The organism is Campylobacter concisus (assembly GCF_902460415.1).
Classification (GTDB): Bacteria; Campylobacterota; Campylobacteria; order Campylobacterales; family Campylobacteraceae; genus Campylobacter_A; species Campylobacter_A concisus_Y.
Map to the genome: position 1 here is coordinate 471,034 of NZ_CABPTY010000001.1, position 115,343 is coordinate 586,376.

General features: G+C 38.0%; 105 protein-coding genes (1 of these 105 running past the window's edge). 92 read left to right on the top strand and 13 right to left on the bottom strand.

Features of this window, described 5'->3' with window-relative positions:
- Positions 1-143 precede the first annotated feature (143 nt).
- The 6 genes from FZ940_RS02265 (at position 144) to FZ940_RS02290 (ending at position 6,887) form a co-directional block, all read left to right on the top strand.
- Complete coding sequence (locus FZ940_RS02265) at positions 144-2,156, top strand: TonB-dependent receptor domain-containing protein (protein WP_148821337.1); 2,013 nt, start codon at positions 144-146, stop codon at positions 2,154-2,156.
- Between the two features lie 128 nt (positions 2,157-2,284).
- Positions 2,285-3,631 carry an FAD-dependent oxidoreductase gene (locus FZ940_RS02270; protein ID WP_148821338.1) on the top strand — a complete coding sequence of 449 codons (1,347 nt, stop codon included), beginning with the start codon at positions 2,285-2,287 and terminating at the stop codon, positions 3,629-3,631.
- Positions 3,632-3,669: 38 nt separating this feature from the next.
- The gene (locus FZ940_RS02275; RefSeq protein WP_234400112.1) at positions 3,670-4,347 is read left to right on the top strand and encodes a DUF4272 domain-containing protein; all 678 of its coding nucleotides are present in this window, start codon (positions 3,670-3,672) and stop codon (positions 4,345-4,347) included.
- 45 nt (positions 4,348-4,392) lie between these two features.
- Positions 4,393-5,451 carry an NAD-dependent epimerase gene (locus FZ940_RS02280; RefSeq protein ID WP_107687201.1) on the top strand — a complete coding sequence of 353 codons (1,059 nt, stop codon included), beginning with the start codon at positions 4,393-4,395 and terminating at the stop codon, positions 5,449-5,451.
- Positions 5,452-5,460: 9 nt separating this feature from the next.
- Complete coding sequence (locus tag FZ940_RS02285; protein WP_148821339.1) at positions 5,461-6,039, top strand: DNA-3-methyladenine glycosylase I; 579 nt, start codon at positions 5,461-5,463, stop codon at positions 6,037-6,039.
- On the top strand, positions 6,039-6,887 hold the full coding sequence (locus FZ940_RS02290) for a DNA ligase (protein WP_148821574.1): 849 nt from the start codon (positions 6,039-6,041) through the stop codon (positions 6,885-6,887). Before FZ940_RS02285 ends, FZ940_RS02290 begins: the two co-directional genes overlap by 1 nt.
- 9 nt (positions 6,888-6,896) lie before the next feature.
- Here the strand turns inward: FZ940_RS02290 and FZ940_RS02295 are convergent, their stop codons facing one another.
- Entirely contained in the window at positions 6,897-7,154 is a 258-nt protein-coding gene (locus FZ940_RS02295) for a helix-turn-helix domain-containing protein (protein ID WP_148821340.1), read from the bottom strand.
- A 165-nt stretch (positions 7,155-7,319) separates the two neighbouring features.
- Between FZ940_RS02295 and FZ940_RS02300 the strand changes: the two genes are divergently transcribed.
- From FZ940_RS02300 to FZ940_RS02430, 28 genes are all read left to right on the top strand, one after another.
- Complete coding sequence (locus FZ940_RS02300; protein ID WP_148821341.1) at positions 7,320-7,904, top strand: hypothetical protein; 585 nt, start codon at positions 7,320-7,322, stop codon at positions 7,902-7,904.
- 153 nt (positions 7,905-8,057) lie between these two features.
- Complete coding sequence (gene galE, locus FZ940_RS02305) at positions 8,058-9,041, top strand: UDP-glucose 4-epimerase GalE (RefSeq protein WP_148821342.1); 984 nt, start codon at positions 8,058-8,060, stop codon at positions 9,039-9,041.
- A gap of 8 nt (positions 9,042-9,049) precedes the next feature.
- Positions 9,050-10,372: a UDP-glucose dehydrogenase family protein gene (locus FZ940_RS02310; RefSeq protein WP_148821343.1), complete on the top strand. Its 1,323-nt coding sequence runs from the start codon at positions 9,050-9,052 to the stop codon at positions 10,370-10,372.
- The gene (locus FZ940_RS02315) at positions 10,369-10,809 is read left to right on the top strand and encodes an ecotin family protein (RefSeq protein ID WP_148821344.1); all 441 of its coding nucleotides are present in this window, start codon (positions 10,369-10,371) and stop codon (positions 10,807-10,809) included. Before FZ940_RS02310 ends, FZ940_RS02315 begins: the two co-directional genes overlap by 4 nt.
- Positions 10,806-12,038 (top strand): nucleotide sugar dehydrogenase, encoded by a 1,233-nt coding sequence (locus tag FZ940_RS02320; protein WP_148821345.1) that lies wholly within the window; start codon positions 10,806-10,808, stop codon positions 12,036-12,038. Before FZ940_RS02315 ends, FZ940_RS02320 begins: the two co-directional genes overlap by 4 nt.
- A gap of 8 nt (positions 12,039-12,046) precedes the next feature.
- A complete protein-coding gene (locus FZ940_RS02325; RefSeq protein ID WP_148821346.1) occupies positions 12,047-14,173 on the top strand; it encodes an STT3 domain-containing protein in 2,127 nt (708 codons plus the stop codon).
- A complete protein-coding gene (locus FZ940_RS02330; RefSeq protein WP_148821347.1) occupies positions 14,173-15,690 on the top strand; it encodes an MATE family efflux transporter in 1,518 nt (505 codons plus the stop codon). The genes FZ940_RS02325 and FZ940_RS02330 overlap by 1 nt, the downstream gene beginning before the upstream one ends.
- Positions 15,691-16,452 (top strand): glycosyltransferase family 25 protein, encoded by a 762-nt coding sequence (locus FZ940_RS02335; RefSeq protein ID WP_148821348.1) that lies wholly within the window; start codon positions 15,691-15,693, stop codon positions 16,450-16,452. It begins immediately after the preceding gene.
- Entirely contained in the window at positions 16,453-17,385 is a 933-nt protein-coding gene (locus FZ940_RS02340; protein ID WP_148821349.1) for a glycosyltransferase family 2 protein, read from the top strand.
- Positions 17,382-18,440: a glycosyltransferase gene (locus tag FZ940_RS02345; protein WP_148821350.1), complete on the top strand. Its 1,059-nt coding sequence runs from the start codon at positions 17,382-17,384 to the stop codon at positions 18,438-18,440. The genes FZ940_RS02340 and FZ940_RS02345 overlap by 4 nt, the downstream gene beginning before the upstream one ends.
- On the top strand, positions 18,437-19,480 hold the full coding sequence (locus FZ940_RS02350) for a glycosyltransferase (protein WP_148821351.1): 1,044 nt from the start codon (positions 18,437-18,439) through the stop codon (positions 19,478-19,480). Before FZ940_RS02345 ends, FZ940_RS02350 begins: the two co-directional genes overlap by 4 nt.
- Positions 19,477-20,601: an N-acetylgalactosamine-N,N'-diacetylbacillosaminyl-diphospho-undecaprenol 4-alpha-N-acetylgalactosaminyltransferase gene (gene pglJ / locus FZ940_RS02355; RefSeq protein ID WP_148821352.1), complete on the top strand. Its 1,125-nt coding sequence runs from the start codon at positions 19,477-19,479 to the stop codon at positions 20,599-20,601. The genes FZ940_RS02350 and pglJ overlap by 4 nt, the downstream gene beginning before the upstream one ends.
- Positions 20,594-22,693, top strand: coding sequence for an STT3 domain-containing protein (locus FZ940_RS02360; protein ID WP_148821353.1), 2,100 nt, complete (start codon positions 20,594-20,596; stop codon positions 22,691-22,693). Before pglJ ends, FZ940_RS02360 begins: the two co-directional genes overlap by 8 nt.
- A 2-nt stretch (positions 22,694-22,695) precedes the next feature.
- Positions 22,696-23,811: a N,N'-diacetylbacillosaminyl-diphospho-undecaprenol alpha-1,3-N-acetylgalactosaminyltransferase gene (gene pglA, locus FZ940_RS02365; protein ID WP_148821354.1), complete on the top strand. Its 1,116-nt coding sequence runs from the start codon at positions 22,696-22,698 to the stop codon at positions 23,809-23,811.
- The gene (pglC, locus tag FZ940_RS02370) at positions 23,804-24,409 is read left to right on the top strand and encodes an undecaprenyl phosphate N,N'-diacetylbacillosamine 1-phosphate transferase (RefSeq protein ID WP_148821355.1); all 606 of its coding nucleotides are present in this window, start codon (positions 23,804-23,806) and stop codon (positions 24,407-24,409) included. The genes pglA and pglC overlap by 8 nt, the downstream gene beginning before the upstream one ends.
- Positions 24,396-24,986: a UDP-N-acetylbacillosamine N-acetyltransferase gene (pglD, locus tag FZ940_RS02375; protein ID WP_148821356.1), complete on the top strand. Its 591-nt coding sequence runs from the start codon at positions 24,396-24,398 to the stop codon at positions 24,984-24,986. Before pglC ends, pglD begins: the two co-directional genes overlap by 14 nt.
- A gap of 50 nt (positions 24,987-25,036) precedes the next feature.
- Positions 25,037-26,128, top strand: coding sequence for a UDP-N-acetylbacillosamine transaminase (gene pglE, locus FZ940_RS02380; RefSeq protein ID WP_148821357.1), 1,092 nt, complete (start codon positions 25,037-25,039; stop codon positions 26,126-26,128).
- Positions 26,129-27,910: a UDP-N-acetylglucosamine 4,6-dehydratase (configuration-retaining) gene (pglF, locus tag FZ940_RS02385; protein ID WP_148821358.1), complete on the top strand. Its 1,782-nt coding sequence runs from the start codon at positions 26,129-26,131 to the stop codon at positions 27,908-27,910.
- Between the two features lie 2 nt (positions 27,911-27,912).
- On the top strand, positions 27,913-28,809 hold the full coding sequence (locus tag FZ940_RS02390; RefSeq protein ID WP_148821359.1) for a PDC sensor domain-containing protein: 897 nt from the start codon (positions 27,913-27,915) through the stop codon (positions 28,807-28,809).
- Positions 28,806-29,417 (top strand): imidazole glycerol phosphate synthase subunit HisH, encoded by a 612-nt coding sequence (gene hisH, locus FZ940_RS02395; RefSeq protein ID WP_148821360.1) that lies wholly within the window; start codon positions 28,806-28,808, stop codon positions 29,415-29,417. Before FZ940_RS02390 ends, hisH begins: the two co-directional genes overlap by 4 nt.
- Positions 29,417-30,139: a 1-(5-phosphoribosyl)-5-[(5-phosphoribosylamino)methylideneamino]imidazole-4-carboxamide isomerase gene (gene hisA, locus FZ940_RS02400; RefSeq protein WP_148821361.1), complete on the top strand. Its 723-nt coding sequence runs from the start codon at positions 29,417-29,419 to the stop codon at positions 30,137-30,139. Before hisH ends, hisA begins: the two co-directional genes overlap by 1 nt.
- On the top strand, positions 30,136-30,258 hold the full coding sequence (locus FZ940_RS09520; RefSeq protein WP_222861990.1) for a hypothetical protein: 123 nt from the start codon (positions 30,136-30,138) through the stop codon (positions 30,256-30,258). Before hisA ends, FZ940_RS09520 begins: the two co-directional genes overlap by 4 nt.
- Before the next feature lie 63 nt (positions 30,259-30,321).
- Positions 30,322-30,687 (top strand): chemotaxis response regulator CheY, encoded by a 366-nt coding sequence (locus FZ940_RS02405; protein WP_002939933.1) that lies wholly within the window; start codon positions 30,322-30,324, stop codon positions 30,685-30,687.
- Positions 30,687-31,520, top strand: a complete 834-nt coding sequence (locus FZ940_RS02410; RefSeq protein WP_148821362.1) for a 50S ribosomal protein L11 methyltransferase — start codon at positions 30,687-30,689, stop codon at positions 31,518-31,520. Before FZ940_RS02405 ends, FZ940_RS02410 begins: the two co-directional genes overlap by 1 nt.
- Complete coding sequence (gene ftsH / locus FZ940_RS02415) at positions 31,513-33,438, top strand: ATP-dependent zinc metalloprotease FtsH (RefSeq protein ID WP_148821363.1); 1,926 nt, start codon at positions 31,513-31,515, stop codon at positions 33,436-33,438. Before FZ940_RS02410 ends, ftsH begins: the two co-directional genes overlap by 8 nt.
- 2 nt (positions 33,439-33,440) lie before the next feature.
- A complete protein-coding gene (locus tag FZ940_RS02420; RefSeq protein WP_103624653.1) occupies positions 33,441-34,067 on the top strand; it encodes a phosphatidylserine decarboxylase in 627 nt (208 codons plus the stop codon).
- Positions 34,060-34,791, top strand: coding sequence for a CDP-diacylglycerol--serine O-phosphatidyltransferase (gene pssA, locus FZ940_RS02425; protein ID WP_072594435.1), 732 nt, complete (start codon positions 34,060-34,062; stop codon positions 34,789-34,791). The genes FZ940_RS02420 and pssA overlap by 8 nt, the downstream gene beginning before the upstream one ends.
- A gap of 147 nt (positions 34,792-34,938) precedes the next feature.
- A complete protein-coding gene (locus FZ940_RS02430) occupies positions 34,939-36,453 on the top strand; it encodes a 2-isopropylmalate synthase (RefSeq protein WP_148821364.1) in 1,515 nt (504 codons plus the stop codon).
- 657 nt (positions 36,454-37,110) lie between these two features.
- Here the strand turns inward: FZ940_RS02430 and FZ940_RS02435 are convergent.
- Together FZ940_RS02435 and surE are read right to left on the bottom strand one after the other, a co-directional pair.
- Positions 37,111-37,758, bottom strand: coding sequence for a tRNA threonylcarbamoyladenosine dehydratase (locus tag FZ940_RS02435; RefSeq protein WP_148821365.1), 648 nt, complete (start codon positions 37,756-37,758; stop codon positions 37,111-37,113).
- A complete protein-coding gene (gene surE, locus FZ940_RS02440) occupies positions 37,748-38,524 on the bottom strand; it encodes a 5'/3'-nucleotidase SurE (protein WP_148821366.1) in 777 nt (258 codons plus the stop codon). Before surE ends, FZ940_RS02435 begins: the two co-directional genes overlap by 11 nt.
- 101 nt (positions 38,525-38,625) lie before the next feature.
- On the opposite strand from surE, the gene lpxB reads away from it, so the two are divergent.
- The 24 genes from lpxB (at position 38,626) to FZ940_RS02560 (ending at position 64,069) form a co-directional block, all read left to right on the top strand.
- Entirely contained in the window at positions 38,626-39,660 is a 1,035-nt protein-coding gene (gene lpxB / locus FZ940_RS02445; protein WP_148821367.1) for a lipid-A-disaccharide synthase, read from the top strand.
- 3 nt (positions 39,661-39,663) lie between these two features.
- Positions 39,664-40,149, top strand: coding sequence for a transcription elongation factor GreA (greA, locus tag FZ940_RS02450; protein WP_087579112.1), 486 nt, complete (start codon positions 39,664-39,666; stop codon positions 40,147-40,149).
- 63 nt (positions 40,150-40,212) lie between these two features.
- Positions 40,213-41,004 carry a UDP-2,3-diacylglucosamine diphosphatase gene (locus FZ940_RS02455; protein WP_148821368.1) on the top strand — a complete coding sequence of 264 codons (792 nt, stop codon included), beginning with the start codon at positions 40,213-40,215 and terminating at the stop codon, positions 41,002-41,004.
- Entirely contained in the window at positions 41,004-41,957 is a 954-nt protein-coding gene (locus tag FZ940_RS02460; RefSeq protein ID WP_021091802.1) for a chemotaxis protein, read from the top strand. The genes FZ940_RS02455 and FZ940_RS02460 overlap by 1 nt, the downstream gene beginning before the upstream one ends.
- Before the next feature lie 8 nt (positions 41,958-41,965).
- On the top strand, positions 41,966-44,320 hold the full coding sequence (locus tag FZ940_RS02465; protein ID WP_148821369.1) for a hybrid sensor histidine kinase/response regulator: 2,355 nt from the start codon (positions 41,966-41,968) through the stop codon (positions 44,318-44,320).
- 9 nt (positions 44,321-44,329) lie between these two features.
- On the top strand, positions 44,330-44,827 hold the full coding sequence (locus FZ940_RS02470) for a chemotaxis protein CheW (RefSeq protein WP_072594427.1): 498 nt from the start codon (positions 44,330-44,332) through the stop codon (positions 44,825-44,827).
- Positions 44,828-44,835: 8 nt separating this feature from the next.
- Positions 44,836-45,462 (top strand): phosphoserine phosphatase SerB, encoded by a 627-nt coding sequence (gene serB / locus FZ940_RS02475; RefSeq protein ID WP_107793422.1) that lies wholly within the window; start codon positions 44,836-44,838, stop codon positions 45,460-45,462.
- Positions 45,463-45,468: 6 nt separating this feature from the next.
- Entirely contained in the window at positions 45,469-46,461 is a 993-nt protein-coding gene (locus FZ940_RS02480; protein WP_148821370.1) for a transaldolase, read from the top strand.
- A 116-nt stretch (positions 46,462-46,577) separates the two neighbouring features.
- Positions 46,578-47,114, top strand: a complete 537-nt coding sequence (locus FZ940_RS02485) for a 50S ribosomal protein L25/general stress protein Ctc (RefSeq protein WP_054197028.1) — start codon at positions 46,578-46,580, stop codon at positions 47,112-47,114.
- Positions 47,115-47,126: 12 nt separating this feature from the next.
- Complete coding sequence (gene pth / locus FZ940_RS02490) at positions 47,127-47,675, top strand: aminoacyl-tRNA hydrolase (protein WP_107776346.1); 549 nt, start codon at positions 47,127-47,129, stop codon at positions 47,673-47,675.
- Positions 47,672-48,736 (top strand): LptF/LptG family permease, encoded by a 1,065-nt coding sequence (locus FZ940_RS02495; protein ID WP_107697561.1) that lies wholly within the window; start codon positions 47,672-47,674, stop codon positions 48,734-48,736. The genes pth and FZ940_RS02495 overlap by 4 nt, the downstream gene beginning before the upstream one ends.
- A 55-nt stretch (positions 48,737-48,791) precedes the next feature.
- Positions 48,792-50,015 (top strand): diaminopimelate decarboxylase, encoded by a 1,224-nt coding sequence (gene lysA / locus FZ940_RS02500; protein WP_148821371.1) that lies wholly within the window; start codon positions 48,792-48,794, stop codon positions 50,013-50,015.
- Entirely contained in the window at positions 49,999-51,078 is a 1,080-nt protein-coding gene (gene pheA, locus FZ940_RS02505; protein WP_084042224.1) for a prephenate dehydratase, read from the top strand. Before lysA ends, pheA begins: the two co-directional genes overlap by 17 nt.
- Positions 51,078-52,175, top strand: a complete 1,098-nt coding sequence (gene hisC / locus FZ940_RS02510; RefSeq protein WP_148821372.1) for a histidinol-phosphate transaminase — start codon at positions 51,078-51,080, stop codon at positions 52,173-52,175. Before pheA ends, hisC begins: the two co-directional genes overlap by 1 nt.
- Before the next feature lie 4 nt (positions 52,176-52,179).
- The gene (fliF, locus tag FZ940_RS02515; RefSeq protein WP_103560428.1) at positions 52,180-53,877 is read left to right on the top strand and encodes a flagellar basal-body MS-ring/collar protein FliF; all 1,698 of its coding nucleotides are present in this window, start codon (positions 52,180-52,182) and stop codon (positions 53,875-53,877) included.
- Complete coding sequence (fliG, locus tag FZ940_RS02520) at positions 53,877-54,908, top strand: flagellar motor switch protein FliG (RefSeq protein ID WP_148821373.1); 1,032 nt, start codon at positions 53,877-53,879, stop codon at positions 54,906-54,908. Before fliF ends, fliG begins: the two co-directional genes overlap by 1 nt.
- A 13-nt stretch (positions 54,909-54,921) precedes the next feature.
- Entirely contained in the window at positions 54,922-55,785 is an 864-nt protein-coding gene (fliH, locus tag FZ940_RS02525) for a flagellar assembly protein FliH (protein ID WP_148821374.1), read from the top strand.
- Positions 55,778-57,604: a 1-deoxy-D-xylulose-5-phosphate synthase gene (gene dxs / locus FZ940_RS02530; RefSeq protein WP_148821375.1), complete on the top strand. Its 1,827-nt coding sequence runs from the start codon at positions 55,778-55,780 to the stop codon at positions 57,602-57,604. Before fliH ends, dxs begins: the two co-directional genes overlap by 8 nt.
- Before the next feature lie 72 nt (positions 57,605-57,676).
- The gene (locus FZ940_RS02535) at positions 57,677-58,087 is read left to right on the top strand and encodes a Fur family transcriptional regulator (RefSeq protein ID WP_087586224.1); all 411 of its coding nucleotides are present in this window, start codon (positions 57,677-57,679) and stop codon (positions 58,085-58,087) included.
- A 139-nt stretch (positions 58,088-58,226) separates the two neighbouring features.
- Complete coding sequence (locus FZ940_RS02540) at positions 58,227-59,633, top strand: CYTH and CHAD domain-containing protein (protein WP_262367583.1); 1,407 nt, start codon at positions 58,227-58,229, stop codon at positions 59,631-59,633.
- Between the two features lie 12 nt (positions 59,634-59,645).
- Positions 59,646-60,368 carry a bifunctional demethylmenaquinone methyltransferase/2-methoxy-6-polyprenyl-1,4-benzoquinol methylase UbiE gene (gene ubiE / locus FZ940_RS02545; RefSeq protein ID WP_148821376.1) on the top strand — a complete coding sequence of 241 codons (723 nt, stop codon included), beginning with the start codon at positions 59,646-59,648 and terminating at the stop codon, positions 60,366-60,368.
- Complete coding sequence (gene xseA / locus FZ940_RS02550; protein WP_148821377.1) at positions 60,361-61,527, top strand: exodeoxyribonuclease VII large subunit; 1,167 nt, start codon at positions 60,361-60,363, stop codon at positions 61,525-61,527. Before ubiE ends, xseA begins: the two co-directional genes overlap by 8 nt.
- A 2-nt stretch (positions 61,528-61,529) precedes the next feature.
- Positions 61,530-62,609, top strand: coding sequence for a phosphoserine transaminase (gene serC, locus FZ940_RS02555; protein ID WP_148821378.1), 1,080 nt, complete (start codon positions 61,530-61,532; stop codon positions 62,607-62,609).
- Positions 62,609-64,069 (top strand): methyltransferase regulatory domain-containing protein, encoded by a 1,461-nt coding sequence (locus FZ940_RS02560; protein WP_148821379.1) that lies wholly within the window; start codon positions 62,609-62,611, stop codon positions 64,067-64,069. The genes serC and FZ940_RS02560 overlap by 1 nt, the downstream gene beginning before the upstream one ends.
- A 30-nt stretch (positions 64,070-64,099) precedes the next feature.
- Here FZ940_RS02560 and FZ940_RS02565 read toward each other — a convergent pair whose 3' ends face one another.
- Positions 64,100-64,840: a sulfite exporter TauE/SafE family protein gene (locus tag FZ940_RS02565; protein WP_084042233.1), complete on the bottom strand. Its 741-nt coding sequence runs from the start codon at positions 64,838-64,840 to the stop codon at positions 64,100-64,102.
- A 152-nt stretch (positions 64,841-64,992) separates the two neighbouring features.
- On the opposite strand from FZ940_RS02565, the gene FZ940_RS02570 reads away from it, so the two are divergent.
- Positions 64,993-66,264 (top strand): anthranilate synthase component I family protein, encoded by a 1,272-nt coding sequence (locus FZ940_RS02570; protein WP_148821380.1) that lies wholly within the window; start codon positions 64,993-64,995, stop codon positions 66,262-66,264.
- Here FZ940_RS02570 and FZ940_RS02575 read toward each other — a convergent pair.
- From FZ940_RS02575 to FZ940_RS02590, 4 genes are read right to left on the bottom strand one after another with little or no spacing between them, the layout of a single operon-like run.
- Positions 66,261-69,131 (bottom strand): response regulator, encoded by a 2,871-nt coding sequence (locus tag FZ940_RS02575; RefSeq protein ID WP_148821381.1) that lies wholly within the window; start codon positions 69,129-69,131, stop codon positions 66,261-66,263. The genes FZ940_RS02570 and FZ940_RS02575 overlap by 4 nt on opposite strands.
- Positions 69,121-69,876, bottom strand: coding sequence for a hypothetical protein (locus FZ940_RS02580; protein WP_148821382.1), 756 nt, complete (start codon positions 69,874-69,876; stop codon positions 69,121-69,123). The genes FZ940_RS02575 and FZ940_RS02580 overlap by 11 nt, the downstream gene beginning before the upstream one ends.
- A complete protein-coding gene (gene uvrC / locus FZ940_RS02585) occupies positions 69,873-71,690 on the bottom strand; it encodes an excinuclease ABC subunit UvrC (RefSeq protein WP_148821383.1) in 1,818 nt (605 codons plus the stop codon). Before uvrC ends, FZ940_RS02580 begins: the two co-directional genes overlap by 4 nt.
- Positions 71,684-72,136, bottom strand: a complete 453-nt coding sequence (locus FZ940_RS02590) for a hypothetical protein (protein ID WP_148821384.1) — start codon at positions 72,134-72,136, stop codon at positions 71,684-71,686. Before FZ940_RS02590 ends, uvrC begins: the two co-directional genes overlap by 7 nt.
- Before the next feature lie 30 nt (positions 72,137-72,166).
- Here FZ940_RS02590 and FZ940_RS09415 point away from each other — a divergent pair, with 30 nt between their 5' ends.
- From FZ940_RS09415 to FZ940_RS02665, 15 genes are all read left to right on the top strand, one after another.
- On the top strand, positions 72,167-72,334 hold the full coding sequence (locus FZ940_RS09415; protein WP_167496277.1) for a hypothetical protein: 168 nt from the start codon (positions 72,167-72,169) through the stop codon (positions 72,332-72,334).
- A gap of 115 nt (positions 72,335-72,449) precedes the next feature.
- Positions 72,450-73,838, top strand: a complete 1,389-nt coding sequence (nhaD, locus tag FZ940_RS02595; protein ID WP_087579090.1) for a sodium:proton antiporter NhaD — start codon at positions 72,450-72,452, stop codon at positions 73,836-73,838.
- A gap of 10 nt (positions 73,839-73,848) precedes the next feature.
- Entirely contained in the window at positions 73,849-75,381 is a 1,533-nt protein-coding gene (guaA, locus tag FZ940_RS02600) for a glutamine-hydrolyzing GMP synthase (protein WP_148821385.1), read from the top strand.
- A 63-nt stretch (positions 75,382-75,444) separates the two neighbouring features.
- The gene (locus FZ940_RS02605; RefSeq protein ID WP_148821386.1) at positions 75,445-76,179 is read left to right on the top strand and encodes an HNH endonuclease signature motif containing protein; all 735 of its coding nucleotides are present in this window, start codon (positions 75,445-75,447) and stop codon (positions 76,177-76,179) included.
- Positions 76,180-76,272: 93 nt separating this feature from the next.
- Positions 76,273-76,917 carry a cupin domain-containing protein gene (locus FZ940_RS02610; protein ID WP_148821387.1) on the top strand — a complete coding sequence of 215 codons (645 nt, stop codon included), beginning with the start codon at positions 76,273-76,275 and terminating at the stop codon, positions 76,915-76,917.
- A gap of 109 nt (positions 76,918-77,026) precedes the next feature.
- Positions 77,027-78,187: a multidrug effflux MFS transporter gene (locus tag FZ940_RS02615; protein ID WP_107812227.1), complete on the top strand. Its 1,161-nt coding sequence runs from the start codon at positions 77,027-77,029 to the stop codon at positions 78,185-78,187.
- The gene (locus FZ940_RS02620; protein ID WP_148821388.1) at positions 78,180-78,818 is read left to right on the top strand and encodes a uroporphyrinogen-III synthase; all 639 of its coding nucleotides are present in this window, start codon (positions 78,180-78,182) and stop codon (positions 78,816-78,818) included. The genes FZ940_RS02615 and FZ940_RS02620 overlap by 8 nt, the downstream gene beginning before the upstream one ends.
- Before the next feature lie 232 nt (positions 78,819-79,050).
- Positions 79,051-80,295: a phosphoribosylamine--glycine ligase gene (gene purD, locus FZ940_RS02625; RefSeq protein ID WP_148821389.1), complete on the top strand. Its 1,245-nt coding sequence runs from the start codon at positions 79,051-79,053 to the stop codon at positions 80,293-80,295.
- Positions 80,292-80,741 carry an RDD family protein gene (locus tag FZ940_RS02630; protein WP_148821390.1) on the top strand — a complete coding sequence of 150 codons (450 nt, stop codon included), beginning with the start codon at positions 80,292-80,294 and terminating at the stop codon, positions 80,739-80,741. Before purD ends, FZ940_RS02630 begins: the two co-directional genes overlap by 4 nt.
- The gene (locus FZ940_RS02635; RefSeq protein WP_148821391.1) at positions 80,734-82,893 is read left to right on the top strand and encodes an LPS-assembly protein LptD; all 2,160 of its coding nucleotides are present in this window, start codon (positions 80,734-80,736) and stop codon (positions 82,891-82,893) included. Before FZ940_RS02630 ends, FZ940_RS02635 begins: the two co-directional genes overlap by 8 nt.
- Positions 82,894-83,592 carry a sodium:proton antiporter gene (locus tag FZ940_RS02640; protein WP_148821392.1) on the top strand — a complete coding sequence of 233 codons (699 nt, stop codon included), beginning with the start codon at positions 82,894-82,896 and terminating at the stop codon, positions 83,590-83,592.
- Positions 83,582-85,780: a polyribonucleotide nucleotidyltransferase gene (locus FZ940_RS02645; protein WP_148821393.1), complete on the top strand. Its 2,199-nt coding sequence runs from the start codon at positions 83,582-83,584 to the stop codon at positions 85,778-85,780. The genes FZ940_RS02640 and FZ940_RS02645 overlap by 11 nt, the downstream gene beginning before the upstream one ends.
- A 17-nt stretch (positions 85,781-85,797) precedes the next feature.
- Entirely contained in the window at positions 85,798-86,649 is an 852-nt protein-coding gene (locus tag FZ940_RS02650; RefSeq protein WP_021091781.1) for a universal stress protein, read from the top strand.
- 302 nt (positions 86,650-86,951) lie between these two features.
- Positions 86,952-90,569, top strand: coding sequence for a DNA polymerase III subunit alpha (dnaE, locus tag FZ940_RS02660; protein ID WP_148821394.1), 3,618 nt, complete (start codon positions 86,952-86,954; stop codon positions 90,567-90,569).
- Positions 90,569-91,258, top strand: coding sequence for a DUF6882 domain-containing protein (locus tag FZ940_RS02665; RefSeq protein WP_148821576.1), 690 nt, complete (start codon positions 90,569-90,571; stop codon positions 91,256-91,258). Before dnaE ends, FZ940_RS02665 begins: the two co-directional genes overlap by 1 nt.
- On the opposite strand, the gene FZ940_RS02670 is transcribed toward FZ940_RS02665, so the two are convergent.
- Genes FZ940_RS02670 through FZ940_RS02680 form a run of 3 tightly spaced genes read right to left on the bottom strand, consistent with a single transcriptional unit; the run spans position 91,255 to position 93,736 of the window.
- Positions 91,255-91,917, bottom strand: a complete 663-nt coding sequence (locus tag FZ940_RS02670) for a cysteine hydrolase family protein (protein ID WP_148821395.1) — start codon at positions 91,915-91,917, stop codon at positions 91,255-91,257. The two genes, FZ940_RS02665 and FZ940_RS02670, sit on opposite strands and share 4 nt — an antisense overlap.
- A gap of 2 nt (positions 91,918-91,919) precedes the next feature.
- Entirely contained in the window at positions 91,920-92,903 is a 984-nt protein-coding gene (locus FZ940_RS02675) for a sensor histidine kinase (RefSeq protein ID WP_148821396.1), read from the bottom strand.
- The gene (locus FZ940_RS02680; RefSeq protein WP_148821397.1) at positions 92,900-93,736 is read right to left on the bottom strand and encodes a DUF234 domain-containing protein; all 837 of its coding nucleotides are present in this window, start codon (positions 93,734-93,736) and stop codon (positions 92,900-92,902) included. Before FZ940_RS02680 ends, FZ940_RS02675 begins: the two co-directional genes overlap by 4 nt.
- Positions 93,737-93,847: 111 nt before the next feature.
- Here FZ940_RS02680 and FZ940_RS02685 point away from each other — a divergent pair, with 111 nt between their 5' ends.
- The 4 genes from FZ940_RS02685 (at position 93,848) to FZ940_RS02700 (ending at position 97,868) form a co-directional block, all read left to right on the top strand.
- Positions 93,848-95,179, top strand: a complete 1,332-nt coding sequence (locus tag FZ940_RS02685) for an aminotransferase class V-fold PLP-dependent enzyme (protein WP_148821398.1) — start codon at positions 93,848-93,850, stop codon at positions 95,177-95,179.
- Positions 95,176-95,922, top strand: a complete 747-nt coding sequence (locus FZ940_RS02690; protein ID WP_148821399.1) for a hydroxymethylpyrimidine/phosphomethylpyrimidine kinase — start codon at positions 95,176-95,178, stop codon at positions 95,920-95,922. Before FZ940_RS02685 ends, FZ940_RS02690 begins: the two co-directional genes overlap by 4 nt.
- Complete coding sequence (gene thiE, locus FZ940_RS02695; RefSeq protein WP_148821400.1) at positions 95,915-96,520, top strand: thiamine phosphate synthase; 606 nt, start codon at positions 95,915-95,917, stop codon at positions 96,518-96,520. Before FZ940_RS02690 ends, thiE begins: the two co-directional genes overlap by 8 nt.
- Positions 96,521-96,590: 70 nt before the next feature.
- Complete coding sequence (locus FZ940_RS02700; protein WP_148821401.1) at positions 96,591-97,868, top strand: aminotransferase class V-fold PLP-dependent enzyme; 1,278 nt, start codon at positions 96,591-96,593, stop codon at positions 97,866-97,868.
- Positions 97,869-97,906: 38 nt separating this feature from the next.
- Here the strand turns inward: FZ940_RS02700 and FZ940_RS02705 are convergent, their stop codons facing one another.
- Positions 97,907-99,013 carry an FtsW/RodA/SpoVE family cell cycle protein gene (locus tag FZ940_RS02705; protein ID WP_148821402.1) on the bottom strand — a complete coding sequence of 369 codons (1,107 nt, stop codon included), beginning with the start codon at positions 99,011-99,013 and terminating at the stop codon, positions 97,907-97,909.
- Positions 99,014-99,065: 52 nt separating this feature from the next.
- Here FZ940_RS02705 and FZ940_RS02710 point away from each other — a divergent pair, with 52 nt between their 5' ends.
- The 14 genes from FZ940_RS02710 to mnmC all read left to right on the top strand — a co-directional run bounded on the left by FZ940_RS02710 (position 99,066) and on the right by mnmC (position 113,849).
- A complete protein-coding gene (locus FZ940_RS02710; RefSeq protein WP_148821403.1) occupies positions 99,066-100,037 on the top strand; it encodes an RluA family pseudouridine synthase in 972 nt (323 codons plus the stop codon).
- A complete protein-coding gene (locus FZ940_RS02715; RefSeq protein ID WP_187422127.1) occupies positions 99,970-100,644 on the top strand; it encodes a fibronectin type III domain-containing protein in 675 nt (224 codons plus the stop codon). Before FZ940_RS02710 ends, FZ940_RS02715 begins: the two co-directional genes overlap by 68 nt.
- Positions 100,619-101,176 carry a fibronectin type III domain-containing protein gene (locus FZ940_RS02720; RefSeq protein WP_223154623.1) on the top strand — a complete coding sequence of 186 codons (558 nt, stop codon included), beginning with the start codon at positions 100,619-100,621 and terminating at the stop codon, positions 101,174-101,176. Before FZ940_RS02715 ends, FZ940_RS02720 begins: the two co-directional genes overlap by 26 nt.
- Complete coding sequence (trmB, locus tag FZ940_RS02725; protein ID WP_148821404.1) at positions 101,176-102,363, top strand: tRNA (guanosine(46)-N7)-methyltransferase TrmB; 1,188 nt, start codon at positions 101,176-101,178, stop codon at positions 102,361-102,363. Before FZ940_RS02720 ends, trmB begins: the two co-directional genes overlap by 1 nt.
- A complete protein-coding gene (locus FZ940_RS02730) occupies positions 102,347-103,018 on the top strand; it encodes a cell division ATP-binding protein FtsE (protein ID WP_021091805.1) in 672 nt (223 codons plus the stop codon). Before trmB ends, FZ940_RS02730 begins: the two co-directional genes overlap by 17 nt.
- Positions 103,005-103,820 carry an FtsX-like permease family protein gene (locus tag FZ940_RS02735; protein ID WP_148821405.1) on the top strand — a complete coding sequence of 272 codons (816 nt, stop codon included), beginning with the start codon at positions 103,005-103,007 and terminating at the stop codon, positions 103,818-103,820. The genes FZ940_RS02730 and FZ940_RS02735 overlap by 14 nt, the downstream gene beginning before the upstream one ends.
- On the top strand, positions 103,817-105,037 hold the full coding sequence (locus FZ940_RS02740) for a murein hydrolase activator EnvC family protein (RefSeq protein ID WP_148821406.1): 1,221 nt from the start codon (positions 103,817-103,819) through the stop codon (positions 105,035-105,037). The genes FZ940_RS02735 and FZ940_RS02740 overlap by 4 nt, the downstream gene beginning before the upstream one ends.
- A gap of 73 nt (positions 105,038-105,110) precedes the next feature.
- Positions 105,111-105,827 (top strand): UMP kinase, encoded by a 717-nt coding sequence (gene pyrH / locus FZ940_RS02745; RefSeq protein WP_054196984.1) that lies wholly within the window; start codon positions 105,111-105,113, stop codon positions 105,825-105,827.
- A gap of 18 nt (positions 105,828-105,845) precedes the next feature.
- The gene (locus FZ940_RS02750; RefSeq protein WP_054196983.1) at positions 105,846-106,061 is read left to right on the top strand and encodes a DNA-directed RNA polymerase subunit omega; all 216 of its coding nucleotides are present in this window, start codon (positions 105,846-105,848) and stop codon (positions 106,059-106,061) included.
- The gene (locus FZ940_RS02755) at positions 106,048-108,237 is read left to right on the top strand and encodes a RelA/SpoT family protein (RefSeq protein ID WP_054196982.1); all 2,190 of its coding nucleotides are present in this window, start codon (positions 106,048-106,050) and stop codon (positions 108,235-108,237) included. Before FZ940_RS02750 ends, FZ940_RS02755 begins: the two co-directional genes overlap by 14 nt.
- 10 nt (positions 108,238-108,247) lie before the next feature.
- Positions 108,248-109,453 carry a tyrosine--tRNA ligase gene (tyrS, locus tag FZ940_RS02760; RefSeq protein ID WP_148821407.1) on the top strand — a complete coding sequence of 402 codons (1,206 nt, stop codon included), beginning with the start codon at positions 108,248-108,250 and terminating at the stop codon, positions 109,451-109,453.
- Entirely contained in the window at positions 109,454-110,545 is a 1,092-nt protein-coding gene (locus FZ940_RS02765; RefSeq protein ID WP_021091713.1) for a nitronate monooxygenase, read from the top strand.
- Positions 110,542-111,984 carry an N-acetylmuramoyl-L-alanine amidase family protein gene (locus FZ940_RS02770; protein WP_148821408.1) on the top strand — a complete coding sequence of 481 codons (1,443 nt, stop codon included), beginning with the start codon at positions 110,542-110,544 and terminating at the stop codon, positions 111,982-111,984. The genes FZ940_RS02765 and FZ940_RS02770 overlap by 4 nt, the downstream gene beginning before the upstream one ends.
- On the top strand, positions 111,981-113,849 hold the full coding sequence (mnmC, locus tag FZ940_RS02775) for a bifunctional tRNA (5-methylaminomethyl-2-thiouridine)(34)-methyltransferase MnmC2/FAD-dependent 5-carboxymethylaminomethyl-2-thiouridine(34) oxidoreductase MnmC1 (RefSeq protein WP_148821409.1): 1,869 nt from the start codon (positions 111,981-111,983) through the stop codon (positions 113,847-113,849). The genes FZ940_RS02770 and mnmC overlap by 4 nt, the downstream gene beginning before the upstream one ends.
- 58 nt (positions 113,850-113,907) lie before the next feature.
- Here the strand turns inward: mnmC and putP are convergent, their stop codons facing one another.
- Positions 113,908-115,343, bottom strand: the 3' portion of a protein-coding gene (putP, locus tag FZ940_RS02780) for a sodium/proline symporter PutP (protein WP_148821410.1). The gene runs 52 nt beyond the window's last position; the window shows 1,436 of its 1,488 coding nt (coding positions 53-1,488); its start codon lies beyond the right edge, outside the window — the gene reads right to left on this strand; the stop codon is at positions 113,908-113,910.

Below are 115,343 nucleotides of genomic sequence, written 5' to 3' on the forward strand. Positions count from 1 at the left end.
AATTAAAATTTAAAAATAGTTTATATTTTTATCTAAAAACTCAAAAATTTATCCAAAATTTATACTTAAAATTATAATATTCAATCTCAAAATTATGCTATAAAATTAAAATAGTAATTTTAATAACCAAATTAGGAGGAAATATGAGATTTAAAAGCTTATTTAAACTCTCTCTTGTAGCAAGCGTAGCGGTTTGTGCAAACGGGGCAGACGAGAGCGTATTAAGCGGAGTTGAGGTAACAAGTAGCAGTGGCGGATATGGCGTTGATGACATCAAAATTTCAACTAGAAATGCTGGCCTAGTAAAAGACGTGATGAGAGATATTCCTGGTGTTTACGTAGGTGGCACAAACGGCATGAACCAAAAAATTTATATGAGGGGCGTAAGTGATCGTGGTCTAAATATCACGATAGATGGCGCGAAGCAAAACGGAAATACATTTCACCACAACGCTGACTTGCTGATCGATCCAGATCTTATAAAAGCCGTTGATGTCGAGGTTGGCTCAAGATCAGTGGTAAACGGCTCGGGTGCGCTTGGCGGTTCAGTCGCCTTTAAAACGGTCGATGCAAAGGACTTGCTTAATGATGGTGAGATTATAGGCGCAAAGATAAAGACAGGATACGCCTCAAATAACAGCGAATTTTCTCAAGGCCTTATGCTCTTTACTGCACCAGTTGAAGGGCTTGATTTTATAGCCACTATTAATCACAAGGGCTACGACTACGGCAAAAGCGGCAACAAAAGAAAGATAGGCGGCGATGGCAACGATCTTAGCTATCTTTTAAAGCTTGGTTATAGCTTCCTTGATGCACATAGAATTTCTATCTCAAGAGAACATAATGAATTTAAAGGCATGTATCCAATGAGAGCCGAGTTTGGCAGCTGGTATACTGGTCAATTTCCTGTTGATAACCGAAAATATGAACGTGATACTACAACGCTAAAATACGAGTATAAACCAAGTGATCTTCTAAATTTAGATGTAACGGTATACAATACCGAGCATAAAAAAGATGACCCGGTCTTAAAAATTTTAGGCGTAAAAACAAACGGCATAAATGCAAAGGCTAAAAGTGTAGTCGAGAGCGGCGCTTTAACGCAGACTTTTAGATATGGCGCTGAGTTTTATCAAAGTAAAAATTTCAACAAACCAGACAATCACTACCCAGAAAAGGTAAATAACTACTCGATCTACGCAGAAGATGCGCTAAATTTTAGCTCGCTAACTGTTACTCCAGGCATCAGATATACGCACCATGAGCTAAAAAGCTACGACGGCAGAGCTGGAAATGTAAAGAGCTACACATATAAATTTAACGAATTTACGCCAGCACTTGCACTTGATTATGAGATCATTAAAGGATTACACGCATTTGCAAGCTATGCAAGGGTCTTTAGAGGACCTGATGTCATGGAGTCGATGATGGCAAGTGGAAGTAGCAGGGGCAGGGCACTAAACTGGAAGGCAAATAAGGATCTAAAAGCGACAACTGGCAATAGCTACGAAACTGGCCTTAAATATCATGGTGATATAAGTGAAGCTAGCTCATATAGCTTATCTGCAAAATATTTCATGACAAAATATAAAAATTTAATAGTTGATAACAATGCAGCAGGTGGAGGTGTAAATCAAACTTTAGTTAGGATAAACGCTGGTGGCGCTGATATAAGCGGTGTCGAGCTACTTGCAAGGCTAAATTTAGATGCACTAAGCCTAGCTGCTAGCTACACTCATCAAAATGTAAAATATAAAGATAGAGTTGTAAAACCAAATGGTAGCTACTACACCTCAAACATCATCGGCTACCGAGATCAGGGCGATAAATACACATTTAACGCAGAGTATGCATTTTCAAGGATCGATACGCTAATAGGCTACAACCTAATCTACTTTGCTTCAAAAAATACCGTCTCAGCTGGCGACGATAAAAATGCCAAGATACCAAGCTATGCAGTTAGCGATATCTACGCTACCTATGCGCCAAGCAGCGGCAAATTTAGAGGGCTAGAGATAAATGCTGGAATTTACAACCTCTTTAATAAAACTTATGCTTCGCAGTCTCAAAGAATGGCTGATTATACAGGCAATCCAGACTATGTAGACTGGGAGCCAGGTAGAAATTTCAAAGTAAACGTATCTTATAAATTTTAACTTCAAGGCAAGGTGAAAGCCTTGCCAAATTTCTCTTTTATATAAAAATTCTAGCTTTTTTCACTATGCTGTTTGTTTTAAAATTAATATAGTATCATTTTGGCGACTAAACTTTTTTGGGAGAAAAAATGAGGCAGAAGCACTTTGAAGTGGTAATTGTCGGAGCAGGCATTAGTGGGACGGCGCTCTTTTATGAGTTGGCTGCATTTAGTGATATAAAAAAAGTCGCACTTTTAGAAAAATATGACGGCGTAGCTACTCTAAATTCAAACGGCAAAGGCAACTCACAAACCATTCATTGTGGCGATATCGAGACAAACTACACGCTAGAAAAAGCAAAAAAAGTCTCTCGTGTGGCAAATATGCCAGTAAAATATGCTCTAAAATACAATCTTGATGGCAAATATATGTTTGCTCATCAAAAGATGGCACTAGCTATCGGAGATACTGAAGTAGAGCGCATGAAAGAGCGATATGAGAGTTTTAAAGAGCTTTTTCCTTGCCTTGAAATTTATGACAAAGAGAAGTTAAAACAAATCGAACCAAACGTCGTTTTTGACGCAAATGGCAATGAGAGGCCAGAAAACATCATCGCCATAGGCACGCAAAATGGGCAGTTTACGACGATGGACTTTGGTGGCTTAGCAAACTCACTTGTGCAAAATGCGCTAAATTTAGGCGGAGATGGCTATGAGATCAGCCTAAACTCAGAAGTAACTGATATAAAAAAGGCGGGTGATACATTTCACATAAAGATAAATGATGGCGAGGTGATCACCGCAAACTACGTTGTAGTAGATGCTGGAGGACATTCGCTATTTTTGGCTCACAAAATGGGTTATGGGCTTCATCTTAGCACATTGCCTGTTGCTGGAAGCTTTTATTTCGCAAAAAAACGCCTACTAAACGGCAAAGTCTATATGGTGCAAAACGATAAGCTACCATTTGCCGCGCTTCACGGCGATCCGGATATCCTAGCTAATGGCAACACTCGCTTTGGACCAACAGCCCTAGTCATACCAAAACTAGAGAGATACCACGGCTGTTCAAGCTTTTTTGACTTTTGTAAATGCCTAAAATTTGATAAAAACGTCTTTGAAGTCTTTACAAATCTCTTAAAAGATAGCGACATCAGATCTTATATTTTAAGAAATTTCTTATTTGAAGTGCCATTTATCAATAAAAAAGAATTTGTAAAAGACGCTAGAAAGATCGTGCCAAGCCTAAGTGAAAACGATCTGAGCTATGCTGTAAATTTTGGTGGCGTAAGACCACAAGTTATCGACCGCAATAAAAAGTGCCTTGAGCTTGGCGAAGGCAAGATAAGCACAGGCGAGGGTATAAGTTTTAATATGACTCCAAGCCCTGGAGCTACAAGTTGCTTTGAAATAGCAAGAACTGATATGATCGAAGCCTGTAAATTTTTAGGTAAAAAATTTAACGAAGAGAAATTTAATGCCGAGTTTTTTGGGTAAAAATGGGAGTATTTGATATTTTTAAAAAAGGTGCGGATATGCCAAAAACAGCACAACAAAGAAAAGATGAGAGCATAAAAATTTTAAAAAAAGAGGGCGTGGCTGTGCTTGAGAGTCTGCCACTAAGGTATGACAATAGTGAAGTTACGCCAAGAAGCATTGACGAGATCATTGCTCGTGCGGTTTGCTCATTTACGGCCATTATGTGTGCTTGCACTATCCGCGACAATGGCCACCTAAGTGAAGATGAGATAGCTTGGGCTAAAGACTTTTTGGGCGATTTTTATGATGACCTAAGTGTAAAAGAAAAAGAGGTCGTAGAGGGCAGAGCCGATATAAATTTGGCCGTAAATATGGGCTGGAAGTATGAGTCGCTTTGGATCTTACTTTGGGCGCTTGGCATAGCTAAAGATATCGGTAAGATGGATAAAATTTGCGACTGTGATTTTGTGATGGATGTCTTTAGAGAGGGTGGGCTCAAAAAGCGCTCAAAACTGCGCAGTTTGGATGAAATTTTAAGCAAACTTGACCTAGTTTATCGCTATCACTGGGCGTGTGTGGACGCAAGGATAAATGGTAAAAAGGTTGCTGGACTTGACGAAGAGGTCGTTATGGAAAGACGTGCGGGGCTTGAGTGGTTATGCTGCAAAGGTTGGGAAAATGACGACTTAAGAGCTGAATTTAACGCTTGGGACTACCCTGATCTAAATACGTAAATTTACATTTTTGCACTAAAATAAGCCAAAAATGAAAGGAAAAATATGAAAATTTTAGTAACTGGAACAGCTGGATTTATAGGATTTCACCTTGCAAATGCCCTTGTGGCACGTGGCGATGAGGTCGTCGGATATGACGTGATAAATGACTATTACGACGTAAATTTAAAGCTCGCGCGCCTAAAAACGGCAGGCTTTGACACGAGCGAGATAGACTATGGCAAGCTTATCGTCTCAAAAACGCATCCGAATTTAAAATTTATAAAAGCAGATCTCGCCGACGAAAAGACAATGAAAGAGCTTTTTAGCAAAGAAAAATTTGACGTAGTGGTAAATTTAGCTGCACAAGCTGGCGTTCGCTACTCACTCATAAACCCAAAAGCCTACATCGACAGCAACATCACAGGCTTTATGAATATCCTCGAATGCTGCCGCCACAATGAGATCAAAAATTTAGTCTATGCAAGCTCTAGCTCGGTTTATGGCCTAAATGAAAACATGCCATTTTCTACGCACGAGGCGGTAAATCACCCTATAAGCCTCTACGCAGCGACCAAAAAGAGCAACGAGATGATGGCGCACACTTATAGCCATCTATTTAATGTGCCAACGACTGGACTTCGCTTTTTTACGGTGTATGGACCATGGGGACGTCCTGATATGGCGCTATTTTTGTTTGTTGATGCTGCGCTTAAAGATAAAACTATCGACGTCTTTAACTACGGCAAGATGAAGCGCGATTTTACCTACGTGGACGACATCGTAAAGGGTATCATCAAGTGCATCGACAACCCTGCTAAGCCAAATCCAGCTTGGGACGCAAAGCACCCAGACCCTGCCACTTCAAAAGCGCCGTTTAAGGTCTATAATATCGGCAATAATAGCCCAGTTGAGCTCATGGACTACATCAAGGCTGTTGAGATAAAGATCGGCCGTGAGATCAAGAAAAATTTTCTCCCACTTCAAGCAGGTGACGTGCCAGCAACATTTGCTGATGTGAGCGACTTGGTGGCTGACTTTGACTACAAGCCAAATACAAAAGTAAATGACGGCGTAGCTAAATTTGTTGAGTGGTACTGTGAGTTTTACGGAGTTAAAATTTAAGGAAAGCAGATGAGGCGATGTGAATGGGCAAAAGGCGAGCTTGATATAGCCTACCACGATAATGAGTGGGGCAAAGTCATAAAAGATGATAGAAAATTTTTTGAGATGATAGTTTTAGAGGGCTTTCAGGCGGGACTTTCGTGGCATGGAGTGCTTCAAAAAAGAGAGGCTATGAGAGCGGCCTTTGACGGCTTTGATCCAGAGAAGATCAAGCTTTACGGTGAGGACGAAATAGCGAAATTTATGCAAAACGAGAGGTTGATCCGCAACAGATTAAAACTAAAATCGCTCTCGCAAAACGCCCTTGCATTTTTATCCGTAACGCAAGAATTTGGCAGCTTTTATGACTATTTGTGGGGATATTTGCTAAGAAAATTTGACCCAAAATTTGACGGCAAACAGATCATAAATCACTATCAAGACATAAAACAAGTGCCAGCTACTACGCCTATGTCAGACTTTGTGGCAAAGGAGCTAAAAAAGCGAGGGTTTAAATTTTTAGGCTCTGTTAGCACCTATGCCTTTTTGCAAAGCGTGGGCGTGGTGGATGATCATATGGACTATTGTTTTTGTAAGTGCAAGGCTTGATTAAAATAATTTTTGCACTTTTGGTGCTTTTAAATTTTGCATTTTCTCTTGAACTATTACGCCTTAGCGAATTTAAAGATCAAAACGTCAGTGGCTGGCTAGCTAGCGAGAAGCTTGATGGCGTGCGTGCCTACTGGGACGGAGAGAATTTGCTCTCAAGGCAGGGCAAAAAGCTAAATGCACCGCTAAGTTTTACTAAAAATTTCCCTAAATTTGCACTTGATGGCGAGCTTTATGCAAAGGAGCTTAAATTTGAAGAAATCCAAGCAAGCGTGATGGATAAGCTGCCAGATGAAAAGGCGTGGAACAGGCTAAAATTTCACGTTTTTGACGTGCCAGAGGCAAGTGGTGGCTTGCCTCGTAGGCTTGAAGTCTTGGCTAAATTTCTAAAAAATGAGCCAAATCAAAATTTGATCATCATAAAGCAGATAAAAATGCGCAATAACGCTCAATTTTTAAAATTTGCTGAAAATATCATCGCAAAAGGCGGCGAAGGAGCTGTGGTGCGTGAGCCAAATGCGCCATACGAGCGAAAACGAAGTAAAAATGCGCTCAAATTTAAGAAATTTAAAGACGCCGAGTGTGAGGTGATCTCAATAAATAAAGGCAGCGGCAAATACGCAAATCTTGCTGGCTCGCTTACTTGCAAGGCACTTGGCGGCAAAGATGTTAAAGAAAAAGCTAGCGAGCCAAAAGAGGGCACTATCTTTAAAATAGGCTCAGGACTAAGCGATAAAAACCGTCAAGAGCCCCCAAAGATAGGCTCTATCATCACATATAAATTTCAAAATTTAACCTCTTATGGCAAGCCAAGATTTCCCATATTTTTAAGGGTTAGAGAAGATTAATAAAAATTTTTATGCACCTTTAAAAAAATCAGCAATATCACAATTAAATAGTTTTGAGAGCTTAAAAAGATGAAGCATATTAAAGCGCTTATTATCTGTAAAATTTTCCATGTTTGCATAAAAACCATTTGAAGCTTGCCCTATACTAAGAGCGGTTTCAAGCTGGCTAAAGCCTTTTTCTTGTCTTATTCTTTTTACATTATTTGCCACATTTTTTAGAAATTCTTCCTCTTCTTCTTTTGAAACAATTTGTGGCAAATTTAGCATTTTTATTTCCTATAGAAAAGTTTCCTATAAGTTTAATTGCATTAAAATACTTTTACAATTATCTGTAAATAATATCTCTATAGAGATTATTAGAAATTAATTAAATAAAGGATAAGCATGATATCTGAAGTTTTTAAGGACAAAACAAATATTTAGGACATAAGAATGCCAGTAGTACTAGAGATTTTTGGGGGATATCTAGATGAATTTTATAACCTTTCACTTAGTAAGAAAGAAGTTTCGATATTTGCAGCAGCCATACTTATGAAAGGAGATAGAAAACAATTTAAAACAACAATTGATGTATATAATTTTTTCAAGAGATGGCGTGTAAATATGGAAATTGTTGATGATAATGATTTTTTTACTGATGCCATTACTTCGTTTTTTGGTAAAGACAATCTAGGTTTGGCAATTAATAGAACTTTTTCAACTGCATACATAATGTATAAAATCTTTACTTCGCCAGAAATTCCCAAGTCATTTGATATTGATAATGTTTATGGTCATATGATATATAATAAATATATTTTAGGTGATTCTGGCGTACCTGCTTATCTAGCACATAATGCATCAACGCTTTTTACGTGTGTAAATCAGCTTACAACTTTTGCTACAGTTTATCATTTGAGTATAATGGATGGTAAGGACAAAACTATTATAAAAACATGGTTACAAGATGAATTTATTACAACTTTTAGTTTTGTTTTTAATCAACATGAGGCTTTTTATGAGGCTATTCGCAAATAAAGTGCACAAATAATATTTATCTCGTTTGTAGGCATTTTGATTAGAAGATATTACATATGACATTTATTTAAAAATTCTACAAGCAAGCCTTGCTTTACTTTTGCTTTACTCTATTTTTGATAAAATTACACACTTTTAATGAAAGGCTTAAACTTGAAGATTTTAGTAACAGGTGGAGCTGGATATATCGGCAGCCACGTAGTAAAAGCACTTTTAAAGCAAGGCAAAGATGAGATAACCATCATCGACAATCTCTGCAAGGGCTCACAAAAAGCACTTGAGGCACTTCAAAAGATAGGAAATTTTAAATTTATAAATGCAAATTTAGAGGATGATTTGAGCGAAATTTTTGCAAATGGTAAATTTGATGCGATCATTCATTTTGCAGCGTTTATCGAGGTCTTTGAGAGTATGAGCGAACCGCTAAAATACTATCTAAACAACACCGCAAACGTCGCAGGGGTGCTAAGATACGCAAAAACTTACAATGTAAATAAATTTATATTTAGCTCAACTGCTGCAGTTTATGGCGAGCCAGACGTGGCAGAAGTTAGCGAAACAACGCCTACAAACCCGATAAATCCATACGGCAGAAGCAAGCTCATGAGCGAGCAGATCATCAAAGACTATGCCGCTTCAAATGAAAATTTTAAATTTGCGATTTTGCGCTATTTTAACGTCGCAGGCGCAGACGAGGAGGGGCTTATCGGTCAAAACTATCCAAATGCCACGCACCTTATCAAAGTAGCCGTGCAAACAGCACTTGGCAAGCGTGAGAGCATGGGTATCTTTGGCGATGATTATGCGACAAAAGATGGCACATGCGTAAGAGACTACATCCACGTTAGCGACCTAGCAGACGCCCACATCAGCGCACTTGATTACATCAGCCAAAATGGTAGCGAAACTTTTAATGTGGGATATGGCAGGGGGTTTAGCGTAAAAGAGGTCATCGAGACCGCAAAAAAAGTAAGCGGAGTAAATTTTAAAGTGCTAAATGCGCCAAGAAGGGACGGCGACCCAGCTATCCTCATCTCAAACGCAAGTAAACTGCGCTCACTAACTAGCTGGAAGCCAAAAAGAGACGATCTAGCGCTCATCATAAAAACCGCCCTTGAGTGGGAAAAGAGAATTTAAGGGAAAACATGAAAATAGCTGTAATTGGAACTGGATATGTTGGGCTAGTAAGTGGTGCATGTTTTGCCAAAATGGGCAACAGCGTGATCTGCGTCGATGTTGATAGCAAAAAGATCGAGGCGCTAAAAAACGGCGTCGTGCCTATATATGAGCCAGGGCTTGCTGATATCGTGAGCGACTGCTACAAAAATGGCTCACTTAAATTTAGCACGCAGATAACTGAGGCGCTAGAGCATGCAGATGTGCTATTTATAGCAGTTGGCACGCCTATGGGCGCTGATGGGCAGGCGGATTTAAAATACGTCTTATCAGTTGCAAAATCTATCGGAGAAAATTTAAGCAAACCACTAATAGTTGTTGATAAATCAACCGTTCCAGTGGGCACTGGAGCTAAGGTGCATGAGGTGATCGAGGCTGAGCTTAAAAATAGAAATGCAAAGGTTAAATTTGAAGTCGTCTCAAACCCAGAGTTTTTAAAAGAGGGTGCGGCGGTTGAGGACTTTTTAAAGCCAGACCGCGTAGTTATCGGGGCTAGTAGCGAGTGGGGCTTTAGCGTGATGAGAGAGCTTTATGAGCCATTTATGAAAAATCACGACAGGCTTATCTGTATGGACGTAAAGTCAGCCGAGATGACAAAATATGCTGCAAATTCGATGCTAGCAACCAAAATAAGCTTTATAAACGAGATAGCAAATATCTGCGAACGTGTGGGAGCAGACGTAAATTTAGTAAGAAAAGGGATCGGTAGCGACTCAAGGATCGGATATAGCTTCATCTATCCAGGCTGCGGATATGGCGGCAGCTGCTTTCCAAAAGACGTCGAGGCACTCATCTACACAGCTAGACAAAATGGCTTTGAGCCAGAGCTTTTAAATGCGGTTGAGTCAAGGAATAAGGCTCAAAAAAGAGTGCTGTTTGATAAAATTTATAACTTCTTTGGCGGCGATCTAAATGGCAAGACGATTGCGCTTTGGGGGCTTGCGTTTAAGCCAAACACAGACGATATGCGCGAGGCTAGCTCGCTAACTTTGATAAAACTTTTAGACGAAGCTGGCGCAAAAGTGGTGGCGTATGATCCAAAATCAAGCGAAGAAGCTAAAAAATATATGCCAAATTTAGATATAAAATACGCTAAAAACAAATATGACGCGCTTGATAATGCCGATGCTATGGTGCTTGTAACCGAGTGGAGCGAGTTTAGATCGCCTGATTTTATGGAGATTAAAGAGAGGCTAAAAAATGCCGTCATATTTGACGGACGAAATCAATATAACGCTAAAGCTTTAGCCGAGCATGGATTTAAGTATTTTCAAATAGGAGTAAAGGTATGAGAAAATTTTTACTTTTTATCGTGGCTTTCGCGCTTCCTTTTGCACTTTTGGCAGGCGAAAACGCACCAAAAACCGAGGAAAATATTTTTGAGCTACCTATCTCAAAGATGCCGCCTGATTATTTTAAATACGAAGTCGCATTTTTTAAAGAGATAGAAATCGACTGCAACTTCGCCTTTTTGCTCGGCGGAAAGCTTGAACAAAAAGAGGACGCGCGCGGGATTTATTACGAATTTAGCGGCGGTGACGAGCTAGAGCAAACGATGTGGCTTTGCAAGGACGGAGAGAAAAAGAGGCGGGTTTATTATGAATTTACTAAAATTTTACCAGGCGTTAGCCCTATTAGAATCATAACTCCAAAAGGTGTAAGTGCGGAAATAAGAATGTATGAACGCGTAAAAAAGATAGAAGCAAAAAAGAAAGGAAAAAGTAAATGAAAATAGCAGTAGTAGGACTTGGATATGTTGGACTTCCACTAGCAGCAGCTTTTAGCGAAAAGTACGAAGTAGTAGGCTTTGATGTAAATGCAAAACGTATAGAAGAGCTTAAAAGTGGCTATGATAGAACGCTTGAACTTAGTAGCGAACAGATGAAAAAAGCGATCGATAATGGCATGAAATTTAGCCTAAATTTAGATGACATCAGAAGTTGCAACTTCTTTATAGTAACCGTCCCAACTCCGATAGATAAGAACAAGCGCCCTGATCTAACTCCAGTCGTAAAAGCAACCGAGAGCGTGGCAAAAGTGCTTAAAAAAGGCGACATCGTTGTCTATGAAAGCACCGTTTATCCAGGCGTTACAGAAGAAATTTGCGTGCCACTTCTTGAAAAAAGTGGGCTTAAATTTAACAAAGACTTCTTCTGCGGCTACTCACCAGAGCGCATAAACCCGGGTGATAAAGAACACACAGTGACAAAGATCAAAAAAATCACAAGTGGCTCAACCCCAGAGATCGCTGATAAGGTCGATGAAATTTATCGCTCAATCATCACAGCTGGCACTCATAAGGCCTCAAGTATCAAAGTAGCCGAGGCTGCAAAGGTCATTGAAAACACACAGCGTGATATAAACATCGCCTTTATAAACGAGCTTGCTATGCTTTTTGAAAAGCTTCATATCAACACTATTGACGTACTTGAAGCTGCTGGTACGAAGTGGAATTTCTTAAATTTCCGCCCAGGTCTAGTTGGTGGTCACTGCATCGGCGTGGATCCATACTATCTAACTCATAAGGCTCAAGAGGTAGGTTACCATCCAGAGATGATCCTAGCAGGCCGCCGCATCAATGATGATATGGGTAGATACGCAGCTGATCAAGTGATAAAACTAATGATAAGAAAAGGCGTGCTTATCAACAAAGCGCGCGTGCTTGTTCTTGGTATGACATTTAAAGAAAACTGCCCAGATATAAGAAATTCTCGCGTTATAGACGTGGTTGATGAGCTAAAAGACTTTGGCTGCAAGGTCGATGTAACTGATCCTTGGGCTGATAGTGCTGAGGTAAAACACGAGTACGGCTTTGATCTAGTAAAAGAGTATAACCTAGATGACTACGACTGCATCGTGATTGCCGTAGCTCACAATGAGTTTAAAAAGCTAAATTTAAAAGGCCATTTAGTTTACGATATAAAAAATATCTACCCAGAGGCTGACGCTAGGCTGTAAGGAATTTAGTGCACAAAGTAAGCGTAAATTGTAAAATTTTACTTATATTTCTAGCTGCTTATCTGTTTGGATTTGCGGCTAGGATGCTCTGGGTATTGTGGGCAAAGGATATGCCAGAGTTTTACTTTAATGGCGAATTTATGCTTACGACAAATGACGCATACTACTACGCAGAAGGTGCTAGAGATATGCTGGTTGGCTTTCATCAGCAAAATGACTTTAGCCCCTTTAATCACCCAATCTCAACAATAGTTTTTTATATTTGCAAAATTTTTCCTTTTAAGATCGAAAGCGTAATGTTTTACATGAGCATCTTTTTAGCTCCTCTTATCGCACTTCCAGTTATTTTGATATCAAATGAGCTTAAGGCGCTAAAAGCTGGGGCTGTGGCAGCGTTTATGAGTGTTATCTTGCCAAGCTATCTTTCAAGGACATCGCCTGGATATTTTGATAGCGATATGTTAAATGTCACATTTGCGCTTTTTATCATCTATTTTTTGATCAGGCTTTTAAACACAAATGAACAAAAATTTATCGTTTTGCCTGGAGTCTTTGTATCGCTTTATCTTTGGTGGTATCAAAGCTCATATGCACTTATTTTAAGTATTTTCTTTATGTTTTTGCTATATACGCTAGTTTTTATGCGAGATAGATTGCAAAATTATCAAGCGATATTTTTTATGTTTATAACCATCGTAAGCTCAAATGTTTTTACTAAAGATCCACTAATAGCAAATAAAATTTTGGTTTTTAATTTAGCAGTTATTGCTTTATTTTTCTCTCTTTTTTGCAAATATAAAAATTTACTCTCAGCTAGAAAATTAGCTATTTTTCTTACTTTAATGCTAGCTATTTTTATCTATTTTGGTGGTTTTGATTTCGTTACTTCAAAGATGGGTATTTATGTTTTTAAAGGCAATGAAATTCTTAGCGATAAATTTCACTTTATAAATGAATATAATTTCATCAGTGAAGTAAAAAGTGCTAGCCATTTGTATTTTATCTATTTCATGTCGGGAAATATTCTTATACTACTGGCGGCTATTATTGGATACTTGCTACTTTGCTTTAAATTTCGTTTATTTTTACTTACTTTGCCAATGCTTGGACTTGGACTCCTTTCTTTCTTTGGTGGGGTTAGATTTGTTATGTACGTAACACCACTTGTTGCACTTGGTTTTGGGTATTTTTTGCATTTTTTTTTAAATTTATTTGATCTTAGAAATTCTATTAAAAATTTATCATTTTTAGTTTTTGCCGTAGCCGCTCTTGCTATAAATTTAGATTTTGCTTATTCATATAAGCCAAACACTGTAGTTAGCCATGATGAAGCAGTAGCGCTTGATGGGCTCAAAAAGGTAGCAAAGCGCGATGATTATGTATTTTCATGGTGGGATTACGGGTATGCTATAAGGTATTTTGCTGATGTTATGACTTTAAACGATCCTGGTAGACAAGGTGGCGAAAATAATTATTTTGTTAGCCTTGCTTTGAGAAAAGATGAGACATTTTCGGCTAGACTTGCAAGAGTGGCAGTTGCGTATAATGACATCTCGCTTGAGCAAAATATAAGGCCAATAGATAAAATTTTAAAATACTACAACACAAGCGATATAAATACTTTTTTAAGTCAGCTTGAAAGTAAAAATTTTAATCCACCTGTGGCAAAGAAGGCGGTTTATTACTATCTTGTGCCAAATATGATTGACATCGCGCCAAATATCTTTAGATATAGCTATATCGATATTACAACTGGTAAAAGGCAAAAAGAGGATTTTTATCATGTTAGCGCATTAAATGGCGTTAGCGAAGCTGGTATTGACCTTGGAGATGGCTATACTTTGCCTACAAATGAGCAAAAATTTATCATACATAACGGTGAGAAAATAGCTATAAAATCATTTTATAAGGTAAAAGGTGCCGGAAGAGATTTGCGAATAGATGAAAAAATCATAGATGAAAACGCTAAAATTTATGTGGTTTTTTTAGAAGACTATGCACGGATATTGTTGCTTGATGAAAATGCTTTTAACTCATCTTTTGTGCAGCTTTTTATATTTGAGCGAGCTGATGAGCGATACTTTGAGCCATTTGTCATCTCAAGTGGCGTAAAAATTTATAGGTTGAAAATCTAATGCTAATCAATCTAATAAGCTCGATCGTCGTTTTTGTCGTATCAATGGGCATAAATTTCTTTCTTACGCCATTTATCTTAAAAAGTCTTGGCAATGAGGCTTTTGGCTTTGTAGGCCTTAGTAACGCCATCGTAAGCTACGCAGCAGTCGTGAGCGTGGCGATCAACTCGGTCAGCGGGCGCTTTGTCGCTCATGCGTGGCACAAAAAAGATCTAAGCCTTGCAAACACCTACTACTCATCAGTGCTTGTTGTAAATATCTTCTTTTGTGCCGTTGTCGTAGTGCTTAGCTCTGTTTTCATACTAAATTTGCAAAGCTTTTTAAACGTCCCTGAAAATTTACTCTTTGACGTGAGAATGACCCTTGTTTTTTACTTTATAAATTTCTGCGTTGGGCTATTTAACGGCGTTTTGACGGTTTGCGCTTTTGTGACAAACAAGCTCTATCTACTATCCATCAGAAATGCCATTTCAAGCGCGATCCTAGCAGCCCTCATCGTGGCGCTCTTTTTCTTTTTTAAACCATTTATCTTATACATCGCCATCTCAGCGCTAGTTGCTAGCCTTTTTGTCTTTTTTAGCACCATTTTTATGTCAGCTCGCATCACGCCGGAGCTAAAATTTAGCCTTAGTAAATTTGACTTTTCTAAGATAAAAGAACTTTTAAACTCTGGCATTTGGAATAGCTTTAATGCGCTAAATCGCATACTTTTAACAGGCATGGATCTTTTTATCTGCAACATTTTCGTAAATGCAAATGCCACCGGCCTTCTTTCAGTCGCCAAGGCCGCTCCTATAATACTTGAGAGCTTTGTAGCGCAGCTTAGCGGTATCTTTGCACCAAAATTTGTCGAGCTTTACTCTAAAAATTTGATCACGGACCTAATAAAAGAGGCTAAATTTTCGATGAAGGTGATCGCCTTTGTGATGAGCGCTCCAGCTGCATTTTTCGTCGTTTTTGGACTTGATTTTTATACGCTTTGGCTACCTTTTAAAAGTGCAGATGAGGTTAAATTTATCTACAACGTTTCGATGATCACGCTTGTGCCGATCGTATTTATAAGCTTTGTTTTTTCGCTTTTTAACCTTGATAGTGCTACAAACAAGCTTCGCCGCCCGGCCATTGCCAACACTATCCTTGGCGTTAGTACGATCATAGCGCAGATCGCGCTACTTAAATTTAGCGACTACGGCGTTTATGGCATCGTCATCGTCGCAGCCATTTTTTATAGTATAAGAATTCTTGGCTTTGACCTTATAAATGCTGCTTTAAATTTAGAGGTGAAACTCACTATGTTTTATGGGGTTTATTTTAAAAATTTAGCCGTTTTTGCGCTCTGCTTGCTTGCGATGTTTGCCTGCAAGGACTTTGTGAGCTTAGATAACTGGCTAAAATTTGCTATCTTTGCTGCGATCTACGCCGGCGCAGCTTATGTTTTGGGATTTTTTTTGTTTTTTAATGCTTGCGAGCGAGGCATAGTCTGGCGTAAAATTTTAAAAAAATTTAAAAGGTCTTAAATGAATGAAATTTATCTGATCTCTTTGGCAAAAGACACCAAAAGGCGCGAGCTTTTGCAGCAGAAATTTAGCTCTTATGATAGCTTTAAACTAATAGACGCAATAGACGGCAGGGAGCTAAACGCAAGGGAGTACTATAAGATCATTTCGCCATCATTTAAAGCTTACGGCAAAGTTTTAAGCCCAGCAGAGGTTGGCTGTTCGCTCTCGCACGTAAAAGCTTACGAGGCATTTTTAGCAAGTGATGCAAAATTTGCACTCATCTTTGAAGATGATGTGATAGGGGGTGATAATGCCATAAAAGAGGCCTTTTTAGCAGCTAGCAAGATGCCTGAAAACAGCGTGCTAATATGTGGCATGCAAGATGGGCTGGAGGGCAGGTTTAGCGCCTTTGGCAAAAAGGTGGATAATAGCTTAAGTAAACCACTTTGGCAGGTTTCAAAGCACTCATTTTCAAGCATTTATAGAGCAGGGGCTTATGTGCTAACTAAAAAAAGTGCTAAAAATTTGCTTGAAATTCATAAATGTGCGCTTTGCACGACTGATGTTTGGGACTATTTGCTTGGTGTTAATGATATGCAGATGTATTTTTGCGATCTCTTTTCGCATCCAACTGATCTAAGTGGCTCAAACATCGAAGGAGAACGCCTTGAGAGGGGATACAGGGCAAATTTAAAGGCCTACATCAAAACATTTAAATTTATATTTTTCTCAAGACTTGAGAAGCTTCAAGGCTATGAGAGAATTTTTAAAAGGGGCTAAATGAGCGAGCCATTAATCAGCATCGTAACTGCAACCTACAAGCGCCCTGAGCTTTTAAAAAAGGCTTTAAAAAGCGCTCTATCTCAAAGCTATGAAAATTTAGAGATCATTGTTACAGATGACGGCGACGATAATAGTGCGAGTGAAATTTGCAAGAGTTTTAACGACGCAAGGATCAAATTTGTAAAAAACACAACCCATAAAAAGAGTCCAAATGGCAATAAAAATAACGGCTTTGATAATGCAACAGGCGAGTTTATCTGCTTGCTTGACGATGACGATGAGCTTTTACCAGAGGCGATTGCTGAGTGTTATGAAATTTTAAAAAGTGGCGAGTATTCGTGCGTTTTTGCTGATGCGATCTGTGAAAAAGATGGCGTGATGACTGAGGTGATGGCTGGCAGAAGCCCATATAAGCAAAGCGGAGCGATGAGTAAGGTTGATTATCACTGTGGACGGATAAATGGCGAGTATTTTAAACTTTTTTCGCGTGAATTTATAGATGATTTTAGGTTCGATGAGAGCAGTTTTGGCGGTGAAAATGAGCTTTATATCCGCTTTTTTGAAAAAAATGTCTTCTATCTTAAAAAGCCACTTTACATCTACCGCATCGCAAGAAGCGACAGTGCGACTCTAAATGCCAGCAAGCACGCTCTAAATGTCGCAAACGCCTACATCAAAACGGCAAAAATGCACTATGATATCGCTATAAAAAATGAGCCAAAATTTCTAGCTATCCAGTATAAAAACGCTGCTTACTACGCCAAAATAGCAGGTGAATATGGCTTGATGCTAAGCTGTATTTTTAAAAGCCTTAGCATTAAATTTAGCAAAGAGGCGTTTATTTTCTTACTACTTAGCCCACTTCCAAGTGGCATTTTACCGGCACTTTCAAAGCTACGTGTAAAGATCAAGCAAAGGTTTGGCGTATGAGGATATTATTTGTCACATCAACGCTTAGAAGTGGCGGTGCGGAGCGAGTTTGCGCGGTAATTGCATCAAGATTTAGCATGGATCATGATGTAAGCCTTGTTAAATTTGACAAAGATGAGCCATTTTACGAGCTAGCAAGTGGCGTAAAGCTTATAAATTTAGGCGTTGGGGCTGATGAGCTTGGGGTTTTTGGAAATTTAAAAAAGAGAGTTTTAAAGGTGCTTGCCTTAAGAGCGCTCATAAGAGAAGGCAAATTTGACGCTGTGATATCTTTTTTAGATGCCGTAAATACATTGGTACTCTTTAGCTCTGCAGGACTTAAAACGCCTATTATAATAAGCGAGCACACAAACTATCTTGCGCCAAAAAGAGCTATTTTTAAGGTGCTAAGACGCCTTAGCTACCCATTTGCAAATGCACTTAGCGTCTTAAGCGACGAAGATCTTGGCTACTACTCTAAATTTTGCAAAAATGTGATGAAAATTTATAACCCACTCTTTGAAAAGGCCTGCGACGAGAGCCTTATCAAAGAAAATTTGATCATATTTGTTGGCAGGCTAAATAAGATAAAAAACTGCGAAATGTTTGTAAGAGTGGCTGCAAATTTAAAGCAAAGTGGCTATAAATTTGCCGTTGCTGGAGATGGTGGTGAGAGGGCAAATTTAGAAAATTTATCTAAAAATTTAGGCGCTAATGTCGAATTCTTAGGAAATGTAAGCGACATCGCCTCGCTTTATAAAAGAGCAAAAGTGCTGCTCTCTTGCTCAAACCATGAGGGTCTTGGAAATACTTTGATAGAGGCAATAAACTATGACTGCGTGAGAGTTGCGACAAAGACAAGCGGAGCAAAAGAGCTTATAGAAGATGGCTTTGATGGCTTGCTTTGTGAGATAAATGATGCTGGGCAGATGAGTGAAAAGCTCGCAAATTTGCTGCAAGATGAGGCAAAGATGGGCGAATTTGCCAAAAACGCAAGAGCTAGACTTGATGAGTTTGGCGTGGAGCAAATTTATAAAAAATGGCTGGAGCTTTTAAAACTTGGAGGTGTGAAGTGAAAATTCTCTTTGTCATAGCTGCGCTTAGAAATGGCGGAGCCGAGCGCGTGTTAAACGTGCTTGCAAATGAGCTTAGCAGGGACAATGAGATCACTATCTCCGTGCTTGAAGAGGATCTTGGGCTTTATAAATTTAGTGAAAAAATAAACATCATAAATCTTAACCTCACTGGCTCAGGAGTCGCTTTAAAATTTAAGAAAATTTTTGCCCTTAGAGCGCTTTTTAAAGAACAAAAAGCTGATCTAATAATGAGCTTTATCGACTGGACAAATGTCGCTTGTGTGCTGGCAAATGCTGGACTAAAGAGCAAGTTAATAGCAACCGAGCATCATGAGCATAGCTACCTAAAAAGCAAAATCGCAAGCGCTATGCGTGACTTTTCGTATAAATTTGTAGATGGCTTAAGCGTGCTAAGTAAAAGCGACTACGACTACTATAAATTTGCTAAAAATCGCGAGATCATCCACAATCCACTTTTTATCGACGTGCCTGAAAATCGCGAGAAGCAAAACGTAATCTTAAGCGTGGCAAGGCTGGAGGCGGTAAAGGGCTATGACATCTACTTTGAAGCACTTAGTAAGGTGGATAAGAGCTTGCTTAATGGCTGGGAGATAAAAATCGCAGGCAGTGGCAGGCAGGAAGCACAGCTAAAGCAAATGGCCTCAAATTTAGGGCTTAACGTAAAATTTCTAGGCCACATGAGCGATGTTAGTAAGCTTTACAGTGAGGCAAAAATTTTTGTTCTAAGCTCAAGGAGCGAGGGTCTTTCAAACGTGCTAATCGAGTCAGGTGCCCTTAATTGCGCTAGGATAAGTAGCGATACTGTGGGCGCAAGAGAGCTTATAAATGACGGCTTGGACGGACTTATCTTTAAAAATGAGGATAGTGATGATCTAAAAAACAAGCTTGAAATGCTTTTAAAAGATGAAAATTTAAGAGAGAGAGTAGCAAAAAATGCTAGTGAAAATGCAAATTTATTTAGCATAGAAAATATCAGCAAGCAGTGGCATGAATTTATAAAAAAGGTGGCTAGAAAGTGAAGAGATTATCCGTTTTTTTATACTCGATGGGGCCTGGTGGGGCTGAGCGAAACGTCTCAAATTTGCTGCCATTTTTAGTTAAGAGATATGAAGTTCACCTGGTACTCATGAGCAATGTCATCGCTTACGAGATACCAAGTGAGGTAAAAATTCACTTCATCGAAAACAGCGATCCTTATGAGAAAGTATTTAAAAAGCGAGTAAGGCTCTTTTTGGCGATGCCAATGCTTGCCTTTAAGTATAAAAAGCTTTGTCAAAACTTAGGCATAGACACGCAGTTTGTGCTGATGAACCGCCCTTGTTATATTGCTGGGCTTGCTAGAATTTTGGGCTTTAAAAAAAGGCTAGTTATCAGCGAGCGAAGCTGTCCGTCGATCCTATACAAAGACGATCTAAGCGGCAGGGTTAATAAATTTTTACTCACTCATCTTTATAAAAAAGCAGATCTCATTCTTGCAAATGCAGCTGGCAACAAAGAGGATCTAGTGCGAAATTTTGGCATGAGCGAGGACGAAACAAAGGTGCTTTATAACGCCCTTGATCTAAAAACTATAAATTTGCTAAAAGATGAGCCGCTAGAGGGTGACTTTAAGCCATTTTTTATAAACATCGGACGCCTTGATAGTGGTAAAAATCAAGCCATGCTAATAAAAATAATCGCATCTATCAACGACCCTCGTGCAACGCTTGGCATTTTAGGGAAAGGGCCTTTAAAGGATGAGCTGCAAAATTTGATAGACAAGCTTGGCGTTGCTGGGCGAGTAAAGCTTCTTGGCACTGATAAAAATCCTTTTAGGCACATAAAAAACGCCTCTTGTTTGCTTTGCGCTTCGCGTTTTGAAGGTTTTTCAAATGTGCTTTTAGAAGCGCTAGCGTGCGAAAAAACTATTATCTCAACCGAGCATAAGAGTGGCGCAAAAGAGCTTTTGGGCGAGAGTGAGTTTGGTATTTTGGTGCCAGTTGATGACGAAAATGCGATGAAAGAGGCGATGATAAAGGTGCTTAATGTGCCTGAAATAAGGCAAAATTTTGAAAATGTTGCGTATAATCGGGCTAAATTTTTTGATAGTGAAAATATAGCCAATGAGCTTATAAAATTTTTGGAAAACCCTAATGAATAGAAATCTATTTTTTAAAAATTACTCTTTATATTTGATGATATTTGTCGCAGTCCTTTTTAGTGTGATTTGTAGGCTCTACTGGGTCTTTTGGGCGAGCGAGTATCCGGTATTTTTCTGGAACAACGAGCTGATGATCAGTACAAACGACGGCTACGCATTTGCCGAGGGTGCAAGGGATATGCTAGCTGGCTTTCACCAAGAAAATGACCTTAGCTACTACGGCTATCCGCTCTCGACGCTTACTTACTGGATCGTGAAATTTCTAGGCGTCAAGCTTGAAACGGCGATGATTTATATGAGTGTATTTTTCTCATCGCTTGTCGCTGTGCCAGTTATCTTAATCGCAAATGAGTATAAGCTAAAATTTGCTGGCTTCATCGCTGCACTTCTTGCGGTGGTCGCAAATAGCTACTACAACCGCACTATGGCAGGATACTACGATACTGACATGCTCATCATCCCACTTAGCGTCTTTGTCGTATGGGGGCTTGTTAGAGTGCTTGAGAAAAAGGACGCAAAGAGCTTAATAATCGCGCCTTTAAGCGTGCTTATCTATATGTGGTGGTATGCGAGTGCCTTTTCGCTTATTAGCATTTTAACTGGGCTATTTTTACTTTACACGCTCATTTTTGATAGGAAAAATCCACTTTTTTACCTTGAAATTTCGCTGCTTTTACTTGCTATCTCAAACCTTGATCTGATATTTAAATTTATCGCTATCATCGCTATTTATACGCTTTGTCTTTTTAAAAAAGAGATGATAAATTTAAAATTTGCTCTTGCTGTTTTGGTTGTTGTTTTTGCTGTTTTTGTCATCCGTGGCGGACTAAATCCGATTATTTTTCAGCTTAAATTTTACGTCTTTAGAGATGCGCCTGAAGTTGGCGGCATGAGCTTTCACTTTTTTAATGTCAATCAAACCATCCAAGAGTCAAGCATCGTTGATTTTACGCTATTTTGCGAGAGGATCAGCGCAAATATCATCACATTTTTAATATCGCTTGCAGGTGTCGCTCTTTTTTGCTTTAAATACCGCTCGTTTGCCGTCTCGCTTGGCATGCTGGCACTTGGCTTTTTGGCATTTAAAAGTGGCCTTAGATTTACTATTTATGCTGTGCCTATCATGGCACTTGGCTTTGGCTATTTAGTGGAGTTTATACTTTCAAATTTAAAGCTAAAAGGAGCGGTGCTAAATCTTGCGAGAGCCTTTATAACCGTACTTGCCCTCACTCCAGCGCTTATTCATATCTATGGTTACAAAGCTGAGCCAGTTTTTGTGCACAAAGAGGTTGAAATTTTAAATAAGCTAAAAAGTATCGCAGATCGCGAGGATTACGTGGTTGCGTGGTGGGACTATGGATATCCGATTAGATATTACAGCGATGTTAAGGCGCTCATTGACGGTGGAAAGCACCTCGGACGTGAAAATTTTGCTGTGAGTTTTGCGCTTGGAAGCGACGAGATGAGCTCGGCAAATATGGCAAGGCTTGATGTAGAATACACTGAGAGAAATTTTAAAGAGCGATTTAATGGCAATTTGGCTCAAATTTTAAAAGAGAGAAATGCAAGCATCGATCAGTTTTTTAGCGATATAAAAGAGGCAAATTTTAGCTTGCCAGCAAAGACAAGGGATATTTATTACTATCTTCCAGATAGGATGCTTGGTATTTTTCCGACCATTTTGCAATTTAGCAAGATCGATCTAAAAAGCGGTAAAAATTTAAATAACGGACTTTTTATCGTCACAAGAGCGATCTCTCAAAATGAAAATGGCATTAGACTAAATGGTGGATTTACGCTCACAAGTGATGTCACAAATTTAATCTATGATGGCAATATCTTGCCTCTTAAATCTTTCATAGAGACTGATTATAACGAGGCTGGCAAGCTAAATGTCAAAGAGTATAAAAACAACGAAAACTCAAATATTTCTGTCATTTTTATGAGAGATTATGGTAGGTTTATCATCCTTGATGAAAGTATTTTAAATAGCGCATACATCCAGCTTTTTGTGCTTGAAAGGTACGATCCTAAGGTTTTTGAGCCAGTCATACTTGATGGGGCGGCAAAAGTTTATAGGCTAAAGAGGTAGAGATGGCAAGGATAGGATTTTTAAGCCACGCTGATATGAGCATACACTTTTTTAGACGCCCTATAATGCAGGCTTTAAAAGATATGGGGCATGAGGTTTTTGCTATCGCTCCAAAAGGAAATTTTACTGATGAGCTTGCTAAAAGCTTTCACGCTGTTACATACGAGCTTGACAAGGCCAGTCTAAATCCGCTAACCATCATAAATAACTCAAAAAAACTATCTCAAATTTTAGGCGAGCTAAATTTAGACCTGCTTCAAACTGGCGCTCACAAGTCAAATGTATTTGGCACATTTGCCGCTAAAAACGCTGGTATAAAGCATGTGATAAATTTAGTTGAAGGCCTTGGTAGCTTTTATATCGATGATGATATTAAGACGAAGGCTGTGCGTTTTGTCATGGAGAGTCTTTATAAATTTTCATTCGCAAAGGCCGATGCTTGCGTGTTTGTAAACGACTCGGATGCTGATTATATGATCTCTCGTAATTTGATAGATAAAAGTAAAGTTTACCGCATAAAAAGTGTCGGCGTGGATACTGCTAAATTTGATCCAGCTATCACGCAGGCAGCGGACTTGGGTGAAAAAAAAGTCATTTTAATGATCGCAAGAGCCATGTGGCACAAGGGCGTTCGTGAATTTTACGAGGCAGCTGAAATTTTAAATGGCTACAAAAACTGCGAATTTGTCTTTGTGGGCGAGGGCTTTGCTGGCAATAAATCAACCGCAGATGAGAGCTTTTTAAAAGGTGGCAAGGTGCGATATCTTGGCGCTAGAAACGACATACCACAGCTTTTAAAGGCTTCTTACTTGCTAGCACTCCCTAGCTATAAAGAGGGCTTTCCAAGAACGGTTTTAGAGGCGATGAGTATGGCTAAAGCAGTTGTTGCAAGTGATGTGACAGGCTGCAATGAAGCTGTAAAAGAGGGCTACAACGGACTTTTATGCAAGGTAAAAGACGCAAGTGATCTTGCTGGAAAGATAAAAATTTTGCTTGATGACGAGGCGCTTTGTGCTAGACTTGGGCAAAATGGCAGAAGCTGGGCTGTTAGCGAGTTTGACGAGAAGCAAATCGCGAAAAGATATATAGAAATTTATAGGAAATTTATAGATGTATAGAAATTTTTTAAAAAGGGTGATTGACATTTTGGGGGCTTTGTTTTTGCTTATTTTAACATCGCCTATCATCATAGCAACGGCGATTTTTATCTATTTTAAGGTTAGCCGTGACGTAATTTTTACACAAGCAAGACCAGGTCTTAATGAGAAAATTTTTAAAATTTATAAATTTAAGACGATGAGCGACGAGCGTGACGCAAATGGCGAGCTCTTGCCAGATGAACAGCGTCTTGGTAAATTTGGCAAGCTGATCCGCTCACTTAGCCTCGATGAGCTGCCACAGCTATTTAACGTGCTAAAGGGTGATATGAGCTTCATTGGGCCAAGGCCGCTTTTGGTCGAGTATCTACCCATTTACAACGAAATGCAAAAGCACCGCCACGACGTGCGCCCTGGTATCACAGGCCTAGCACAGGTAAATGGTAGAAACGCCATAAGCTGGGAGAAAAAATTTGAGTACGACGTCTATTACGCTAAGAATTTAAGCTTTATGCTTGACGTAAAGATTGCCTTACAGACTATCGAAAAGGTGCTAAAACGAAGTGGCGTAAGCAAAGAGGGGCAGGCAACGACGGAGAAATTTAATGGCAAAAACTAAGAAAATTTACATCTACGGAGCGAGTGGTCATGGCCTTGTAGTCGCTGATATCGCTAGAAATAATGGCTATGACGAGATAGTTTTTTTGGATGATGCTAGTGAGTTTAAATTTAGCCCAGAGCTTGAAAAAGCTGATATCATAATAGCCATTGGCGAAAACAAAACAAGGCAAAAAATCAGCCAAAGGGTAGAGTCCGCTGGCTTTGAGATAGTAACTTTGATCCATAAAAGCGCAGTTGTGAGCCAGAGTGCCGTGATAGAAAAAGGTGTGGTCGTCATGCCAAATGCCGTGATAAACGCAAAAGCTTGCATAAAAGAAGGCGCTATCATAAACTCTGGCGCGGTGATAGAGCATGAGTGTGTGATAGGTAAATTTGCTCACATCAGCCCAAACACAGCCCTTGCTGGAAATGTGAGCGTGGGAGAATTTACGCATGTTGGCATTGGCTCAAGTGTCATTCAAGGTATAAGCATCGGTGGCAACTGCATCATCGGCGCTGGAAGTGTGGTCGTAAGAGATATAAAAGATGGTGTGAAGGTTTACGGAGTGCCAGCGTGCGAGCGTGGCAAGATATAAAATTTAAAAATAAGTGCTAAAATCGCTAAAAAATCACGAAAGGTATGAACATGGATAGGGTTTTTTTATCTCCGCCAAACATGAGTGGAAAAGAGCAGGAATATATAAAAAAAGTTTTTGAAAGCAACTATATAGCGCCACTTGGTGAGTATGTAAATAAATTTGAAGAAAGTATAAAAAACTACACTGGCGCTAAAGATGCGCTAGCGCTATCTGCAGGAACTGCGGCGCTTCACCTAGCACTTCGCGTCCTTGGCGTAAAAGAGGGCGACTTTGTGCTGGCTTCTAGTTTTACTTTTATGGCTTCAGTCTCGCCTATACTTTACGAAAAAGCAACTCCGGTCTTTATAGATAGCGACGAGAGCTGGAATTTAAGCCCAGAGCTACTAAAAAAAGCGATATCAAATTTACCTAAAAAGCCAAAGGCATTAGTCGTCACACATCTTTACGGCCAAGCTTCAAAGATGAAAGAAATTTGCGAAATTTGCCAAAACGAGGGTATCGCTTTGGTCGAGGATGCAGCTGAAGCGCTTGGTGGATTTTACGGCGGCAAGGCGCTTGGCACATTTGGCGTGATGGGTGCATATAGTTTTAATGGCAACAAGATCATCACCACTTCAGGTGGCGGCGTGTTGGTTGGAGATAGTGAATTTGTGGAAAAAGCTAGGTTTTACAGCACTCAAGCAAGAGAGCCGCTACTTCACTACGAGCACAAAGACTATGGCTACAACTACCGTTTAAGCAACGTTCTAGGCGCTATTGGCGTGGCACAGATGGAAGTTTTAGAAAAAAGAGTTGAGCAAAAGAGAAAAGTATTTGAAATTTATGAAAAAGAGCTTGGTGACGTTTTAGAATTTATGCCAGAGCTAGCAGATTCTCGTGGCAACAGATGGCTCACAACTGGCGTTTTTGCTAAAAAAGATGCGCATTTAAAGGTTATAAAAGCACTAGCTGATCAAAATATCGAGAGCCGTCCACTTTGGAAGCCTATGCACATGCAGCCAGTATTTAAGGGCGCGCTAAGCTTTATCGATGGTTGCAGTGAAGATCTATTTTCAAGAGGAATTTGTTTGCCAAGCGGTAGCGATATGAGCGAGGAAACGCAAGCAAAAGTGGTCAAACTAGTCAAGGAAAACGCTTAAATGTTTCATGCGACAAAGTTAAAAAGGCTTATATTTTTCCTTATTGGCGATGTTTTTATATTTACGTTTTCGATATATGCGGCTTATCTTTTGAGATTTAACGCAAACATCCCAGACATCTACGTTCAGGGCCTTTTTGTAACGGCTGGATTTTTGATTATTTTTAAGCTATTTTTTCTATGGATGTTTAAAATTTACAAGGTGCCGTGGAGATTTTTTGGACTAAATGAGGCTAGAAAAATTTTCTTAGCTCACGTTTGCTCAGCGGTTTTGTTTACGATCATATTTTTCATAATACAAGACTTCTTTAATCCATACCCAAGAAGTGTTATTTTCATCGATCTTCTAATTTCATGCCTACTTATTGGACTTTTGAGAATTTCAAAGCGCATGGTGCTTGACTTTTCAAACAAACCTCACAAAGGTGAGCCTTGTGTTGTTATAGGTGCTACCTCAAAAGCACTTCACGTTTTGCGTGGCTTAAAGCAAGGGTATCTTGACTATTACGCAGTTGGCGTGGTAGATGGCAGGAGTGATCTTGTGGGCACTTATTGTGATGGTTTCTTAGTGCAAGATAAAAAAGAGATACCAAATTTGATAAAAGACTACGATGTAAAGACCGCTATTATCGCACTTGCACTTGATCAAGATGGGCTTCAAGCTTTAGTTGATGAACTAACTGGATATGGCATAAGAGATATGAAGCTATTTTCGCTTATCGAAAACGAGCCGATCAAGGATATCTCTATCGAAGACTTGCTCGCTAGGAAGCCAAAAGACCTAAATCCTGAAGCCATCTCAAATTTTTTAAAAGACAAAAAAGTGCTTGTTACTGGAGCTGGTGGTAGCATAGGAAGTGAAATTTGTAAGCAGTGCTTAAAATTTGGAGTAAGCGAGCTTATTATGGTTGAGCACAGTGAGTTTAACCTTTATAAAATAGGCGAAGATACAAAAGATAAAAGGACTATCAGTAAGCTTGTAAATATCACAAATTTAAAGGATTTTGAAGAAGTTTTTGCTGACTTTGAACCTGAGATTGTTATCCACGCAGCAGCATATAAACATGTGCCGCTTTGTGAGTTAAACCCTCGCTCGGCTGTCGAAAATAATATCCTTGGCACAAAAAATGCTGTCGATCTTTCAAAAAAATATGGCGTTAAAAAATTTGTCATGATCTCATCAGACAAGGCCGTACGCCCAACAAATATAATGGGCACAACTAAGCGTGTTTGTGAGCTTTATGCTTTAAATTCAAATGAAGCTGGCGTGTGTGAGATAGTTTGCGTGCGCTTTGGAAATGTCCTTGGCTCAAGTGGTTCTGTTATACCGAAATTTAAAGCACAAATTGCCGCAAATAAGCCACTAAGTGTTACTCACCCAGAGATCACAAGGTACTTTATGCTTACGTCTGAAGCATGCCAGCTAGTCCTTCAAGCAGCCTCTATCGCAAAAGGTGGAGAGCTTTTCGTACTTGATATGGGCGAGCCTGTTAAGATAGTTGATCTTGCTAAAAAGATGCTTCTTCTTTCAAATAAAGAGCATTTGGGTATAGAATTTGTAGGTCTTAGACCAGGTGAGAAGCTTTATGAAGAGCTACTTATTAACAAAGATGATGTGCAAACCAAGTATGAGTCGATCTTTGTAACGCATTCAGAGCCTTATGATCTGACCCTTTTAAATTCAAAGATAAATGGGCTTTTGCAGCTTGAAGATGACGAGGTGGCACCTGCTCTTAAGGTGATCGTGCCAGAGTTTAATCATGCATTAAATTTAAAAGGCTAATTTTGGTTATAAAAGATATTAAGAGATTTAGTGACACGAGATACAAGGCAAGGGCGTATATCTGCTATCTATTTAGTAGAAATTTACCAAACAGACTGCCCGGAGTTTGTTTAGAGAATATAAAAGCTGGTTTTGACAAGATCAGCCACGAGATAGAAAATTTTGACGCATTGTATATCTTAGACGAAAATGGCGTGCAGATCGAAGACTCGATCAGTCTAAATGAAGAATACAAAATCCCAAAGGGCGAAAACCGCGCAAACAAGGCATACTATTACACTGCAGTGCGTGAGAAAAGGTGTGTTTTAAGCGATCCATATCCATCAAGTCTAAATGGAGGTTTGTGCGTCACAGCAAGCGTACCTATCTATAATGAAAAAAATGAGCTTAAATTCATCGCTTGCATCGATATAAGCCTAGAAAATATCCTAAATATGGTCGATAGCGGCTTTGTCGAGGAGCATTTTGGTAGATTTTTAAAGACAGTCTATGCGCTCTTTTGTGCATCACTTTTTATGATTTGTGCATTTTTATTTTGGCACGGGGTAAAGAGCTTTATCTCAAAAAGTATCGAGCATATAAATGTCGAAGAAATTTTTGAATCAACCATCATTTTAACGCTAGCTCTTGCCATTTTTGATCTTGTTAAGACGATATTTGAAGAAGAGGTTTTAGGTAAAAATCAAGAAGAAAATAGCGTTATTTATAAGACGATGGTGAGATTTATCGGCTCAATTATCATTGCACTTGCCATTGAGGCGCTTATGCTGGTCTTTAAATTTGCTATCACTGCACCTGAAAATATCATAAACGCTATCTATCTAATAGGCGGCGTGGCGATGCTAATGGCGGCACTTAGCTTTTATCTTTTCAGCGTAAAAAGACAAGAGAACAGATGATCGCTATTATTGATTATGGTGCGGGCAATATCAAAAGCGTGATAAATGCTTTTAAATTTCTTGGACATGAGTGCGTTTTAGTAAGTGAGCCTGATAGTTTAAAAGAGTACTCTCACATCGTTTTGCCAGGCGTTGGAGCTTTTGGTGAGGCGATGACAAAGCTAAAAAATAATGGCATGGATGAAGCCGTAAAAGAAGCTGTAAAAAGCGGCAAAGCTTTTATTGGTATTTGTCTTGGCATGCAGCTTTTATTTGAGCGAAGTTTTGAGTTTGGCGAGCATGAGGGACTTTCTCTTTTGCCTGGCGAGGTTGTAAAATTTAATGAAACTAATTTCGATAAGCCATTAAAAATACCCCATATTGGTTGGAACGCTTTGGAATTTAAGCAAAATAGTCCATTAAATTTAGGACTAAAAAAGCTTGAGTATTTATATTTTGTACATAGCTATCATGTGGTTTGTGATGATAAATTTGCACTGGCAAAGACGACTTATGGATATGAATTTACAAGTGCGGTTTGGCATGAAAATATCTTTGGCTTTCAGCCTCATCCAGAAAAAAGTCATGAAGCTGGACTTAAAATTTTAGAGAATTTTGCGAGGTTATGATGGAAATTTTTCCAGCGATTGATTTAAAAGAGGGACAAGCAGTTAGACTTAGCAAAGGTCTTATGCAAAGTGCAAAAATTTATAGCAACGAGCCAAGTGAACTTGCTAAGAGATTTGAAGATTATGGCGCAAAATGGCTTCATGTGGTTGATTTAGACGGTGCATTTGCTGGAGAGACGATAAATTTTAAAACAATTGAAAAGATTACAAAGGCTACAAATTTAAGCGTCCAAGTGGGTGGCGGCATAAGAGATGAAGAGCGAATAAAACGCTATTTAGATCTTGGAGTTAGCAGAGTGATCCTTGGCTCAGTTGCTCTTAGAGATCCAGAATTTACAGCAAAAATGGCTGAAATTTATAGAGTTGTAGTCGGCATTGACGCAAAAGATGGCTACGTGGCCGTACAAGGTTGGGGTGAGATCTCAAATATAAAAGCAGTCGATCTTGCAAGAAAATTTGCAGATGTTGGTGTGGAAGCTGTGATTTGCACCGATATTAACAAGGATGGAATGCTTGGCGGAGTTAATGTTGAGTTTAGCTTGCAAATAGCTAGAAATAGCAAGCTTGAGACGATAGCAAGTGGTGGCGTGAGTGATATAAATGATATTTTGATGCTAAAAGCCACAAATGAGATTAGTGGCGTAATAGTTGGGAAAGCCTACTATGAGGGGTTGCTTGACCTAAAAGAGGTCTTTAAACTACTTAAGCAAGTGGTGGCGTGAGTGATATAAATGATATTTTGATGCTAAAAGCCACAAATGAGATTAGTGGCGTAATAGTTGGGAAAGCCTACTATGAGGGGTTGCTTGACCTAAAAGAGGTCTTTAAACTACTTAGATAGCGTTAAAGCTTTTATAAATTTAAATTAGCTAGAATAGGGCAATTTTTACTAAAAGGATATTATGTGAAGATTTTGGTTGTAGATGACAGTTCAACAATGAGAAGAATCATAAAAAATACTTTACAAAGGTTAGGACATCAAGAAATTCTTGAGGCTGAGCACGGTCTTGAGGCTTGGAATATCTTAACTCAAAATGAAGGTATCGAAGTTCTTATCACTGACTGGAATATGCCTGAGATGAATGGTCTTGAGCTTGTTAAAAAGGTAAGAGCAGAGCAGAAGTATGTTGATATGCCTATCATAATGGTAACAACAGAAGGCGGAAAAGCCGAAGTTATAACAGCTTTAAAAGCAGGTGTTAATAACTACATCGTTAAACCTTTTACGCCACAAGTTTTAAAAGAGAAGCTTGAAGACGTCCTTGGTTAATGAAAGATAAATTTTACGAATTAAGTATAAAAACATCAAATTTTTATGATGAAATTTTAGAGCTAGTTTTCTCTTTTGGAGTTACCTGTGTTGAAGAGCTAGATCACGAGATCATCATCAGGGAAGAGTATGATCTAAAAGATATAGCTTGGGGTATTGAAGAGTATGCAAAAGGGCTCTCTAGTGTTCGTAAAATTTCAAATGATTTAAAAATTTCTCTTAATTTAAAAGAAAATAAAGACTGGCTAGGTGAATATAAAAAGGCAGTTAAGCCTATTTTGGTTGATAAAATTTATGTTAGACCTAGCTGGGAAGAGCCACTTAATGGCGTAACAAATATCATAATCGACCCAGCTCTAGCTTTTGGTTCAGGGCATCATGAAAGTACAAATTCTTGCTTGCAACTTTTACAAAAATATGCAAAAAGTGGCAATACTACTTTAGACGTGGGCTGCGGAAGTGGAATTTTAAGTATTGCCCTGGCAAAGCTTGGCTGTAAGGTCGATGCTTGTGATACAGACGAGCAAGCCACGCAAAGCTCAATTAGCAACGCCGAGTTAAATGAGGTTAAATTTAATAAAATTTGGACAGGCTCCATCGCAAATTTAGAGCAAAAATATGACATTGTCGTAGCAAATATCATTGCTGATGTCATTTTTATGCTCTCAAATAACTTAAAAAAATCGCTTAAAAAAGGCGGCTACTTGGTATTGTCAGGAATTTTAAACAAATACGAAGATAGGATTAAAGATACATTTAAGGATTTGGAGCTAATTGAGATAAAACAAAGTAACGATTGGAGTAGCTTTGTTTATAAGGAAATAGATGAATAACCAAAATAATAACCAAAATAATGGCAACAATAACGGTTTTTTTAATAAAAATCCTATTTTTATTTTTGCCATTTTTGCAATAGTTATAGTTTTAGCTTTTAGAAGCTTTAGTGGAGACGGACTAGGTGGCTCTTTTGGGCTAAATAGCAATGCTCAGAGTAAAATGGTAGCTTATTCTGAGTTTAAAGATATGTTAAAAAATAAGCAGCTAAATGAGGTTGCTATCTCAGAAACTACCATAAAAGGCATAGGTAGTGACAAAACTATCTATCTTGCAAAACGTATAAATGATCCAACGCTCATTGGCATACTTGAGCAAAACGGCATAACTTATAGCGTTTATAGCGAAAATAACTGGTTTGGTGATCTTATATTTTCATGGATCATCCCGGTATTTATATTTTTTGCTATTTGGATGTTTATTGCTAGTCGTATGCAAAAGAATATCGGCGGCGGCATACTTGGCATAGGAAGTGCAAAAAAACTTATAAATTCTGAAAAACCAAAAGTTAAGTTTGACGATGTTGCAGGTGTCGAAGAGGCAAAAGAAGAGGTTCAAGAGATAGTTGATTATCTAAAAAGTCCTGATAAATATCTAAGACTTGGGGCAAAAATTCCAAAAGGAATTTTGCTAGTTGGCCCTCCAGGCACAGGTAAAACACTTCTTGCAAGAGCAGTTGCAGGCGAGGCTAGTGTGCCATTTTTCTCTATGTCAGCATCAAGCTTTATAGAGATGTTTGTCGGTGTTGGTGCAAGTAGAGTTAGAGATCTTTTTGAAAATGCTAAAAAAGAGGCTCCAGCGATCGTTTTTATAGATGAGATCGATGCGATCGGTAAAAGTAGAAATTCTGGTCCGATGGGCGGCAATGACGAGAGGGAGCAAACGCTAAATCAGCTTCTTTCTGAGATGGACGGCTTTGATGCGGATAAGTCGCCAGTCATTGTTATAGCTGCTACAAATAGACCTGAAGTTTTGGATGCTGCGCTTTTAAGGCCAGGTAGATTTGATAGGCAAGTGCTTGTTGATAAGCCTGATTTTAAAGGACGTTGCGATATTTTAAAAGTCCATATGAAAGATGTAAAGATTGGTAAAGATGTAAATATCGAAGATATCGCAAGGCTTACTACTGGTTTAGCAGGTGCCGATCTTGAAAATATTATAAATGAGGCAGCACTTCTTGCAGGACGTAAGTCAAAGACCTTTGTCGAGCAGGCTGATCTTGTGGAGGCCGTTGAGAGATCGATCGCTGGACTTGAGAAAAAGTCTCGCCGCGTAAATCCAAAAGAAAAAAGGATCGTCACTTATCATGAGTGCGGTCATGCCTTGATAGCTGAACTAACAAAAGGTGCAAAAAGGGTAACAAAAGTCTCAGTCGTGCCACGTGGTCTTGCAGCGCTTGGGTATACTCTAAACACGCCTGAAGAGAATAAATTTATGATGCAAAAGCATGAGCTGATAGCAGAAGTGGATGTGCTTTTGGCTGGTAGAGCTGCTGAAGAGGTGTTTATTAAAGAAATTTCAACCGGAGCTAGCAACGACCTAGAGCGTGCGACTGATATCATAAAAGCCATGGTTAGTATGTATGGTATGAGTGATGTTGCTGGTCTTATGGTGCTTGAAAAACAACGTGCTACGTTTTTAAATGGTGGTCAAAGTATCAAAGACTATAGTGATAAGATGGCTGAAAAGGTTGATGAGTTTGTAAAAACGCTTCTTCATGAAAGATACACTGCTGTGCTTGGTTTGCTCGAAATTTACAAAGGTGCTATTGAAAATATGGTATCAGCACTTTATGAAGAAGAAACAATCGAAGGAAAAAGAGTTAGAGAGATCATTAAAAACTATGAGATCGAAAATAGTCTAGAGAGCAGACTCGTAGAGATAGAAGAAGACGAAAAGAGTAAAAAAGAGGAATAAAAATGAGTGGCTATATCGCGAAAGCAGGATATAAATTTATATTATTTTTTCTAATTTTATTTGTTTTATCTTTGCTGTTTGGGATCTTGCCACTACTTTTTGCTATTTTACTTTTTTTGGGACTTTATTTTTTTAGAGATCCTGAGAGAGAGCCATTTTCTGATGATAAATTGGCTTTACTATCGCCGATTGATGGCAAGATAAAAGAGATCAGTGCTTCAAATTTTGATAATAATGAAGTAGCTAAGATCGTTATAAAAAAATCTTTTTTTGATGTTGGTACATTAAGGGCTGTAAGTGATGTAAAAGTAGCTGAAATACGCAAAAGACATGGCTTATTTTTGTGTCAAGCTATGAAAATTTCAGAATTTTTAAATGAAAGAGCTATTATTCGCTTTGAAAAAGAGAATATAAAATTTGTTATGAAAATTATAGCTGGAGCTTTAAGTCGAAGTTTAGAAATTTCAAATGTTACTAGCCTAAAAGCATCTAGAAAATTTGGTTTTTTAGGAAGTGGTGAGGTGATTTTATACTTGCCAAGAGATACTAAGATATGTGTAAGTGTCGGAGAAAGCGTAAAGGCTGCTTCACTTTTGGGATATTTTGAAGAGGGAAAAAGAGATGAATAACATACAAAAGATGCAACTAATGTATATCTTGCCAAATTTATTTACAGCAGCTAGTGCTTTTTTAGGTGTTATTAGCATTATTTCATCTATTCAAGGTAACTATTTTAAAGCCATTATTTATATAATCTTATCGCTTATTTTAGATGGACTTGATGGGCGTGTGGCTAGACTTACAAAGACAACTAGCAAATTTGGCGTAGAGTTTGATAGCCTTGCAGATCTTGTTGCTTTCGGCGTAGCACCAGCGATTTTATTTTATTTGACTATTGGTAAAAATTTTGGCAGATTTGGGGCACTTATAGCTGCTATGTTTGTGGTTTTTGGAGCTATTAGGCTTGCTCGTTTTAATGTCACTACTGGCACATATGAGCCAAATGTTTTTATCGGGCTTCCTATACCATCAGCAGCTATTGTGAGCGTACTTTGGGTTGGTATTTATATCGACTATACTTTTTTAGAAGGATTTGAGTGGTGCTTGATGCTACTTGAAGCTACTTTGGCAGCTTTAATGGTTAGCAACATTCGCTATCCAAGCTTTAAAAAAATAAATTTAAAACAAACCCACGTGATAAGAATTTTAGTAGCTCTTGTAGTTGCATTTTCGATGCTTTATCTATATCCATTTGAAAGTGCGACTTTGGTTATGAGCGTCTATATGCTTTATGGCATAGTAAGAGCCACTATAATGTTTAGTAAAAATTCCAAAAAAAAGGAGAGCGAATGAGCGAAAATGGCGTCATAAAATCACGTAAATTTTTACCAAAAATCGAAATCAAAAACTCTCTACTGCTGCTACTTAGGTAGCAAATTTCTCTTTACTTAACTCATCAAATTTAAAATTTAAATATAAAAAAATAAAAAAGGACAAAAAATGGATAAGAATAAAATTATAATCTTTGATACGACTTTAAGAGATGGCGAGCAAAGCCCTGGTGCATCGATGAATACAGCCGAAAAACTACAGATCGCACTTCAGCTTGAAAGGCTTGGTGTGGATGTTATGGAGGCGGGATTTGCAGCAGCAAGCCCAGGAGATTTTGACGCGGTAAATCAGATAGCAAAGCAAGCCTCAAATATCACGGTTTGCTCTCTTGCACGCGCAGTTGAGCGTGATATTAAGGCAGCTGGCGAGGCATTGGCTCCAGCTAAAAATAAGAGAATTCATACATTTATAGCGACAAGTCCAATTCATATGGAGTACAAGCTAAAAATGAGCCCAGATGAAGTAATAAAACGTGCAGTCGAGTCTATAAAATGCGCAAAAACCTTTTGCGATGATGTGGAGTTTAGCTGCGAGGATGCATGCAGAAGCGAGATGAGCTTTTTAAAAGAAATTTGTGATGCTGCCATAAATGCGGGTGCAAAAACCTTAAATATCCCTGATACGGTTGGTTATTTATATCCTGAAGAGATAACTGCTCGCATTAGTGAAATAGTAAAATTTGTAGGCGATAGAGCGATAATATCTGTGCATAATCACAATGACTTAGGTATGGCTACGGCAAACTCGTTAGCGGCTATAAAAGCTGGTGCAAGGCAGGTCGAAGGTACGATCAATGGCATAGGTGAGCGTGCCGGAAATGCTGCGCTTGAAGAGATCGTGATGGCTATCAAAACTCGCCAAGACGTCTTTGCTCCACTTTATACAGACATCATCTCAAAAGAAATTTATCCAACTTCAAGACTGATTGCTAGTATTATAGGCATTGAGCCTCAACCAAACAAAGCTATCGTTGGTAGAAACGCCTTTGCTCATGAGAGTGGCATACATCAAGACGGTGTGCTAAAACATAAAGAGACCTATGAGATAATTAGCGCTGAGAGTATAGGCCTTGAGAAAAATTCTCTTGTTTTAGGTAAGCATAGCGGTCGCCACGCATTTAAAGATAAGCTTGCTAGCCTTGGATTTGACCTTGATAGCGATGCTCTTAATAAGGCTTTTGAAAAATTTAAAGAGCTAGCTGATAAGAAAAAAGAGATATTTGATGATGATATTAGGGCTCTTGTGGCTGAAGAGATTACAAAAATTCCACAAGCTTATGAGATCACGGCTCTTCTTCAAAGTAGCGGCGGAAGCCTTGCAAGTGCTTCAATTAGCATAAAACACAATGATGAGATCATCAGTGACTCAGCTCTAGGAAATGGTACTGCTGATGCGATATTTAAGGTAGTTGATCGTATTAGTGGTATTAGTGGCACGCTAAAAGACTATAAAGTGGCATCCGTTTCTCAAGGCAAGGATGCACTTGCAAAGGTTGATGTAAAGGTCGAGTTTGAGGGCAAAACGGCTGTAATAGGCCATGGACTTGACATAGATACTATGATGGCAAGTGCAAAAGCCTATGTTGGCGCACTAAATAGCTACCTTCGCATACATAAAAACTAAAATTTTAGCCAGCTGTTAAATTTGCAGCTGGCTATTTTAAATTTAATCCAAAAAATATATAAATTTTTAAAATTCAAAGCCTTTATTTAAAAAATAGAATTTTTACTATCTTTGCAAATTTTAAAATCTTACTCACTCGCCTTAGCAACTTACTAATTTTAGGACTCATAAACATTCGCCACTAAATTTAGAAGCGTGATATGCTCGCTTGTAAATTTTAAAATTTGATAGGGTTTAGACCGCATGCAGTGCGAAGTACTAGCACATGCCCCTTGAATGTGCGAGGGGGTGGATTAAAAAAGGGGCAGGAGGGGGATAAGGGGATGGACTTCGTGTCTGCCACGCAGTTGCGAGCCTGAGAAGTAAAATTTAAGTCCCCTTGCCTCTCTTTTGAATAAAAAATTGCAAATTTAATCAAGCCATCTTTGCAAATTTTAAACTTTCATTCGCTCGCAAGAATTGATTACTAAAATTTGGCTTTGCTTACCGCTTATCTCAAATTTTAGAGCCGAAATTACTCGCTCATAAATTTTAAAATTTGCTAGATTCTCATCTTGGATTGTTAAATTCGTGTTTTGTAGAGCTGGCTATTAAATTTATATCCAAAAATGCCAGCTCTAATTTGAAATTTTGCTTGGAGAGTAAATTTTTGACTTACTACTCAACTATCTTTTTAACAGCTAGTGAAGCTAAATTTAGCCCAAAGCAAGCAGTCACGCCCATGAAGCTTCCAAGTGGCTTGCAAAGTGGCTCTTCTGTTGAAAAAACCACGTCAAATTTACCGCTAAAACCTGATTTTTTGAGCTCATATCTATATTTTCTAGCTAGCGGATCGACCGAGGTTTTCCAAACGCTAGCCACCTTTATCTTAGTTGGATCGATCCTTTTTGCCCCACCCATCGAGGCTATAAATCTACTAGGATCTACCGCATTTGCAAGGGCGATCTTGGCAGTGATATCATCGATCGCATCGATCATCACATCAAATTTGCTAAAGTCAAAACCAGCAATAAATTCTGGCGTGATCAGTGCTTGAATAGGCGTGATGCAAGGATAAATTTTGGCAAACTCCTCTACCTTTACGCCGCCAACGTTTTCGCTGTAAATTTGGCGGTTTTGATTTGTCACGTCAAAGATGTCTTTATCGATTAAAGTGATGTGCCCAACCCCGCTTCTAGCAAGCGCATCCACGCACATTCCGCCTACACCACCAGCTCCACAAACTAGCACTTTTGCGCTTTGAAGCCTGCTAAAACCATCCTCGCCAAAGAGCCATCTTATCCTTGTAAATCTATCATTTTGCATCAAATTTCTCCTTTAGGCTCTCCAAGCTCTCATATGAAGTCATATTTAGTTTTATGGGCGTTATTGTCGCAAAGCCCTCATTTACCTTACTGATGTCACTTGGCTCGCCACCCTCGTAGTCAAGTGCTGCGTTTCCAAGCCAGTAGTACTCGATCCCTCTTGGGTTGCGATTAAGCGTAGCATGCGTGGCATAGGTGCGTTTGCCAGCTGGTACGACGGTGTAGCCTTTGAAATTTTTGCTTGTTACGGCTGGGATGTTTACATTTAAAAATTCCCTCGTATTTAGCAAAATTTCACCCTCTAGCACCTTCGGTACGATAAATTTCACGACCTCTTTTGCTAGATTAAAGCCAAGTTCATTTAATGAGTTGTTTGCATAAAACTGCGAAAAAGCGATACTTCTAATGCCTTGCAAAACCCCCTCCATGGCAGCTCCGCATGTACCAGAATAGGTGATGTCTTCGCCTAAATTTGCCCCGTGATTTATACCACTTATCACTAGATCTGGCTTTTTATTATAAAGTGCGTGAAGTGCGAGATAGACGCAGTCACTTGGTGTGGCGTCATCGAGTTTAAAAAAGTTATCATCAAGTTTTATAAATCTAAGTGGCCTTGTAAGTGTCAAAGAGTGAGCGCAGGCTGATTTTTCAGAGCTTGGAGCTACGATCGTGACATTTACGCCATCTAGCTCGCTTAAAGCCTCTTTTAAAGCAAGCAAGCCAGTCGCTTCAAATCCATCGTCATTTGTTATCAAAATTTCTTTCAAATTTTATCCTTTAAAGGCTTGGATTTTATCACAGCTTTCTTAAAATTTTAAAGAATTTTTGCGTATAATGCCCCTAAAAAAGACCTGATGAAAGTGTGTAAATGAAAATTTTAGTCTCCGCTCTTGAACCATCGGCAAATTTGCATTTAAAAGAAATTTTGAAAAATTTCGAGGGCGAATTTGAGCTAATGGGAATTTTTAGCGAAGAATTTGGCACGCCATATATGAAAAGCAGCGAGTTTTCTGCGATGGGCTTTGTCGAGGTTTTGCCGCTCATTTTAAAAGCAAAAAAGGCGATGAAAGTGATGAGTCAGATGGCAAAAGAGGCCGACGCAGTGCTACTAATAGACAGCCCAGCCTTTAACTTGCCGCTTGCAAAGGCGATAAAAGAAGCTGGTGTAAAAGCAGCCGTGACATACTACATCTTGCCTCAAGTTTGGGCGTGGAAGCCAAAGCGTGTGAGTGCGGTTGAGAGATATTGTGACAATCTTGCTTCGATCCTACCATTTGATGCGAAATTTTATAGCCGCTCGACCTACGTGGGCCATCCTTTGATGGATGAGATAAAGCTTAAGAAAACTAGCCTAAGTAGCAGTGGCAAAGTGGCGTTTTTACCGGGATCAAGAAGGTCAGAGATTTCAAGGCTGATACCAGTTTATAGAGAACTTGCTAAAAAGATAGAAGCAAAAAGGCTACTTGTCGTGCCACCATTTTTGCTTGATAAAGTGAGTGAGATTTATGGCGATGTGAGCGATTTTGAGGTCGTCTCAAATACGCCTGAAGCTTTGTGTGAGAGTGATTTTGCCTTTGTTTGCTCTGGCACTGCTACGCTTGAAGCAGCGCTCATTGGTACGCCATTTGTGCTAGCTTACAAGGCAAAAGCGATAGACGTTTTCATCGCTAGGAAATTTGTAAAGATCAAGCATGCAGGACTTGCAAATATAATGTTTGACTTCATGGGCAAAGAGCCACTTCACGAGGAATTTATCCAAGAGTTTGCAACGGCTGAAAATTTACTAAGAGTTTATGAGAGCTGTGATAGGCAGAAATTTTTAAAAGGCTGTGACGAATTGAGAGAGTATTTGTCGCATGGCAGCAGTAAAAATGTAGTAAAAATTTTAAAGAATATGGAGTAAAAAATGAGTGAACCAATGACAATGCACGGATATGAGAAGATAGAAGCTGAACTAAAAGATCTAAGGCTGGTGCAACGCCCTCAAATCGTAACTGAGATCGACATCGCAAGAAGCCACGGCGATCTAAAAGAAAATGCCGAGTATCACGCTGCAAAAGAAAAGCAAGCTTTCATAGATGCTAGGATAGCAGAGCTAGGCTCGCTTCTTGCAAATGCCGAAGTGATCGATCCAAGTAGCTACGAGCACGATAGAGTTAGGTTTGGCTCGAGTGTGACGATAATGGACGAGGAAACCGAAATAGAGCATACATATACGATAGTTGGCATTAGTGAAAGCGACATTGACAAAGGCTATATCTCGATAAACTCACCTCTTGCAAAGCAGCTTTTGGGCAAGGCCGAGGGCGATGAAGTGGTGCTAAATTTACCAAAAGGTAGAAGCGACGTTGAGATTGTAAAAATTTGCTATAAGCCTATAAAATTTGACTAAAAAGATGATGCAAAGAGCTAGAAACTGCTTTTTGGCTCTGCTAATTTTTAATTAAGGCAAAATTTGAACGAATATCTATATGCCCCTATTATAAAAGAAGGCGCGATCTTTATAGCTGATGCGCATGAAAATGTAAACCGAAATGGCTTTTTAAAATTTTTAAGAGCTGTTGATAGCGGGGAGATCAAAGAGCCGCCACAAATTTTTTTATTAGGCGATATGTTTGATTTTTTAACGGGCGAGGGCGAATACACAAGAGAATTTTACGCTGAGCACTTAAGCCTTATAAATAAAATTTCACAAAAGGTAGAAATTTTTTACTTCGAGGGCAACCACGACTTTAGACTTTCAAATTTATTTAATAAAACAAGAGAAATTTGGGATGGGCGTGAGATGCTGCGTTATAAAAGAGTTAGGGTTTATGATATTTACGATCAGCCAGCAAATTTTAAGACGATCAATGAAGAGCGCGTCCAGATCGCACATGGTGATATATTTTTACCTTTTATAGATAAATACGCACTTAGATTTTTGCGAGTAAAATGGTTTTTAAAATTTATGAATGCTTTGGATAAATTTTTAAATTTTAAAATATCAAAAGCGATACTAGCTAGGCTTACTAAGAAAAATTTAGACTACAAAATTCCTAATTTTAAGGAGCTAATGAGCAAGCATTTGCAAGGATATGAGGCTGGTATTGTGATAGAAGGACACTATCATCAAGGCGAGCAATTTAATATTTATGATAAGTTTTATATAAATTTACCTTGTTTTGCATGTGAGCAAAGTTATTTTGTTGTAGAATACGCCCAGCAAAAATTAAATTTGCTCAAAATGAGTTTGAAAGGACATTGATGTTTGGAGATAACGTACTAAAAACGGACTCAAACGAGATGGAACTTGTTGATTTTCGTATCTTTAAAAAGACCGAAAACAAAGTATATGAAGGAATATACGGAGTCAATGTCGCAAAGGTGCGGGAGATCATTAAGATGCCAAATCTTACAGAGCTTCCTGGCGTTCCCGAGTATATCGAGGGAATTTTTGATTTAAGGGGCGTGGTGATCCCTGTTATAAATTTGGCAAGATGGATGAATATTATCGAGCCAACTGAAGGCGTAGTTATAAAGCCACGTGTTATTATTGCTGAGTTTAGTGGTATTTTGATCGGTTTTATCGTCCATGAGGCAAAAAGGATCAGGCGTATAAGCTGGAAAGATATCGAGCCTGCAAATTTTGCTTCAGGTTCTGGCGCTTTAGACAAAGGTAAAATAACAGGCGTAACAAGAATAGAAAATGATGAAGTTTTGCTTATTCTTGATCTTGAAAGCATAGTAGAAGAGCTTGGAATTTACTCACCAAAGATCGAATTTGATGTAACAGACGATCAAAAATTAAAAGGTGCTGCTTTAGTTTTAGATGATAGCTCAACTGCTAGAAAACTAGTAAAAGATGCACTTGAGAAGATGGGACTTAGCGTAGTTGAGGCTAAAAACGGCGTTGAGGGCTTGGAGAGAATGGAAGAGCTTTATCAAAGATATGGAGATAACTTATCAAGAGAGCTTAGAGTTATCTTAAGTGATATCGAAATGCCACAGATGGATGGCTACCGCTTTGCTTCAACTCTTAAAAATGATGAAAGATTTAAAGAAGTTCCAATAGTATTTAACTCCTCATTGAGTAATGATTTTAGTGAAATCAAGAGCAAAGAAGCTGGTGGTGCGGCGTATCTTACAAAATTTGATGCAAGCATATTTTATCAAGAAGTGCTAAAAGTTATTGAAGCACATTCTAAATCTGCAAAATGAGGTGAAACATGGATGATATGAAAGAAATAATGGAAGACTTTTTAATAGAGGCTTTCGAACTTATTGAGCAGATAGATCACGACCTTGTTGAGCTTGAGTCAAACCCTGAAGATTTGGAATTATTAAATAGAATTTTCCGTGTTGCTCATACAGTAAAAGGTAGCTCAAGCTTTTTAAATTTTGATGTTTTAACAGAGCTTACTCACCATATGGAGGATGTTTTAAATAAAGCTAGAAAAGGCGAGCTAAAGATCACTCCAGATATTATGGACGTAGTTCTTGAGTCAGTTGATATGATGAAAGGCTTGTTAAGCAGCATTAGAGATCATGGAAACGATACAGCTGCTGGCATTGATATTAAAAATATTTGCGCAAGACTTACTCAAATTTCTGAAGGTGAAGCTCCAGCAGCAGCTCCTGAAGCTTCTGCCACGCCAGTAGTTGAGCCAACGCCAGAGCCAGCAAAAGAGCCAGAGCCAGCTGCACCTGCCGAAGAAGCGCCAGAGATAAGTGATGCTGAGCTTTCAAAGCTAAGTGATTCAGAAGTTGAAGCTGAGATAGAAAGGCTCTTAAAGGTTAGAAAGGCTGAGGATCAAGCAAGGCGTGCTTCAAAAGGTATAGCTCCAAAATCTCCTAGCGAGATAGCCCCAGCTGCAAGTAACACTTCAGCTCCAGCTGCAAAAGCAGAGAGTAAGGAAAAAGACGGAGATAAAAAGGTTCCAGCAGCAAGCAGCGGTGCAGTAGCGCAGGAACAAACTATACGTGTTGAGGTAAAAAGACTTGACCACTTAATGAACCTAATAGGCGAGCTTGTTCTTGGTAAAAACCGCTTATTAAAAATTTATGATGACGTGGAAGAGAGATATGAGGGTGAGAAATTCCTTGAAGAGCTAAATCAAGTAGTTTCAAGTCTAAGCTTAGTGACGACTGATATTCAGCTTGCTGTTATGAAGACAAGAATGCTACCAATAGCAAAAGTCTTTAATAAATTCCCACGTATGATACGCGATCTTAGCCGCGATCTTGGTAAGCAAATCGATCTTGAAATTTCAGGTGAAGAGACAGAGCTTGATAAGTCAATTGTAGAAGAGATCGGCGATCCACTAGTTCACATCATCAGAAATTCATGCGATCACGGCATCGAGGATCCTGAGACAAGAAAGGCAGCAGGTAAGCCAGAAAAAGGCCTTGTTCAACTAAAAGCTTACAATGAAGGCAACCACATCGTTGTTGAGATAGTTGATGATGGTAAAGGCTTAGATGCTGATATGCTTAAATCTAAATCGATAGAAAAAGGCATCATCACTGAGCGTGAAGCTGATGCGATGAGTGAAAAAGAGGCATTTGGTCTTATCTTTAGACCAGGATTTTCAACTGCGGCAAAAGTTACAAACGTATCTGGTCGCGGCGTTGGCATGGACGTTGTTAAGACTAATATCGAAAAACTAAACGGTATCATTGATATTGAAAGTGAGGTTGGAAAAGGCACAGTTATGAAGCTTAAAATTCCACTCACGCTTGCGATTATTCAGTCACTACTTGTTGGAACACAAGAAGAATTTTATGCTATTCCACTTGCTAGTGTTCTTGAAACTGTTCGTGTACCGATTGATGATATTTACACGATCGATGGCAAAAATGTACTAAGGCTAAGAGATGAAGTCTTGTCTCTTGTTAGGCTTTCTGACGTATTTGGTGTTGAAAAGGCATTTGATGGCGGAGATCAAACTTATGTCGTAATAATCGGTGTTGCTGAAGCAAAACTAGGCATTATCGTCGATACTTTGGTTGGGCAAGAAGAGATTGTTATTAAATCAATGGGCGATTATCTACAAAATATCCCAGGTATTGCCGGTGCGACTATTAGAGGTGATGGCCGTGTGACATTGATTATTGACGTTGGTGCTATGATGGAGATGGCAAAAGATATCAAGGTAGACATTAGAGCCGAAATAGAAGATAGTACAAAAGCAAAGGAAAAACCAAGTGATTATAAAGTCTTGATAGTTGATGACTCAAAAATGGATAGAACTATCATGCAAAAAGCGCTTGAACCAACTGGGGTAACGATAATAGAGGCCACAAATGGTGTTGAGGCATTAAATATCGTAAAATCCGGAGAACACTCCTTTGATGCGATCTTGATAGATATTGAGATGCCAAGAATGGATGGATATACACTGGCTGGCGAAATTAGAAAATACTCTAAGTATAGAAATTTACCACTTATTGCTGTTACATCAAGGACGTCAAAAACAGATAGATTGCGTGGCGTAGAAGTTGGAATGACTGAGTATATTACAAAACCATATTCAGCCGAGTACTTAGAAAATGTCGTTAGAAAGAATATAAAATTAGCTTAGGGGTAAGGGATGAACAATAAACTAAATCAAGTTTTAAGTAAACAAAAACAGCAAATGAATGGTCCTGAGTTAAAAAATAATGAGGATATAGTTCAGCTAGTAGGATTTGTTGTCGGTGAGGAAGAGTACGCAATACCTATTTTAAACATCCAAGAGATAATCAAACCTATTGAATATACACGTGTTCCTAGTGTGCCTGATTACGTTCTTGGCGTGTTTAACCTACGTGGAAATGTTATTCCGCTTATTGATTTGCGTAAGCGTTTTTCACTAAATGTCACAAAACAAAGCCCAAGCACAAGATATATCGTTATGAAAGATGCGGATAATATCGCTGGCTTTGTGATAGACCGCTTGACTGAGGCCATCAGAATAGACCGTAACAGGATCGATCCGCCACCAGAGACTTTAGTAAAAGATAAAGGCATGATTTATGGTATCGGAAAGCGCGACCAAAATATCCTTACGATCTTGAAGGTCGAAAGCCTTTTAAAACGTGATTTTTAGGGTATAGCTTGATAAAACTTTGTGTTTTTGATTTTGACTCTACAATAATGGACGGCGAGACGATAGATATTCTCGCCGCCGCTAATAATGCTAGTGAAGAAGTAGCTAATATAACTAAGCGTTCAATGAACGGTGAGCTTGATTTTTTTGAAAGTCTTACGAAAAGAGTAAAATTTTTAAAAGGATTGCCACTTTTAAAAGTAAATGAAATTTGCAGAAATTTACCCATAATGCCAGGAGCTGGCGAGCTAATAGAGGCTTTAAAGCAAAAAGGTATCAAAGTTGTGGTTTTTAGCGGTGGATTTCATAATGCAACCGATGTAATGCAAAAAAAGCTTAATTTTGATGCAAATTTTGCAAATATCTTGCATCATAAAGATGGAATTTTAAGTGGTGAAGTTGGCGGAGAGATGATGTTTAGTAGTTCAAAGGGAGATATGATTGACTGCTTGTGTGGACTATTAAATTTAGGCAAGGACGAGATAATGTGTGTTGGGGACGGGGCCAATGACATATCGATGTTTAGAAAGTGCGGCCTTAGCATTGCATTTTGTGCAAAAGATATCTTAAAAAAAGAAGCGACACATTGTGTTGATGTTAAAGATTTGCGTGAAATTTTAAAATTTATAAGGTAGAAACTAATGTATGACAACGAAGCTAAATTCTCTCTTTGGTGTGATTTTATAGAGAGAAATTTTTTACAAAGCGAATTTAACTCTTTATCGGAAAATAATATTATAAACGGTGCTACAAGCAACCCAGCTATTTTTAAAACAGCGTTTGCTTCACCTGCTTATAAAAAGATCATAGAAACTAGCAATAAACGCCACCCAAAAGATCTTTATGAAATTTTAGCTACTCAAGATATAAAAATCGCCGCATGTAAAATGTTAATAAATTATGCAAACGGCGATGATGGCTTTGTAAGCATTGAGGTTGATCCAAATTTAAGCGACGATACAGCTGCAACGATAGAAGAAGGTATCAGGCTTCATAATCTAATATCAATGCCAAATGTTATGATAAAAATTCCAGCTACAAAAGATGGTTATGAGGCAATGAGCGCGCTTATGGCAAGAGGAATTAGCGTAAATGCAACGCTTATATTTTCGCCAGATCAGGCTAAAAACTGCCTTGAAGCATTTAAAGAAGGCAGTAAGGCTTATGCAAGTCGCTTTATGGATACTACTATGCCAAAAGGTGTGATAAGTGTTTTTGTAAGTAGATTTGATAGAAAGCTTGATGAGGTTATGGCTGCAAAGAGCTTGCCAACGGGACAAATTGGCATAATGAATGCTGCGAATATATACCACCTGATTGAAGATTTTGGACTAGAAAATGTAAGAACACTTTTTGCAAGCACAGGCGTAAAAGGCGGTAGTTTAAGAGGGGATTATTACGTTAGAGAGCTAATGTATAAAAATTCTATAAATACAGCACCAATAGAGACGATAAAAGAATTTATAAAAGAAAAAGCAGAGGCAAAAAATGTACCTAGTAAAGAAAATATCTCAAGCTTTTTTCAGATTATAAAAAATAATGAGATAGATATAAATGTCGTTTATAAAGATTTATTAAGCGATGGCTTAAAGCAGTTTGTGTCAGCATTTGATGATATTATGAAATCACTTTAAACAAAGAACCCAGGCTAATACATAAACAGAAAAAGTGATCATTCTTAAACAAGCTTTATGTGAAATTTATAAAGCATTGGATAAAATCAGCACCTATTTTTTATGAAAGGAAAACGATGTTAGAAGGAATCGTTAGAGAGAGTATCGGTAAGAAGTCTGCGAAGGCTTTGAGAAGAGATGGTTATCTAATCGCCAACATTTATGGCAAGGGATTAGAGAATATTGCAGCTGCTTTTAAAGTAAATGACTTTATTAAAGAAGCACGCAAAAAAGAGAGCCTTGCTTTTGATGTAAAAGTAGGCGGAAAAGTTTATAATGTCGTTATTGTTGATTACCAAAGAGATGTTGTTACAAGTGATCTTAAACACGTAGATCTAAAAGTAGCACTTCCAGGCGTTTTATCAAAATATATGATCCCAGTTAAGCCAGTTGGAACACCTATTGGTCTTAAAAATAAGGGCGTTTTGATCCAATCAAAAAGACGTCTTTGCGTAAAATGCACAGCTGAAAATTTACCAAATTCATTTGACGTTGATGTAAGCAAACTTGACATTGATGATACGATTTTGGTTCGTGATATCACAGCTCCTAAGGGCGTTACTATTGTAGACGCTGACCGTGTTGCGGTACTTGGAGTTATTAAAGCTAAATAAAAAAGGGCTTTTGTGACACTAATAGCGGGGCTAGGAAATCCTGGCTCCAAATATGAAAACACTAGACATAATATAGGCTTTATGCTTATAGATCTCCTAAAAGACTCAAATTACAAAGATGTTAGCTCAGCCAAATTCCAAGGCGAAGTTTTTAAATTTAATGACATTATCTTGCTAAAACCAACAACCTTTATGAACCTCTCAGGACAAAGTGTAAAAGCGGTCAAAGATTTTTATAAACCAGATAGAATAATCGTAATACACGATGACCTTGATCTTAGTTTTGGTGCAGTTAAATTTAAAAAAGGCGGCAGTAGCGGCGGCCATAACGGCATAAAATCGATCGATGGACTAATAGGCAATGACTACGAAAGGGTGCGTGTTGGCATTGGGCACCTTGGTGATGCTAAAAATTTTGTTCTTGGAGAGTTTAGTGATGAGGAGAAAAAGGCTTTAGATGAAATTTTAGCCTACACAAAAAATACAGTTTGCGAGCTACTAAAGAGTGACATCAATGAAATTTCGCAAAAATTTACGATAAAAAAAGGTCTTATCAAATGAAACTATACGCCAGATACGTTGGCTGGGTCTATATAAAATCTTTTCTTATCGTATTTTTAGCACTTGAACTATTTTATGTTGGTATCGATCTACTTACAAATTTAAAAGATCTGCCGCCATCTGCAAACCTTCAGCTCCTTTATGTTGGGCTTACATCGCTTAGCGCTATTGGCTACGTTTTGCCACTTTCGCTTATTTTTGCACTCATTATTTTGCATGTAAATATGGTCAGGTCAAACGAGCTAATCAGCTTTTATGCGCTTGGTATTAGTAAAAATAGTCTAATTTTTCCACCATTTTTTATTGCACTTTTTGTAACTATTTTTTATGTTGGCTTAAATTTTACTCCATTTGCCTATGCGCACGACTATCAAAAAAGTATCGCTAAAAATACGGCTTTTTCGAAAAACACAAATGATTCGTTTTTAAAATTTGAAGGCAAATTTATCTACATAAAGGAGCTAAATTCTGTTAATCAAATAGCAAATGATGTTAGAATTTTTGAGATAAATGGCACAAATTTACTCTCAACTACATTTGCAAATCATGCTAATTTTAAAGACAATGAGTGGATTTTAAAAGATGTTAATCAAACTATTTTGCCGCAAATTTTAGAGCTTGGTGGGGCTGGTTTTAATAAAATACAAAGCGAGAACTTAGATGCACTAAAAGGCTTTAAGCCAAAGAGTATTGAAAGCGCTGTTAGCGTTGAAAACTCAAAATTTAATATCCCAGATGCGATAAATTTTATAAAGACATTTAAAAATGAAGGCATCGGCCTTGATAGCGCAAAAACAGCTTTTTACAACCTTGCTATCGCTCCATTTTTTGCACCATTTTTATTGCTCATTTTTTACTATCATTTGCCTGTAACTGGTAGATTTTTTAATCTTGCACTTTCGACTTTTATCTTTGTTGTGATAACTCTTGTCGTTTGGGGATTGCTCTTTATTCTTGCAAAATTTGCACAAACTTCTGTGATCTTGCCAGAGATTGGCATAGTTTTGCCAGTTATTTTACTTTTTGCATACGCCATTTATCTCATAAAATCGCATCGTTAAGCCAAATTTTGGCAAGCTTTTTGTAAAATCAAGTCATTTTAATAAAGGCTATTTTATGGATTTTAAAGAGCTTGCAAGTAGATACAAAACCCCACTTTACATTTATGATTTTAACCACATAAAAAACCGTTACGAAGCACTAAAAAATGCTTTTTTTGCTAGAAAATCTCTCATTTGCTATGCGGTGAAAGCAAACTCAAATTTAAGTGTTTTGAAATTTCTAGCTGATCTTGGAGCTGGATTTGATTGTGTTAGCATTGGCGAAGTAAAAAGAGCGCTTTTAGCAGGTGCAAAGAGATATCAGATCATTTTTAGTGGCGTTGGCAAAAGCGATGAAGAGTTAAAAGAGGCTTTGAAAAATGAAATTTTGCTCATAAATGTCGAGAGTTTTGCCGAACTTTTAAGGCTTGAAGAGATCGCAAAAGAGCTAAACTTAAAGGCAAGGATCAGCATTAGGGTAAATCCAGGTGTCGATGCAAAAACTCACCCATATATCTCGACAGGACTAAATGAAAATAAATTTGGCGTTGATGCTGAAACAGCCAAAAGAATGTACATCCACGCTAAAAACTCGGACTTTCTTGAGCCAACTGGCATACATTTTCACATCGGCTCACAGCTAACTTCACTTAGCCCGATAATCGATGCTGCAAATATCGTTAGTGAGCTTTTAAGAGAGCTAAGAGCACTTGAGATTGATATCAAATTCTTTGACGTTGGTGGTGGACTTGGCATCATTTATAACGATGAAAAAGAGATAAATTTATATGACTACGCACAAGGAATTTTAGGCGCGCTAAAGGGTCAAGATGTGACTATCGTATGTGAGCCAGGGCGCTTTATCGTAGGTAATGCTGGCTATTTTGTGGCAAGCGTTTTATATGAAAAATTTAACGGCAAAAAGAGATTTGTCATCACTGATGGTGCGATGAATGATCTTATTAGACCAAGCCTTTATGGTGCTCATCATGAAATTTTTGTTTATGGCAAAGATAAAAATTTAGGCCCATGCGACGTGGTTGGTCCAGTTTGTGAAAGTGGCGACTTTTTGGCAAAAGATATAGAGTTGCCAGAGTGCGATAGTGGCGATATCATCGTGGTAAAAGGTGCTGGGGCTTATGGATTTAGCATGAGTTCAAACTACAACACAAGAAACAGAGCCGCTGAAGTTTGCGTGCTTGATGGCAAAGATAGACTTATAAGAAGACGTGAGAGCTTTGAAGATGTCGTGGCACTTGAGAGAGAATTTTTGGAGAGCGCTGATGCAAGAGCTAAATGAGCTTAGAAAAGAGATCGATGCGATCGATGATCTCATCTTAAATAAACTAAATGAAAGGATGATTTTAGTTGAGCAAATCGGCAAGCTAAAACAAACTAGCGGAACGCCTATATATCGTCCTGAGCGTGAGCGAGCTATCATAAACCGCTTAACTAGCCTTAGTAAAGATAAGGCTTTAAATAAAGCTGCGATCGAGGCCATCTATCTTGAAATTTTTGCTGTTAGTAGAAATTTAGAAATGCCTCAAAAAATCGTCTATCTAGGGCCTGAAGGCACTTACACGCATCAGGCGGCTCAGAGTAGATTTGGGGCAATGAGTTCATATTTGCCACTTGCGACCATCGAGGCGGTTTTTACAAAGCTAGCTCAAAAAGAGGCAAAATACGGTGTTGTGCCTATTGAAAATAATACCGAAGGCGCTGTTGGCGCTACGCTTGATTGTTTGAGTAAATTCAGTGATATAAAAATAGTTGCTGAGCTTTATGTGGATATCCATCACAGCTTTGTTAGCATAAATGAAAATTTAAAAGAGATAAAACGAATTTATTCACATCCGCAGGGATATAATCAATGCCGTAAATTTCTAGAAGATCATATGCTAAATGAAATTGAATTTGTTCCAGCAAAATCAACCGCAGCAGCTGCATACATGGCATCAATGGATAGAAATTCAGCTGCCATTTGCTCAAAGATTGCAGCAAAAATTTATAACGTGCCAATCGTCTATGAGACGATTGAAGATAATATGGCAAATAGAACGAGATTTTTGATTTTAAGCGATTTTAAAAACGCAAGAGTTGAAAACTCAAAAACTTCGATCCTAGCAAAGACTGATCACAGCCCAGGACGCCTTGCTGATCTACTTTCTATATTTAAAAATGAAAATATCAATATCACAAAACTTGAGTCACGCCCTATCAAGCAACGCGAGTTTAAATCAATGTTTTATCTTGATTTTGAAGGGCATATCGACGATGAGAAGGTGCAAAATGCCTTTGAGTTAGCAAAAGAGAGCGGTGCTGAGATAAGCTGGTTGGGGAGTTATTTAAACGGAGAAGAGTAATGAAGTTTAATGATTTTTTAGATGATTTAGTTAATTACGAGGCTGGAAAGCCGATCGAGCTTGTAGTTAGAGAGTTTGGCATCGAGGCAAAAGATGTGATAAAGCTAGCTAGTAACGAAAACCCTTTTGGTACGAGCAAACGCGTAGAGGAGGCACTAAAAGAGGTCGCTAAAAAAGCACATCTCTATCCAGACGATAGCTACTTTGAGCTAAAAGAAGGACTGGCTAAGAAATTTGGCGTAACTAGCAAAAATTTAATCATCGGCTCTGGAAGCGACCAGATCATAGAATACGCACTTCACGCAAAGGCGAATAAGCAAAGTGGTGTTTTGATGGCTGGCGTGACATTTGCGATGTATGAAATTTATGCAAAACAAACCGGAGCTAAAATTTACCGCACAAAGAGCGTAGAGCATGATCTAAAAGAGTTTTTAGAAATTTATAATGCACATAAAGATGAAATTTCAGTAATCTTTCTTTGCTTGCCAAACAATCCTTTGGGTGAGTGTTTGGATGCAGATGAGGTCTTTAAATTTATAAAAAGCATTGATGAAAACACGCTTGTGGTGCTTGATTGTGCTTACAACGAATTTGCTAAATTTAAAGATAGCAAAAAAGAGATAAAGCCAAGCGAGGTGGTGAAATTTAAAAATGCCATCTATCTTGGCACTTTCTCAAAGGCCTATGCGCTTGGTGGTATGCGCGTGGGATACGGCGTGGCAAATGAAGAGATCATAGGCGCTCTTTCAAAACTAAGAGCTCCGTTTAACATCACAACTCCAAGCTTAAGAGCAGCGATAGTAGCACTTGGAGATGATGAGTTTGTGCAGCAAACCATGCAAAATAACTTCGAGCAAATGAAGAGATATGAAGAATTTGCAAAGCAAAATGGCATAGAATTTATCCCAAGCTATACGAATTTCATAACTTTTAAATTTAACGAGCCAAAATCAAGCCAGATATGCGAAAAGATGCTAAAAAAGGGTATAATTTTGCGAGATCTAAAAAGCTACGCCTTAAATGCGGTGAGAATCACCATCGGCCTTAGCTGGCAAAATGATAGAGTTTTTGAAGAATTAAAGCAAATTTTAAAGTAGGAATATGGATTTTAAAGCATTACTTCATCAAATAAGTCAAATTTATCAAAAGCTTTCATTAAAGCAAAAAATAGTTGCAGCTAGCTCGATCGTCTTGGTCGTGGCATTTTTGGTATTTTTAACACTTTATAAAAGCAAAAATGAAAATTTTGCAGGCTACAGCGTCCTTTTTGAAAATATTAGCCCAAATGATTCTGCCTTAATACTTGATCAGCTAAACAAAGATGGCATTAAATATAAATTAGCAAACGAAGGCACTATCCTTGTGCCAACGAGCGATGTCTATAAAGAGCGCATAGCTGTTGCAACGCTTGGAATACCAAAAGAGAGTAAAATCGGCTTTGAAATTTTTGACAAGCAAGAATTTGGAGCGACTGATGCCGAGCAGAGAGTAAAATTTCAAAGAGCGCTTGAGGGCGAACTAGCTAGAACGATCGAGAGTCTCTCTTCTATCCAAAAAGCAACCGTAAGAATAGCCATACCAAAAGAGAGCGTCTTTACTGAAAGACAAGCACTGCCGACCGCTTCTATTGTCGTTGAGCTAAAACCAGGCGTTAGTTTAAATGCGAAGCAAATTTTTGGTATTAAAAACCTTGTCGCTGCCTCTGTTACAAACTTGAGCACAGAAAATGTAAAAATCGTAAATCAAGACGGAGTCGCACTTGGCGATGAAGACGGCGAGTTTGATAGTGATGCCATAGCTCAGCAGATCCGCTATAAGCGCGAGTTTGAAAATAATTACGAGCAAAAGATCGTAAATGTGCTAGCTCCTATCGTAGGCGGGGCGGATAAGGTCGTAGCAAAGGTAAATATCGACTTTGACTTTGATAAAAAAGATACAAAAAGTGAAGTTTATGACCCAAATAACGTCGTTAGAAGTGAAAGTAATATCGAAGAAAAGCGCCAAGGCTCAGCACCAAATGAAGTAGGTGGCGTCCCAGGTGCAGTTAGCAACATAGGCCCTGTTCAAGGGCTAGATGACAGCACTTTAAAAGAGCAGTACAACAAAAGCTCGCAGCAGACAAACTACGAAATTTCAAAGAAAGTAACAAATGTCAAAGGGCAGTTTGCTAGCATAAATAGAGTGAGTGCAGCTGTTGTTATAGACGGACTTTATCAGAGTAAAAAAGATAGCGACGGCAAGCCAACTGGCGAGCTTGAATTTGCCCCGCTTACCAAAGAGCAAAGAGAGTCAATCACAAATTTAATCAAACAATCAATCGGCTACAACCAAAATAGAGGCGATGAAGTAAGCTTAGATAACTTTGAGTTTAAAACTGGCAAAGATATAAGCACTAGCGAGAAGATGGATGGCTTTGTGAATAACTATGTAGTGCCATTTATGCCGCTGTTAAAATATATTTTTGCAGCATTGTTGCTTTATATTTTCTATAAAAAAGTAATTGTGCCATTTATGCAAAAGATGCTTGAAGAGACAAAAGAAGAAGAGGAACAAGTTCAAGATGGTCTTGAGGATATTGAGGTAGATGCTGAAGATACACTTGAGAAATTTAAAGCTGCTCGCAAAAAGGTAGAAGAGCAACTAGGGCTTAGTGGCGAGTTTAATGAAGATGAACTAAAATACGATGTTTTACTTGAGAAAATGAGAGCGGTCATCACAGAAAGAAATGAAGAGATAGCAATGCTACTTCAAGATATGGTAAAAAATGACAGCGACTTTAATATGCGTAAGGAAATTTGATGTCAATAAAGCTAAATGACAAGCAAAAAATGATTTATGATGATCTATCGATGCCTGAAAAGATTGCTATTTTGCTGATTCAGCTTGGCGAAGAGGCAACTGCTCTTATATTTTCTCACATGGATGTTGATGTCATCACTGAAATTTCAGGCTATATCGCAACCGCAAAAAACATAGACAAACAAGTCGCAAGTGCCGTGCTAGAAGAATTTTACGCGCTAATGCAGTCAAATCAATATATGAGAAGTGGCGGTTTAGAGTATGCAAAAGAAATTTTGTACCGCACATTTGGTCCAGAGGCAGCTCAGAAAATTTTAGACAAGCTTGCAAAAAGCATGGAAAACTCAAAAAGCTTTGGCTATCTTGATAAGATAAAACCACAACAGCTTGCAGACTTTATCATAAAAGAGCATCCTCAAACCATCGCGCTAATACTAGCTCACATGGACTCAACAAGTGCTGCTGAAACGCTTAGCTTTTTCTCAGATGAGCTAAGAAGTGAAGTTGTCATTAGAATGGCAAATCTTGGTGATATTAGCCCATCGGTCATTAAACGTGTTTCAACCGTACTTGAGGGTAAGCTTGAAAGTCTTACATCATATAAAGTCGAAGTTGGCGGCCCAAGAGCTGTAGCAGAAGTGCTTAATAGACTTGGGCAAAAAGCCAGCAAAAGCACGATTGAACGCATCGAACAAAGCGATGATAAACTTGCAACAACGATTAAAGAGCTTATGTTTACATTTGAAGATATTATTAACCTTAATGCAACTGCGATTAGAGAAATTCTTAAAAATGTCGATAAAAAAGACCTTATGGTTGCATTTAAAGGCTCAAGCGATGGCATAAAGGATAAATTTTTATCAAATATGTCTCAGCGTGCAGCAGAAGCCTTTAAAGAGGAGATGCAATATCTTGGTGCGGTGCGTGTAAAAGATGTTGAAGAGGCCCAAAGGCGCATAGTGGAGATAGTGCAAACTCTAGCTGATCAAGGTGTATTCCAAGTCGGCGAAGCAGATGAGATGATAGAATGAAAAGCAGCATAGAATGAAAAGCAGCGTAATAACTAGTGAGACTTCTCCAGCTCACTTTATAGAAAATTATAGATTTAAGGTTCTTGGAGTTGGAGAGCGAGCCGCAGATAGTGCTCCTGTATTGATAGAAGAAAATAATCTTAGTGAAGAGCTAAGCGAGCAAAATTTTGCACAAAAAGGTGAAAATTTCATTCCTCAAGCTAGCCATCAAACGCAAACAAACTCACAAAACCACTTTGCTTCTCAGGCTCAAAGTCCACAAATACAGCAAGCAGGCGAGTCGAGCTTTGTTGAAGAACTGCTTAAAAAAACAGATGAGCTAAGTAGCAATATCATCAAACTTCAAATGCAAATAGAAAATCAAGAGAGCGAATTTGCTAAGCGCCTTGAGGCTGAAATTTCTCGTGCAAAAGAAGATGGCAAAAATGAGGGTATTGTCCAAGCAAATGCAGCAAATGAAGCAAGAATAAATGAGCTTGAGGCTAGATTTAGCGCTTCGGCTGCAAAGCTAGATGAACAGTACGTTAAATTTGATGAGTTTTTAAAGAAAATCGAAGAAGAGCTTGGACAAACTGCTATAAAAATCGCAAAAGAAGTAATCGATAAAGAAATTTCAACCTCTTCAAATCAGATCGCTCATCATCTAGCAAGCTCGCTTATAAAAGAGCTAAGTAATGTTAAAAATATAGAGATTCGCGTAAATCCCGAAGATAGCGAATATATAAAAGAGCAATTTAGCAAGAATGAACACGTCAAAATAAGCGCTGATGATGCTATAAGCAAAGGCGGTGTGGTTATTATAAGCGATGGTGGCAATATCGATGCGACTATGCAAACAAGGCTAGAAAAACTAAAAATGCTGGTAAATAATGAATAAAGACGTTAAAAGTTTAGATGTTGATGAACTAAACGCACTTTGTCATGACATCAGGGATAAAATTTTAGCCACTGTTAGCAAAAATGGCGGTCATCTTAGCTCAAATATCGGTGCAGTTGAGATCATTGTAGCGATGCATAAAATTTTTGATATGACAAAAGATCCATTTATCTTCGATGTAAGCCACCAAAGCTATGCACACAAGCTACTTACTGGACGCTGGGAGAGCTTTGATACGCTTAGAAAATTTAACGGCATCAGTGGCTATACAAAGCCAAGCGAAAGTAAATTTGACTACTTTGTAGCAGGGCATAGCTCGACATCCATATCTTTAGTAGTTGGTGCTGCAAAGGCGATAAAACTTAAAAACGAAGATCGTATCCCAGTAGCTGTCATAGGCGATGGCTCGTTAAGTGGCGGTATGGCGTACGAAGCGCTAAATGAGCTAGGCGATAGAAAATATCCTTGCGTCATCATCCTAAACGACAACGAAATGAGCATAAGTAAGCCAATAGGCGCACTTAGCAAGTATCTAAGCCAGATGATGGCAGGGCAGTTTTATCAAAAATTTAAAGGCAGGGTTGAGCGCTTTTTAAGCTATATGCCAGACTCTGCAGCCTACATGGCTAGACGCATGGAGGAGGGTATCAGGCTCATCACTCCTGGCATGTTTTTTGAAGAGCTTGGACTTGAGTACATAGGCCCAGTCGATGGACACGACCTCGCAGCGCTTCTTAGCACATTTGAAACTGCCAAAAACATGAAAAAACCAGTCATCGTGCACGTGCAGACGCTAAAGGGCAAAGGGTATGAATTTGCCGAGGGTTACTATGAAAATTGGCACGGAGTTGGACCGTTTGATCTAAAAAGTGGAGAATTTATAAAAAGACAGTCAAACAAGTCAGCCACGGCGATCTTTAGCGAGCAGCTTTTAAAGATGGCAAGAGAGCATAGCGACATCGTTGGCGTAACGGCTGCGATGCCAACAGGCACTGGCATGGACGCACTTATACATGAGTTTCCAGACCGCTTTTGGGACGTGGCGATAGCCGAGCAGCACGCAGTCACCTCGATGTCAGCCATGGCAAAAGAGGGCTTTAAGCCATTTGTCGCGATATACTCGACCTTTATGCAAAGAGCCTATGATCAGGTCATTCACGACGCTTCTATATTAAATTTAAACATTACATTTGCGATGGATAGGGCAGGCATCGTGGGCGAGGATGGCGAAACACATCAGGGCGCTTTTGATATCAGCTTTTTAAACGCTGTGCCAAACATGGTTCTTTTTGCCCCAAGGTGCGAAGAGAGCATGAAAAATGTTATGGAATTTGCCTACTCTTACAAGGGTGTTAGCGCATTTAGATATCCGCGTGGGGCATTTATCTTAAGAGATGAGTTTGAAGCTCAGCCACTTGAGTTTGGCAAGGGTGAAATTTTAGCTGATGCAAAGAGTGATATCGCGTTTTTAGGCTATGGCAATGGCGTTGGCAGAGCAAATTTGGTCAGAAATTTACTAACTGGCAAGCTTGATGTGATATTGGTTGATCTTGTCTTTGCAAAGCCGCTTGATAGTGAGCTTTTACTGGATCTTGCAAAACGCACTAAAAAATGGTACATCTTTAGTGATAGTGCCAAAAAAGGCGGTATCGGCGAGATAGTAAGTGCATTTTTACAAGAAAATAAAATTTCAAATATAAGCGTCATCAGCTTCGAGTATGAAGATAAATTTATCCCACATGGTTCAACCGCTGAGGTTGAAAAACATCTTGGTATAAGTGCCGAGCAGATTACCAAAAATTTACTAGAAAATAATTAATATCATTTAATAAAGTAACGTTTAATATTATTTTTGCTAGCATAAGCCAAAATAAAAACAAGGAAAAGCACTATGCAATACGTATCATTATTAAAGCAATCTGGGCTAAAAGTCACGCCACAACGACTTAGCGTTTTAAGAATTCTTGATCGCCACACGCATCCAACTATTGATGAGCTTTATGATGAGATTTTAAAAGAGAGTCCATCGGTTTCTCTAGCAACGGTTTATAAAAATTTAAATACTTTAAAAGACGAAGGTCTCGTAGTTGAAGTAAATATCGTCAATCAAAAGGCTAGATACGACATCTACGAATATCCACATATCCATGTTGTCTGTGAAAGCTGTGGAAGCGTCGAGGACGTGAGCTACGATGATGCTGAGCTTGGCAAATACCAAGAGGTACTAGAAAAGAAGATTGGAAATATAATAGAACGTCTAAATATCGTAGCTAGCGTAAAAAGCTGTAAACACTGTAAATAAAATTTATGTTGCTATTTAGCAACATAAATTCCATCTTTTTTCTTATAAAAATACTTTTAAAATAAGCCTAAATTTAGCATCTTTCTCATTGTTTTAAGCACTAACTTGCTAAAATGAACAAAAAATTTTGGAGAAAAATGTGAGTTTGGAGATAGAGCGTAAATTTTTACTCAAAAATTCTCAAATTCTAGATTTTTTAAAAGAAGCTGGAGTAGTCTTTAAGCATCTTGAAATTTCTCAGTTTTATACCAAGATAACGCAAAATGAAGAGATCCGCTTTCGAAGTGAAGAGGATAAATTTATAAAAACTGTAAAGATCGGTAAAGATCTAATCAGAGAAGAAAATGAAGAATTTTGCGAAAAAGTGGAGTTTAAAAAGGCTCTTAAAAACCGCATCGGTAGCGTCATCTTAAAAGATAGATATATTTTTAAACTAAATAACAATCCTTGCAATATCGATATTTTTAAAAATAAACTAAACGGACTTTGTACATTTGAGATCGAATTTAGCGATGAAAATGAAGCCGTCTTTTTCAAGCTGCCACCGTTTTTAGAAAATTTTTGCCTAAGTGACGTAACTTGTGATAAAAGATATAAAAACAAATTTCTTGCCATCCATGCTAATGAAAATGAACAAATTGACTACAAAAGAGCCTATAAGATCATAAAAGAAAAAGAAATTCTGCCAAATTTTGCTGCAAATCTAAAAAGCGGAGAGGCGCTAAGAGTCCTTTTTGTTAGTATTTTTAAAGTAATAAAAAGGCTAAAAAGCCAGTATTTGATAGACAAAGATGAAGAAGTTTTGCATGAACTTCGCGTAAATTTAAGAAAGGTTAGATCGTTACTTAAAATTTTTAGTGGCGTTTTTGATGAGAAAGTGACACTTTTTTTTGGCGAGAATTTTAAAATGCTTGCAAACTCGACAAACAAAAAGCGAGATTTGGATGTATTTTTAAGCTTTTTAAACGAGCAAAAACATGCAAATGAGTCTATCTATTTTGTGCAAAAGGCTCTAGATTTAGAGTATGAAAATGTAAAAAGCTACCTTGGCGATGAAGAAAACTACGCATTTTTAAAAGAGTGGGAGATATTTTTAAATGAGGGTGAATTTTATAAGTCAAAACTCTTTGATGTAAGCCTTTCGCGCCTTGGTTCGTTTAAGCTTAGAACGCTTTTGGTTTTAGCTCAAAAAAGGCTAAAAAGCCTTAATCAAGACTGCCCAAATGAGAGCTTTCATGATCTTAGGATAGAGCTTAAAAAGATGAGATATACATACGAGTTTTTATGTGAAATTTTCTATTTTGAAGGGCTTAAAAAGTATGAAGAGAAGCTAAAGCAGATGCAAGAAATTTTTGGCAATCTTCAAGACTATGACGTCTGGCTCGGCATCCTTAAAAGACTTCCAGAAATGCCAGATAAAGAGAGGCTCGAGAGTAAAATTTACAAGCAAATTTATAAAAGTAGAGAAGAGATACTAAAAAAGCGTCTTAAATTTATAAAAGCAACTCGCAAAATTTCAAGAAATTTAAAAATTTACTACATATAAAAGGGCAAATTTATGCAAAAACAAGAAAAAATCGTTGATATGTTTAACCAGATCGCTCCGACTTATGACGTCGCAAACAGAGTGCTAAGTCTTGGCGTGGATGTGAGTTGGAGAAAATTTGCCTGCAGATATATGCTAGAAATTTTTAAAAATAAAAGCATAAATATCGTAGATGTAGCTTGCGGTACTGGCGATATGATGGGGCTTTGGAGTGAAATTTCAAAAGAATTTGGCGTTGAGGTGAAAAGCCTTACTGGCATCGATCCCTCAAGTGGTATGCTAAAAGAGGCTAGGGCGAAATTTCCAAATTTTAAATTTATAGAGGCCTATGCTGACAAAACTACTCTTGCAAGCGGTGAGGCTCAAATTTTAAGCATAAGCTATGGCATCAGAAATGTGGTCGAGCGAAAGGCAGCACTTAGAGAGTTTAACAGAGTGCTTGCTCTAAATGGCTACGTAGTCGTACTTGAATTTACAAAACGCCAGAAAAAAGGCCTTATAACCTCGCTAAGAGATTTTTACTTAAGTAAAATTTTGCCAAAGATTGGCGGCTTTATCTCAAAAAACAAAGAGGCATATGAGTATCTGCCAAGCTCGATCGAAAATTTCTTGGACGCAAAGAGTTTTTGTGATGAGCTAGTTGATGCTGGCTTTGAGATAGAGCTTTGCAAGGGCTTTAGCATGGACATCTCGACACTATTTATCGCTAAAAAGGTAAGAGAAATCAATGCTTAGTGTTTCTGAGCTAAACGAAAAAGCAAAGGCACTGCTTGAAGCCACACTTGACTATGTCGAGGTAAGTGGCGAAATTTCGCGCCTTACTAAGCACGCCTCCGGGCACTGGTACTTCACGCTAAAGGATGAGAAGTCAAGCATCTCGGCTGTGATGTATCGCATGAATAACCAAAAGGTGAAATTCTTACCAAAAGATGGGCTAAAAGTAAAAATTTATGGCAAAGTGACCATTTATTCTCCAAGTGGGTCGTATCAGCTAGTGGCTAGTGCGATGCTGCCTGATGGTGAGGGCGAGCTTGAGCTTGCGTTTAGGCAGCTTAAAGAAAAGCTCGAAAACGAGGGACTTTTTGATACAGCCGCAAAAAAAGAGATACCAAATTTACCAAAAAGGATTGCGCTTGTGACTAGTGCCACTTCTGCAGCACTTCAGGATATGCTAAAGGTCGTGACGAGTCGTTGGAAATTAAGCGAAATTTATATATTTGACGCGCTAACTCAGGGTGAAAATGCTCCAAGCTCGCTTATAAAAGCTTTAAAAAGAGCCGATAGATACGGCGTTGATGTGATCGTTTTGGCTCGCGGAGGTGGTAGTAAAGAGGATCTTTGGTGCTTTAACGACGAGGGCTTAGCGCGTGAAATTTATGCTACCAAAACACCAGTCATAAGCGCTATCGGACACGAGATCGACTACGTTATAAGCGACTTTGTAGCAGACCGCAGATCGCTTACGCCAAGTGCAGCTATGCTTGATCTTTTGCCTGATGAAGAGGCGTTTTTTCAGTATCTTGACAGGCTCAGCGACGATCTTGATAGCGCTTTAAATTTAAAGATCACAAAGAAGCAAAATTTATTAAATTTACTACTTTCTAAATTTTCATCAAACGCTCTAAAGGCTAGGATCGAGCTAAAATTTAGCGAGGTAGCAAACAAGCAAAACGCCCTAACAAACGCCGTGCAAAGAAAGATCTTGCTTCTTGGCTCGGCTCTTAGCTCGCTCGAGAAAGCTTATGAGATGAGGGAGCTCTTTTTTGAGAGCACAAAAGGGCTTATTGAGGTTAGAAAAGATGGCAAGAGAGCCGATCTTAGGGATTTAAAAATAGACGATGAGATAGAGCTTATCTCGCAAAATACACATAAAAAAGCAATTATCAAGGAGTAAAAATGAGTAGAAAAATCAACTTTAGCGCAGGCCCAAGCGCGATACCACTAGACGTTTTAGAGCATGCAAAGGCCGAATTTACCGACTATAGAGGCGAGGGCTACTCGATCATGGAGATCAGCCACAGAAGCAAGACCTTTGAGGAGATCCACTTTGGCGCGATGGAGAAGATAAGAAAGCTTTACGGCATCGGCGATGAGTATGAAATTTTATTTTTGCAAGGCGGCGCACACTTGCAATTTAGCATGATACCGATGAATTTATATCAAGGTGGTAGGGCCGAGTACGCAAACACTGGCGTTTGGACAAACAAAGCAATCAAAGAGGCAAAAGTGCTTGGCGTAAATGTAGATGTCGTAGCAAGTAGCGAAGATGAAAATTTCTCTTACATCCCAGAGGTGAAATTTAGCGACGATGCCGACTACGCCTACATCTGCTCAAACAACACTATCTACGGCACACAGTATAAAACTATGCCAAAGACCAAATCGCCCCTTGTTGTCGATGCTTCGAGCGATTTTTTCGCTAGACCGCTTGATTTTAGCAGTATCGGTTTGCTTTATGGCGGCGCTCAGAAAAATGCAGGCCCAAGCGGCGTGACTATCGTCATTTTAAGAAAAGACCTAGTTGATCGCGTGAGCAGCCAAAATGTCCCTATGTTTTTGCGCTACAAAACGCACGTAGAGGCAAACTCACTTTACAACACACCGCCAACTTTTGGAATTTATCTTTTAAATTTAACCATGCAGCACCTACTAGATCTTGGCGGACTTGCCGAGGTTGAGAAGATAAATGCCAAAAAAGCAAGCACGCTTTATAGCATCATAGATAGCTCAAATGGCTTTTACGTGGGTCACGCTAAAAAATCAAGCAGATCAGATATGAACGTGAGCTTTACGATACCAAAAGATCATGCGCTTGAGCCAGTTTTTGTCGAAGAAGCGCTAAAAGAGGGCATGCTAGGACTAAAAGGTCACAGACATCTTGGCGGCATAAGAGCCTCTATCTACAACGCCGTTAGCCAAAGCGACGTTGAGAAACTTGGCGAGTTTATGAGAGAATTTGCAAGAAAACATAGTTGATGAATAAAACAAAGAAAGCTTATGATGAAATTCCTTATTTCTCAGCTGCATTTAGCGACTGCTCGCCAGTTAGGATAGAAGCGGTTGCTAAATTTCTGGGGCTTAAGGCAGCTGGCTTAAAAGAGGCTAGGGTGCTGGAGCTTGGCTCATCGTATGGCGGCAATATCTTGCCATTTGCCATTTCGCACAAAAGCGCAAAAGTCGTTGGTATCGACATCTCAAGCCATCAAGTGACTGAAGGTAATAAGGTGGCAAAGCAGATAGGTTTAGAAAATTTTACTTTGTTTGAGCGAAATTTTTTGCATATGAACGAAAGCGATATAAAAGAGCTTGGGAAATTTGACTATATTATCGCTCATGGCGTTTATAGCTGGGTGAGTCCAAATGTAAGAGATGCGCTGCTTGCCACGATTAAGGCACTACTAAGCGAGGATGGCATCGCTTATGTCTCCTATAACACCTACCCAGGCTGGAAGAGCCTTGATATTTTAAGAGATTTTATGCTTTTTGTAAGCTCAGGCAACGACAGCAAAGAAGCACTTGCTCGCGTAAAAAGCGAGTTAAATTTCTTACAGGATTATTTGAAATTTAGCCTGCAAAGTCAAAGCGATGTCGTATACAAAGATAGTATGAAGCTTCTTTTAACGCAGTTAAATTTTTTACAAAGCATCATCGCAAAGGGCAATGATTATTATATATTGCATGATTTTTTAGAGGCTAGCAATGAGCCAACTTACTTTCATAAATTTGCTAAACATATCGATAAGCATGGACTTTGCTACGTCATAGACACTTCGCTAAATGATATCTTTGCAAGCTCAACTGGAATTTACCGCTTTGACGCACATATCGAGCAAAATTACAACTCTCGCATCAAAAAAGAGCAACTAAACGATTTTTTATTTAATAGATCATTTAGAAAAAGCCTCATCGCTCACAAGGAGAGGCTTGGCGGTGCTGAGGACTTTGATGCGGTACTTGGAGAGAGCGAGCTCGATAGAATTTATTTTTCATATTTTAGCGAGCAGCCAAGGACAAAAACGCAAGAAATTTTAAGCAAAAGCTATCCACAAAGCTTAAATTTAAGTGAAGTAAAGGCGGCACTTGGCGAGAATGCAAATGAAGCTTTTGTGGGACTGCTTGAAATTTTAAACGATCAAAATACTAAAATTTCTTCCTCAAAACTCAAAGCACTCACATATGAGCCTAGTAAAACCAAACTAAAGCCTAGAGCTGCTGCGTATCTTAAGTATTTTTTAAATACTAGCTCACCAGTTATCTCTTTGGCAAATGAGCTAAATGGCAAGCTAAGCTTAAGCCATGAAGAGATCAAGGCCGCTTTAAAATTTGATGGCAAAGCTAGTTTAGAAGATATCGCAAAGAGCGTAAATTTTAGTAAAGACGAGCTAGATAAGCTTGCTTTTAAATTAAGTGAAGCCTACTTTTTTGAAGAAATTTAAGACTAGCTAGCCTAGCCTTAAATTTTTGATTTAGCCAAATATCATATCTTTTAAGATCAGAATTATCATTGCTATGTAAAAGAGTAAAAACCACTTTTTAAGTGCTTTTTTATCCATAGCTTGTGTCTTTTTGGTGCCAAAGTATGCGCCTATTAGCGAGCCAAGCCCTAGGAATGTACCCTCCAAATAAGAGATGTGGCCGTTTAAAGATAGTGAGATAAAGCCTGAAATGGCTGCGAACATCACAAAAAACACTCCCATTGAAACGGCTTTTTTCATATCATAGCGCAAAAAGCCAACTAAAATAGGAGCTATAAAAACCCCACCGCCTATGCCTATACTAATGGCAAGTGCACCTATACAAAAACCAACTAGAAATAGTAAAAATACGGAGTTGTTCGCATTTGTACCGTCGCTATTTGGTGTGAAGTATAGTTTTATGAGTGAAAAGATAAAAGTTGCAAGCAAGAGTAGTTCGAGTAAGAGCTCGGGCGTGTGAGATACGATTATGCCACTAAAGCTAGCTCCGACCAACCCTCCAAGACCTAAAAATACGCCACGATTTAGCTTTAAAAGTCCAGCTTTGTAGTTTAGATACGAGCCAAACGTCGCGCTAAAGATCATCTGCATGACGCTTATGCCAATAGCTGTTTTCACGTCATATCCAAAGGCGACCATTATAGGAACAACGACTGTGCCGCCACCGATGCCAAAAAAGCCAGCGATGTATCCAACGCCGATACCGATTATAAAAAGTTCAACAAAAAGCATAAATTTCCTTTTATGAGTGCCAAATTTTAGCCAAGCGGTGTTAAAAAAATAGTAAAAAGGTGAAATTTGGGCATAAATTTAGAAATTTGATAAAAATTTTAAAAACTAAAAGCGAACTTTTTTTATAATCATCAAAAATTTAAAGGAAAAAAATGCTCTTAGAACAACCACTGTTTTATTATGAAGTGATTAGAGAAAAATTTAAAAATAGCTACTTGGCCGAAGATAAGACGCAAACGATTATAGGCATTGATTGTGATTATATCGATGAAAAGGATATGGATTTTTATGGGCTTAGAAGTTATTTTGATACAAATCGTAATAAATCTTTAGCTCCATTTACAGGTCTATTTGGTGTTTTTGCTTATGATGGTGTGAGATATTTTGAATATATCGGAGAAGAGAAAGCTAAAAAGTATGAATTTCCAAAATTTATCTATGCCGATGCGAAGGCCTATCTATACTTTGACAAGATGAGTAAAATTTATACATTTTATGGAGATAAGAATAAATATTATGAGTTTTTGCTTGATGCAAAAGTTGAATGCAAAAGCAAAGAGCAGAGTAAATTTAGTATAAAAACTGATCTTGGTAAAGAAAAGAAACACTTTGAGGATATGGTTGAATTAGCAAAAGAGTATATAAGAAGCGGCGATGTCTTTCAGGTGGTGCTTGGTGAGTTGCTTGAAATTTCAACGAATATGAGTAGTTTGGAATTTTATAAAAAGCTCTCACTTACAAATCCAAGCCCATATATGTTTCATTTTCCTACACCTTATGGCGATGTGGTTGGTTCTTCGCCAGAGCTTGTTTTTGAGATGAAAAGTGAGCAAATTTTTGTAGCTCCGATCGCAGGCACAAGGCCTAGAGGAATTGATGCAAATGCAGATGTAGCACTTGAAAATGAGCTTTTAAGTGACGAAAAGGAGCTGGCTGAACATAAAATGCTAATCGATCTTGCCAGAAACGACATCGGCAGGGTTTCAGAACCAAAAAGTGTATTTGTAAAAAATGCAATGCATATCCAAAAGTATGAAAAAGTAATTCATATCGTAAGTGATGTCTATGGCAAGTGCGCCAAAGGGCTTGATCTTTTTGACGTCTTAGCTAGTATTTTCCCAGCTGGCACACTAAGCGGAGCCCCAAAAATAAGAGCTATGCAGATAATCAATGAGCTTGAAATTTCTGAGCGAAATATCTATGGCGGTGGCATTGGATTTTTACATTTTAATGGTGATGCTCAGGTTGCTATTCTTATTCGCTCAGCCATCTTTGTGTCAGAAGAAAATGGCTTTAGTGATGTATTTGTGGGGGCTGGAGCTGGTATAGTTTATGACTCAAAGAGCGAAAGAGAATACGCTGAAATTTGCCATAAGCGAGCAAGCGTGCTAAATGTATTTAAAAATAACGCAAAAGAGTTTTAGGCGTTAAACTTAATAAATTCATAAGAGCTTTTAGCGTAGCTAGTGCCCATAGAATCGATTTGTTCCCTTACGGTAGCTGAAAGCTCTGCTTTTGTGATATTTTTAGCTAGCACTTTTACAAAAGGAAATTCACTTCTTTCTTGTGCGCCAAATATCAGCACTCTTGTATCAACCTTTTTGCTTTGCCTTATCTTATCAACAACTCTTGTTAGCTCTTCGTAGTTGAAGTCTTTTACATTTTCATCTATAAGAACGATGCCATAAGTTTTGGTTTTTATCTTTGTTAATAGCTCATCAAAGCTATTTGTGGTTTCAAGTGTGTTGTAAAATTCTCCTAAAGCTGAGCTAAATATTTTATTTTCCATTGGCGATTTCTTAAATAAAATAATATTTTCACTTTTTGCTAGATAGCTTTCGTCTATTGCAATCTCGCCAAAATTTGGCAAAAATTTTCTAAAAATTTGAGCCAGTTCGTCGCTATTTATTGGCGTTTTTATATAGGCATTGAAGTATTCTTTGACGCTCTCTCCATCTATATTTGAAGTATTTGAAAGCATTAGTATAATTGGAATTTTCGCATTTTGTATGGCTGCTTTTATAAGATCAATATTTTTTTGAAGGCTATTTTTTTCAGCTTCGAAAAATTTCGAGCCAACAAATATAAGGTCAAAATCGCCTTGCTTTATGGCTTGTTTTAGATCTTTTTTATTACAAACTCCCACAACTTCGCAGTTAAATTTACTAAAACCACTTGCTGTTATATCTATGTAAATTTCGTTAGTATCGCAGATTAAAATTTTTGGTTTATCGTTTAAATTTTTATTCATAATATCAGCTTCGCCTAAGCAAAGTAGCCTTGTGATGCTTAATGGAGTTAGCGGATCTTTTAAAATGAGCGGATTTTTAATATCTTGACCTTGCTTATTGGTGTTTCTTAAAAATATAGCATCATAATTTTTTGTAATAGATGGACTAGTGCTTGTTAGCATATCCACTTTGAGCCCAAGATCTTTTGTAGTCTGCTCAAAAGCTTCGTTGTAAGCGACATTTACATCTTGCAAGAATGCTAATTTGTGATTGCATTTTATATCAAAGTCTTTATAGTTTGATGTTGTTTTAAAAATGACTACAAATTTAAACTCATTTCCGATACTTGGAAACGAGTTAATCTCCAGCTTGCTTTCTAAATTTTTTAAATAAATTTGAGCGATTTTTAGATAAAACTCGCTCTCATCATTATTTAAGCTATTCTCATCATCTAAAAATATATCTGAAATTTGCTTTTCACTCATGGCAGCTGAGCTATTTTTTATGCTAAAGCTTACAGAACAAAGTCCGCTTCTATCAAACTCTTTTTGAACTTTTTTGATAGCGATGATAATATTTTGATGTCTTATAGACATTGATAAAGATGCCAAAAAGATAGAGTTAAATGCGGTTTTTAATGAATTTAGATTTCCTTCTAGTTCATTTGTAAGGCTTGGATCAAGGTAGCTTATAAAATTTATCTTTTTGCTTTGCGAATAGACGATATTTGCTTGCAAAATTTCTTCAAAGCTTTTTTGAGGATCAAATATCTCGGTTTTATTGCATTCGCTATATTTTTTAACATTTGAGATATTTTTAGCATTGTTATAAAGCGAAGTCATGATATTTGCATTTTTTTCTATCGTGTCTATAAATACTTGCTTTTTGCTATTATTTGTTTCTATTTTTAAAGCCGCAGTCGATGTAAAAATTTCTTTATTAATGGACTCTAGTTTCTTGCTCACTGATAAAATATATCTATCTTTTATCTGAAAAAAGCTGCTATCTTTTATATAGGTTTCTTTTAGATCTTCAAAAGCTTTTATGAGCTTTGATATCGCATTATCTGCACTTGTCTCTTTTGATAATAGGATATAACTCGATATGTATTTTGACTTATCGATAAGCACTTTTAAAAATTTCAATCTAGCAGAAATACTAAGCAAAGATAAAATGAGCAAGCCACAAAGCAAAAACTCAAAAAAGGTCTTTATGCCAAAGCTTATTTTCTCGCTCTTAGTAAGTTCTAGTAGCTCATTTTTTATGTTTATGGCACTATCTAATAAAAGTATAAATTTATCATCTTCATACTGTTTTATTAGGATTATATCTTCGATATTTAGCTTCTCAGAAAATGCGATCTTGGCTTTAACTTCTCTTATTTTTTTAGCTTGATAGTTGGCTTCAAACTGGTTAAAGTCTTTATAAATATTCTCTTTTAGCTCACTTTTTGGAAGCATATCAAGATTTGGTGTGTTGTCTCTTACGGAATATATATTTTCTCTTACATCATTGTTTATTGAAAATAAAGGGCCATTTATAAAGATATTTTTTACGTAGTATTTGGTGTTGTTTGCTAAAGAGAGTTGATTGTAAATTTTACTTAAAGTTGCGGCATAAGCTTTTATTATAAGCGGAAAGTCTCGGTCTAAATCTTGTTTAAAATCGCTATCTATTTCTCCATTTATATTTTGGAAAAATTCGTAAAATAGTTCATCAAATTTATCATTTTTGTTTAGATTTGCTAGCAATTCTTTTAATTTATTTACATTTCGTATCTCGATGCGATCGTCTTTTCTTATAGAATTTATAAATTTTTGTGTATTTTTTAAGGTGCTATCCCGCAACTTTTTTATATCTTCTTGGCTTTTGCCTATTAGTGTATCGTGCTCTTGTATTACAGATTTTATAGTTTGAAATACTAAGGATTGTTTATATAGTTTTTCATTTAGATCTTTTAGATCTGTAAATTTTTTATAGCTTTCATTTCCGCTATATGCGCAAAAGATCGCTGAAATTATTATTGGCGCTAACAATATATAAAATTTATTATTTTTCATGGATATTCTTTTTGCTATGTTTTTTGACGATATTTTCTATCTCAATTAGTCTTTTGGTAAAAAGAGACATCTCTTTCATTTTTCCATTTTGATTGTTATTTAAAAAAGCGTTAAGCTCATTTGCAAGGTTATTAAGCTTTAAATTTAATGCAGCTTCTCTTATCTCATTTACATATTTTTTGAGCATTATCTCGTCTTTTGCGATTATGGCTGATTGGATTTGGATAAGAATTTCTCTTGCGTTATGCAAAAAGATATTTAAGTAGGACGCAAAATCTTTTTTATTTAAATTTAGTATTTTAAGCGATGTTTCAAACCAGGAATCATCGATAAGTGATTGTGTCTGTGTGTCAAAAAGATACCATGCGTTTAGTTTAAAAACAGGCAGTCTTAATGTAGGTTTTACTTTTACTGCTGCTATTAGGTTTTGGTTGTTTATTATGTCTTGCTTCTCTAAAAGTACGATAAAAAATTTTTCGCCATTTTTTAAAATAGCATTTTGCAATCTCGCTTCTAGTAAGATCGCACCACTATCTTTTCTTTTTAAATTTACTCTAGCACCATTATCTTTCGTATTTTGTAAAAATTCCAAGAAGCTGTAGTTTGTACTTTCCTGGCTTGTTATGACTAGCTCGCTTATATCTTTGTATTGCAACAAAAAGTCATCCAAACTATCAAAACCCAATAGCTCAAGTGAATCTTGCGTTATCGCAGATATTTTTAAATTTTCATCATATATTATCACTTCAAATTTCCTTCTTTGAGCACTGCAAGCTTTTCTGCTACGCTTTTATTTGTTATTTTTGCCACTTCGTCTAAATTCGCTTCGCTGATTTTATCAAAACTTCCGTAAAAGCTGATTAATTTCGCGATACTTCCTTCAGATACGCCAGCTTGCTTTAGAATTGATCTTTGCATATCGTTTTTCTGTCTTGTTTTTCTGTGAAAGCTGATGACGAATCTATGGCTTTCATCACGCATTTTTTGAAAAAACTGCAGCTTTTTATCGCTCGTACTTAGGCTAAAGCTACCATTTTTTGTGTAAATTTTATCCTTTGCCTCGCTTTTTGCGCGGTGAGCTTTAGCATCGATTTTTTCTTTTGAGATAGCGATTACATCTACGTTTGCACCGCTACTTGCTAAAATTTCACAGGCTAAGTTTAAAAGCACTTCGCCTCCGTCAATAACCCAAAGATCAGGTGGGCTAAGCTTGTCAAATCTAAGTGCTCTGGCTGTCAAACTCTCTTTCATCTGATCGTAGTCGTTTTTAGAGCTTAGGTGCATATGGCGGTAGTTTTGCTTTGCCCACTCGCCATGCTCATAGCGCACCATCGCTCCGACACTTGCCTCGCCAAAAAGGTGTGAGTTGTCGTAAGCCTCGACCACGTAAGGCGTGTGAGCTAGGTCAAAGTACTCTTTTATCTCGTTTAGTAGCTCGTTATCGTGCGTTTTTAGATATTTTTCGATGCTAACTTCAGCGTTTTTTGTAGCGATCTCACAAATTTTACGCTTATCGCCAATTTTAGGGCAAGTGATGCTAAATTTACGCCCAAATCTCTCGTTTAAAATTTCCTCCACCAGCTCGCTATCTTCAAAACTCTCATGCACATAAATTTTGGTGCTAATTATAGGCTGACCAGCTATGAAGCTTTTTAAAATAGCCTGCTTATAAGCTTCGTTTATCTCGTCTTTTTGGGCGTTTTTGGCCTGCGTGATGTCAGTTTTTACGCCAGTTATCTTGCCACTTTGCACGCTAAATCTCACCGCACAGATCATATCGTGCACGCAAGCGACCGAGTAGGCCTCAAAGTCCTCAAGTTTAGCAAGATCAACTTCAACCTTTGTTTGCATATTTTTAAGTGTTTGTATCTTATCTCTAGTTGCGGCTGCTTGCTCGTAGTCTTCGGCCTTGGCGTAGTTTAGCATGAGCTCTTCAAGGCGAGTTATAAGTAAATTTGGATTTTGTAAGGCCATGATAGTCTCACTTACGATCTTAGCGTAGTTCTCTTTTGAAATTTTGCCTTCACACGGGGCATAGCAGCGTTTTAGCTGATAAAAAAGGCAGGCTTTTTTGCCTTTAATGCAGGATTTTTTCTGAACAAGATTAAAATTTAGATAAAGTGCCTCAAGTAGCTCGCTAGCTCCACTAAAATATGGCCCAAAATAGCGGATATTAGAGCCTTTTACCACTTTTCTAGTGATCTCAAATCTTGGAAAATCATCATTTAAATTTATAAAAATATAAGGGTAGGTCTTGTCGTCACGAAGCAAGATGTTGTATTTTGGCTTAAGCTGCTTGATGAAAGAATTTTCAAGTATGAGCGCGTCTGCTTCGCTTGGAGTGACGATGTATTCAAGATGCACAGCCTCGCTTATCATCTTAGAAATTCTTGGGCTTAGTTTTTCAGCCGGAGCTAGGCTTGGGGTAAATTTAAAGTAGCTTTTGACCCTATTTTTTAAAATTTTGGCCTTGCCAACGTATAAGAGTCTATTTTGCGCGTCAAAATACTGATATACGCCAGGCTCGTTTGGAAGCGTTCTTATCTCGTCTATTAGCATCTTGCCTGCTCATTTTTCTTGAGCAAAATTTCTCTTAGCTCTTCAAATTTTTGGTGTATTTGCTCGTCTTTTGCTAAATTTTTAAACTCACCCTTGCTTGCTGGTATTATGAAATTTGACCTTTGCGTAGGTTGTGGTGTGAAAAATTTTAAAAACTTGCTCACGACAAATCTTATATTTTCTTCTTTCTTATTTTTTGTATAGTTGATTTCGTTAATAGGTTTTGGAGTAAGAATGCTGTTAAAAACGCTATTTTTATTAAATTTGCAAAAGGTTTTTAATAACCTTTTTATATCATTTATACTACTATCACGCCTAAGCTCCAAAAGCCCAGTGGGATGAGTAAGAACAAAGGTCAAAACACCTTCTCTAACGTAGCAAAAAGCTATATAAAATCGTTTTGCTTTCCCCATAAGCTCTAAAAGCTGTTGGCACTCATTTGCCATGCTTAATTTTTCTTTATACAAAGGATTTTCGTGAATAGTATTTATCAAAAATTTAGCGTTTTTCATGGGCTTATCTTATCATTTTTTATTTTAATTTTTACTCTTTTTGCATTTAGCGGTTGTGGTTACAAAGATGATCCATTTTATGGAAATGCCCCCGTAAAAGAAAAGAAAACTGACAAGATAAACAAAATCTAGTAAAATTTTCGTATTTAAATAAAAATGTAATATAAGCTTAATAATTTTAACTAACCTAATTTTTAGGCTCATTTAAGTAATATACCAAGATTTTTTATTCTACAAGGAGAGTATAATGAGGTTTTTTGGACTTCTAGGCTTGTTTTTCGCGATGGCTTTTGGTGCTGATGGAGAAACCGCAGCTATTGACTTAACTACTACATGGGCAGGAATTTTATCGCTTATCATTTTTGTTGTTGGATATTTTTTCATAGCAGCAGAAGAAAATTTCCATATCGACAAAGCAAAACCTGCTATTTTTATCGGTACATTTATGTTCCTGCTTATCGGTGTTTATATGCTTATAAATGGCATGGATGTGCATTCGCTTGAACATGAGGTAAATCACCTGATTTTAGAGATCGCTCAGATCGTATTTTTCTTGATGGTGGCGATGACTTTTATCGAAGCACTTATCGAAAGAGACGTATTTAATGCACTTAAATATAATCTAGTATCAAAAGGCTATACTTATAGAAAGCTATTTTGGCTAACTGGTATTTTGGCATTTTTCATAAGCCCAGTAGCTGATAACCTGACAACAGCGCTTATACTTTCAACCGTTCTTCTAACGATAGATAGAAATAATACAAATTTCCTAGTAGCTGGCGCAATAAACATCGTCGTAGCAGCAAACGCAGGTGGAGCATGGAGTCCATTTGGCGATATCACTACGCTTATGGCTTGGGCTGCTGGGAAAGCACCATTTGTCGACTTTTTCGCACTTTTTCCAGCATCTATCGCAGGTTGGTTTGTAACGGCATTTTTACTTTCTCGCGTGGTGCCAAGTACTGCACCACATTTTGATGTGGCAAACGAGCCAAAAGTGGTTATGAAAAAAGGCGGTAAAGCGGTTATTTTTATAGGTGCATTTACTATCTTTTGTGCAGTTATGATGCATCAGCTTTTCCACTTGCCAGCGATGTGGGGAATGATGTTTGGTTTCTCACTACTTAGTCTTTATACTTACTATTTCAAAAAAGCTCATAAAAATGAAGAGCCAATGCATGTATTTCACTATATGTCAAAGATCGAAAACAACACACTATTTTTCTTCTTCGGAATTTTAGCTGCAGTTGGCGCTCTTCATTTTGCTGGATTTTTAAATTACGCTGTATCACTTTATGATAAATTTGGCTCAACTGCTGTAAATATCGGCGTTGGTTTCCTTTCAGCGATCGTTGATAACGTTCCAGTTATGTCAGCTGTTTTAAAAGCAAATCCAGCAATGGGAGCTGATGCAGGTGAGGCAATGAGTCAGTGGCTACTAGTGACACTAACTGCTGGTATCGGCGGTTCGATGATCAGCTTTGGTTCAGCAGCTGGTGTTGGAGTAATGGGTAAATTAAAAGGAATTTATACCTTTGGTGCACATATGAAATACGCTTGGATGGTGGTTCTAGGATATATCGTATCGATCATTGTTTGGTATGTGCAGTTTGAAATTTTTCATATCTATTTTTAAAAGGTTATAAATGAACAATACGATTATAGTTTTGGATTTTGGTTCGCAATACACTCAGCTAATAGCCAGAAGGCTAAGAGAAGAGGGCGTCTACACTGAAATTTTGCCATTTAATGCAAAGCTTAGTGAGATAAAGGCGAAAGAGCCAAAAGGTATCATTTTAAGTGGCGGTCCAGCTAGCGTTTATGCTAAAGATGCTTATTTTTGCGATAACGGCGTCTTTGAGTTAAATATCCCTATACTTGGCGTTTGCTACGGCATGCAGCTACTTGCTCACACACATGGGGCTGAGGTTTTAGCGGCTGATCAAAAAGAGTATGGTAAGGCTGAGCTTAGCGTTATTAAAGAGCATGAGCTATTTAAAGATACACCTTCAAAACAAATCGTATGGATGAGTCATAGTGACTATGTAAAGGACTTGCCAGAGGGCTTTGAGGTGATCGCTGTTAGTGAGAATTCGCCTTATTGTGCTTTTGGTGATGATAAACGAAAATTTTATGCGATCCAGTTTCATGCAGAGGTGCAGCACAGCGAATACGGCACGCAAATTCTAAAGAATTTCGCTAAATATATCTGCGGCTGCGAGAGTACATGGAATATGGGAAGCTTCGCTAAAAATAAGATAGAAGAGATAAGAAAAATAGTAGGCACCCACAAGGTACTTTGTGCAGTTAGCGGTGGTGTGGACAGCTCCGTGACTGCGGCGCTTTTAGCAGCTGCTGTGCCTGAAAATTTGATCCTTGTCTTTGTTGATAACGGACTTCTTAGAACAAACGAAAAAGAGCAAGTCGAAGCTACATTTAGAACAAAGCTTGGTGTTGAGCTAGTTAGCATAGACGCGAGTGAGACCTTCCTTGGCCGCTTAGCTGGTATAGTAGATCCTGAGAAAAAACGCAAGATCATAGGTGAAACCTTTATAGAAATTTTTGAGCAAGAGGCTAAGAAGCATGGTGATGTGAAATTTCTAGCTCAAGGCACTCTTTATACTGATATCATCGAAAGCTCAGTAGTTGGCTCAAGTAAGACGATAAAGAGCCACCACAATGTTGGGGGTTTGCCTGATTGGATGACATTTGAGCTAATAGAGCCGCTAAGAGAAATTTTTAAAGACGAGGTTAGAAAGCTAGGTCTTGAGCTTGGACTAAGCCGTGATTTAGTATTCCGCCATCCTTTCCCAGGACCGGGCCTTGCTATTCGCATCATGGGTGAAGTAAATAAACCAAGCCTAGAACTACTTCGCAAAGCCGATGTGATCTTGCGTGATGAGCTAAAAAGTACTGGCTGGTATAACAAAACTTGGCAGGCGTTCTGCGTGCTTTTAAATGTAAATTCTGTTGGCGTTATGGGTGATAACCGCACTTATGAAAACGCTGTTTGCGTGCGTGTGGTTGATGCGAGCGATGGTATGACTGCTAGCTTTTCAAGGCTCCCTTATGATCTACTTGAAAATGTAAGCCGCCGCATTATAAACGAGGTGAATGGCATAAACCGCGTAGTTTACGATATCTCAAGCAAGCCACCTGCAACTATCGAGTGGGAATAGTGCATATTAAGCAATCTATAGTTTTATAGGTTGCTTCTTGCTGGTTTAGTGGTAGTTATGGTTATGAAAGAAAATAGTAAAATTTTATCCATAATAGCCTATTACTTGTCTGAATATGACTCACGAGCAATTAATGATTTGGGGTTTAAGAGTGCAACTCAGGCTTTTGAAGAAATTTCTTTACTTTTTGGTAGAAATAAAAATTATATAAAATTAAGAAGAGATGAATTTGATGCTTTGCCTGATAGTTCAAGTCACCGTAGGGGTTGGAAAAATAGACCACCTGCCAAAGAAGTTATTAATATCGCAGAGTATTTAAAGGGATTTTCATATACTGAATTAACTCAACTTGTAAAATCTTTTTTAAAATATGAAACAAATTTAGAAACAGTCGTTGTAGAACAATGTGATGTTTTATGCGATTCTGAAACCGATGTAGAAAATATTATAAATTTTAAAGATAATGCTTCTGTAATTAAGCTAAAAGAAGGACTGACGGCTGTAAGGTTTTATAATTGGAATATAATAACCAGCCTAAAACTTTTATATAAAGGTAAATGCCAGATTTGCAATAAGGTACCATCTGATTTAATTGACATTTCCGAAGCTCATCATATAGAATATTTCTCTATAACACAAAATAATGATGCAAATAATATAATAATTCTATGCCCAAATCATCACAGATTAATACACAGATTGAATCCAAAATTTGATTATGAAACTTTAAGTTTTTTGTTTCCAAATGGAGCAGTAGAGAGTGTTGCAATAGATTTTCACTTGGGTCATTTGAAGTGAGGATTTAATTTTGACAAAAATAGATAATCCTTATCAATAAATCATCCAAAAATTTTCACTACAATGACGTGTAAATTTACGAAAGGAAGAAAAATGAGTAAAATTTACAATCTAAACACTGACACGAAAGTTGTTTCTAAAAGCGTCGTTAGCAAGAGAATTTTTGATTGCGAGAATGCTCATGTCGATGTATTTGCTTTTGATACGGGTGAGGAACTAGATCATGAGATGCTGTTTTGCGACAGCCTTGCATGGGTTGTAGAGGGCGGTGCTAGCCTATACTATGGCGAAAAGCAGATGCATATAGGCAATGAGCAAGCTTGCCTGATAGAGAAAAAAGTGTGGCGCAAGCTAGTTTTTAACGAACCAACGAAATATATTTCAATTGATTTTAAGGAGGATTTAATGATAGATCATTTACCTAAGGCAGCTATTTTTAGCTTAGTTGATGCAGTCGAATACGAAAAAGGCAAAATCGTGAGCAAAACGCTTGTAAAGAACGAAAACGGCTCAATGTCATTACTTAGTTTTGATACAGACCAAGAGCTCTCAACTCACGCAGCTCCAGGCGATGCACTGCTTATCGCACTTGATGGCGAGATGAAGCTAACTATTGGTGATGAACATTTTGATATCAAAAAAGGTGATACCATCGTGCTTCCAGGCAAAATACCACACGGACTAAAGATAAAAGATAAATTTAAAATGCTCTTAATCGTAACCAAAGACAAAATGTAATACTAAGCCCTATTTTTAGGGCTTCTTCTTTATAATAACAATAGTAAATTTATACTTAATAAAGCAAAAAGTAAAACCATAATATAATCGCTCCAAAAAAAGAAAAACTATGAAAAAAGAAAATTCCAAACTATTTTTGTTGCTATTTTTAGGTGCTCTCTCTGCCTTTGGACCATTTGTTACAGACCTTTATTTGCCAGCACTTCCGGCTATTACTGAGTGGTTTAAAACAAGCGTTACAGCTACACAATTAACGATCACGACATCGATGGCAGGCTTAGCCATAGGTCAGCTCATAGTTGGCCCAATAAGTGATAAATTTGGCCGAAAACTACCCCTTACCATCTCGCTCATCGTCTATACTATAAGCACTATTTTTATATTTTTTGCACAAAATATCCAGTTTTTTATCTTTATGCGAATTATTCAAGGGCTTGCAAGTGCCGGCAGCTTAGTCATCTCAAGAGCCGTTGTGAGCGACCTTTATAAGGGTCACGAGATGACTAAATTTTTTAGTCTTATGATGGTTGTAAATGGTCTAGCCCCGATACTTTCACCAATTGGCGGTAGTTTGCTGCTTAAATTTACCGACTGGCGCGGCATCTTTATGGCGCTAACCATCATTGGTATTTTGCTTTTTATCGCAAATTTTTATTTCAAAGAGAGCTTGAGTCAGTCAAATCGCTTAAAAATGCCTTTGCTAGTGACTTATAGTGTTTTTGGCAAAATTTTAAGAAAGAAAAAATTTATGCTTTTCGTAAGCATTCAGACATTTGCGATGGGTGCAATGTTTGCCTATATAGCGTCATCTTCGTTTATTTTTCAAGAATTTTATTCTCTAAGTCCAGTAAGCTATAGCTTTTGCTTTGCTTCAAATGGTTTAGGGCTTGTTATAGGAGCAAGGCTTGCTAGTCTTTTAAATGAGAGAAAAGCACTCAAAACTGGGCTTTTTGGCACTTTGTTTGCTAGCATTTTTATTGCTTTCATGCTTTGTTTTAAATTTGAAGTGATCGGCGTCATCATCGCATTTTTCTTATTGCTTCTTTTTACAGGATTTGTCTTGCCAACTGCTTCATCGCTAGCTATGAACGAAGGCAGAGAATATGCTGGCTCAGCCTCAGCGATACTTGGATTTTGCCCATTTTTCTTAGGCGGCGTAGTCTCTCCGTTAGTTGGGCTTGGTGATATATTTTATTCGACTTCTATTGTTATTTTAGCCTGCACATTACTTGCTTTGATGTCTTTTTTAAGGTTAAAAAGAGTTGCGTAAAATTTATCTTATTTCAAATACAAAAACGACTGATGAGAGCGTTATAAATTTAAGTGTTAGCAAGATCGAGTTTTTGAAATTTGAACTAAATTTAAGTGACTATGACGTACTGGTAGCCACTTCTAAAAATGCTTTTAATGCATTAAAATTTAATGGCATTTCGCCTATAAATTTACCAGTCTTTGCCATCGCAAATAGTTGTGCGGCAGCCGCAAGAGAGTTTGGATTTAGTGAAATTTATACCGGAAAGAACGCTCACGGAGATGACTTTGCAAGAGAAATTTTGCCACTTTTAAAAGGTAAAAAGGTTCTTTATCTAAAGGGTAAAGATAGTGCTTCAAATTTCTTAGAAATTTTACAAGATGGCGGAGTAAATATAAAGGCGATCATCACCTATGAAAATGTCTTAAATCATTGCAAAATGGAGCTAAAACCACCAAAAAATAGTATCTTGATCTTCGCTTCACCGCTAAATGTCAAAAATTTTCTTAGTAATTTTGGCTGGGATGAGAGCTATCAAGCAATAAGCATTGGAAAGGTCACTGCAAAAGAGCTAAAATTTACCGAGCCAATAGTGAGCCAAAGTCAAGATATAAACGCCTGTATCGCGCTTGCCAAAACATTACTTTAAGCAAAGAATTTATATAATTTTATTGCCTGAGTGAAGCGAGTCAGCATTTTACGGGGTCCAACACTTTTTTGTTAGCGAAAAGGTATGGGTGCCTTGTGATGTGGCTTCGTTTGAGTCTGAAAAGGCGAGAAGTTGCAACCGTTTGGTATCCATCTATTTGCAAGATTGGCTTTGTTTATGGGCCACTCTTCTATGCGACGCCCACTTGGGTTTTTAAATTTACGGAGATGAAATGAATATTCTCATAATAGGAAGTGGTGGTCGCGAATACGCCATTGCTCTAAAACTAAAAAGCGAAAAAAATATAAATTTATATTTTGCGCCTGGAAATGGTGCTACTTCACGCCTTGGCGAGAATTTGAAGATAAAAGACTTTTATGAGCTTGCAAAATTTGCTAAACAAAATGATATTGCTCTAACTATCGTGGGCCCTGAAGCGCCGCTTAGTGAAGGCGTAGTGGATATCTTTAAAAAAGAGGGTTTGCTCATCTTTGGACCAAGCAAAGCAGCTGCTAGACTTGAAGCTAGCAAGGCCTATATGAAGGATTTTCTAGCTAGAAATAATATAAAAACTGCAAGATATTTAAACACAGATGATAAAGAAAAAGCATTTAAATTTATTGATACCTTAAGCGCGCCGATGGTCGTAAAGGCCGATGGTCTTTGTGCCGGAAAAGGCGTTATAATCGCAAATTCTAAAGAGGAGGCCAAAGAGGCAGTTAGTGACATGCTAAGCGGAGCTAGCTTTGGCGAGGCTGGTAAATTTGTTGTCGTTGAAGAGTTTTTGGACGGCTTTGAGCTGAGCTTTTTTGCTATTTGTGACGGCGAAAATTTTGTAAGCTTGCCAGTTGCGCAAGATCACAAACGCTTACTTGATAACGACGAAGGTCCAAATACTGGCGGCATGGGTGCTTATGCTCCAAGTCCGCTTGCTTCAAAAGAGCTGATAAAAAGGGTCGAAGAAGAGGTTGTAAAGCCAACTCTAAAAGGGATGAAAAACGAGGGCAGTCCGTTTTGTGGAGTGCTTTTTGTGGGACTGATGATCGTTAAAAATGAGCCTTATGTGCTTGAGTTTAACGTAAGATTTGGCGATCCTGAGTGCGAGGTATTGATGCCATTAATTGATGGAAATCTAAGCGAAATTTTACTAAATGCTGCAAAGGGCGAGCTAAAGCCTATTAGCTTAAAAGATGAATTTGCAGTTGGTGTTGTGATGGCTAGTAAGGACTATCCGTATAAAAGTAGCCCAAAAGCTAAAATTTCAGTTTTAAATGATGTAAAAGATACTCACATCGCTTATGCTGGTGTTAGTGAGCAAGATGGAGAAATTTATGCAGATGGTGGCAGAGTATTAGTCTGCGTGGCCACTGCGAAGAGCATAAAAGAGGCACGTGATAGAGCTTATGAGCTTTGCGAAAATGTAAAATTTGACGGAGCACATTATAGAAAAGATATTGCCTGGCAGGCATTAAAATGAGTATGCAGATAGTTGAAAAACTTGAAAAAGAAGAAATTTCGCTAGCGCCATTTTCAAAAAGAGTGCTAGCTTACTCAATTGATGAATGTATTGTTTCTTTTTTGTTTTTGATCATTTACTGGGATGCCTTTTTGTCGGTTATGAGCTATGATGAAGCCAGAAATTTGACCTTAAATTTCTTTTGGCAAATAGTCTCACTAAAGATTATTTATCATGCATTTTTTGTTTGGTATTATGGTGCGAGTCTTGGGCAAATGCTAACAAAGACGATGTGTATTAATGTAGAAATTTTAGATAGACCAAATTTTATTTCAAGCCTAGTAAGGGCGATTTTTAGGTTAGTTAGTGAAGCTTGTTTTTATCTTGGTTTTGCATGGGCATTTGCAAATCCAGCTAGGCAGACTTGGCAAGACAAAATAGCAAAAACAGTGGTGATAAATGCGTAAAATTTTATTTTTAGTTCCGGTTTGTATTTTAAATCTAAGTGCAGCAGTGCAAGATGTGCAGCTATTAGCTGATGATGTGAAGCAAGATAAAGGCATTGTCACGGCCAATAAAAATGTTGTTGTGTATTCACAAGATTACCTTGTGACAGCTGATTGTGCTGTGTATGATCAAAATGATTCGGTTATCGAGCTATTTGGTAACGTCAACATGATGAAGGGCAAGAGTGAAGTCTCTCGCTCAAACTATGCAAAGCTAAATTTAAAAAATAATGACACTGCTTTTGAGTCGCTTTTTATGATGAATAAAGACATGGAAGTATGGATGAGAAGCAATGAAAGTAGCTCTGATAGTGAGTACTATAGAGTTAAAAAAGCGATGGTTTCAAGCTGTAATGTCCAAGATCCTGACTGGAGTATCACTTCAAGCTCAGCTATGCTAAATAAACAAAGCAAATTTTTACATCTTTTTAACCCAGTCTTTCGTATAGCTAATGTGCCAGTTTTTTATTTGCCATATTTTGGTTTTTCAACAGATACCACAAGAAGAACAGGTCTTTTGCCGCCTGAGCTTGGATACGGAAAATCTGAAGGTTTTTATTACAAGCAGCCGATTTATTTTGCACCTTATAATGAGTGGGACTTCGAGCTTGATCCGCAGATAAGAACAAACAGAGGTGCTGGAATTTATGGTGCGTTTAGATTTACTGAGTCGCCTGATTCAAGGGGCGAAATCAGCTTTGGCTCATTTACTGATAAAAACAGCTACCAAGCCAAGCAAAAAGGAGAGACTTCAAATAAAGCTGAACTAAAAAATAAAACACATAAAGGCATTGGACTAAAATACGAAAGAGATAAGCTTATAAGATACCTTAGCGAAGCGGATTTGCAAGAGGGAATTTGGATAGACGCAACGAAGCTAAATGATATAGATTATTTAAATTTAAAAGGCAGGGATGATGATTATGATTCGCTTGTAACTTCTAAATTTAACTATTTCATCGCAAATGACGATCATTATTTTGGTGCTTATGCAAAATACTACATAGACACTGAAAAAATTGGCTCAAAAAATGAGAACAAAGACACTCTTCAAGAGCTTCCATCGCTTCAGTATCATAAATTTACAGATGATATTGTCTTGCCAAATATCTTATATTCACTCGATCTTCAGTCACATAGATACGATAGAAAGATAGGCGTTAGAGCGACTCAGTATGAATTTACGCTTCCAGCTTCAGTGCATGTGCCACTGCTTGATGATAGTTTAACTTTTTCATTTTACGAGTATCTATACGCATCAAGAATAAATTACGAGAATAAGATAAATTCATTTGATGATAAAAGAGAAGATAAACACGCAAATTTTGTAAATAACTACCATAAATTTGCCCTTCACACAGACCTTGCAAAGGTGTATGAGAGCTTTTATCATACTTTAAATTTTGGTGCTGAGTACTTGTTGCCAGGATATAGAAAAGGAAATTTAGACGACGAGTTTATCTATGACAAAGATCTAAATGAGTATGAAAATTTCTTAGCCCAAGATCAGAGCAAAGAGGAAGTTTCTGGCTATTTGACGCAGTATTTCTTTAACGGCAGTGGCAGAAAGGTCGTCAAACATAGCATCTCACAAGGATATTACACAAAAGATGATGAGTATTCAAATTTAAAAAATGCCATCTATTTATATCCATTTGAGAATTTTAGCCTTTATAATAAGCTTGAGTACTCACACAAAGATAGAGAGCTTAAAAAGGTTCAAAATGGATTTTACTATACGCACGATCTATTTTGGATAAATATGCTCCATACGATGAAAAAGAGCGATAGCTTTGCTAAAAATAGCGCAACAAAAGATAGCTACTTTACAAGCAGTGCTGGCGTAAAGCTCCCTCATCAGTATAGTCTTATTGGTGGCTGGCAATATGATATTGAGCGAAGTTACACAAAAAGCTGGAGAGTTGGCGTGCTTCATCAAAGAAAATGCTGGAATTACGGGATAATTTATCAACAAGATGTCGAGCCAACAACAACAATAAACGGCTCAGCATCAACTAGAAAAAATGGTATCTATTTCACGATAAATTTCTATCCAATGGGCGGTTTGCACTATGACTTTTCGCAAAGCAGCACAAAATCGAGTGCCAACTAAATGATAACGGCTAAATTTAAGGATCAACTAGAAGCAGCTAGCAAGCTAATTGAAATTTTGCCAAAAAAAGAGCTCATAGATAAAAAGACGATAGTTGTTTGCATGTCGCTTGAGTCAGTTATACTCACAGATGCAGTTTGTAGAAGTTTAAATTTAAGCTACGAGATGCTCTTTAGCGAGCCAATACCTGCACCAAATAATAGCGAATGTGATGTTGCAATAGTTAGTGAGACAGAAGATATAGTATTAAATGATAAACTTATAAAAGCTTTTAATATAAGCTATGACTACATTTACGGTGAAGCACATAGAAAATATGAAGAGAAAATTTTAAAAAACGTTTATAAATACCGAAAAGGAAATTTGATAGGAGAGCTAAAAGATAAAAATATTTTACTAATCGATGAGGGGTGCGAGACTGGTATGACGGCACTCATTTGCATAAAGACGTTGCTTGATGTGAAGGTAAAATCCATCTCATACGCAACGCCAGTGATTGCTACTGATGTCTTTACAAATTTAAATGATATGGTTGATGAAATTTACACGATAAACAAGATCGTTGATTTTATCGATGTGGATTCGTATTACGAGAAAAAGATCGAAGCTACGAGTGAGCGTATCATGTCAATATTAGAAGAGAGCCCTTATTATTTGCCGTTACAAAAACAACAAGGAGATAAAAATAATGCAATATAGTATAGAAGTCAATAATCAGGTTGAAATTTTTGACCTTAATAAAGTAGCAAAACAAGCTAGCGGAGCGGTACTTTTAAGGGTGAAAAATACTGTCGTTTTAGCAACTGTTGCAAGAGAGGACACGCAAGTTGAGGAGGATTTTTTACCTCTAACGGTGCAGTATATAGAAAAAGCCTACGCCGCTGGTAAAATTCCTGGCGGTTACGTTAAGCGCGAGACAAAGCCAGGCGACTTTGAAACGCTAACAGCTCGTATCATCGATAGATCTCTTAGACCACTCTTTCCAAAAGGTTACGCATATCCAACTCAAATCGTTGTAATGGTGCTTTCAGCTGATCCTGAAGTTGATTTGCAGGTTGTAAGTCTAAATGCAGCCTCAGTTGCACTCTATCTTAGTGACATCCCAGTAAATCGCCCAGTTTGTGGTGTTAGAGTTGGCTATATAGATGAAAAATTTGTGATCAATCCAAGCAACTCTGAGCTAAAACAAAGCGCTATTGATCTATATGTAGCTGGCACAAAAGATGAGCTTTTGATGATCGAGATGAGAAGCTTACCTCAGCAAACTACGCAGCTTATCCCGATGGTCGCGATTGAGCCGATGATAGATCCGAGCTTAAGTGATAGCATGGCTCAAAAACAGCTAATGAATGAATTTAGCGAAGATATGATGGTTGAGGCGATTGATTTTGCTGGTAAGGCGATACTAAGGGCTAGCAGTGCTTACGAAGAAGCTTTCAAAGAGCATAAGAAAGAGGACGCTGTGCTTGAGCTAAAACCTGAGATAGAAAATGAAAATATCGCTATTTATATCGATAAATTTTATAAAGCCGAAGTCAAAAATGCGATCAATCAAATGGCAAAAAGCGAGCGCGCTAGCGAACTTAGCAAGATCGCAAAACAAATTTCAAGCGACGAGGTCGCTCAAAAAGAGGGCTGGGATGAGGCTGTCATCACAAATGTCCTTGGCAAATATAAAAAGAAAATCGTTAGAGAGCAGATAATAAATGAGGGCGTAAGGGCCGATGGACGTGATCTTGAAGAGGTTAGGCCTATTAGTATCGAAACAAATGTGCTTCCAAATGCACATGGCTCATGCCTCTTTACAAGAGGACAGACACAAGCCCTAGTTGTCACTACTCTTGGCACTGATAGTGATGCTCAAATGTATGACATCCTAACTGAAAAAGTACCTTTTGTAGAGAAATTTATGTTTAACTACAACTTTCCAGGCTTTAGCGTAGGCGAGGCAAGCCCACTAAAAGCTCCTGGTAGACGCGAGCTTGGACATGGAAATTTAGCCAAACGTGCCCTTGCGCCAAGTATTGATCTAGCTTCTCCATACACAATAAGAGTCGTTTCAGAAATTTTAGAGAGCAACGGTTCAAGCTCAATGGCTAGCGTTTGCGGTGGCTCGCTCGCACTTAGAGCAGCTGGCGTAAATACTTTAAAACTTGTCGCAGGTGTCGCTATGGGATTAATATTTGAAGGCGATAAGCATGCAGTGCTAACAGATATCATGGGACTTGAAGATCATGACGGCGACATGGACTTTAAAGTAGCAGGTACAAGTGATGGCATCACAGCGCTTCAGATGGATATTAAGCTTGGTGGCATTAGCTTAGAAGTGCTAAAAGAGGCACTTTATCAAGCAAAACGTGGTAGAGAGCATATCTTATCTTTGATGGCAGAAGCGGATAAAAATATAGAAATAAATGAAGATGTGCTTCCAAAGCTTGAATTATTTAGTGTTGATCCAAGCAAGATCGTAGACATCATCGGACAAGCTGGCAAGACTATAAAAGAGATCATTGAGAAATTTGAAGTCTCAATCGATCTTGATAGAGAAAAAGGTGAAGTTAAAATCGCAGGTGGAGCAAAAAAAAATGTCGATGCCGCAAAGGACTACATCATCTCTATCACTTCAAAAGACAATGGACGTTCATTTGGCAAAAAGCCATTCAAACACGACAAAGAGCGTTCAAAACCAAATTTTAATATCGGTGATGAGTTTTTGGGAACTGTAAAGAGTGTGGTTGATTTTGGTGTGTTTATCGAGCTAAAAGATGGCATTGATGGCTTGCTTCATATCTCAAAGATAAAAAGCCCATTAAACGTAGGTGATCAGGTCAAAGTATGTGTGAGCGAGCAAAAAGGAAATAAAATTTCGCTCTCTTTGGTTGAATAAATTTTAAAGGACAGATGATGAAATACAAAAAGTTGCTTTTTCCAATAGGAGCTGGAGACGATATCGAGCCAAGAATTTATGGTGCCCTAAAGGTTGCTCAGTGGTTTAACACACATATGGAAATTATGACTTGCCAGCTTGACCCAAGTGTAGTTTATAATATGAAAATGACGCTTCGTGGAGGAGTGCTTTTTGAGGAATTTCTAAAATCAGCTAAATCTGAACTAGCTGTCGAGCATGAAGAGAATGAGAAAATTTTTAATAAAATTTGTGCTGAGCTTGGCATAAAAGTAACTAGTGAAATCATTGAAGATGTTTGCACTGCAAATTTTACTATTCATAGTGGCAAAAGAAGCGCAATAGTGGAGCAAGAGAGTAAATTTTGCGACCTAGTTGTGGCTGCTGTGCCACTTGATGGAAAGATCACTGGTACATTTGAGTCAGCTGTTCTAAAAAGCGGTAAAAATGCGATTGTAATCCCTAGAAAAATGCGTGAGTTTAAAGCCGATAATATCCTTGTAAGCTGGACAGGCACTACTCAAAGCTCAAGGGCATTAACAGGCTCGATTGATCTTTTAAAAAAGGCAAAAAAGGTTCAGTGCATTACCTCAAAAGCAAGCCTTGGAGATAATGCTGAACTAAATCTTAAAAAGCTTGAAGAGTACTTCAAAATTCATGGCATATCAGCCACTTTTGAAGTAATCGCTACTACGATGATACCTGGTGAAGCACTTTTGAAAGCAGCTATTGATAGAAATGCTGATCTAATCGTTGCTAGCAGATATGGTGAAAATGGTCTTATGGAAATGGTGCTTGGCGGAACATCAAGATTTTTCTTAGAACACACAAATATCCCAGTTTATCTATAATGGATTGCGGCTTAGTCCGCGATCTAATTCTTTTTCACTTTATAGATTTTAAAATTCCATTCACTCGCAAGAATTGACTACTAAATTTTGGCTTCATTGACCACTTAGCTCAAATTTTAGAGCCGAAATTACTCGTTTAAAATTTACAAGACCTTAATAGCACAGTGCGCCAGATGACAGCGCGCTTCGTTCTTAGCCACAAACTACAAATTCTATAAATTTTTAAAGCTCCCATTAAGTTTTCATCAAGCACCTTATTAGCCAAAATTTTGTAAAATCCACTCATTAAAAAAGGATAAAAAATGAGTGAAAATTCTAGCTTTACGCACCTGCATTTACACACCGAATACTCCCTTCTTGATGGAGCGAACAAGATAAAAGAGCTAGCTCACGTGCTTCATGATAGAGGCGACACAGCAGCGGCGATTACTGATCACGGCAATATGTTTGGAGCGATAGATTTTTACAAGGCGATGAAAAAAGAGGGTATAAAACCGCTAATTGGCATCGAAGCTTACGTGCATAATGGCGAGCAGCTTGATGATAAGAGCACCAAGCAGCGCTTTCACCTTATACTAATCGCCAAAAACGAGACTGGCTATAAAAATTTAATGTATCTTAGCTCTATGAGTTACATCGAGGGCTTTTACTACTATCCTCGTATCAATAAAAAAATTTTAAAAGAGCACAGCGAGGGCTTGGTTTGTAGCTCTGCTTGCTTGCAGGGCGAGGTGAGTTGGCATCTAAATTTAAGCGATCGTAACGTCAAATTTGGTGCAAAGGGCTATGAGAGAGCAAAAGAGGTCGCACTTGAATATAAAGAAATTTTTGGAGATGACTTTTATCTTGAGATCATGCGTCACGGCATCGGCGATCAAAAACGCATTGATGATGATATTTTACGCATCGCCAAAGAGACTGGCATAAAGGTTATCGCTACAAACGATACTCACTACACTTTTAAAGAGCGAGCTGACGCACATGAGGTTTTTATGTGTATCGCGATGAACAAAACTTTAGATGATCCAAACCGACTTCGCCACAGCGTTCATGAGTTTTTTGTAAAAAGCAAAGAGCAGATGAGTGAGCTATTTTTAGATATCCCCGAAGTGATAGAAAATACCCAAGAGATCGTAAATAAGTGCAACCTTGAGATCAAGCTTGGCAACCCAACTCCGCCAAATTTTAAATTTACTCTTGAATATGCCAAAGAGAGAAATTTAACACTTCCAGAGCCAGAAAATAGATATAGCTTTAAAAATGATGCTGTGTTTTTTGAATATGAATGTAGAAAAGGTCTTGATGAGAGGCTAAAATTTGTCCCTGAAAATTTACATGACGAATACAAAAAGCGCCTTGAGATAGAGATTGGCATAATTAATAAAATGAATTTCCCAGGCTATATGATGATCGTTTGGGACTTCATAAATGAGGCTAAAAGTAGAGGCGTGCCAGTTGGTCCAGGACGTGGTTCTGCGGCTGGTAGCTTGGTCGCTTACTCGCTAAAGATCACTGACCTTGATCCTATCCCATACAACCTACTTTTTGAGAGGTTTCTAAACCCAGAACGTGTTAGCATGCCAGATATCGACGTGGACTTTTGTCAAAGTAGGCGTGGTGAGATAATTGACTATGTTACGCAAAAATATGGAAAATTTAACGTTGCTGGCGTTATTACATTTGGTAAATTGCTCGCAAAAGGTGTTATTAGAGATGTTGCTAGGGTTTGTGATATGCCTTACGCCGAAGCCGATGCGATGGCAAAGCTAATACCTGATGAACTTGGTATTACGCTAAAAGATGCTTATGAAAAAGAGCCAAAGATAGCTGAGTTAATAAGTCAAAATTCAAAGGCAGCTAAAATTTGGAAATTTGCACTTGACCTTGAGGGACTAAACAGAAACGCTGGCCAGCACGCAGCAGGTGTTGTTATTTCAAATGAGGAGCTGTGGAACAAAACTCCGCTATTTCGTCAGCCAAACAGCCCAGAAGATCGCTATGTTACGCAGTATAGTCTTAAATATCTTGAGGATGTGGATTTAATTAAATTTGACTTTCTTGGACTAAAAACACTAACGGTTATCGATAATGCCATAAAGCTAGTAAAACAACGAACTGGCAAGGATATCATTTGGGAGCAGATCGATAAAAACGATTCTAATGTTTATAAAATGATACAAAGCGGCCAAGCGATAGGAATTTTCCAAATCGAGGGCGAAGGCATGAGAAAGCTAGGAACTAGCTTGCGTCCAGACTGCTTCGAGGATATCGTCGCGATGCTAGCGCTCTACCGCCCAGGACCGATGGAGAGTGGTATGCTCGATGACTTTGTCAAAAGAAAACATGGCGAGGCCGAGATAACCTACTCATTTAAAGAGCTTGAGCCAATCCTTGCGCCAACATACGGTGTCATCGTCTATCAAGAGCAAGTTATGCAAATCGTTCAAGCCATAGGCGGCTTTAGCCTTGGTGGAGCGGACCTTGTACGCCGTGCGATGGGTAAAAAGATCAAAGAGGAGATGGACAGGCTAAAGGGAGAGTTTGTAAAAGGCGCTGAGGCAAAAGGGCTAAATGGACAAAAAGCAGACGATCTTTTTGAGCTAATTGTAAAATTTGCAGGATATGGCTTTAATAAATCTCACTCCGCAGCTTATGCCTATGTCACATTTCAGACGGCTTATCTTAAGGCCTATTATCCGGCTGAATTTATGGCAGCACTTCTTACAAGCGAAGAGAGTAACGTCGATAAGATCGTTCGCTATATCGATGAGATAAAGCGTATAAATATAGATACTTTGCCGCCATCTATAAATAAATCAACTAAAGAATTTAGCGTCGTTAAAAATGGCGATCATGACGGCATTATCTTTGGGCTTGGTGCGATTAAAGGTGTTGGCGGAGCAGCTATTGAAAACATTATCACTGAGCGTGAAGCAAATGGCGAATTTAAGAGTATGGATGACTTTGTCTCAAGGATCGATCCATTTAAAGTAAATAAAAAGGTCTTTGAAAGCCTTATAAAAGCTGGATGTTTTGATGAGTTTGGCTTTAGTCGTAAGATGCTTATGCAAAATGTAGAAAATATCATAGAAGCTTGCAAAAGTGCTGCTCAGATCCGTAAAAATGCAGTTGAGAGCTTATTTGGCGAAGATGAGAGCATGAATGATGTGAGGATAAATTTTGTCATGATAAATGACGAATTTGACATCAAACAAATTTTAAAATTTGAGCAAGAGAGCGTTGGTATCTACCTTTCTGGTCATCCACTTGATGATTATAAAGATGAGATTAATAAGATAAAATACACTCTAAGTTCAGAATTTGAGAGCTTGCCTCAAAGCGCTGAAATTTTAGTTGTTGGCAAGATCGAAGACTTTAGCACAAGGATAACCAAAAGTGGCAAGAAAATGGGCACTATAAACGTCCTTGATTTTCACGGAAATATCGAGATCGCAGTCTTTGAAAGAGAGCTTGGCAACATCGAAGATATAGTAAAAGATGAAGCAAAACGTGACTTGCCTTATGCTTTTAGGATAAATATCACAAAAGATGATCAATTTGTAAGGACAAATTTAAACGAGGTTTATAGCCTAGAAGATGCGCAAAATTTAGACTTTAAGACAAGAAAGCTAAAACAAAACTCTAAATTTTCTAAAAATGAAGAAGCTAGTGTGCCTCAAAAAGCAAGAGAATATGCCGAGCTAGAGGTGCTTTTATGCCTTAGTGAGCTTAGCAAAGATAAGATCACTAACCTTTATAATCTTGGCTATAACGAACATATAAAAAGTGGCACAAACAATGATAAGCGTCTTGTTATTAAGATAAAAAATGAAAATACGGCTCAAATTTTTGTCTATAAGACAAAATTTGTTGTAAATGACAGCTTTAAAGAAAAAGCACTTCAAGCAATAGCTTGCTAATGCCTGGAGAAGCGATGTTTTTAGATAAGCTTGGTGTAGATAAAAGTAACTGGAGCGAGCTTTTTAGTGCATGTGTTGGTAAAGCAACATTACTTCAAAAACGTGCATTTAAACTACTTGTTGAAGGTGGCAACTGGCAGGTTGATTTTGATAGCGGTAAAATTTACTTTGATGAGCGTGAGTTTGATATGCAGTTTATCGGCTCTGAGAGCTTCTCATCAAATACGTGGCTTTGGGGATATGAAAATATAAATGGCTTTGATGAGCGGTTGCTCGAGCTTGCAAATAAAGCACGTAAGTTTGGCGAAAAATTTGGACTTAGCACATTTAGCACGCCACGATTTGAACTAAATGAAAATTTTAATGGTCACACGATTAGTATGATCCTTTGCACCGCTTTTGATGAGCAAAATTATTATAGGATAGAGTACGAGGGCGGAGCTGCGTATGTGGCTTTTAGATCAGATGTGGTCTTTGAAGAGCCAGTGCTAGCAAACGAGCTTTTGAGCGTAGTAAATGAGTGTTTAAGCACTTATGAACTAGATCACAAAATCCTTGTCAAAGGACTTTTGCTAAGCTGTGATATGAAATTTAGCGAAAGTCCTAATGAGATCGTAGCGAATAAAAACGAGCCTAGCTTTAAATTTGACGAGCTAAATAGGCTCATAAATATTTCAACTAAGCTTTAAAATTTAATACTCTTTACCACATCAGCACCAAGTGCTAGCTTCATATGAAGAGAAAACATCTCGTGGTAAAAGTCGCCATTGTGTCCTGGTATGTCATATGTTTGCGTAAGATCAAATGGCACGATGACTCTTGCTTTTTTATTGTATTCATTGGCTCGTAGTTTAAGATAACTAACACACTGATAAACGCACATATCAGTGCAATCTCCGGTGACTATAAATGTGTCTAGCTCCGGATGCTCTTCTAAAAATTTCTCAAATTCTTTATTAAACGCAATGCTTAAAGAGTTTTTATAAAATGCTTTGATCTCTTTAAAAAAGCTTAGACTTTCTATCTCTTTTATGGTTTTTATCTCATTTGTATCAAGCACTGCGTGAGGTAAAAAGGTTTCAAATTCTTTTGAATCACTGGTGTGCCTATCTTCTATAAGGATAAAATTTCTAAAGCCAAAATCTTTCCACGCTCTATCAAAAAGTGTTGCGATCCCTTTTGATAAGTCAGCTACTCTTTGACTAGAGAGTGCGCCGCTACCAGCAAAAGCTTCTATCATATCGATACAGATAAATGCAACGTTTTTTGCTCCATCATTTGAAATTTCTCTCAGATCAAGTGTCTGAAGAGAATTTTTAAATGTCTCAAGTTCGTTTTGTATGTTCATTCTTACTCCTTTATTGGTAAATTTATGCAAAATGTTTTTGGATTTAGTGTGATCTCGATGCTGCCTTTGTGAGCCTGCACTATCTGTAAACAAAGGTGCAAACCAAGGCCATTGCCTTTTAGCTTGCTACTTTTAAATGGCTCAAAAACTATGGCTTTATCTTTGATAGGCTCGCCACTATCGTAAACGATAAATTTATGCTCACTTGGTGTTTTTTCGTAGCTTAAAATGATCTCTCCTTCGTCGTCTTCGCTCTCTTCGATGGCATCAATGGCGTTAAATAAAATGTTTTGAAATACGATCGCCAGCAGATCAAGATCGCCCATATATTTTCCATCTGGAAATTCTAGGCTAAATTTAATATCCTTTGAATAGTCGTAAAAATTTATAGCCTCTTCGCACTCTTTTTTAAGCTGCGAAAAGTCAAAAATTTGCGCATTTATATTAAGCCCCTTTGTAAAAAGCAGTGTAGCTTTTATTATGCGTTCGACTCGCCATGTAGCTTTTTGTATTTGATTTACGATAGGCTGTATGCGCTCATCAGCTCTTTTAAGCAGTGTCGAAGCTAAAAGCGAGATAGAGCCTACCGGATTTCTGATCTCGTGGGCTAGGTGAGCTGCTACTTGACCCATCGAGGCAAGACGCTCGGTGCGTTTTTCTGCTGTTATATTTGTTGCAGAGATTATTAGTTTATTGTCTTTAGAGCTTGTTTTAAAAAGATAAATTTGCCCATCTATATTTATCTCGCCCTCTTTTTTTGGTATCTCTTTAAAAATTTTACCAAGTCTTACTGCTTCTGAGTTTTGTAAAAAAATCTCATCATTTTCATCTAACACCCATATGGCATTTGGCAGAATTTCCACAATATCTTTAATGAAATTTTGCAAGTTTGCGTAAGATGATGTTAAATTTTTATATTCATTTTCTATCAGATAAGTCTGCTCTATCAGGCTTTTTAAGCCAGCTTGGATATCGTGTTCGTTCATTTTAAAAGTTCCTCAAAATCGCTAATTTCATAAAGCCTTAGTCTTTCATCCTTTAGATTTCTTAGCTCGCTACTAAATCCACTCTTTGAAAAAAGAGCAATAATATCTGGCTTGATATTTAGTTTTTCACATTTTTTTAATAGTAAATTTAGCACGTTTTTACAAACCTTTCTCTCTTTGTATTTTGCCTCACCGACTATGATCTTGCCACCTATATTTAATAGCATATCAAGCTCTATATTTTTGCTCCAAAAGCTACTTAAAAATATGCCATTAATCAGAAATTTTTTTGCCATAAGCTCACCGCATAAAATTTCAAATCCAAGGCTTGCATATTCGTCAAATTCATTTTTTATAATGGCTAAAATTTCATCATTTTTACCAGCTTTTAGCAAGCTTAAATTTGGCTCTATAAATCTAAACCAAAACCTTGAAAAATGGCTATTAAAATGTATTTTATCCTCTACTTTATAGCCCCTTTCTTCTTTTTTTAGCATTTGGTTTTTTGATCTTTTTGGCAGTACTTCTCTACTTTTCTCAAGCAGTAAAAAATTCTTTTCAAAAAGCTTTGCATAGACTTTGCCAGCTAGGCTTTGAGGTAAAATTTTATGTACGCTAAATTTTTTTCTATCACTTCGTGCGAGTTTTATGAGGGCAGATTTTATAGCATCGTTTGTATCGGATTCGAAGTAAAATTTTGGCATCAAGGCTAAGAAGTTGTTTAAAATTTCAGCCTCAATCGCTTCAAAAACATCATAATATGAGTGCTTTAAATCAAACTCATCAAAGACGAGATGAAATTTAATAAGTTCATTTATATCAAGGTGTTTCATTCGCTCAAATGTTGATTTTAAAGCTTTTATATTGGCTCCTTTATTTGGGCATTGTAGTATATTTTAGCTAAAGTAATCTATAATGCTACGCAAAAAAACAAGGGTTGTGATTTGGTAAATTTAGAGCACATTAGAGAAAATATAATTTTAAAAAATGGTATTTATTATTTTGATTTTACAGCTTCAGGGCTAGCTTATAAACCTATCGAAGATGAGACAGCAAAAATACTTCAAACATATGCAAATACGCACTCTATCAGCTCATCAAACGCCTATAAAACCGCTCAAACTTATGAAGATTCAAGACGTGAATTAAAAAGCTTGCTAGGACTTGATGAGAGCTTTTATCTTTTTACTTGTGGCAATGGAGCTACCGGTGCGATAAAGAAATTTCAAGAAATTTTAGGAATTTATGCATCGCCAGCGCTCAAAAAAAGATATGCCCTAAAGCCAGATGAAAATTCTCCGCTTGTGGTGCTTGGACCTTATGAGCACCATTCAAATGAGATAAGCTTTAGGCAAGCACTTTGTGAGGTTGAGCGTATCAGGCTTGATAAAAATGGAGGGATCGACTTTAATCATTTGGAGCAAATTTTAAGGATAAATGTCGGTCGTGAGATCATCGCAACTTTTAGTGTGGCTTCAAATGTGACTGGGGTTTTGAGCGACTACCGCAAAATTTACACTCTTATAAAATCTTATGGTGGCATTGTAGCATTTGATGCTGCAAGTTTTAGCGCTTATGGAAATATTGATTGTGACTATTTTGATGCTCTTTTTTTATCTCCTCATAAATTGCTCGGTGGAGTTGGAAGTTGTGGGCTTCTTGCTATAAAAAAGATACTTGCAAACTCAGATGAGCCGACATTTGCTGGTGGTGGAACGGTAAGTTATGTTAGCAAAAACTATGCTATTTTTGTAAAAGATAGTGAACAGCTAGAAGAGGCTGGCACTCCGCCTATTTTAGGTCTTATAAGGGCAAATTTAGCTTATAGGCTGAGAAATGAGATAGGATTTGGGACGATATATGAAAACGAGAGCGAGCTTGGAGAGTATTTTGAGAAAAGACTAGCAGAAATTCCTGAGCTTACTTGCTATCATCCAAATAATGCAAAGCGTTTGCCGATATTTTCTTTTAATGTGGCTGGTGTTTCGCCTTATGAGTTAGCTAAAGTTTTAAGCAAAGAATATGGCATTCAAACTCGTGCAGGATGCTCTTGTGCTGGGCCATATGGACATGATTTGCTTCATTTAAAGGAAGACGCACTCTTTACCCACAAGCCAGGCTGGGTCAGGGCTGGACTCCACTATACGCATACACTAGAAGATGTGAATTATCTAGTGGACGCATTAAAAAATAGCATTAAAAAGTATTCAAATAGTTGGAAAGTCGATGATCCTTTTAGTGTTGATAAAATTTCAGGTTGTATGGGAGATAGATGAAAAATATATTAATAATTGCAGGAAGTGATAGTGTTGGTGGTGCTGGCGTGCAGGCTGATATTAAGACATGCGAGGCGTTTTCTTGCTACGCAGCGACGGCTATCACGGCTCTTACGGCACAAAATACAAATGGTGTTAGCAATATCTTTGCTACAAATGTTACAAATCTAAATGAACAAATCAAAATGGTAGACGAAGAGCTAAACATAGATGCTATCAAGGTTGGAATGCTTTTTAATAAAGAGCTTATATCTTGCGTTGGTTTTTGGCTTGAAAAATTTCATAAGCAAGGCATCAAAATAGTAATAGATCCAGTTTGCGTAGCAAAATCAGGCTCAAAGCTTCTCGAAGATGACGCGATAGCAAGCTTAAAAGAGCTTTTTAAATTTGCAGACATTATCACGCCAAATATCGATGAAGCCAAAGTTTTGCAGCTTGATAGTAAAAATTTACCTTGCGATATGATCTTAAAGCGAAGCATGGTTGCAGAAATTTGCGAAGATACTCTTTTTAAAAAAAATGGCGACGTGCTTAAATTTAAAGAGCCACTAATAAAACCAGAGATCATGCATGGCGCTGGATGTAGCTTTGCAAGTGCGCTGGCCTGCTTGCTAGCAAATGGATACACCAAAGAAGAGGCCATAAAACTAGCCAAAAGATACATTTTAAATGCTATTAAAAATGCAATTACGACAAAATTTGGCAAACGTCTACTAAATCATAAAGTTGGCATAAGTGATTGAAATTTACGCGATTAGCGACGATGTGTTGATGCCTGAAAATTTAGCCTTGCAATACACTAAAGAAATTTTAGAGTGTGGGGTGAAATTTTTTCAATTTCGCTCTAAAAAAATACCCAAAGATGAGAGGCTGGCCGGTGAAATTTTCAACCTATGCGAAAAATTTGGAGCCAGATTTATCGTAAATGATGATATTTTATTTGCTGCTCATATAGGGGCAAAGTCCGTGCATTTGGGAAAAGATGATGCGAGCATAAAAGAGGCGTTTGAAATTTTAGGAGATGATGCTTACGTGGGAGTTAGCTGCTATGATAGCTTGGAGCTTGCCATTAGGGCAAAACAAAATGGTGCTAGCTATGTGGCTTTTGGAGCGATGTTTAAAAGCCCAACAAAACCAAATGCACCGCTTTGCAAGGCTCAAACTATATCAGAAGCAAAAGAAATGGGAATGAATGTGTGTGTCATAGGAGGCATAAATGCTAGCAACATTGCAAGTGTCGCTAAAGTAAAGCCAGACATAGTCGCCTTAATATCCGCTATCTATAAAGATGGCACGATAAAGAAAAATATAGAAAATTTACAAAGAAATTTATTGCTTTAAAAGATGCTTGTTTTGCAAGATTTTTTATGAAAATTTAATTATAATCCCTGTTTTAAATAAAAGGAAAACATTGCTAAATATCGATGAAGTAAGAAAAAATATCATTTTAAAAGAAGGCCTTTACTATTTTGACTACACGGCTTCAGGTCTTGCTTACAAGCCCATTGAAGATGAAATTTTAAAATTTTTAAAGACCTACGCAAATACTCACTCAGATAGTAGTTCAAGCGCGGTACTTACGCAAAAATACTATGAAAACGCAAGGGCTGAGTTAAAAAGCTTATTGGGCCTTGACGATAGTTTTTATCTTATCGCGACTGGTCAAGGAGCAACGGCTGCGATAAAGAAATTTCAGGAGATAGTGGGAATTTATATCTCACCAGCTACAAGAGCCTTGATCGGTGAAGCAAATTTAAGAAATTTAAACTTGCCACTGGCGATCATTGGCCCTTATGAGCATCACTCTGTTGAAGTTAGCTTAAGAGAAGGGCTTTGTGATATAAAACGTATAGAGCTTGATGAAAATAATGAGATAGACTATGTGATGCTTGAGAATACATTAAAGCAACATGCAAAAAGAAAGATAATAGCTAGCTTTAGCGCTGCTTCAAACGTCACTGGCGTTAAAACCGATTATAAAAAAATTTACTCGCTGATTAAAAAATATAATGGCATTTTGGCACTTGATGTGGCCACTCTTAGTGCTTATGAAAATGTTGATTGCAGATATTTTGACGCACTGTTTCTCTCGCCTCACAAGCTGCTTGGTGGAGTTGGGAGTTGTGGACTTTTGGCTATCAAAAAAGAGCTTTGTAAAAATTTGCCTACATTTGCAGCAGGAGGTACAGTCAAGTACGTAAGCAGGACATCGCATATTTTTACTAGTGAAGTTGAAAATTTAGAAGAGGGTGGCACGCCACCGATAATGCAGCTAATACGTGCAAATTTAGCCTACAAACTAAGAAATAAAATCGGACTTAATAATATAAAAGCGGCTGAATGTGAGCTAGGCGAGATGTTTTGCAAAGAGCTAGAAAAGATAGATGAGGTGATAAATTATTGCCCTGAAAATTTAGACAGATTACCTATTTTTGCATTTAATGTAAAAGACATTTCGCCTTATGATTTTGCTGCTAGTTTAAGTAGCGAATTTGGCATACAAACGCGTGCAGGCTGTGATTGCGCTGGGCCATATGGACATGATTTGCTTAATTTAAAAGATAATACCATTTTTGAAGCAAAGCCTGGCTGGGTACGTGTTAGCATTCACTACACACATACAAAAGAGGATATAAAATATCTTATAAATGCCATAAAATCTTGCATCAAAAAGCACAAAGAAGGATAGAGCAAAAACTATATGCTTGATATTTGTGGAGAAAATTTTTAGAAGCGAATTTTTATAAAACTATAAGTTCTATCAAATCTAAAAGTTAGCAAATTTTGCAAAATTCCAAAAAGCACCATAAATGTAACAAAGCTGCTTCCGCCGTAACTAAAAAATGGCAGTGGTACGCCCACAACTGGTGCAAAACCGATCGTCATCGAGACATTTACACCCACATAAACGAAAATAAGTGCAGCAATCCCCGTGGTGGTAACTTGTGTAAAATAGTCATTTTTTAGGCCGTAATTTAAACTTAAAAGATGTGTTATAAGTGCTCCATAAAGTCCAAGCAAAAACAATCCACCATAAAAGCCAAAACGCTCGATATTGTAGGCAAAGATGAAATCACTAGTGGCGATTGGCAAAAATTTAAAGTGCGTCTGCGTCGCTTCGTCCTTTGGCTTGCCCTTCAGTCCGCCACTACCTATGGCGATGATGCTTTGTTTGACGTGATAGCTTGGCTCTTCAGCTATGAAATCGTGAATTCTCTTTTTTTGATAGTCATGTAAATTTTCATACAAAACAGGTGCCAAAAAGCCTATCGCAAGGATGATAGTGATCCAAATTTTCTTATTTACGCCGATCACAAAAAGGATGGTGTAGCCAACTATTAAAAGTATGAGTGCGGTGCCAAGATCAGGCTCTTTCATGATTAGCACAAATGGCAAAAGTATGTAAAAACTAAGTCTTAAAAAATCTTTTACTCCGTATCCATTAGCCTCTGGAGGACGCTGTTTAATGAGATAGGCTAGCATCAGCAAAAAGGCTGGCTTCATGAGCTCCGAGGGCTGAAGTGTGAAGTGAACAAAGGGAATTTCTAGCCAGCGCCTAGCTCCTAGTTTGCTAACGCCAAAGAGATCGACACTTAAAAGCAGCACGATGCAGACCCAGTAAAACATCGGAATAATCCAGTCAATACGCCTAATAGGCAGTAAAAACGCTACACAAAATGATGCAAAACCTATGCCAAAATACACAAGCTGTTTGTTTGCTAAAATGTCGTTTGCTTCGGAAACTAGGATGTAAGAGATGGCTATGATTGGGATTATTAAAAACGGCTGAATAAAATCAAAATGTGTTAAAATACGCCGATCTAGTTTTATCAAGAAGCAAACCTTAATTTTTGGGCTAGATTATATCACAAACAAGGCTTTGATTTTGGTTAAATTTAATGTTTTAAATAGCTCAAGACTCGACGTTGCAGTGGCCAAAGAGCTTCAAATTTCACGTAATCAAGCTTTAAATTTGATAAAAGACTCTCTCGTAAGCGTAAATTTAAAACCAGTTTCAAAACCTAGCTTTGTTCTAAGCGAAAATGATGAAGTTTGCGTAAATTTTGCCCCAAAAAAAGAGGTGCAAAATGAGTACGAAGTAAATTTTGATATCCCGATCATCTACGAGGACGACGATCTCATAGTGCTAAACAAGCCCCCGCAAATCGTCGTTCATCAAGCTCCAAGTGTCAAAGAGGCGACACTTGTTGAGTGGCTAAACAAAAAGGGCTTTATGCTTTCAAATTTAAACGGCGACGTAAGAGCTGGCATCGTCCACCGCCTAGATAAAGGTACTAGCGGCGCTATCGTCGTCGCTAAAAACAACTTCGCCCATGCAAAACTAAGCGAGCAGCTAAGCGATAAGAGCATGGGGAGAATTTATCTAGCGCTTATTGATCTTCCCCTAAAAGAGGATGTCATCATCGACAAGCCAATCGGCAGAAATCCAAACAACCGCCTAAAAAAAGCGATCGTTGCGGACGCTAAATTTGCAAAAAGCGCCTTTGTAAATTTGCTAAGTGAAAATGGCATAAATTTAATAGCAGCAAAACTTTTTACAGGCAGGACTCATCAGATAAGAGTGCACCTATCTAGCATAAACCGCCATATTTTAGGCGATGATTTATACGGATTTAAGAGCCAAGGCGATAAAATAAGCAGGGTTATGCTTCACGCTTATATGCTTTATTTTATCCATCCAAGAACTGGCAAAAGGGTGGAATTTATCGCAAAAACGTATGATGACTTTAACCAAATAATTTACAAAAAAATTCCCAAGGAGATTTTTGATGAAAAAATTTGCCCTACGCATATTGACACCATTTTTAGCAGCTTTCTTAGCGGGATGCGGCTCTAGCGTACCGACTCAGCAAAGTATGTCACTGCCTACGATTACAAGTTTAAAAACTATTTCAGATATGACAGAAGTTGGCTTCGAGTGGAATCCAGTGACCGATGAGAGCGTCGTTGGCTACTATCTTTACCGCTCAAATCCAAATGATGCAAACTCAAAAATGCAACTAGTTGCAAACATAAAAGACCGCTTTGCTACGCACTATGTGGATCGTGATCTAGCTCCAGAGACAACTTACTCATACCAAATGAGAACCTACTCAAGTAATGCCATCTCTCAACCAGGCACGATCGCAACAGCAACCACAAAGCCGCTACTTGACTCAGTACCGTTTTCGCAAGCTATTACAGGGCTTCCAGGACGTGTAAAAGTGATCTGGAGACCACATCCTGATAGCACCGTGGCAAGCTATATCATTCAAAGAAGTGATGCAGGAGCTAATAAATTTAGCCAAATCGCAGAGGTAAATGGCAGACTAAATGCTGAATATATCGATACTGAAGTAAAACCTGGTAAGTCTTATGAATATAGAATTTTAGTTAAAACTTCTTCAGGCGTTGTTTCAAAACCAAGCCAAAACATAAGTGCAACGACAAAGGAGTTACCCTAAATCAGTAACAAACCTTCAGGCAACAAAAAATGCGCCAAAGAAGATAATTTTAACTTGGGATTACGTGCCAGCTGAGGATTTTGCTTATTTTAAGGTTTATAGGACAGTGAGCAAAATTTTGCCTTACACATACCTAGCAAAAACGACTAGCAACACTTATGAGGATCTCATAAACACAAATGCGGCAACAAGGTATTACAGGGTCACAGCAGTCGATAAAGACGGCCTTGAGAGCTTAAAACAAGAAGAGCCAATCGTGGGGATAACACTTGGTGCGCCAAAGACTCCAAATATTAGCGCTAGCTACGATGGTAGCGGAGTAAATGTAAATTGGAGTGCAGTTGATAGAGCTAGTTCGTACACTGTTTATAGAAGTGGCGCAAGTGAGAAAATTTTTAGTGGCATAGATGGTACTGGACTTAGAGATGATAGCGTGCAAAAAGGAGCTAGCTACTCTTACAGCGTCGTAGCTATCGATGAGTACGGCATCGCCTCTGATAAGTCATCAAAAGCAGAAGTTAGCATAAAATAATGCCAAATTTCATCGCTTCGTCTTTAAAAGAGCTCTCGTTTCCATTTGGTAATGACAAGATCAAATTTCTTTGGCAGGCAAATGGGCGAAACGAGAGGCTCATCTACACAAAAAATGAAGAAGAGAGCTTTTTCCTAGTTGTAAAGCCTGGTAAAAATGGCATCGTCGTAAAGGGAGAAAAGCTTACAAAGCCAGCTAAAGTTGGTCTTTTGCAAGAGGCGCTTGAGCTTTTTAAAGAGCAAAATTGCAATGATGTAATCAGTCAAGCATTCGCTGTAAAAAAGACAAATTTGACTAAAAAAGTGAGCGAAATTTTAAGCCTTGAAGAATTTGTGCCAGCATTTTGCGAGCTAAAAGATAAATTTGATCAAATTTTTATAGAGATCGGCTTTGGTTCTGGTAGACACTTGCTTTATCAAGCTAAAAATAATCCAAATACCCTAGTTATCGGAATAGAAGTCTATAAGCCAAGCATCGAGCAAGTAGCAAAGCTAGCTAGGGCAAATGGTCTAGAAAATGTGCGTCTAATAAACACCGACGCCAGGCTCTTGCTCTCACTTATTGGCTCAAATTTAGTTGATAGAGTCTTTTTACACTTTCCAGTGCCATGGGATAAAGCAGAGCATAGACGTGTGGTCTCGTCGGCGTTTGCGCTTGAGTGCGAGAGGATACTAAAAGTAGGCGGTAAATTTGAGTTAAGGACTGATAGCAAGGAGTATTGCGACTTTAGTTTGAGTAAATTTTTAGAGCCTACAAACTCAAAAATAGAAGCTTTCAAAAATAGAAATTTAGAGGTAACTAGCAAGTATGAAGACCGCTGGAGACGCCAGGATAAAGACATTTACGATGTCATTTATACTTGTGAGATTGAAAGTGGCGAGAGTGTTTTAGCTGGGGATTTTAGCTTTAAAGAAAAGACAAGCGTAAAAAATATCATTAAAAATTTCAAAAATTTCATCATCAAAAAAGAGGATTATTTTTTACATTTTGAAGAAATTTACACCATAAACGAGGGTGAAATTTTGCTAAAAGTTACTTTTGGAGCATTTAATAAACCTGAGCAATGTTTTATCAAAATAAGCGATGAAAAAAGCGAATATTTTATAAAAAAACCGATCTTAATTCTTGAGAATTTAGCAGCACACGAACTTTTGAAGGAGTATTTGGCTGATGCAAGAGATAATTAGTGCAAGGAATTTGAGCCTAGCTTATGAACGCGATGAAATCGTAATTAATAGCGTCAATTTAGATATTTATGCAAATGATTTTGTCTTTATCACAGGCAAGAGCGGAAGTGGAAAAAGCACACTTTTAAAATCATTTTATGGAGAAATTTCACCTCTTGCTGGAGAGCTAAATGTCTGCATGACGCAAATGGACGACATCGATGATAAAAGACTTTGTGAGCTTAGGCAGCGAGTTGGCATTATATTTCAAAATTATCGCTTGATAAATGAATGGAATGTGGAAAGAAACGTCATGTTGCCCCTCATCATCAAAGGCATCAATCAAAATGTGAGCAAAAAGCAAGTGGCTAAACTTTTAAAACATGTAAATATGCTTCATAAAGCTGATAAATACCCTCGTGAGCTAAGTGGTGGTGAGCAGCAAAGAGTAGCGATGGCAAGGGCTCTAGCGCACAATCCAAATTTGCTCTTATGCGACGAGCCAACGGGAAATTTAGACGAATACTCAAGCGACGTCATCTGGTCGCTTTTAAAATCAGCTAGGGAATTTCTAGGCACGAGCGTAGTAGTTGTCACACACCATATCCCATCGACACTTCGTATCCCATACCGCCACTTCGTCATAGAAAATGGAGGCGTGCATGAGATCGCTTAAAAATCATCTTGGATTCATCCTACCGCTGATCGCGCTTTTGTTTTCCGTGCAGTTTAGTCTAACTGCCGATAAGATTGTGAGAGATTATGAAAGACTTATGGGAAATGACTACAACATCGTCATAGTTTCAAGTAAAGAGCTTAGTGATACTATTTTAAAGCCAGTGGTTAGCAATCTATCTGGCATCGAGCCACTAAGTCCGCAAAAGATCATCGACCGCCTCTCAAATGACATCTCGGCTAAAAATTTGTCCATACTGCAAAATGCGCTACCTAAATTTTACTCACTAAAACTTAGCGAATTTCCGACACCGCAGTACATGGATGAGCTAAAGCAAAAACTTTTAAAATTTGATGGCATCACAAAGGTCGAGACATTTTCAAAGACCCATGACAAGGTCTTTAAAATGCTAAATTTAGCCAAAAGTATATCGTATGCTTTTATGGCAATACTTTGTGTTGTTGGACTCATGCTCATGCTAAAGCAGGCTAAAATTTGGCTATTTGAGCATAGAGAGCGCATCGAGATTATGACGCTTTTTGGAGCACCATTTTGGCTAAAATCAGCCATGCTTTACAAATCAGCCATGGTTGATAGCCTAGTTGCGACCACTATAGTTGGTGCATTTTTCTTTTTCTTGCCTGGTATTGAAATTTTTAGAGAAAATGCCGCAAGTATTGATGTGGTATTGCCTAGTCTTGATCCTTCAAGGGATATTTTTATTTTATTTGGCGTGGCTATGTTTTTAAGCATTTTTGCTGTTAGTTTGGTGATGAGTAAGGCTAGAAAAAGCACGATATGAGAAAAGGAATTTTTACATTTTTGCTAGCTTTTAGCTTAGCTTTTGCGTCAAATACTAAAGAGAAGATCAAAGACTCCAAAAACTCGCTAAGATCGAGTCAGGCGATGAGCGAGCAGCTTAGTAAAAAGCTAGATGATTTGGCTGGTGATATCGTAAGTGGCGAGAAAAAACTTCGAGGTATAAGTGGTGATATCACAAATTTAAAGGGTCAAATTTCTGTACTTGAGACAAATGCTTCAAAAGCACTTATTGAGCTTGATGATCTAACTAAGCAAAACAAAGAGCTAGAGCGCACTCAAAAGGAGCTTGAGCAAAACATGATAAGGATTATCGCAGAAGATTTGTCGTTTGATCTTTTGATGTCTGCAACTGAGGGCAAGCAAAGCGAGGAGAGTATCATCTCATCTCAAATTTTAACCAAACTAAATGCCATTGCAAAAGAGGATTTTAAAAGACTTAGCCAAAACTATGAAGATACAATCGAGAAGATAAAAAGTAAATCAAATAAAATAAACGAGATAAACTCAAGCATCAAAAACTATAGACGCAAGCAAAGTGACTTGCAAAATTTAGAAAGCACGCAAAAAAATACTATAAACGGACTAAAACGAGATAAAGAAATTTATAGTAAAAAGCTAGCCAAACTTCAAGCTCAGCAAGATGAGCTAAGAAAGACGCTAGAGCAGCTTGCCATCATGCAAAAGCAAGAAGATGAAGCTGCACGTGCAGCTAGAGAAAAACAAGAAAAAGCAGCTGCAAGTAAAGGTGGTAAAAAAGGCGCAAAAAGCCAACCAATGGGTGGAGGCTATCAAACAAGCTCGGTCAAAAAATATTCAGGTGCAAAGACAATCGCTCCTCTTGATAGCTACACTGTAAAGCAAAAATTTGGAAATTACGTAGACCCAATATATAACATAAAAATTTTTAACGAGTCAGTCATACTTCGATCAACTACGCCAGACGCCAAGGTTAAAAGCGTATTAAATGGCAAAGTAGTCTTTGCAAAAGCGACACCAATGCTTGAAAACGTAGTCATTATAGAAAATGAAAATGGTATACATACGATCTATGCTCACCTAAGCCAAATCGCACCGACTGTAAAAGTCGGCTCAGTCGTGCAAAAAGGCTACGTTATAGGCCGAGTTAGAAACGATCTAACCTTTGAAGTGACGCAAAGAAACTACCACATCGATCCACTTGAAATGATCTCAAAATAGCTACTTTGTAAGCGTTATTAGCTAAATTTAAAGCCTTTTTGGCTAGAATGCGTGAATTTCAAGGAGCATGACAATGAGTAAAAGAAAACGCGTATTGGTTAAATTTTCAGGCGAAGCTTTAGCGGGAGAAAATGGTTTTGGCATAGATACGGCGGTGCTTAAATTTATAGCAAATGAGATAAAAGAGCTTGTCGAAAATGGTATCGAGGTTGGCATCGTGATAGGTGGTGGCAACATTATACGTGGTGTGAGTGCTGCAAAAGATGGCATCATCAAACGAACAAGTGGTGATCACATGGGCATGCTAGCAACTGTTATAAATTCGATCGCGATGCGTGAAGCTTTAGAACGAAGTGGGCTAGAGGTAAGAGTGCAAAGTGCAATCAAAATGGAAGCGATCTGTGAGACCTTCATCGTGGGACGTGCGCAGCGCCATTTAGAAAAAGGCAGAGTTGTTATATTTGCTGCAGGTACTGGCAATCCTTTCTTTACAACTGATACAGCAGCAACTTTAAGAGCTATTGAGATCGGCTCAGATATGATCATAAAAGCTACAAAGGTTGATGGCGTTTATGATAAAGACCCGAAAAAATTCAAAGATGCAAAACTTTTAAAATCACTAAACTATGAAAAGGCAATGAGCGATGATATCAAGGTTATGGACGATACTGCCATAGCTTTAGCAAAAGATAACTCACTGCCTATTTTGGTTTGTAATATGTTTAAGGCTGGAAATTTATTAAAAATAATAAATGAAGAAGAAGCGGCCCTATACTCAGTAGTAAAATAAATTTTAAAAAGGATAAATATGAGAACAGAACAAATAACAGCAAGAGCGTTAAAACAAGTTGGTGATGATAGATATAAACTTTCACTTATCGTAGCAAAGCGTGCAGAAGCACTAGCAAATGGAGCAGTAGTGCTTGTAGAAACCGATACTTCAAAGATGAAATTTGCTGACATTGCGCTACTTGAAGTAGCTGAGGGCAAAATAGGCTTAGAGGCAATAGTTGAAGGAAAATAGTCTTTTTTTAGAGCAGCTAATAGAACAAATTTTACCTTGTAAAAATGTTTCAGAAGCTATAACGCTGCTCTTTTCTCTTTGCGAACGAAGCGATAAATTAGACAAAGCTATAGATAGCTGTGTCACATCTCATGCTGGTCAATATCGCAAAAGTGGCGAGCCATACGCAATCCATCCTATCTTAGTAGCATCAATAGTAGCAAATATGGGCGGAGATGAGAGTATGGTTATAGCTGCACTACTTCACGATGTAGTTGAAGATACTGAAGTTACGCTTAGCGAAGTCCAGGCTGAATTTGGTGATGAAGTGGCGAAGCTGGTTGAAGGACTTACAAAGATAGTTGCTATAAGAGAAAACAAACTTGCAAGCTCAAGTAGTAATGAAAAACTAGCAAGCTCGGCACTAACCTTTAGAAAAATGCTTTTAATCTCCATTGAGGATGTTAGAGTTCTTGTGGTTAAGCTTTGTGACAGACTTCATAATATGCTAACCCTTGATGCGTTAAAGGTAGAAAAACAAAAACGAATTGCTGAAGAGACGCTTATGGTCTATGCTCCGATTGCTCATAGACTTGGAATTTCATCGATTAAAAACATACTTGAAGATCTAAGCTTTAAATATGCGATGCCAGAAGAATACGCCAAGATTGATAGCTTTTTAAATAAAAATAAGCAGCAGCTTAGCCTTAAACTAAATGCTTTTTACGAGAAAGTAAGTCAAATTTTGCTTGAAAATGGCTTTATTGAGGGCACTTTCGAGATTCAAAAACGTATAAAACATTACTATTCGATTTATTTAAAAATGCAAAGAAAAGGTATTTCGATTGAAGAGGTACTTGATTTGCTCGCTATTAGAATTCTTGTGCAAAAGCCACTTGATTGCTACCTTGCGCTTGGAAATTTGCATATAAATTTTAACCCTCTTATTTCGAGATTTAAGGATTATATTGCACTTCCAAAGCAAAATGGCTATCAAACGATACATACAACTATTTTTGATAATAAGAGTATTTTTGAGGCACAAGTTCGTACTTACGATATGCACAAAACCGCTGAATATGGTGTCGCAGCTCACTGGAAATACAAAAACGGCGAGGGTAGTCTTTTAAATCCAAAGCTTGACTGGCTAAACGACATTGGTATGCAAAATAATGAAGCTGAAAGTAATGTCGAAGAGCTTTATGAATATGCAAAAGATAGTCTTTACATAGAAGATATTGCGGTCTATTCGCCAAAAGGTGAGGTTTTTACGCTTCCACGCGGGGCTACCGCACTTGATTATGCTTATGAGATTCACACAGAGATCGGACTTTACGCAAAAGAAGCTTATATAAATCGCGTCAGAATGCCACTTTTAACAGAGCTAAAAAACGGCGATATTGTAAGGATTGTAACTGGCGAAGAGGCAAAATTTCGCTGTTCATGGATAAATAGCGTTCGAACTGGTAAAGCAAGGGCTACGATAAGAACATACTGCAAGCAAAAGATAAAAGATATAAATTATAAAATTGCAGTTGATATTTTAAAGTCAGTTTTTGGCGTTTCTAAAGATAGAATTTTAGACTGGATAGAGCATGAAAATTTAGGCAAAAAAGTTTTTCGTGCTGCAACTGAAAGTGATTTTTTGCAAGAGGTCGTAAATATGCTTAAAAAGTATATAAAAAAAGAGCGTCCTTTTATGATCTCTTTGGGCGATAAATATCAGGTTAAAAAGCAAAAATTTGAAAATATCGTAATCTATTCAAATCATAAAATTTCAAATGTCGAGTTTGACTATTGTTGTAACCCAAAAAGAGGCGATAGTATAGTTGGCTTTAAAAATGGGCACAATGTGACAGTGCACCACAAACTTTGTGAGCGTGCTGGAAAGCTTATGGATAAGGGCAATGAAATCATCTTTGTCAAATGGACTAGAAATGCCCCACATAGATATAAAATTTTATTAAATCTTGAGAACCGAAAAGGCGCGTTGGCTGAATTTTTAACATATCTTGCTAGACTAGATGTAAATTTGGCTACAATCTCGCTAAATGAAGCAAATGACCTTAGCGGTGATACATTTGAAATAAGTGTTGAGATAGCCGAAAATATCGATGCAAACGAGCTAAGAGAGAAGATCAAAGATAGATATAAGATTATAGATTTCGTTTCGCAAAGCGATCCATACCATAACTAGGAGAAAGATAATGCAAGATATAGCTGAAATTTTACAAGAGATAAAACGCGGTGTCGCCGAGATTATTGACTTTGAAAGAGTTGAGAATTTAATAAAAAACTATTATGAAAAAGGTGAAAATTTCTATGTAAAGGCTGGCTTTGATCCAACTGCTCCAGACCTTCACTTGGGACACACAGTCGTTTTAAGCAAGATGGCACTGCTTCAAAAACATGGCGCGATCGTGCAGTTTTTGATAGGCGACTTCACTGCTCAAATAGGCGATCCAACTGGTAAATCAGTCACTAGAAAAAAGCTAGATCAAGAGACGGTTTTAAAAAATGCCAAAACTTATGAAGAGCAAGTTTTTAAAATTTTAGATCCAAAAAAAACCGTGATAATGTTTAACTCAAAATGGTCAAATGAGCTTGGAGCTGCTGGAATAATAGAGCTAACTAGCACATTTTCAGTCGCTAGAATGCTAGAGCGCGACGACTTTGAAAAAAGGATAAAAGCTGGCAGTCCAATTTCAATTTGTGAATTTATGTATCCGCTTCTTCAAGGTTATGATAGCGTTGCGATGAAGTGTGACATCGAGATGGGCGGTACGGATCAGAAATTTAACCTTCTTATGGGTAGAACCTTGCAGAGGACTTATAATGTCGGCAAAGAGCAAGCTGTCATCATGATGCCACTTCTTGAGGGGCTTGATGGTGTAAATAAGATGAGCAAGAGCCTTGGCAACTACATCGGCGTAACTGAAAATGCAAATGATATGTTTGCAAAAACGCTTAGTATAAGCGATGAGCTAATGTGGCGCTGGTATGAGCTTTTAAGCACAAAAAGCCTTGGCGAGATAGAAAATTTAATGAACGACGTAAAAAATGGTAAATATCATCCAAAAAAAGCAAAAGAGGACCTTGCGTACGAAATAACAGCAAGGTATCACGGCGAGGAGGCTGCAAAAGCTGCGATGGCTGAGTTTAATAGCGTACACTCTCAAAATCAGCTCCCAACTGATATAAAAGAATTTAGCCTAAAAGCACCAGTTTGGATCGTGGAAGCTTTATCGCAGTGTGAGCTAAGCGAGTCAAATTCTCAAGCAAGACGCGACATAAAGGCAAATGCGGTTAGCATTAATCAAGAAAAGATCAGTGATGAGCAGTTAAAATTAGAAGCAGGTGAATATATCTTGCAAGTAGGAAAGCGTAAATTTGCAAAAGTAAAGGTTGAATAGATGGAGTTAAAGCCATTAAAAATAGGAAAATATGAGATAAAGTATCCGATATTTCAAGGCGGTATGGGACTTGGTATCAGCTGGGACAAACTAGCTGGCAATGTTAGCCTAGAAGGCGGCCTTGGGATAATCAGCTCAGTTGGCACAGGATATTATGAAAATCGTAAATTTATAAACAAAGAGCTAAATGCAAAGCCATTTGGAAGTGAAAATTTCTACTCAACAAGAGGTCTTAGAGCAATTATTGAGAATGCACGAAAAATTTGTGGAGATTTACCACTTGGCGTAAATATAATGTACGCTGCAAATGACTACGCAAGAGTGGTAAAAGATGCTTGTGAAGCCGGCATAAATATCATCGTATCAGGTGCCGGACTACCTACTAATTTGCCAGAATTTACACAAAATTTTAAAGAGGTTGCGCTAGTTCCTATTATCTCAAGCGCAAAAGCACTAAAGATCATCTGCAAACGTTGGCTACAAAGATATGACCGCTTGCCAGACGCGGTTGTGCTTGAAGGACCGCTAAGCGGCGGACACCAGGGCTTTACTTACGAGCAGTGCCTTGATCCTGAGTTTTCGCTATTTAATCTAATCCCACAAGTAAAGGCTGAGATAAAAGAGTGGGGTGACTTTCCGCTCATCGCAGCCGGTGGAATTTGGGATAAAAATGATATCGAAAAAGCAATATCGCTAGGCGCAGACGGTGTTCAAATGGGTACACGCTTCATCGGAACTCATGAGTGTGACGCAGATATTGGCTTTAAAGAAGTGATACTAGCAGCTGAGGAAAAGGACATAGAGCTTATAAAAAGTCCAGTTGGCTATCCGGCTCGTGGGATTAGAACAAATTTGATAAATTTGGTAGAAAAAAGGATGGGACCAAAGATCCAGTGTATAAGCAACTGCGTGAGCCCTTGTCAAAGGGGCAAAGGCGCTAAAGAGGTTGGATATTGCATCGCTGATAGGCTTTTTGACTCATTTAGTGGCAAAAAAGAGACCGGGTTATTTTTCACGGGAGCAAATGGATATAAACTAAAAGAGCTAATAAGCGTAAAAGAGCTAATGCACAAGCTGGTACATGGTGAATGAAACTAGCGATAATCCTCTTTTTTATTGTTTGTAATTTCCTTTTTGCTGCGATAAATTCGGAGATATTTGCAAAATTTGATAAAAATTTTGCCAGCTCAAGCAGAAGCGCAAAGATTAAATTTCACAACGATATAAAAGATATCTATGTCGACGCGATCATCAAAAATGACAAAAATATAAAAAAACAAGCACTCACAAGACTCATAACCAGCTCAAAATCGCTTGGTTTTGACTCAAGTGGGTATATAAAAGATCTAAATGCACTAAATGGCGTAAAGAGTGCTAGTACGCCTAGTGCTACTACTTTGACGCTGCTTAGTGCAACCAAGGCAAATGACACTTTGGTGCTTAAGTTTAATACAAAAATCGATACCGCAAAACTAAAAACATCCTTTTTAAAGCAACAAAATACATATAAAAACATTATGGATATCGATGGTAGATTAAATGGCAATCCGCTAACTTATAAAAATTTCATATCTGATTATATTCACATCTCGCAGTATGATAAAAACACTGTTAGAGTTATTTTTTCTGATAAGATCCAAAAGACTATAAAAGCAAATGCGACAGGCGATCTGCTTGTAATCAGCGCTCAAAATTTTATCTCAAACGAAAATGTAAAAGCACCACTTCATAAAACTAAAAACAAAAACGAAGAAGTGCCACACAAAGAGCCTGAGCCAAATTTCAAGCCGCAGCCTGTACAAAGTGAGCCAGCGGCAGCACCTTTACCACCAGTTACGGCTAGTAAATTTTCACGCAACAAAACGATCGTCATCGATCCAGGTCATGGTGGCACTGATCCAGGTGCAGTAAATGGCAAGCTCCAGGAAAAAACCGCGGTTCTAGGCGTAGCCAAAAAGCTTGGTGACATACTAAAAGCGCGTGGTTACAAGGTCTATTTTACCAGGTCAACCGATGTCTTTATAAATTTAAGAACAAGAACAAAATTTGCAAATGATAAGATGGCTGATCTTTTTGTTTCCATTCACGCAAATGCCGCTCCAAATACCACAAAAGCAAAGAGCATGCACGGCATTGAGACATTTTTCTTATCGCCTGCAAGAAGCGAACGTAGTAAAAACGCAGCCGCGCTTGAGAACAAATCAGATATCGAAGAGATGAATTACTTTTCACAGCAGACATTTTTAAATGTACTAAATCGCGAGAAGATTATCGCGTCAAATAAGCTTGGCATCGATATCCAAAAAGAAATTTTAGCAAGTGCTAGAAAAGTCTATACTGCAAGTGACGGCAGTGTGAGAGAGGCGCCGTTTTGGGTACTTGTTGGTGCTCTTATGCCAGCAGTTCTTGTTGAGATCGGTTATATCACGCATCCAGTTGAGGGCGAAAAGCTCTTTAATGATGCATATCAAAATGCCCTTGCAAACGGCATAGCAAACGGCATAGATGGATATTTCGCAAAAAATAGATGAAAAATGCAAATTTAAGCTTCAAGGGACAAATTCCATTTAACGAGGAGTTTGGTGATATCTACTTTAATACCGACAAACCTTGGCTTGAGAGCGAATTTGTCTTTGCAAGCGCACTTGATGAAATTTGGCAGAGTAAAGACAGCTTCATCATCGCTGAGACTGGCTTTGGTGCTGGGCTAAATTTCTTTACACTTTGTAAGAAATTTAAAGGTAGCTCTAAAAAACTTCACTTTGTTAGCATCGAAAAAAGTCCTATTAAAAAAGATGATCTTTTAAAAATTTATGAAAATTTAGGCATTTTTAAAGCTTATGCCAAAAAGCTGGTTTCACTCTATCCGCCTCTAGTTTCAGGCATACACCGCATAAATTTCGCCCCAAATATCACACTTGATCTTTGCTACGGCGAGGCTAAAGAAATTTTACCCGAGCTTGATTTTAGCGCTGATATCTGGTTTCTAGACGGCTTTGCTCCAAGCAAAAATGGCTCAATCTGGAGCGAAGAAATTTTTAGAGAGATCGCAAGACTAAGCAGGGTTGGTACTATTGCTAGAACCTACTCATGCGCAAAAATAGTAAAAGACGGTCTAAAGCGTGCTGGCTTTCTACTAAGCTTAAAAGAGGGATACGCTAGAAAACGTCAGATGAGTAGTGCCGTGCTAGAAAAAAGGGATGAAAATTTAAAGGATGCTTGGTTTGCAAGATGCGAGCCACTGGCTAAGCCAAAAGGCAAAACAGCACTTATCATAGGAGCTGGCGTGGCTGGACTTGCAACAGCTGGCGAGCTAGCCAAAAATGGCTTTAAGGTTGTGATCGCTGAGGCAAAAAGCGAGGTGGCTACAAATGGCTCAGGCAATCACTGTGGCGCTTTGATGCCACTAGTTACCAAGCCTGGGGTAAATTTAGGTCGAATGCATTTAAACGCATTTTTGCAAGCAGTGAGATTTTACAAGGCAACTTTGCCAAAAAGCCTTATCAAATTTAATGGCTGCATCGACTACGCATTTGATGATGAGTTAATTAAAAGATATGGCTCATGGCAAACTCAAAGCGTAGAGGATATTTTTAAATTCGATGAGGGCCTAAAGCCATATCCTGGGATATTTATAAAAGAGGCAGCATACGCTAGGCCAAGAGAAATTTGTAAATTTTTATCAGGCAGTTTTGAAATTTTATTAAATCACGAGTATGAGAGCAGAGCACATCTGCAAAACGGCAAGATCAGCGTTAAATTTAAAAATGGTAAAATTTTAGAGACTGATATTTTGGTCTTTTGCACTGGCAGTAAGAGCAGTGAAATTTTTAATGGCTACAATATGCAAATAAGTAGTGTCCGTGGCCAAGTAACCCACTTAAAACCAGTGCTAAAAAATGCCATGCCGCTAAGCGCAAAAGGCTACATCTGCCCAGCTGTCAAAGGTTTGCAAGTTATCGGTGCAACTTATGCCAGAAATGAAATTTGCGATACGCCTAAAGTTGAGGATAATGCTAAAAATTTAAGCGATGTAAGCGAGTTTTTTGACACCACAAAAGCCACCATTATCGGCTCACGTGTAGGCTATAGAAGCTATAGCGGAGATAGGTTTCCGATAATTGGCGCCTTACATGACGAAGAATTTTACAAGCAAAACTACAAAGGGTTATTTTGGAGTAAAAATAAAGATAACAATCCAAAAGCAAGCTACGAAAAAAATGTCTTTGTAAATTTTGCTCACGGCTCGCGAGGTCTTTGCACAGCGATACTTGGAGCAAATTTGATAGCTGACCTTGTGCTTGATCGCCCACTTTGCATAGAAAGATCGCTATTTCATGAGCTTCATCCAGCTAGGTTTTTGATAAGAAAACTAAAAAAGGGATTAAAATTTTAAGAGAGAATTAGCAGAAATTCCTAGCACAAGATACTAAGAATTTCTTATAAGATAAGGCTTAAAGCCTTGTTTTCATCTTTTCAAATTCATCTTTTATAATTCGCTCGTGAGGTTCGCTTGTCATTTTATTTATCGCATCGCCCCAGATACTTACGCTAATGATCGCTATACAAGAAGCTATGATGCCAGGTAAAATTTCATAAACATAAGCGTTTAGTCCTGAAGTGATCCAAAATATTACGGTTGCACCTCCAGCTATCATACCAGCGAGTGCTCCAAGTGCACTCATGCGCTTCCAGTAAAGGCTAAAAAGCAGCACTGGTCCAAAGCTCGCACCAAATCCAGCCCAAGCGTTGCCAACGACGTTTAGGACATTGTCTGTTGAGATAAAGGCAAGTATTGTAGCAACTATGGCCACTACTACGACAGCATAGCGACTGATCGCTGTTTGTGTATTTTGACTAATCTCTTTTTTATAGAATGCAAAGATAAAGTCTTTTGTTACCGAGCTAGATGTAACTAAAAGCTGACTTGAGATAGTACTCATGATCGCTGAAAGCACAGCTGAGATGATAATGCCTATAAAAAATGGTGGGAAAAGTAGCTCACCAAGCTTTAAAAACACCGTTTCAGGATCGCTAAGTCCGCCTCTTTGACTAAAGTAGACAAAGCCAATAAGTCCGCTCATAATCGCACCAAGCAACCCAATGCTCATCCAACCAATGCCGATTCTTCTTGCTTTGGCAAGTTCTTTTGAATCACGTATCGCCATAAATCTAACAATGATGTGTGGCTGACCAAAATATCCAAATCCCCAAGCCATAAGTCCTAAAATTCCCCAAAAAGTTTGATCTCTAAATGGGTTTAGGTGATTTGCATCAAGCTTGCTTATCTCTTTTATCAAATTTGTATCGCTTGGCAGGTCTAAATTTAGATATGCCACGACTGGGATCGAGACCAAGACACAAAACATCAAAAGCCCCTGAAATGCATCAGTTATGCTCACAGCCTTAAATCCGCCAAAAAACGTATAAAAGACCACAATACAAAGCGTAAAAATTGCGCCATATCTAAAGCCTATACCAAAAAAGCTCTCAAATGTTTTGCCACCAGCGATGATGCCGCTACTTACGTAAAGTGTAAAAAATATCAAAATGATAAGACCAGATACGATCCTTAAAATTTTTGTTCTATCTTTAAAGCGGTTTTCCAAAAAGTCTGGTATCGTGATGCTATCGCTCGCAACCTCAGTATAGACTCTCAGCCTTTTTGCTAGAAATAGGTAGTTGCAGTAAGCACCTACAATAAGGCCAGCTATCATCCAGATATTTGCTACACCAGTTGCATACAATGCTCCGGGCACGCCAAGTAGCATCCAACCACTCATATCAGAGGCGCCAGCGCTAAGTGCTGTGACAACTGGACCCATTTGACGGTTATCCAGTAGATATTGGTTCATGCTTGCATTTTTATCGTAAAAATATCGTCCGATAA

Coding starts and splice junctions, on each gene's coding strand:
- FZ940_RS02465 (WP_148821369.1), top strand. CDS start 41,966: ATGGATGATATGAAAGAAATAATGGAAGACTTTTTAATAGAGGCTTTC.
- FZ940_RS02265 (WP_148821337.1), top strand. CDS start 144: ATGAGATTTAAAAGCTTATTTAAACTCTCTCTTGTAGCAAGCGTAGCG.
- FZ940_RS02410 (WP_148821362.1), top strand. CDS start 30,687: ATGAAAGATAAATTTTACGAATTAAGTATAAAAACATCAAATTTTTAT.
- FZ940_RS02295 (WP_148821340.1), bottom strand. CDS start 7,154: ATGCTAAATTTGCCACAAATTGTTTCAAAAGAAGAAGAGGAAGAATTT.
- FZ940_RS02750 (WP_054196983.1), top strand. CDS start 105,846: ATGAGAACAGAACAAATAACAGCAAGAGCGTTAAAACAAGTTGGTGAT.
- FZ940_RS02715 (WP_187422127.1), top strand. CDS start 99,970: ATGAAAAAATTTGCCCTACGCATATTGACACCATTTTTAGCAGCTTTC.
- FZ940_RS02460 (WP_021091802.1), top strand. CDS start 41,004: ATGTTTGGAGATAACGTACTAAAAACGGACTCAAACGAGATGGAACTT.
- pyrH (WP_054196984.1), top strand. CDS start 105,111: ATGAGTAAAAGAAAACGCGTATTGGTTAAATTTTCAGGCGAAGCTTTA.
- hisC (WP_148821372.1), top strand. CDS start 51,078: ATGAAGTTTAATGATTTTTTAGATGATTTAGTTAATTACGAGGCTGGA.
- FZ940_RS02690 (WP_148821399.1), top strand. CDS start 95,176: ATGAAAAATATATTAATAATTGCAGGAAGTGATAGTGTTGGTGGTGCT.
- FZ940_RS02420 (WP_103624653.1), top strand. CDS start 33,441: ATGAGTGGCTATATCGCGAAAGCAGGATATAAATTTATATTATTTTTT.
- FZ940_RS02575 (WP_148821381.1), bottom strand. CDS start 69,131: ATGAAAAATAATAAATTTTATATATTGTTAGCGCCAATAATAATTTCA.
- FZ940_RS02650 (WP_021091781.1), top strand. CDS start 85,798: ATGAAATACAAAAAGTTGCTTTTTCCAATAGGAGCTGGAGACGATATC.
- FZ940_RS02570 (WP_148821380.1), top strand. CDS start 64,993: ATGCTCTTAGAACAACCACTGTTTTATTATGAAGTGATTAGAGAAAAA.
- trmB (WP_148821404.1), top strand. CDS start 101,176: ATGCCAAATTTCATCGCTTCGTCTTTAAAAGAGCTCTCGTTTCCATTT.
- lysA (WP_148821371.1), top strand. CDS start 48,792: ATGGATTTTAAAGAGCTTGCAAGTAGATACAAAACCCCACTTTACATT.
- FZ940_RS02495 (WP_107697561.1), top strand. CDS start 47,672: ATGAAACTATACGCCAGATACGTTGGCTGGGTCTATATAAAATCTTTT.
- FZ940_RS02340 (WP_148821349.1), top strand. CDS start 16,453: ATGAGCGAGCCATTAATCAGCATCGTAACTGCAACCTACAAGCGCCCT.
- ftsH (WP_148821363.1), top strand. CDS start 31,513: ATGAATAACCAAAATAATAACCAAAATAATGGCAACAATAACGGTTTT.
- guaA (WP_148821385.1), top strand. CDS start 73,849: ATGAACAATACGATTATAGTTTTGGATTTTGGTTCGCAATACACTCAG.
- dxs (WP_148821375.1), top strand. CDS start 55,778: ATGAATAAAGACGTTAAAAGTTTAGATGTTGATGAACTAAACGCACTT.
- hisA (WP_148821361.1), top strand. CDS start 29,417: ATGGAAATTTTTCCAGCGATTGATTTAAAAGAGGGACAAGCAGTTAGA.
- FZ940_RS02470 (WP_072594427.1), top strand. CDS start 44,330: ATGAACAATAAACTAAATCAAGTTTTAAGTAAACAAAAACAGCAAATG.
- FZ940_RS02630 (WP_148821390.1), top strand. CDS start 80,292: ATGAGTATGCAGATAGTTGAAAAACTTGAAAAAGAAGAAATTTCGCTA.
- FZ940_RS02320 (WP_148821345.1), top strand. CDS start 10,806: ATGAAAATAGCAGTAGTAGGACTTGGATATGTTGGACTTCCACTAGCA.
- FZ940_RS02275 (WP_234400112.1), top strand. CDS start 3,670: ATGCCAAAAACAGCACAACAAAGAAAAGATGAGAGCATAAAAATTTTA.
- nhaD (WP_087579090.1), top strand. CDS start 72,450: ATGAGGTTTTTTGGACTTCTAGGCTTGTTTTTCGCGATGGCTTTTGGT.
- FZ940_RS02535 (WP_087586224.1), top strand. CDS start 57,677: ATGCAATACGTATCATTATTAAAGCAATCTGGGCTAAAAGTCACGCCA.
- FZ940_RS02335 (WP_148821348.1), top strand. CDS start 15,691: ATGAATGAAATTTATCTGATCTCTTTGGCAAAAGACACCAAAAGGCGC.
- FZ940_RS02735 (WP_148821405.1), top strand. CDS start 103,005: ATGAGATCGCTTAAAAATCATCTTGGATTCATCCTACCGCTGATCGCG.
- hisH (WP_148821360.1), top strand. CDS start 28,806: ATGATCGCTATTATTGATTATGGTGCGGGCAATATCAAAAGCGTGATA.
- FZ940_RS02280 (WP_107687201.1), top strand. CDS start 4,393: ATGAAAATTTTAGTAACTGGAACAGCTGGATTTATAGGATTTCACCTT.
- pssA (WP_072594435.1), top strand. CDS start 34,060: ATGAATAACATACAAAAGATGCAACTAATGTATATCTTGCCAAATTTA.
- FZ940_RS02770 (WP_148821408.1), top strand. CDS start 110,542: ATGAAACTAGCGATAATCCTCTTTTTTATTGTTTGTAATTTCCTTTTT.
- dnaE (WP_148821394.1), top strand. CDS start 86,952: ATGAGTGAAAATTCTAGCTTTACGCACCTGCATTTACACACCGAATAC.
- purD (WP_148821389.1), top strand. CDS start 79,051: ATGAATATTCTCATAATAGGAAGTGGTGGTCGCGAATACGCCATTGCT.
- FZ940_RS02485 (WP_054197028.1), top strand. CDS start 46,578: ATGTTAGAAGGAATCGTTAGAGAGAGTATCGGTAAGAAGTCTGCGAAG.
- serC (WP_148821378.1), top strand. CDS start 61,530: ATGAGTAGAAAAATCAACTTTAGCGCAGGCCCAAGCGCGATACCACTA.
- lpxB (WP_148821367.1), top strand. CDS start 38,626: ATGAAAATTTTAGTCTCCGCTCTTGAACCATCGGCAAATTTGCATTTA.
- FZ940_RS02605 (WP_148821386.1), top strand. CDS start 75,445: ATGAAAGAAAATAGTAAAATTTTATCCATAATAGCCTATTACTTGTCT.
- FZ940_RS02730 (WP_021091805.1), top strand. CDS start 102,347: ATGCAAGAGATAATTAGTGCAAGGAATTTGAGCCTAGCTTATGAACGC.
- pglD (WP_148821356.1), top strand. CDS start 24,396: ATGGCAAAAACTAAGAAAATTTACATCTACGGAGCGAGTGGTCATGGC.
- FZ940_RS02480 (WP_148821370.1), top strand. CDS start 45,469: ATGTATGACAACGAAGCTAAATTCTCTCTTTGGTGTGATTTTATAGAG.
- FZ940_RS02740 (WP_148821406.1), top strand. CDS start 103,817: ATGAGAAAAGGAATTTTTACATTTTTGCTAGCTTTTAGCTTAGCTTTT.
- uvrC (WP_148821383.1), bottom strand. CDS start 71,690: ATGCTAATAGACGAGATAAGAACGCTTCCAAACGAGCCTGGCGTATAT.
- greA (WP_087579112.1), top strand. CDS start 39,664: ATGAGTGAACCAATGACAATGCACGGATATGAGAAGATAGAAGCTGAA.
- FZ940_RS02635 (WP_148821391.1), top strand. CDS start 80,734: ATGCGTAAAATTTTATTTTTAGTTCCGGTTTGTATTTTAAATCTAAGT.
- pglF (WP_148821358.1), top strand. CDS start 26,129: ATGTTTCATGCGACAAAGTTAAAAAGGCTTATATTTTTCCTTATTGGC.
- FZ940_RS02300 (WP_148821341.1), top strand. CDS start 7,320: ATGCCAGTAGTACTAGAGATTTTTGGGGGATATCTAGATGAATTTTAT.
- FZ940_RS02360 (WP_148821353.1), top strand. CDS start 20,594: ATGAATAGAAATCTATTTTTTAAAAATTACTCTTTATATTTGATGATA.
- pheA (WP_084042224.1), top strand. CDS start 49,999: ATGCAAGAGCTAAATGAGCTTAGAAAAGAGATCGATGCGATCGATGAT.
- pglC (WP_148821355.1), top strand. CDS start 23,804: ATGTATAGAAATTTTTTAAAAAGGGTGATTGACATTTTGGGGGCTTTG.
- FZ940_RS02670 (WP_148821395.1), bottom strand. CDS start 91,917: ATGAACATACAAAACGAACTTGAGACATTTAAAAATTCTCTTCAGACA.
- FZ940_RS02285 (WP_148821339.1), top strand. CDS start 5,461: ATGAGGCGATGTGAATGGGCAAAAGGCGAGCTTGATATAGCCTACCAC.
- FZ940_RS02430 (WP_148821364.1), top strand. CDS start 34,939: ATGGATAAGAATAAAATTATAATCTTTGATACGACTTTAAGAGATGGC.
- mnmC (WP_148821409.1), top strand. CDS start 111,981: ATGAAAAATGCAAATTTAAGCTTCAAGGGACAAATTCCATTTAACGAG.
- FZ940_RS02665 (WP_148821576.1), top strand. CDS start 90,569: ATGCCTGGAGAAGCGATGTTTTTAGATAAGCTTGGTGTAGATAAAAGT.
- fliF (WP_103560428.1), top strand. CDS start 52,180: ATGGATTTTAAAGCATTACTTCATCAAATAAGTCAAATTTATCAAAAG.
- fliG (WP_148821373.1), top strand. CDS start 53,877: ATGTCAATAAAGCTAAATGACAAGCAAAAAATGATTTATGATGATCTA.
- FZ940_RS02680 (WP_148821397.1), bottom strand. CDS start 93,736: ATGAAACACCTTGATATAAATGAACTTATTAAATTTCATCTCGTCTTT.
- FZ940_RS02310 (WP_148821343.1), top strand. CDS start 9,050: ATGAAAATAGCTGTAATTGGAACTGGATATGTTGGGCTAGTAAGTGGT.
- FZ940_RS02645 (WP_148821393.1), top strand. CDS start 83,582: ATGCAATATAGTATAGAAGTCAATAATCAGGTTGAAATTTTTGACCTT.
- FZ940_RS02565 (WP_084042233.1), bottom strand. CDS start 64,840: ATGCTTTTTGTTGAACTTTTTATAATCGGTATCGGCGTTGGATACATC.
- ubiE (WP_148821376.1), top strand. CDS start 59,646: ATGCAAAAACAAGAAAAAATCGTTGATATGTTTAACCAGATCGCTCCG.
- xseA (WP_148821377.1), top strand. CDS start 60,361: ATGCTTAGTGTTTCTGAGCTAAACGAAAAAGCAAAGGCACTGCTTGAA.
- FZ940_RS02675 (WP_148821396.1), bottom strand. CDS start 92,903: ATGAACGAACACGATATCCAAGCTGGCTTAAAAAGCCTGATAGAGCAG.
- pglE (WP_148821357.1), top strand. CDS start 25,037: ATGGATAGGGTTTTTTTATCTCCGCCAAACATGAGTGGAAAAGAGCAG.
- pglA (WP_148821354.1), top strand. CDS start 22,696: ATGGCAAGGATAGGATTTTTAAGCCACGCTGATATGAGCATACACTTT.
- FZ940_RS02610 (WP_148821387.1), top strand. CDS start 76,273: ATGAGTAAAATTTACAATCTAAACACTGACACGAAAGTTGTTTCTAAA.
- fliH (WP_148821374.1), top strand. CDS start 54,922: ATGAAAAGCAGCGTAATAACTAGTGAGACTTCTCCAGCTCACTTTATA.
- FZ940_RS02330 (WP_148821347.1), top strand. CDS start 14,173: ATGCTAATCAATCTAATAAGCTCGATCGTCGTTTTTGTCGTATCAATG.
- FZ940_RS02640 (WP_148821392.1), top strand. CDS start 82,894: ATGATAACGGCTAAATTTAAGGATCAACTAGAAGCAGCTAGCAAGCTA.
- FZ940_RS02765 (WP_021091713.1), top strand. CDS start 109,454: ATGGAGTTAAAGCCATTAAAAATAGGAAAATATGAGATAAAGTATCCG.
- FZ940_RS02270 (WP_148821338.1), top strand. CDS start 2,285: ATGAGGCAGAAGCACTTTGAAGTGGTAATTGTCGGAGCAGGCATTAGT.
- tyrS (WP_148821407.1), top strand. CDS start 108,248: ATGCAAGATATAGCTGAAATTTTACAAGAGATAAAACGCGGTGTCGCC.
- FZ940_RS02345 (WP_148821350.1), top strand. CDS start 17,382: ATGAGGATATTATTTGTCACATCAACGCTTAGAAGTGGCGGTGCGGAG.
- FZ940_RS02435 (WP_148821365.1), bottom strand. CDS start 37,758: ATGCAAAATGATAGATTTACAAGGATAAGATGGCTCTTTGGCGAGGAT.
- FZ940_RS02615 (WP_107812227.1), top strand. CDS start 77,027: ATGAAAAAAGAAAATTCCAAACTATTTTTGTTGCTATTTTTAGGTGCT.
- FZ940_RS02560 (WP_148821379.1), top strand. CDS start 62,609: ATGAATAAAACAAAGAAAGCTTATGATGAAATTCCTTATTTCTCAGCT.
- FZ940_RS02315 (WP_148821344.1), top strand. CDS start 10,369: ATGAGAAAATTTTTACTTTTTATCGTGGCTTTCGCGCTTCCTTTTGCA.
- FZ940_RS02590 (WP_148821384.1), bottom strand. CDS start 72,136: ATGGCAAATGAGTGCCAACAGCTTTTAGAGCTTATGGGGAAAGCAAAA.